Source organism: Mycobacterium sp. IDUB_9, from assembly GCF_055419505.1.
Genome location: NZ_JBVAXU010000004.1, coordinates 56,439 through 171,781, shown reverse-complemented (window position 1 = coordinate 171,781; position 115,343 = coordinate 56,439). Strand labels below are relative to the sequence as shown.

Below are 115,343 nucleotides of genomic sequence, written 5' to 3'. Positions count from 1 at the left end.
GCTGCAGCACAGGGTCCCGACATCGAATCGATCATCGCGGGCTTCAACGTCGCCAAGAAGTGATCGAGAGCCACCCGTAGGGTGGTCAACATGAGTGGATGGACCAGCGCCGACCTGCCCTCGTTTTCCGGCCGCAGGGTGATCGTCACCGGCGCCAACAGCGGGCTGGGGCTCGTCACCGCGCGTGAGCTCGCCCGCGTCGGCGCCAAGGTCACCGTTGCGGTCCGCAACCTGGAGAAGGGCACCGCAGCGGCCGAGACGATGACCGGTGGCATCGTCGAGGTACGCAAGCTCGATTTGCAGGACCTGGCCTCGGTACACGAGTTCGCCGACACCGTCGAGAGCGTCGACGTGCTGGTCAACAACGCCGGCATCATGGCGGTCCCGCTGAGCCGGACCGCCGACGGCTTCGAGAGCCAGATCGGCACCAATCACCTGGGTCATTTCGCCCTGACCAACCTGCTCCTGCCCAAGATCACCGATCGGGTGGTCTCGGTGTCGTCGTTGCTGCACTGGATGGGGAAGATCAGCCTGCACGATCTGAACTGGAAATCCCGGCCGTACTCGGCGTGGCTGGCCTATGGGCAGTCCAAGCTGGCCAACCTGATGTTCACCTCCGAGTTGCAGCGCCGGCTGACGGCCTCGGGCTCGCAGGTACGCGCACTGGCCGCCCACCCCGGCTATTCGGCCACCAACCTGCAAGGTCAGACGGGAAACAAGTTCGGCGAGCGGATGATGGCGACCGCCAACCGGGTGTTCGCCAGCGAGCCGTCGTTCGGCGCCCGTCAGACGCTGTTCGCCGTGTCCCAGGACCTGCCCGGAGACAGCTTCATCGGGCCGCGGTTCGGCCAGTTCGGCCCCAGCCAGCCCGTCGGGCGCAGCCCGCTGGCCCGTCGCGTGGACACCCAGAAGGCGCTCTGGGAGCTGTCCGAAGAGCTCACCAAGACCACGTATCCGCTGTAGGTCTCCCGGTCCGATTTTCGGCGGCGCCTCGGTCTTTGCTACCCTGACCTGGCGTCACGGCGAGGGTGGACCTTTTGGACCACCGTTATCGGCGGGAACTACTTCAAGTGTTGTGACCCTGCCGTGCTGACGATCTGACCGCAGTACCGCAATAGAGGAGCAACACGAAATGGCCAAGAACGCCCCCAACAAGCTGACCGCCGCCGTGCGTACCCGCACCGGCAAGGGCGCGTCGCGCCAGGCCCGCCGCGACGGCAAGGTGCCCACCGTGCTCTACGGCCACGGCACCGAGCCCCAGCACCTGGAGATCAACGCCCGCGACTTCGCCGCCGTGCTGCGCCACGCCGGCACCAACGCGGTGCTGACCCTCGACGTCGAAGGCACCGAGAAGCTCGCGCTGACCAAGGCCCTGGACATTCACCCCATCCGCCGCAACATCCAGCACGCCGACCTGCTCGTGGTGCGCCGCGGCGAGAAGGTCACCGTCGAGGTCACCGTGGTTCTCGAGGGCGACGCCGTCCCGGGCACCCTGGTCACCCAGGAGACCAACACCATCGAGATCGAGGTCGACGCGATGTCGATCCCCGAGCACCTCACCGTGTCGATCGAGGGCATCGAGGCCGGCACCCAGATTCTGGCCGGCCAGGTCAGCCTGGAAGCCGGTGTTTCGCTGGTTTCGGACCCCGAACTGCTGGTCGCCAACATCGTCGAGGCCCCGAGCGCCGAGGACCTCGAGGCCGAAGGCGGCGGCGAGGCTGCCGAGGCCCCGGCCGAGGAGCCGGCGGCCGAGGCTGCCGAAGCCTCCGAGTAAGCAACCCTCTCGATGGCCGAGCCGCTGCTGGTGGTGGGCCTGGGTAATCCCGGGCCCGCCTACGCCAAGACCCGGCACAATGTCGGGTTCATGGTGGCCGATGTGCTGGCCACCCGCATCGGCTCGGCCTTCAAGGTGCACAAGAAGTCCGGCGCCGAGGTGATCACCGGCCGGCTCGCAGGAGCCCCGGTGATACTGGCCAAACCTCGGTGCTACATGAACGAGTCCGGCCGTCAGGTCGGTCCGTTGGCCAAGTTCTATTCGGTGCCGCCGGGCCGGCTCGTGGTCATCCACGACGAGCTCGACATCGACTTCGGCCGGATCCGGCTCAAGGTCGGCGGCGGCGAGGGCGGCCACAACGGGCTGCGTTCGATTGCATCAGCCCTGGGCAGCAAGGACTTTCAGCGGGTCCGTATCGGGGTGGGACGCCCTCCGGGTCGTAAGGACCCGGCCGCGTTCGTGCTGGAGGCGTTCACCGCCGCCGAACGCACCGAGCTGCCGACGATCTGTGAACAGGCCGCCGATGCCACCGAGCTGTTGATCGCCCAGGGCCTGGAGCCGGCGCAGAACACCGTCCACGCCTGGTAATCCCCCTGTCGCCACCTCTGCGCGAGCAGACGCAAAACTGTCCTATTTCATGCGAAAAGGGGCAGTTTTATGTCTGCACGCGGGGGGAATCGCCTCCCGCTACCAACTGAACGGCCGGTCGAGGGTGAGCGTGCGCTCCGCCGGTGCATACCAACCCTGGGGCGCGTGCTGGCCGGTGTGCAGATAGCACTGCACCCGCACCTGCCGGCTGCCTGGGCGAAACGTCAGCAGCCGGCTGATCGGCAGGGTCGTGATCGGCATGTGATGGCGGCTCAGTGACGCCACGTTCATGAAATAGGTTCCACCCCAAGCCTGCTCGATATGGGTTTTCCCGCCGTGGGAATCGTCGGGGTTGGTGTGGGTATGCCCGGCCAGCCACAGCGCCACCGCACCCGGATGCTCGGTGAGATATCGCTCGAACGCCCCGGAATCCGGCTTGCCGCCAACCCAGTACAGGTAGGACGCGCCCTGCGGAGTCCCCTCCGGAAAGGGACGATGGTAGTGCTCGTAGAGTTTCCCGTCCGGACCCCGGCGCACTCCCTCCCACTCCCCTGACGCCACCGTGGTGTCCTTGAGCACGTAGTGGTGCACGGTGATGATGGTCGAATCATGGTTCTGCTCAACCATGTTCGCCCACCACTGAAATGTCTCGGCGGAGACCACGCCACCGGGGTTGCCGCCGAGCGTGCCCCGGCCCACATCCTGCGACGGTTCGTTGCGGTCGCTGAGCATCAGGAAGAGCAGGTTGCCCACCCGGAACGAGTACCGTTCCCAGGTCCCGGTAACCGGATACCGCCGGGCCCCGGCGTCGACGCCGGACTGTTCGGTGTGCGCGCCCAGCGGGTCGATCCACTTCTGCCACCACCAGGCGTCGGGTTCGGAAAGCCCACTGCGGTCATGATTTCCGCACACCGAATACACGTCCTCGCGTCGATGCTTGCGCATTGCGGAGAGTTGCCGGCGAACTTCCTGCCCCTCGGCGTCGTCGGGCAGGCTGTGATGCGCCCCGGACATGTCCCCGACGTCGACGGCGAGGTCCCAGTCGAACGGCGGGCCACCCTCGGCGCCACCGAATTCCGACTGCCGGATAGCGTCGGCCAGGCTCTCCCGGCCGAACTGCTTGTCGGTTCCGACGTGGGCATCGCCGAACGCCCAAAGCCGAAAGTCATCCTGCTGTGTCGCCATCGTCGCGAAACACTAGCCATCGCGGGGCGACTCGGTCCGGCATTGCGCTCAGGATGATTCGATTCCAGCCTCCGGTCAGACCCCCCGGATTCCGCTGTCGACTACTTTCACCGACTTGTGCGGAAACCGCTTCTCGGCGTGGGCCTTGGCCGCCGAGTTCGGCAGCACGTACAGCGTTTCCCGCTTGTCCTGCAAGGGTTTGAGCACCCGGTCCATGAACTCCTTGCGGTCATCGAGGTAGGGCTCGATCACGTCCTCCCCCGCCGGGCACACCGCCAGGCAGTAGGCCGCCTTGTAGTTGGCCTTGAACGACAGGCTCTGCCACATCGAGGCATTTTCCGAATCGCTGACCCGGGACCGGAATTCATCGGCGTCGCTGCTGTCGGCGATGGTCTGTGCCCAGTCGGTGAAACCACCCATGAACTCGCGGTAGTTGTGCACCGAGCAGGCGACGAAGTCGAACTCGCCGTCCTTCCCGATGGCCCCGACCGGGCAGGCCGCCACGCACAGCTTGCATTCCAGACATGGCGAATAGTCCAGTGGCTCACCGTAACTGCTGATGGGTGTGCCCACCATGATGGTCGCCAGCAAGATGAAGTTGCCGAATCTCGGGTGGATCACATTGCGATGGATGCCCATCACACCCAGTCCCGAAGCCACCGCGACCGGCTTGTGCGCCACCACCCAGATCCGCCCGGGATATCTGTCCATCTCCATGGGGAATGTTGCCGACGGGTTCACCGCACGGTGGCCGGCGTCCTCCAGCGCCCGGGTGATCCGGTGGGCGGCCTCGTTGATGATCTCGCCGCTGCGGTGGAACTCCTGGTTGGCCACACTGCGGGTGGACGAGCGCACGTTGTCGCGGTTCATCTTCACCACCAGCGAGATGTAACTGCGCACCCCTGGCAGCGCTGCTTCGACGTGTTCGCGCTCGGAGGCCAGGTCGGGGTTGTCCACGCTGGCGAACGCGACGTCGTCGGCACCGGCATCGAGACACAACTGCCGCAGCCAGTCCGCATCGACCACGTCGGGAACCGCCGTATCGGCGCGGGCGCGTACTGCACGCACCGTCGGATGTTCGGCCAGGCGGGGCGAAAGCTTCGGGTTCATCGTGCTGAGTATAGCGAGCTATACCTAGGGTGCAAGGATCCGCCCGCCGGTCGTAAAGAAACCGTTCAGGCCAGGTGCGACCGTGCGCGCAGCGGGTACACCCGAGATATGGACGGCATCCGGCTACTCACCCCGCTCCTCGACGGCTCCCGGCAGTGGGGCTGCGTGCAGGTCCGGCCCGGCCGTTTCGGCATCACCTACTACCGACTGGTGGTCTATCCGCCCGGTCTGAGCACCCCGGAGCGCCGCCTGGTGCGGTTGGCCCGGGGCTGGCCGTTGTGGGGCATGCTCGTGTGGCTGTTGTGCCAGCTGTGGCTGGGCGGGCAGATGTCGCCCTGGCCGGCGTTCGGCGCGTCCACTGCGGTCTTCCTGGCCACCGGGGCCATCGCACTCGGCCTGTCCGGCGGTGCGTTCCACCGAGTTCGGACACTGTGCGCGACCACGATGGCCGGATGTGACGATCCGGGATCCCAGGTGGCCTGCGAGCGCCTCGTCGCGCTCGCGGCGACACTCCTGCAGGCCGATGAACGCCGCGACCGCGGTGAACTCACCGCCGTGGACCACGAGCTGATCTGGTGGCAGGTGTACAACCGGATGGACGCGCACCACGGCGCAAATACCAAGCAGGCCAGCTGATGTCGGACATGCTCGAGGTGGTGTCGATGATGGCGGCGCCGGTCGCGGTCCTGTTGACGTTGCGCGGCTACGTCATTCGGCAGAACCGGGTCGCCGACGCGGCCGAGCGCATCGCACGCTCGACGACTCCCTGACAACCACGAGCGGGCGCGTCACGAATGACACGCCCGCTCACGGATGTTCGGTTCTACGAGAAAATTGCTAGCGGCGACGGCCGGGCATCCCGAGCCACGGGAACACCGGGATGTTGGCAGGCGGCGCCGTTGTTCCGGGCCTCGCCTTGATGGACGTGCTGCCGTTGGTCGTGCAGATCGTCTTGGTGGCCGTGTCCTGACAGGTCGGCCGGGCTGACGCCATGGGCGCCGAAATCACCGATGCTGCAGCCAAACCCACCAACACGACGGCGAACTTACCGCGACCTTTCATCATGTCCTTCCCCTTCCGGGCTACGACCGCGATACCAGAATGGTCATGCGCTGAACGCGCCGGCATGCGCTCGCTCATCAGGGGCAGGCCGATACAACGACGTGGGAATCCGCATCGAGCGGGGTGTTGTTTGCCGCCGCCCGGTCGAACGCATCCTGGCGGGCAGCCTCCACCGTCGCCCCTGCTCCACCGGCCACCGCATGGTTGCTGGGGCTGGCCACGGACACGATGCAGAGGTTGTCGTTGGTCACCTCGTCAGCGGTGCATTCCACGCCACCGGCGCTCTGGCAGGCCGCGATCACCGCTGCGGAAGCCTCTTCACTGGTGTCGCCCGTCGCAGTGAAACCAGCCAGACTGTCGACGAATTCGCCGGTGCCAACGGCCGCAAATATGTCTTCGGGGTCTTCAACGTAGCCGCCGGGACCACCCGCCCACGCGGTGCCCGCGGTAATCCCGGCAGCGATAACGCCCGCGCCGAGGATCGCCGAAACCCATCGGGATTTGACCATGCCGGTCCTCTCGTCAAATTAGTTTCGGCGTCAGAATACACAGGTAACACTCAGTTCACCTGCGGTCCAACAAATGTTGGTATGTCGTTCTACGGCGAATGGAAGCGCGAATTGGAAGTCGGCACGCGTCGCGTTGCGGCAGAACACAACCCGACGGGTTTCATCTCCCCAGGCTGCGAGCGTGCGCAAAATGCTGCCCGCGAGCGGCATGTCGCGCAGCAGACACGCACGCTCGCGGTGAAAAAGGACCTAGGTGACCAGGGAAACCGAGTTGGCGCGACGCAGCTTGCCCGACGGGGTCTTCGGGATGCTGCCGGGCCCGAGCACCACGACATTGCGCGGACGCATATCGACCTCGGAGACCACCTCGTGGGCCACCTGGTGCTCGATCCGGCGTACCTCGGCCGGATCCTGCCAGGCGTTGGACTCCACGGCGACGGCGAAGGTCTCCCGCGAGTGCCCGGCGTCCAGGCGCACGGCGACGGCGCAGCCGGGGCGCACACCTTCCACTCGGCCCGCCGCGCGTTCAATGTCCGTCGGGTAGATGTTGCGCCCGGCCATGATGATCACGTCCTTGACGCGACCGCACACGATCACGTTGCCCTCTTCGGTGATGTAGCCGAGGTCGCCGGTGTCGTACCAGCCGTGCTCGTCCTGAGCCGGCAGAAAGCCGCCCATGGTGAGGTAGCCGGGCGTCAGCGATTCGCCGCGGAGCTCGATGACGCCGACACCGCGGGCCAGCATGACGTCGCCGTGCTCGTCGACGACGCGGGCCTCAAGGTCCTGCAGCAGCGGGCCGAGCGATGCCAGCCGGCGGGTGTTGCCCTTGGTGGCGGGCACGGCTTGACGCAGCGCGGCCAGCAGATCGGCGTCGACCTCGTCGACCACCAGGCCGGCGCCGCACGGAGAGAACGACACCGCCAGGCACGTCTCGGCCATGCCGTAGGCCGGCAGGATCGCGTGCGGGTCCAGACCGAACGGTTTGCCCGCGTCGAGCAGGTCCTCGACGTCGGCCGGCTCCACAGGCTCGGCGCCCGACAGCGCGAACCGCAGCGTGGACAGGTCGAAATCGCCGGGCTTGGCTTGGCGGCGCAACCGCTTCGCGAACAGCGCGTAGGCGAAGTTGGGCGCCGCGGTCATGGTGCCCTTGTACTTGTCGATGAGCTTGGCCCACAGCAGGGTGTCGCGCAGGAAGTCCATCGGCGTGACCTTGACGAGCTCGGCGCCGAAGTACATCGGGATGGTCAGGAAGCCGACCATGCCCATGTCATGGAAGCAGGGCAGCCAGCTGACCATGACGTCCTTGTCGACGTCGTACTGCGCGCCGACGAACATCGCCTCTGCGTTGGAGTGGATGTTGCGGTGCGTGATCTGCACTGCCTTCGGAGATCCGGTAGACCCCGACGTCAGCTGCATCAGCGCCAGATCGTCCTCGCCGGTTTCCACCGGGTCGATCGGGTCGGCGGCCAACAGGTCGGAGACCTTGACCACTTTGATGCCCTTTTCCTCCAGCACCGGGATGGCAACCAGGAACGGCTCGGAGACGATGACGGCGTCCGCCTCGATCATGCCGATCACGTTCATGGTGTCCTCGGCCCACACCGCCAGGTCGGTGCGCGGGGTCGGCTGGTGAAGCATCGTCAGGCTCGCGCCGCGCATCCACACGCCCTGCGCGGTCGGCGCGATCTCGACGGGGAAGCCGGCCAGCACGCCGACGGCGTCACCGTGACCGATGCCCGCGGCGGCCAGACCGCCCGCGATGCACCGGGCCCGCTCGTGAACCTCACCCCAGGTGTGGCGAACCGGCTCATGCGGCTCACCAGTCACCATGCCGCGCTTGCTCTCATGAGCATTGCGGAACATCTTCTCGGTGAATCTGCTCACGACGACCTCCTTGGGTTCCGCGGCCCCGGCACCGACGACAGTGCGCCAGGTGCAGTTGCCCGGTTATCCATGCTCCGCCCGGTGTACACCGCTTTTGGGTAGGCGCGCGCACACGATTGGGGAGCAGTTATGTCTCGAAAAGGTGATGCCCCAGAACCGGGTGTACGTCTGGGCGACCACCCACCGTCGTGGACGGCGGGCGCACAAGTCGCATCCGATGCAAGATCGCTAGCATTCACCGTCGATCATCTTAAGAGACCCTTAAGTAACTGCCAAACCCTCGCGTTAATTGAGGCCTGCGTCACATTCTCAGGCCGACGCCAGTTTGGACTGCGCCGTTTTCCACTCAGGGGTTGTTCCGGCACAAAGTTCGCGACCCTGGCGTCGAAAACGGCGGGGTGACGGCGGAGCAGCCTGACGGCCTGACCCGCCCGTCAGGCCGACGTCGACGGCTCCGGAACAACCCGGGCCCCGCTGACCGGACCGCTGGCCACCCGCACCGTCCGACACACACCGGCCCCGGCAAGTTCAGCACCCACGTCCACCGCAGAGGTCGACGACGAGCACAGGAACGCACACGTCGGGCCCGAACCGGACACGATGCCGGCCAAGGCGCCGGCCTCCACGCCGGCGCGCAATGTCCGGCGCAGATCCGGGTACAGGCTCAGCGCGGCCGGCTGCAGGTCATTGGCCAGCAGCGCGGCCAGTTCGGCCGGATCGCCGGAAGCCAGCGCGGCCAGCACGGGCTCGGGCTCCTCGGCCCGCGGCGGGCCCCCCGTCGAGGCATCTGCGCGCAGCCGATCCAGCTCGCCGAACACCTTCGGGGTGGACAGGCCCTTGTGTGCGAACGCCAGCACCCAGTGGAAGGTGCTGCGGGCCAGCACCGTGGCCAGCTCCTCACCGCGGCCGGTGCCCAGCGCAGTGCCGCCGTGCAGCGCGAACGGGACGTCACTGCCCAGCCGAGCCGCCAACGCGTGCAGATCCCGCCGGGGCACCCCGAGCTCCCACAGCGTGTTCATGGCCACCAGCACCGCGGCCGCGTCGGCGCTACCCCCGGCCATGCCACCGGCCACCGGAATCGACTTGTCGAGGCTGATCGCCACGTCCGGCGACCGGCCCACATGCTCGGCCAGCAGTTCGGCCGCGCGCCAGGCCAGGTTGCGCTCGTCGGTGGGCACCGACTCCACGCCCTCACCCGCGATCGTGAGCGACAGCATGTCGGCATTGCGCACCGTCACCTCATCCAGCAACGACACGGCATGGAACACCGTGGTCAGGTCGTGGTAGCCGTCGTCGCGCACATCACCGACGGCCAGGTACAGGTTCACCTTGCCGGGGACGCGTACGGTCACCGAACCGGTGGGAACCCACTCGGACGCGGTACTGCCGTCGGAAGCTGACACGGCCACGACACTATCGCCGCCCACCCCCGGTTGTCGGTGAACTTAGGCTGAGACGGTGCCCTCACCCGAGGTGGAAATAGCGGGATACACCGCGGCGAAAGTCGTGGGGACCGGCGGCTCCTCCGTCGTATATCAGGCACGCGACCCCGACGGGTCCATCGTCGCGCTCAAGATTCTCGATGATCGGCACCGCCGGCCCGCCCAACTGGACCGGCTGCAACGCGAGTTCGACTTCGCCCGTCAGCTCACCCATCCGCACATCGTCACGGTGTACGCGGCGGGCCCGGGCTGGCTGGCGATGGAGTTCCTCGACGGCGGCACGGTGAACAACCTGCCCGGCATCCCCGAGCGGCTCACCGCGCTGACCCAGATCGCCGGGGCACTCGATCTCGCTCACCGTCGCGGCATCGTGCACTGCGACGTCAAACCCGCCAATATCCTTGTCGATGACCCTTTTTCGAGAGCGGTGCTGATCGACTTCGGGGTGGCCCACTCGATGGCCGCGGACGTGGCCGCCAAGCTGGCCCAGGACCGGCATGTCCGGATGAGCCTCGACCCGGCCCGGCGCATCACCCGCCAGGCACCCCGACCGCATCCGGATATCCAAGCGTCACTGCCCTATTCGGCACCCGAGCTACTCAGTGGCCGGACGCCGGTGGCGGCGACGGACCAGTACGCGCTGGCCTGTACGACGGTTGAGCTGCTGACCGGATCACCGCCGTTCTCCGCGGACACCGCGATAGCCCTGATCGATCACCAGCTGTACAGCCGGCCGCCACGAATATCGCAGCGGTGCAACTGGATTCCACCCTCGGCAGACTCGATCATCGCCAGGGCGATGGCCAAGGAACCGGACCGGCGACACGACTCGTGTTCGGAGTTCGTCGGCCTGATCACCGAGGCGCTCACACCCCCGATGTGAAGAAGATCGCGAGATTATCGAACAATCTCGCGATCTTCTTCACATTGAGGACAAACCCTAGGCCTGCTGTGTCGCCTCGACTTCGGCCGCAGCGGCCTCGCCCTCGGCTTCCTTGGCCCGCTGCAGGAGCCGGACGAAGTCGGCGATGCCGAGGGTCTCGCCACGGCGCGACGGGTCGATGCTTGCGGCCAGCAGCCGCTCGGCCGACTCGTTGCCCGAACCCGCCCAATCCGCGAACGCGTTACGAGAGGTCTTGCGCCGTTGCGCGAATCCGATGTCGATGAGCTTGAACACCTCATCGCGGAACTCGGCGTCCGTCGGCCACGGCGATGTCTCGTACCGGTCGATGCGGACCAGCCCGGAGTACACCCGCGGGATGGGCCAGAACACCGTCGGCGACACCATCCCGTGCCTGCGCACGTTTCCGTAGAAACGCGCCTTGGCACTGGGGACGCCGTAGTCCTTGCCACCGGGATCGGCCGCCAGGCGCTCGGCCACCTCGGCCTGCACCATGACCATCACCGTCCGGATCGACGGGAACTCGGCCAACAGGTGCAGCAGTGCGGGCACCGCCACGTTGTACGGCAGGTTCGCCACGAGCGCGGTCGGCTGATCGGTCAGATCAGACGGCATCAGCGTCAGGATGTCCTGGTTGATCACCGTGAGCCGGTTGATCTCGCTGTGGGAATGATCGGCGACGGTGGCCGGCAATTGCTTGGCCAGCACCGGGTCGATCTCCACTGCGGTCACCCTGGCACCGCGGTCCAACAGGGGCAGAGTCAGCGACCCGAGACCGGGTCCGACTTCGAGCACATGGTCGTTCCGGTGGATCCCGGAAGCCGACACGATGCGCCGAACGGTGTTGGCATCATGAACGAAGTTCTGGCCAAAGGCCTTGCGTGGTCGAAAGTCGATTTCTTTCGCCAAGCGTCGTATCTCGGTCCGCCCGAGCAGTCGAATAGTCAGCGCGCCCCAATCCTCCCACTACACACTGGCCAAGCTCCCCAACCTTGCCGGGCCTGCGTCACCGTAGCAATCGCAATCTGCTCTTCTCTTGTCGCCAGATCGGCTCTCGGAGCATACCGCAGACCGCCCTGTCGCTCCCAGGTGTTTTGGTCGAATTGGACCCCGCCAAAAAATCCGTTACCAGTGTTAATCGCCCAGTTACCTCCGGCTTCGCACTGCGAAAGCGCGTCCCAGGCAGAGCCGTTGGTCACCGGCGGAACTTCGGTGCCGGGCTTTGCTCCGACCCTCAGCACGCCGTCGCGCGCCGGATCGATCACGACATTGGCTACTGGCAGCCTGCCGGTCTCCACACCGTTCACCTTGGCCACCGCATAGGTCACGTCCTGAGTACCCGGCGCACCCGGGTCCTCGACGACCTTGCGGCTCATGTTCATGGAGGCGTCTTCGATGCGCTTGTTGCCCGGGGCCAGCGCGACCCGCTCGGTGACCTTCTCGATGCGCATGCGGGTCACCTGAACCTGCATACCCTCGGTGACCGGGGTCGATGCGGCCGGAACGACCGTGTCGTTCTGCTCCAGCGGGCTCCCCGCCGCGGCCAGCAGTCCGGCCACGTTCGGGGCGGCCAGGTGCACCGTCTGCACGTTGCCGCCGTCGTCGATCCGGACCGTCTTGGCGCTCACCACGGGCAGCGCCATGCCACCCAGCGGCACCCTGCTGCCGCGGGACGCAGCGGCCGGCGCCTTGTCGGTCATCTTCAGCTGCGCCAGGGCCTCGTCGACGGTCGAGGCGGTGGTCCACACCTGCTTGCTGTCGTTGCCGTCCAACGACAGCTCCAGCGGCCTGCTGCGGCGCAGAACGATGGTGTCGGCCTGGTGCACGGACTCGTCGGCCGAGGGGTAAAGATCATCGCGATCGCCAACCGAGAAACCGTTCTCCTCGACCACATCGATCACCCGCGACTTCATCGTCGTCACGGTCAACGGCGCGCCGTCGACGCTCAGCGTGACGGTCTTGTGCGACTCGACTGCGTACCCGCCCGCCGCGGTGAGCGTGACGAGAAGGGCTCCGACCACGCCACGAAGCAGCGGCGATCGGGATTCATGAAGTTTGTTCAGCGCGTCCATATACCCGCATTTCGGCTCGGACGGCATAGATCACCGCCGGCGGTTGAGGTTTGATCACAAGACGGTAACGAACAGGCCTACTCTCGGCAACTCCCGTTAATTCCGTACACCCGCGCCGCAGTGGCTGCGGTCTCGGACGCGACCTCTTGGGCGGGCCGGTCCAGCAACTCTGCGAGTGCCCGCACAGTGTATGGCAGGCAGTACGGCTCGTTCGGCGCTCCGCGGAACGGATGCGGTGTCAGAAACGGCGCGTCGGTCTCGACCAACAGCTGGCCCGGCGGGATCAACCGCGCAGCTTCCCGCAGTTCAGCGGCATTGCGGAAGCTGACCGTGCCGGAAAGGCTGAGCACCCAGCCGGCATCGACACAGGTGTGAGCCATCTCAGGTCCCGACGAAAAACAGTGGAAGATCACTGTCTCCGGCGCCCCCTCGGCGCGCAGCACGTCGAGCACCTCGGTGTCGGCGTCCCGGTTGTGGATCATCAACGGCTTGCCCGTGCGCTTGGCCAGATCGATGTGCCACGCGAAGCCCTCGCGCTGCTCGGCCGGCGTCGCGCAGCCGTCCAGCCGGCCCGGCCAGTAGAGGTCCATCCCGGTCTCCCCCACCGCCACCACGCGCGGATGGGCGGCCAGCCGCTCCAACTCGGCCCTGGCCGCGTCGTCGAGCGCGTTGGCCCGGGTGGGATGCAACGCCACCGCCCCGTAGACCCGCTCGTCTGCCTCGATGGCCGTGGTCACCCAGCGTGCGGAGTCCATGTCGTCGGCGATGGTGACCGCCTGGCCCACCCCGACGGCGGCCGCCCGATCCATGATCGCGCGAACGTCCTCGGCGGTCTGCGCGCCGCAGGCGTCGAGGTGCGTATGCGCATCCACCAGCGGAGCCAACGGCTCCGGCGCCGGCGGCTTCTCCCTGGCTGAGCGTTTCGAACCCACCGCAACACAATAAGGTGGGGTCCAAATGAGTGAGCCTTTCTACATAACTACGGCCATCGCCTACCCGAACGGCGCGCCGCACATCGGGCACGCCTACGAGTACATCGCCACCGATGCGATCGCCCGGTTCAAGCGACTCGACGGCTTCGATGTGCGCTACCTGACCGGCACCGACGTGCACGGCCAGAAGATGGCCGAGACCGCCGCCGCCGAGGGCATCTCGGCAGCCGAGCTGGCCAACCGCAACTCAGACGTGTTCCAGCGGCTGCAGGAGAAGCTCAACATCTCCTTCGACCGGTTCATCCGCACCTCCGACGCCGACCACTTCGAGGCGTCCAAGGAGATCTGGCGCGCGATGAACGAGTCCGGCGACATCTACCTGGGCACCTACTCCGGCTGGTACTCGGTGCGCGACGAACGCTTCTTCGCCGAGGACGAGACCGCCGAGGAGCCCGACGGCACCCGTACCGCGATCGAGACGGGCACTCCGGTCACCTGGACCGAGGAGCAGACCTACTTCTTCCGGTTGTCGGCCTACACCGAGCGCCTGTTGGCCCACTATCAGGACCACCCCGAGTTCATCGGCCCCGATGTGCGCCGCAACGAAATCGTCAGCTTCGTCTCCGGCGGGCTGAAAGATCTGTCGATCTCGCGGACCACGTTCGACTGGGGTGTGCCGGTTCCCGGCCACCCCGACCACGTGATGTACGTGTGGGTGGACGCGCTGACCAACTACCTGACCGGGGTGGGATTCCCCGACACCGCGTCGGAGTCTTTCCGAAAGTACTGGCCCGCCAATCTGCACATGATCGGTAAGGACATCATCCGGTTCCACAGCGTGTACTGGCCGGCGTTCCTGATGTCGGCCGGGATCGCGCTGCCCGAACGGGTTTTCGCGCACGGCTTCATCAACGTCAAGGGCGAGAAGATGAGCAAGTCGGTCGGAAACGTGGTTGACCCGATCGCCCTCGTCGACACGTTCGGCCTCGACCAGGTGCGCTACTTCTTCCTGCGTGAGGTGTCCTTCGGCCAGGACGGCAGCTACAGCGAGGAAGCCATCATCGGGCGGATCAACGCCGATCTGGCCAACGAGCTGGGCAACCTGGCACAACGCTCGCTGTCGATGGTGGCCAAGAACCTCGACGGCGTGGTGCCCGATCCGGGGTCGTTCAACGACGACGACACCGCACTGCTCAAAGCGGCCGACAGCCTGCTCGACCAGGTGCGCGCGCACTACGATGTGCCGGCGATGCACCTCGCACTTGAATCGATCTGGTCGGTCCTGGGCGCGGCGAACCGCTATTTCTCCGCACAGGAGCCGTGGGTGCTGCGCAAGTCCGAAGCGCCTGCCGACCAACAGCGGTTCGGTACGGTGCTCTACACGACGCTCGAGGTGGTGCGAATCGCGGCGCTGCTGACGCAGCCGGTGATGCCGGACTCGATGGCCAAGCTGCTCGATCTGCTGGGCCAGACGACCGACGCACGTGACTTCGAATCCATCGGGATCCGACTCAAGCCGGGTACCGAATTGCCCGCGCCCACAGGGGTTTTCCCCCGTTACCAGATGGACTGAGATGGCTGTACTACACGAGAAATTGCAGGCGATCTACGAAGAGGTTGCGCAGCGCAACGCCGGCGAGAAGGAATTTCACCAAGCCGTCTACGAGGTCCTGACCAGCCTCGGGCCGGTGGTGGCCAAACACCCCGACTACGCCGACGGGGCCATCATCCGCAGGCTGTGTGAGCCCGAGCGGCAGATCATCTTCCGCGTGCCGTGGCTCGACGATTCCGGCACCGCGCAGATCAACCGGGGCTTCCGCGTCGAATTCAACTCGGCGCTCGGACCGTTCAAGGGCGGGCTGCGGTTCCACCCGTCGGTCTACCTCGGGATCGTCAAGTTCCTCGGGTTCGAGCAGATCTTCAAGAACTCGCTGACCGGCCTGCCGATCGGCGGGGGCAAGGGTGGATCGGACTTCGATCCCAAGGGCCGCTCCGACGCCGAGATCATGCGGTTCTGTCAGTCCTTCATGACCGAGCTGTACCGCCACATCGGCGAGTACACGGATGTTCCGGCCGGCGACATCGGCGTCGGAATGCGCGAAATCGGTTACCTGTTCGGCCAATACAAGCGGATCACCAACCGTTACGAGTCCGGCGTGCTCACCGGCAAGGGCCTGACCTGGGGCGGGTCGCAGGTCCGCACCGAGGCCACCGGTTACGGCACGGTGTTCTTCGTCGACGAGATCCTGCGATCCACCGGGCAGTCCTTCGAGGGCAAGCAGGTGGTCGTGTCCGGTTCGGGCAACGTGGCGATCTACGCGATCGAGAAAGTGCACTCGTTGGGCGGCACCGTGGTGGCCTGCTCGGACTCCGGCGGCTACGTGCGCGACGAGAAGGGCATCGACCTCGACCTACTCAAGGAAGTCAAGGAACTGCGCCGGGGCCGCGTCGAGGACTACGCCGAGGCCCGTGGCGGCGCCGCACATGTGGTGACCGGGCGCAGCGTCTGGGAAGTGCCGTGCGACATCGCGCTGCCCTGCGCCACCCAGAACGAGGTCTCCGGCGACGACGCAACGATGCTGATCAAATCCGGCTGCCAGATCGTGGCCGAGGGCGCCAACATGCCGTGTACGCCCGACGCGGTGAAGTACTTCGAGGAGGCCGGGGTGCGGTTCGCCCCGGGAAAGGCCGCCAACGCCGGCGGTGTGGCCACCAGCGCGCTGGAGATGCAGCAGAACGCCTCGCGGGACTCGTGGAACTTCAACGACACCGAGGCGCGGCTGGCCGAGATCATGCGGCGCATCCACGACCGGTGCCTGACCACGGCCGACGAGTACGGCCAGCCGGGCAACTACGTCGCCGGTGCCAACATCGCCGGCTTCATCCGGGTGGCCGACGCGATGCTGGCCCTGGGCCTGGTCTAGCTTCTCCGGTGATGTGGGTCACATAACCGAAGAGTCCTGTCACAAATCCGTGTTGCGCGGTGTCTTGAGGGCACAAGCCTTTTGAGAACAGGAGCCGTTCCCATGACCGAAATAACTGCACAGAACGCCCGAGTGATCGTGATCGGCGGAGGTTACGCCGGGGTGCTGGCGGCCAACCGGCTGCAGGGCACACCGGGCGTGGCTGTCACGCTGGTCAATCCGCGGCCCGAGTTCGTCGAGCGGATCCGGCTGCACCAGCTGGCGGCCGGTAACCACGACGCCACGGCCGCCTACGACACGTTGTTGGGCGACGGGGTGCGGCTGCTGGTCGACGGCGCCGAGTACATCGACGCCGACATCCGTCAGGTGCAGCTGAGGTCCGGCGAGGTGCTCGATTACGACTATCTGGTCTACGCTGTCGGCAGCACCGGCGGGGTGCCCGCCTCGGTGCCCGGCGCCGCGGAATTCGCTTATCCGCTTTCGGAATTGGAACAGGCCCAGCGGCTGCACGACCGGCTGCAGGACGTGCCGATGTCGGCACCGGTGGTTGTGGTCGGCGGCGGGCTGACGGGCATCGAGGCCGCCGCCGAGCTCGCCGAGGCGGGACGCAAGGTCACGCTCGTCACGGATGTGGTCGGCGCCTCGGTGGGCGCAGGCGCCCGTCGCTCGATCGTCAAGGCGTTGACCAAGCTCGGCGTCTCGATCATCGACGGACCCGAGATCCTGGTGTCCGGGGTCGAAGCGGACGCCATCACACTGGCCGACGGCAACCGCCTGCCCAGCGCGGTGACGGTGTGGACCACCGGGTTCGGGGTTCCCGGACTGGCCGCCGCGAGCGGACTGCGTACCGATGAGCTGGGCCGGTTGCTCACCGACGAAACCCTCACCAGCATCGACGACGCGCGCATCGTCGCCGCCGGTGACGCGGCCTCACCGTCGGGAATTCCGCTGCGGATGAGCTGCCAGTCGGCAGGCCCCTTGGGTGTCCAGGCGGCCGACACCGTGCTGGCCCGCATCGCGGGCGCCGAGCCCAAGGTCATCAACCAGGCCTTCGCCGGACAGTGCGTGAGTGTCGGCCGCAACGCCGGGACAGTGCAGCTGTGCCACTCGGACGACAGCCCGCGCCGGGTCTTCATCGGCGGCCGAACCGGCGCCTTCTTCAAGGAGCAGGTCTGCCGCGCAACCCTGACGTTCCTGCGCAAGGAAGGCGTGAAGCCAGGCTCCTACTTCTGGTTCAAGGGTGACAACCGGGCGCGCCAGCTGGCCGAGGCACAGCAGGAGACACCGGTCCGATGAACACCCCTGGCGCAGGTAACTCGAACGAACACGCCGAACGATTCACTCTGCTGAGGCCGTTGTTGTTCACCATCGCCTACGAGATCCTCGGGACGGCAACCGAATCCGATGACGTCTTGCAGGAGAGTTACCTGCGCTGGGCCGAGGTGGATCTGGACACGGTCCGCGACACCAAGGCGTTCCTGGCCCAGCTCGTCACCCGCCAGGCGCTCAATGCCCTTCGCGCCCAGTCGCGGCGGCGCGAGGAGTACGTGGGCCCATGGCTGCCCGAACCGCTGCTGTTGACGGCCGGGTCCGCTGGCGATCCAGCCGACCCCTTAGTGGATGTGGTACTGGCCGAGTCCGTTTCGATGGCCATGCTGGTCGTGCTCGAGACGCTGACCCCCGATGAGCGCGCAGTGTTCGTGCTGCGCGAGGTGTTCGGATTCAGTCACGACGAAATCGCTTCGGCGATCGGCAAATCCAGTGCATCGGTGCGTCAGATGGCGCACCGGGCCCGCAACCATGTGCAATCACGACGCAAGCGGTACGAACCGGTCGACCCGCAGGTGTCGTCCGAGATCACCCAGCGATTCTTCGCCGCCGCGACGACCGGCGACATGAACGTGCTGTTGGAGTTGCTCGCGCCGGACGTGGTGTGGACGGCCGACAGCGACGGCAAGCGCAGCGCCGCCCGCAGGCCGGTGACCGGGGCCCAGTCGGTGGCCAAGCTGGTGATCGGCCTCATGCGGTTCATCGAGCAGGGCGGCCGCTTCGAGCCGACGACATACAACAACGCCGCCGCGTTCAAGCTGTACCTCGAAGACAGCTTCGAGGGCGTGGTCACGGTCGAGGTCGCCGACGGCAAGATCACCCACTTCTACGCGATGCGCAATCCGGACAAGCTCGCCGGCATCGACATCCCGCGGGTGATCAGCCGCTGACGTTCTCCCGCGAGCAGACACAAAACTGCCCATTTTCCCGCGGAAATGGGCAGTTTTGCGTCTGCTCGCGGGAGGAAGCAAGCTAGCTGCATGCGGATCGAGCGGCTCGGCGCGCTGGGCGATGCCCCGGCGGTCCTGTGTGGCGTCGCCGCGGCCGCTCGGACCGCGGGCTTGGCGCCACCCGCGGCGCTGATCGGTGACTGGTTCTCCTCCCGCGCGGTGATCGCACCGTCGGTGGCGGTGGCCCCCGTTGCGCCGGCAAGCGCGTTCGAGGTGGCACAAGACTTTTCCGGGCCGGCCGGCGCGGTCGGGGGCGGATGGTTCGGCTACCTCGCCTACCCGGATCCCGGTGCCGACGGCACCCCGCCGCGCATCCCGGTGGCCGCCGGCGGCTGGTCGGACTGCGTGCTGCGCCAGGACTCCGGGGGCATCTGGTGGTTCGAAAGCCTCAGTGGTGCAGCACTTCCCACCTGGCTCACCGCCCTGCGGCCAGCGACACCGCACGCCTGCGCCATCGCGTGGGCGGCACCGGATCGCGACGATCACCGTCGCGGCGTACTGGCCTGTCTGGAGGCGATCGCCGCGGGCGAGGTCTATCAGGCTTGTGTGTGCACCCGCTTCACCGGCCGCCTCGATGGCGAGCCGATCGACTTCTTCAGCGAGGCGGTGGCCCGGACTGCACCGGCGCGGGCCGCGTATGTGGCCGGGGACTGGGGCGCAGTGGCCTCGCTGTCGCCGGAGTTGTTCCTGCGCCGGGCCGGTACGACGGTGGCCTCCAGTCCGATCAAGGGCACGCTGCCGTGCTCGGCCGACCCAGCGGATCTGCTGGCCTCGGTCAAGGATGTCGCCGAGAACGTCATGATCGTCGACCTGGTCCGCAACGACCTCGGACGGGTGGCGATGACGGGCAGCGTGACGGTGCCCGAACTGCTCGCGGTACATCCGGCGCCCGGAGTCTGGCATCTGGTCTCGACCGTCACCGCCGAGGTTCCCGTACGGCTGCCGATGAGCGCACTACTGGACGCCACATTCCCGCCCGCCTCCGTGACCGGCACCCCTAAGCGGCGGGCCCGCCAGCTACTGCGGCAGTGGGAACCGGCACGGCGCGGGATCTATTGCGGCACAGTCGGTTTAGCGTCGCCGATGGCGGGGTGTGAACTCAATGTGGCGATCCGCACCGTGGAGTTCGGCGCCGACGGGACGGCGGTGCTCGGCGTGGGCGGCGGCATCACCGCCGATTCGGACGTCGACGCGGAATGGGAAGAATGCCTCCACAAGGCAGCGTCGATAGTTCAGCCCCTCGCCCGCAGCACCGCGTCATAGAGCTCTCGCCGTGACGGCGCCCCGGGATTGGCGGCGATCACCTGGGCGCAGGCGTCCTTGACGCGGGCACCGTCGGCCACCAGTTCCTCGACCTCGGCTACCAGGACAGGCAGTTCGACAGTCGGGGTGCCACCGGCCAACACCACGGTGATCTCCCCCAGTACGCCGTCGGCGGCCCACTCGGCGAGCTCGGCCAGGCTGCCGCGGCGGACCTCCTCATGGGTCTTGGTCAGCTCGCGGCACACCACGGCACGCCGCTGTGGCCCGAGCACTTCGACCGCGTCGCGCAGGGTCTCTGGCAACCGGCGCGGGGATTCGAAGAACACGGTGGTTCGCGGTTCGGCGGCCAGGGTCTGCAGCCAGGCGAGCCGGGCTGCGTGTTTGCGCGGAGCGAAGCCCTCGAAGCAGAACCGGTCCGAGGCCAGCCCGGACACCGCCAGCGCCGTCGTCACCGCACTCGGCCCCGGCAGGCAGGAAACCGGCAGGTCCGCCTCGGCGCACGCTGCCACCAGGCGGTAGCCCGGGTCGTTGATCAACGGCATGCCGGCGTCACTGACCACCAGCACCGTCGCACCCGCGGCGATCTCCTCCACCAGACCCGGCACGCGGCTCGCCTCGTTCTGGTCGAAGAAGCTCAGGATCCGACCGCCCGGCTGCACGCCCAGCGACTGGGCCAGCCCACGGACGCGTCGGGTGTCTTCGGCCGCCACGATGTCAGCCGTCTGCAGCGCCTCGACCAGCCGCGCCGACGCGTCATCGGGCCGGCCCAGCGGCGTGGCGCCGATCAGTAGTTTGCCGGGTGTCACGACCGACAGCCTACGATCGCTTGCGTGACCGCCACCGCCACCGCCACCCCGACGGCAGGTCGCTCGGTCCCCCTCATCAGCCCCGCGCCGCTGATCCCGGCCCCGGATTTCGGCCCGACAGACCGGCTGCAGGGCTGGTTGATGACGGCCGTGATCACCGGGCTGGCCGCGATCAGCCGGTTCCTGAATCTGGGCTCGCCGACCGATGCCGGCACCCCGGTCTTCGACGAGAAGCACTACGCGCCGCAGGCCTGGCAGATGCTCTACAACCACGGGGTCGAGGACAACCCGGGCTACGGGCTCGTGGTGCACCCGCCCGTCGGCAAGCAGCTGATCTCGATCGGCGAGGCGCTGTTCGGCTACAACGGGCTGGGCTGGCGCTTCTCCGGGGCCCTGTGCGGGGTGGTGATCGTGCTGCTGGTGGTGCGGATCGCGCGCCGGATCAGCCGCTCCACCCTGGTAGGCGGTATCGCCGGGCTGCTCCTGATCGCCGACGGGGTCAGCTTCGTCTCGGCCAGAACCGCACTGCTGGACGTGTTCCTGGTGGTGTTCGTGGTGGCGGCGTTCGCCTGCCTGATGGTGGACCGCGACGACGTCCGCCAGCGCATGCACATGGCGTTCATGGAGGGCCGGATCACCGAGACTCCCTGGGGGCCGCGACTCGGCGTCCGGTGGTGGCGGTTCGGCGCCGGGGTGCTGCTCGGGCTGGCATGCGCGACCAAGTGGTCCGGGCTGTACTTCGTGGCGTTCTTCGGCGTCATGACGCTCGTGCTCGATGCGATCGCGCGCAAGCAGTACCACGTGCAGGCACCGTGGCGCGGCATGCTGCGCCGTGATGTGGGACCCGCCGCGTACGTATTCGGGCTGATCCCGATCGCCGTGTACCTGGCGTCCTACGGGCCGTGGTTCGCCTCCGAGACCGGCATCAACCGGTACGAGGCGGGCCAGTCCATCGGCGAGAACAGCATCATCCCGCTGCCCGACGCGCTGCGCTCGCTGTGGCATTACACCTACGCCGCCTACCATTTCCACGCCGGCCTGACCAACGCCGACGGCAACCACCACCCGTGGGAATCCAAACCCTGGACGTGGCCGATGTCGTTGCGGCCGGTGCTCTATGCGATCGACAACCACGATGTGGCCGGATGCGGCACGCAGTCCTGTGTGAAAGCCGTGATGCTGGTGGGCACTCCGGCGATGTGGTTCATCGCGGTGCCGGTGCTCGGCTGGGCCCTGTGGCGGGCCGTGGTGCGACGCGACTGGCGCTACGGCGTGGTTCTGGTCGGCTACTCGGCGGGTTTCCTGCCCTGGTTCTTCGACATCGACCGGCAGATGTATTTCTTCTACGCCACCGTGATGGCGCCGTTCCTGATTCTGGCGATCGCGCTGATCCTCGGCGACATCCTGTACCAGCCCAAGCAGAATCCCGAGCGTCGAACGTTGGGGCTGCTGGTGGTGTGCTTCTACGTGGCGCTGGTGATCGCGAACTTCGCGTGGCTGTACCCGGTCCTGACGGGCATTCCGATTGCCCAGTCGACCTGGAATCTGGAGATCTGGCTGCCTTCCTGGCGGTAGTTGTGCGCCGTGACTCTGCGCCGATTTCGCGGGCCCGACGCCGATTTCTACCTGTGGGCTGCAATAGCGAGTCACAACGACCCTCAGGTGGAAAGCGGCGAGCAAGGATGACCGGGCCGCGACCGTGGTGTAGAAAACGGCGCGTAGAAAACGGCGCGCGCAAACGGCGTTGCGGAAGCTAGAGCAGGTCCCGCGCTGCCGGGCACGACATGCAGCGGGGCCCGCCCCGCCCCGTGCCCAGCTCTGAAGCCTCGATCGACAGCACCTCGATACCCGAATCCGCCAGCCGGGCATTGGTTTCGGCGTTGCGCTCGTAGGCCACCACCACACCCGGCGCCAGGGCCAGGGTGTTGTTGCCGTCGTCCCATTGCTCACGTTCGGCCGTCACCGGGTCGAGCCCGGTATCGATCACCCGCAGCTGCTCGATGCCCATCGCCTCCGCGGCGGCCCGGACGAACGGCGCCTCGTCGTCGATCTGGATCTCACCGTCCGTACGGTGAATGGTGAACGCCGACAACGAGTCCACGATGTTCGGGTACATCACCACCGCGTCTACATCGACCATCGTGCACACGGTGTCCAGATGCATCTGGGCACGCTCCTGCCGGATCGGCACCGCGAGCACGGTGTGAGCCAGATCGTCGTCGAACAGGCTGCGCGCCAATGCTTCGGCACCCGCGGGCGTGGTCCGCTCCCCCACTCCGACCGCCACCACACCGGGCCCCAGCAGCAGCACGTCGCCGCCCTCGACGGGCGCCGAACGCGACTCGTACGCCCGCCGGACCCCGAGGAACCGCGGATGGTGGGCGTAGATCAGATCGGTCAGCGAGGTCTCGCGCACCCGGGCCGGCAGGGCAAGCGAGGTGATGGCCACCCGCGGCCCGATCCAGAACGACGAATCCCGGGTGAACAGAAGATTGGGCAGCGGCTCGATCACGAAATCCCCACCGTGGTGCATGAGGCGTACGAGCGACAGTTCGGCACCGTGGAAGGGCACCTCGTTGAAGGTCATGCCGGCCATCAGGATGTGCGCCAGATCGGCCGGCGGCAGCCCACGGAGATAGGCCGAAAGTTCCTGAGCGAGCGGCACACCGAGCCGTCGGGCGTCGACGGCGGCAGAGATGCCGTGCATACGGGCCGCACCGCTGGCCAGCGCCTCGGTCAGCAGATCCGCCAGGAGCAACACCTCGACGCCGCGGGAACGCAGCACCGCCGCGAAGGCGTCGTGCTCCCGTTGCGCCTTGGCCACCCACGGCAGGCCGTCGAACAGCAGGGCGTCGTTGTTGCGTGGCGTCAGGCGCTGCAACTCCGGGCCCGGCCGGTGCAGGATGACGGCGCGCAGAGTGCCGACCTCAGAGTTGGAACCGAACGCGGCAGTCTCCACCCCATGACGTTAACTCAACTATGGTTGAGGTGTATGGAGACGCACGAGCTAACTCCCGGAGAGATGTCGCTGCGCAGTGGCGTGGCGGTGTCCGCGCTCCACTTCTATGAGCGCGAGGGCCTGATCGCCAGCCGCCGCACCTCGGGAAACCAGCGGCGCTATGCACGCGAGACGCTGCGCCGCGTGGCCTTCATCCGGATGTCGCAACGCCTGGGCATTCCGCTGGCCCGCATCCGCGAGGCACTGGCCGGACTGCCCGCCGACCGGGTTCCGACCAGCAAGGACTGGGCCAAGCTGTCGGCCGGTTGGCGCCAGGACCTCGATGACCGCATCCTGCATCTACAACGGTTGCGCGACAACCTGACCGGCTGCATCGGCTGCGGCTGCCTGAGCCTCAAGACGTGCCTGCTGACCAACCCCGGCGACGTCCTCGCCGACCGGGGCCCCGGGGCCTCCCGCCTCTGACACAGTCGAACGCCTGTGCGATACACTCGCGCGCATGGAGCTGGCGTTGCAAGGCTCACTGTTCGAGCACGCTGAACGTCGTCGACTCGGCAACGACGCCTGGGTGGAACTGCGCTCGGGCTGGTTGCCCGACGCCGACTCACTGTTCGAAGAGTTGATGGACGGGATCCCCTGGCGGTCCGAGGAACGCGAGATGTACGACCGCGTGGTGGCGGTTCCGCGGCTGGTCAGCTTCCACCACCTGATCAACGATCCGGTGCCGCACCCCAGGCTCAAACAGATCCGCCGGAGGCTCAACGACACCTTCGGCGGCGAGCTCGGTGAACCGTTCACCACCGCAGGCTTGTGCCTGTACCGCGACGGCAACGACAGTGTCGCCTGGCACGGCGACACCATCGGCCGCAGCCGCACTGAAGACACCATGGTGGCCATCATCGGGCTCGGCGCGACAAGGGTTTTCGCATTACGCCCCCGCGGCGGCGGTCATGCGCTGCGGCTACAGCACCGCCACGGCGACCTGTTGGTGATGGGCGGGTCGTGTCAACGCACCTGGGAGCATTCGATACCCAAGACCACCAGCCTGGTCGGGCCGCGCATCAGCATCCAGTTCCGCCCGCACGACGTCCGCTGACCTTCGGAACTAGCCCCGTACCGCGGCGACCGCACTGGTGAGCAGGTCGCGGGCGCGCTTGTCGTCCACCGGCGACACCGGCTTGTCAGGCACCACCAGCGGGTTGGCGGTGACGATCACCATGAACGTGTCGAAACTGGCGACATAGTTGAACAACTCACCGGTGCGAGCCTGGCCGCCCATCTCGGTCTGCACGATGCGGTGCGTCCCCTTCGTGCGCGCCCCGTCGATCTGCGGTGCCTCGACCACATCGACCTGCCCACGGATCCCGGGACCGAGGAACTTCACCTGCTTGCACGCATCGCCGGGATCGTTCAGCGGGACCGGTTCAGAGGTTTCCAGCGCCATCACGATGAACCGGTTACCCGCACCTTCGGCCGTGGTGGCCGCCACGTTGCCCTTCAGCCCTTCAGGCAGGGACTGCCCCTCGGCGAACTTCGCACAATCGGCGGGTTCGACCTTCACCCCCGGCGGCATTTTGTGCGGCGCCAGTTTTTTCGGGTCGATCCCGGCCGGGGCGACGTCGGTGACTTTGAACTCCGGCCCGAAGTTGGAGCGCACCTTGGCGATGTTGGCGATGTCCGCGCCGGCGGACGTCGACTGATCCGATTGACCGCAGGCGACCAATCCGGTGGCGCAGGCAACAACGCCCGCGGCGGCGAGTAAGACGTTGCGGTTCTCCATCGCTGGATAACATACCTGGGCCCGTCGACATACCCGGGACGACCGACTCAGCCGCGCAACGCCGAAACCGATTTCACCAGGAGATCGGAGGTGAACGCGGGGGCCAGCGCGGGATTCGGCGATCCGGGATCAGTGACGACGGTGATGAACACGTGGTAGTCGACGCCCTCGGAATGCAGATCGGCGGTGAATGTGTCGGCGTGAGATCTGGTTTCGGTGCCGCCTTCGACGACGGTGGTGACGGCGGTGGACATCCCCGCGGTCACCGCGCCCTCGATCACCGGAGCAGCGGCCGGCGTCACGGTTCCGGTGGAGTGCCCGCCCGACACCTTCCACGGTTCGCACGCCGCGTCGGGGCCCGGTCCGGGCACGCCCGACCCCGCTTTCAACTTCGCCACCGCCGCGTACACGATGCCGCCCGGCCCCGAGGCCGACCAACCCCTCCCCGGTTCGGTTTCGGGGGCGGCAGCCGCTGCACACGGCGTCGGGTCGGCCGTCCAGTCCGGCCCGAATCCCCACAGCGACACCGGGGTCGCAAGCGGGTCGATGGCCACCACCTCGTAGCCGGGCGGCAGGTCCTGGCGCACCCGGTCGATGCGGGCCGGGTTCACCGTCGCCGCACTGCCGGTGGTCTGCGGCCCTGACGATGTCGGCGTCGGTTCCGGCGCCGACCGCGCCCCGCAAGCCGCGGTGCACACCAGGAGAACCGTCGCGACGGCGAAAAGGCGCACGGCGTTTTGATACCACAGCCGGGGTTTGCTGTCGAGGACGGCCACAGCGCACTTTGTCAACTTGTTTCTCCTGGGCTGCAGCACGACAAGTGTTGCGATACAGCGGAATTTAATTGTGGCAGCACTGGTTGGCACCAGCGGAGCGTCCACAACGACGAGGGGCAAAAGGTGTACGGACTGACTGGAGCTGTGCTTGCCGGCAGTGCGCTGTCGGCCCTGGCCCTGGGTTTTCCCGCCCCGACGCCGGCCTCACCGTCAGGGGTCAGGTCCGCGCAGGACACCGCCGACGAACTCGAACGCCAGGGTTTCGACGTCATCATCTACCGCGCCGGCACGGCTGCACTCGATCGGTGCACCGTCTCATCGATACGGCCGGCACAGATTCTGCGGCAGACGGTGTACCTGTCCGCGAAATGCTGAGCCCGGCTCGGCCGGCAATGTCACAGACCTTTCACTGTGCAAAAGATGGCGTACCAGGACTGCGGCTTCTGCCAGCTATTGCCCAGGAAAGCGTTTATCGTGCAAATCAGTTGCGCCTCGCCGGGGGCGTCCAACCGATTGGAGACCGATGACCACCTCAATGAGGGCCGGAGGAATCGCCATCGCCGCCGTCGCACTCGGGGTCACCCTGGCCGGCTGCGGCGACAAGACGATATCGGGCACCGCCACCGAGGCGACCGGGACCAGCACCAGCAATGAACCGACCAAGGCCGCCGACACGGACACGCACACGCCCACAGCCGGGCACCAATACACGATCGTGGACTACATCCGGGACAACAACATCACCGAAACCCCGGTGCACCGAGGCGATCCGGGCACACCCACACTGGACCTGCCGATTCCCGAAGGCTGGGCGGACGCGACCTCGTCGGCTCCCGAATGGTCCTGGGCCGCAATCGTATCCACCGACCCGGCGTTCACGGCAGATCCGCCGTCGATCATCGCGCTGATGTCCAAGCTGACCGGCGACGTCGACCCGGCCAAGATCCTGGAGTACGCACCGAACGAGATCAGGAACCTGCCGGGCTACGAGAACCAGGGCGACGGATCTGCTGACCAACTGAGCGGATTCGATGCGTATCAGATCGGTGGCACCTATGTGAAGGACGGCGCCACCCGGCTGATCGCCCAGAAGACAGTGGTGATCCCCGGATCCGACGGGCTGTTCGTGTTGCAGTTCAACGCCGACGGCACCGAGGATCAGATGGGTCCGCTGATGGATGCCACCTCGGCGATCGACGACCAGGCGGTCATCACGCCGTAGACGCCTGCCGGGAGAAGGCCGACGCCGCGGCCACTTGCTGCGGCGTCGGCCGCACTCCCGTATAACGCTCGAACTGTTCGGCGGCCTGTAGCGCGATCACCTCGGCGCCGGTGATCACCGGCACGCCGGCCGCCCGAGCCGCGATGATCAACGGGGTTTCGGCCGGCATCGCCACCACGTCGACGACGGCGCCGGCCGCCGCGATGGTGGCCGGTTCGAATGCACAGCGGTGTTCGTCGGGTCCGCCGGCCATCCCGATCGGGGTGACGTTGACCAGGATGGGTGCCGTCAGTGCGCCGACCTCGGGCGCATAGCCGTAGCCGAGTGTCTCGGCCAGTGCACTTCCGGCGTCGGGGTTGCGCGCTACGACCGTGCCGCTGCGAAATCCTTTGTCCCGCAATGCCGCACCGACGGCCTTCGCCATGCCGCCACTGCCCCGGATCAGCACCGCGTCGTCCGGGTTCAACCGCTCGACGAGTTGTTGCACCGCCAGGTAATCGGTGTTGGAGGCGACGAGACGGCCCCCATGCACCGACAGGTCGTTGACGATCGTGTTCACCGCATCGATCGCCAGGGCTGACGGTTCGACCTCGTCGACGAGGTCCATGACGGCCTTCTTGAACGGCATCGACACCGAACAACCTCGAATACCCAGGGCCCGCACGCCACCGATCGCCGCGGCGATATCGGTTGTGGTGAAAGCCTTGTAGAGGAAGTCCAGGCCGAGTTCGTCGTAGAGATAGTTGTGGAAACGCGTCCCGATGTTGCTGGGCCGGGCCGCCAATGAGATGCACACGGTCGTGTCTTTGTTGAGAACTGGCCTCACTGGCTCACCGCCCGGATCACCTGCCGGGTCGCGTCCTTGATCTTGGCCGCCAGTTCGGGTTCCAAACTGAGCGTGTCGACGGCCGGCACCGGGACGTCAGTGAGCACCACACCCAGATCCTCACGCTCCCACACCGCACCCAGCCGGTCCAGGATGCGCCGCATCGCGTAGTTGTCGCTCAACACACGTGCGGTAAAACGTTGAATCCCAAGGTAATCCGCGGACACCACCAGGGCATCCAACAGAAAAGTTCCGATCCCGCGGCCCTGATAATCGTCGCCGACGGTGAATGCCACCTCGGCTGTCGTCGCATCATGACCCTCGCGGACCACGCGGGCGTCGGCGACGACCGGTCCTAGGGCACCCTCGGTCATCACCCAGACGAAATGATCGGCGTAGTCGACCTCGAAGAGATACTCCAACAGGGCCTTCGTCGGCTTACGCACGGATTGGAAACGCCGGTAGAGGGTTTCGCTGGAGAACTCGACAGGCCCGTTGAGGGTCCGCTCGACGTCGCCGGGCAGTACCGGCCGTAGATAGAACCAGTCACCGTTGCGCACTTGCACCGGGATTGGCGTGATGAACCCGGCCAACCGCTGGCGAGCGATGCGCACCAGGCGGTCCAACATCCCCGGCAGGTGCAGGATGACCTCGAACGCCTCACGGTCACCGACCCAGCCCGTCACCGGCTCTACGGCAGTCACCGTGGCCGTGCGCGACGCGGCGCGCAGCAGCGCGATCTCACCGATGATCAGACCCGGTTCCAGATCGGCGACGACGGCCTGGCCATCGGGCACGTCATGGACCACCCGCGTGCGCCCGGAGGCGATCAGCATGAACGTCAGAGCCGGATCGCCCTGCCGGATCAGCACCTGGCCCGGTGCGACCGACAGTGGCCGCAGCAGGGCCGCCAACGGCGCCAGTACGGACGGCCGGCATCCGGCGAAGAATTCCAGCGCCGCCAGGTCGTCGGCACTGATCTCGGTCAGATCGGCCACGTCCTCAGGCTACGGCGCCGCCGTGGACCCGGTCAGGGCTTGGCGAATCCCGCCTTGGCGAGCGCCTTTTGCCCGGCCTCGCCGTTGACCAGGTCGACGAACTGGCGCGCCAGCCCGGCCTGCTCGGACTGTTTGAGCACCGCAACGGGGTAGGTGTTGACGGCCTGGCCCGCCTCCGGAAATGCCACGCTGGTGACCTTGTCCCCGGCCCCGGCAGCATCGGTGACGTAGACCAGACCGGCGTCGGCCTGCCCGCTGGTGACCTTGCCGAGCACGTCGGCGACCGAGGTCTCCTCGCTCACCGGGGACAGCGTCACCCCGGTGGCGTGCTCGACCTTTTCGGTGGCGCCGCCGCACGGCACCGGCGGGGCACACACCACAACACTGGTCCCAGGCTTGGCCAGATCGGCAAACGCCTTGACGCCCTTGGGGTTTCCTGGCGCTACGGCGATGGTCAGCGTATTGGTGGCGAAATTGACGGGGGCACCTTCGACGAGGCCGGCGGCCACCGCCTTGTCCATGTTCCGGGTATCGGCGGACGCGAACACATCGGCACCGGCACCCTGGGTCAGCTGGGTGACGAGATCCGAAGAACCGGCGAACGAGAACTCGACCGATGCGCCCGGGTTGTCGGTCTTGAACTGCTCACCGATCTCGGTGAATGCCGATTTCAGCGAGGCCGCGGCGAACACCGTGATCGAGCCGCCCGCCGCGGTGGAGGGTCCCGAGGCGTTGTCGGCCGAGGAGCAGCCGGCAATCAGGGCCGTCGCTGTCATCGCGGTCAGCGCCAGGGCGCACATCCGGGCTCGGGTCATGACTTTCCTCTCGGGGTTTCCACGATCACGGTCGTCGCCTTGACCACGGCGACGGCGACGCTGCCAGGGGCCAGGCCGAGCTCGCGCACCGACCGGCTGCTCATCAGCGAGACCACGGTGAACGGTCCGCACTGCATCTCGACCTCGGCCATCACCTCGTCGGCGATGACGTTGGTGACCAACCCGGTGAAACGGTTGCGCGCCGAGCTCCCGATGCCCAGCGGATCCTTGGGCGCCGCGGCGGCGTGGGCCCGCGCGAACACCGCCAATGCCGCGCCGTCGATCACCTTGCGCCCGGACCCGTCCAGGTGGGCAGGTAGGGATCCGTCGTCGATCCAACGTCGAACGGTGTCGTCACTGACCCCGAGCAGTTCGGCGGCATCGCGGACCCGGATGTCTGGCACCGCGCCAGCGTATCGACACCATAGGGGTTCAACAACCGCAATTGCCGAGCCATTGCCACGCTTGAGCCGCAGATGCGGGTCTTGACCGCCCCCTATTCGAATGCTAAGCAGATGCTCAGCATTAGCGACGACGAAGGGACCCCTATGGCACTGCAGACAGTTCTGGACGACCTCCGAACGCGGCCCGGCACCGGTGAGGTGATTCCGGTCATCGATCCCGCAACCGAGGAGCAGATCACCGAGTTCCGGGACTGCGGGCCGGAGGCTGTCAACGAGGCCGTCGCCGCAGCGAAAGCTGCCTACCAGTCCGGGATTTGGACCGACATTCCGGCCCGCCAGCGCGCCAAGGTGCTGTGGCAACTGGGCGATCTGATCGACGAGCACGCCAAGGAATTCGCCGAGCTGGAATCGCTGGACGCCGGCATGCCACCGATGCAGGCCGAGATGATCGTCTCCACCTGCGCCGAATTCTTCCGCTACTACGCGGGCTGGTGCACCAAGCTCAACGGCAGCAGCTACCAGGTGCAGATGGAGGGCGGCGTCAACAGCAATTACTCCAACCTGCACGCGTACACCACCAAGGAGCCGTACGGCGTGGTGGGCCTGATCTATCCGTGGAACGGCCCGCTGTTCAACGCCTGCGCCAAGATCGCCCCGGCCCTGGCCGCCGGCTGCTCCAGCGTCGTCAAGCCGGCCGAGGAGACCCCGTTGTCAGCGGTGCTGCTGGAGCGGCTGATCGGCGAGGCCGGCGTTCCGGACGGTGTGGCCAACTTCGTAATCGGCTACGGCGCCACGGCAGGTGCCGCGATCACCGCTCACCCCGACGTGGAGAAGGTCGCCTTCACCGGCTCCACCGAGGTCGGCAAGCAGATCATGCGGGACTCGGCGGACAACTTGAAGAAGGTGACCCTGGAACTGGGCGGCAAGTCACCGGTGCTGATCTACGAGGACGCCGACCTCGACATGGCGATCATGATGGCCTCGATGGGTATCTTCGTGCACTCCGGGCAGGGCTGCGTGTGCGGATCACGAATCTTCGTGCAGCGCAGCGTGTATGAGCGCGTTGTCGAAGGTATCTCGATGATCGGCGAGAACCTGGTGCTGGGCGGCCCCAAGGACGAGGGCGCCATGATCAGCCCGCTGGTCAGCCAGAAGCAACTCGACCGGGTGCTGGGCTACATCGACCAGGGCAAGCGCGACGGCGTCGAGATCGTTTCCGGCGGTTACCGATTGGACCGCAAGGGCTACTTCGTCAAGCCCACCGTCGTCACCGGCGTGGACCCGGCCACCAGCCGGCTCTACAAGGAAGAGATCTTCGGCCCGGTCGTCACCATCCTGCCGTTCGACGATGACGACGAGGCCATCGCGATGGCCAACGACACCAGCTACGGCCTGGCCGCCACCGTGTGGACCACCAATCTGGGCCGCGCGCACAGCCTGGGCAAGCGTCTGCAGGCCGGCATGGTGGGACTGAACTGTCAGCTGACCTTCGACCACAACGTGCCGTTCGGCGGCTACAAGCAGTCCGGTGTCGGCAAGGAATTCGGCTACGAAGGCATCGACGGCTACCTCAAGACCAAGTCGATCTGGGCACAGCTCTAGCGGAGCGTTCGGTCACACCGAGAACCTGACGGCAGCGAGCTCGAGGGCCTTGCCCTCGAGCCGCTGCCCCAGGTAGATCTCGGCCTGCATCAGCCGCTCGCAGTACCACCGAATATCTTCGGCATGCTCCCGTGACGCCGTGTAACGCGTCGCCATGGTCGTCACATCGATGCGCCGGGTATCGCGCACCTTCAGATCCTCGGCCACCTGGAAACCGTCGTCCTCGGCGGCGGTGATGGCCTCGAGCACCTGCCCCACGGCGAGGCGGATGTCCCGGCAGCCGTTCTCGGCGATCTCGGAGGCCTCACGCTGAATGTCGCCCTGCCTGCGGACCACGACAGCGTCCGCGCTGACCCGCTCTCCCGCGGCTTCGCTGGCTTCGCCGGACCACTCGGCACCACCGGGCGCGAACACGTTCTGCCGGTGCCACTCGAACAGCGCTTCCGACTCGGCGGCCAACTGCCGCCAGCGGGCGGCAGCTTCTGCCAGATACGTTGTGTCCCAACTCTCCAACTGAGAACGAGTCAGGGCCCCACTCGATGGGCCGGTGCCGGACGGATCATTCACATCAACTCCGCCAGGCCTCCGGCGTGTTGCTCATCGACCGCGTCGTATCTCAGCGCGGCCGCAGACAAATCCCCCGCCTGCGCGCTCACGCGACTCGACTGGGAGGTTCGCGCGGTGATCACCGCGCCGTCCATCGCGACGACGCCGGTGCTACTGGGGTAGCCCCCGGCATCCGGACGGGCCGGAGCCACCCTCAATTCGACAGCGATCATCCCGCTGCTAGTGGCCCCCGCCCGAAGCGCCCCCGGGTCCACTCTCAGATCGTTTGCCATAGCAATCCCCCAACTGGCCAATCTGCTCCCCGAGGCTAACCGAACTGGCTGGGTTGAGCCCAGGGGCTGAGCAAGTATGCCATTGCAAACTGGCGTCGACCAAGGGCGGGTTCGACGCCGGCCGGTCACCGGTTGGCCATCAACCGGCCATCGTCAAGCCTCCACTCACACTGAGGACTTGGCCAGTAATGAAGCTGGCATCGTCAGAAGCGAAGAAGAGCACTGCCTTGGCGACCTCGTCGGGTTGGGCGATCCTGCGGAACGGGATGGCCCTGATCAGTCCGTCGCGGACCTTGTCGGGAAGCGAATGAAACAACGGGGTGTCGGTCGGTCCAGGGCAAACACAGTTGACGTTGATCTGGTGACGGGCCATCTCTCGCGCCAGCGACTTGGTGAAAGCGATCACCCCACCCTTGGTCCCGGCATAGACGGTCTCCTCCAGACTGCCCACCCGCCCTGCATCGCTGGCAATGTTGACGATCTTTGCCGTACTTCCCTCTGCGAGGATGGTTTCCAGAAAGGCATGGGTGAGCCGGACCGGCCCGAGAAAGTTCACCGCGACCAACGACTGCCACAGTGCGTCGTCGTTGGACATGAACGGCTCGACCCGGTCGAAGCCGGCCGCGTTGACGATGACACCGGGCAGTCCGTGCGCGGCCACGACATCGTCGCGCAATGTGCTCACGGCCGCCGGATCCGCCAGATCGACCACGTGTGCGGTGGCGCCGGCACAGGTCTGCACGGTCTGGGTCAGGCCTGCCTCGTTGCGGTCGACGGCCGCGACGGTGGCGCCGTCCGCTGCCAAAGCAATCGCGATCGCCCGGCCGATTCCCGAGGCTGCACCCGTGACAACGGCGACTTTGTTGTCGAATCGCACTACCTGACCTCCCAATCTGCGGTGATGTGGACGCTACGGCCACTATCGGCTGACCAAGGCAATAAATCAACCGCATGGTCGATAATTGACTGACATGGTCGAAAAACCGTAACTTCGGTTGAACCCAGCGCCCGCCGAGAGTGCACGCAGACAGAAGGGACCATCCCCATGGATTTCTCTGACTACCAACAATTGACGCTGACCCGCCGGGACAACGGCGTCCTGCTGATCACGCTGAACCGGCCGGAGAAGTACAACGCCGCTGACGAGGGCATGCACACCGAACTGGCCAACATCTGGAAGGACGTCGCAGCCGACCCGCAGACCCGGGTCGCGGTGATCACCGGCGCGGGTAAGGCCTTCAGCGCCGGCGGCGACCTGGCCATGGTCGAGCGGATGGCCGGCGACTACGACCGGGTGTCACACATGCTCGGCGAGATGGGCGACCTGGTCTACAACATGATCAACTGCGACAAGCCGATCGTCTCGGCCATCAACGGTGTCGCCGTCGGCGCCGGCGCGGTGGCTGCCCTGCTCGCCGACATCGCGATCATCGCCGAGGACGCCCGGATCGGCGATGGCCACGTCAAACTCGGCGTGGCAGCCGGTGACCACGCCGCCATCATCTGGCCACTGCTGGCCGGCACGGCCAAGGCCAAGTACTACCTGATGACCGGTGAGATGATCGGTGGCATCGAGGCCGAGCGGATCGGCATGGTCGCCAAAGCCCTTCCGCGCGAGGAAGTTCTGGACGAGGCTCTGCGAATCGCCGACAATCTGGCCACCGGCGCACAACAGGCGATCCGGCTGACCAAGCGGGCACTCAACAACTGGTTGCGCAATGCGGGCCCGATCTTCGACCAGTCCGCGGCATACGAGATGTTGACCTTCCTGGGGCCGGACGTGGTGGAGGGCTACACCGCATTGCGCGAAAAACGCGCGCCGGACTTTCCGTCGGCGAAGCCGGCGAGACAGAACGGCTAGCCGAAGAGGCACAACGCACGGTCGACGATCGCGGCACGCAGCTCCGCCCGATTCTCGTCGTGCAGGCCCGGCCCGATCCACACCGAAGACTGGTTGAGGATGCCGTGCAGACACTGCAGGGCGACATTGACGTCGGGACAGGCGAATTCGCCGTCGGCCACACCGCGTTCCACCACCCGGCGGAATACCGCGTCGTGACGGCGACGCATGTCCTTCATCGGATCCTCGAAGATCTCCGGCCAACCGCGTGGCCAGGAGAACACCGCGGCCACCTCCGGCGCGGTCTCGGTGAGGATGCGGACCTGTTCATCGATCAGCGCCGCCAGATGCTGGCGAGCATCGACCGTTCCGAGCTCCTCCTCACGTGCCGCCAGGCGTTGCAGGACTTCCTGGGTGAGGGTCTCCAGCGCGGCGGCAACCAAGGCGTCCTTGGATGAAAAGTAGTGGTAGAGAGTGGCCTTGGCGATGTCGGTCTGCTCGGCGACATCTTCCAGACTCATGCCGCCATAGCCGGCCTCGGTCAGGATCCGGGTTGCCGTCTTAACGATCTCGGCCTTACGTCGGTCGCGACGGCGCGCCACACGACTTGAGCCCGGCGGCTGATCCTCCACGGCATCATCCTAGCCAGGCCCGGTCGGCTATTCGACCGGGTGGACGAATCACATCGCCGATGCACCGACCACCGAGAGCAACTGCAGCTTTTCGTAGCTCTCGCTGCCCGGCACCGCGGTGTAGACCAACAGGGAGTGGGACTGCGCGGGGTCCAGGAGGATCTGGCAGTTGAGTTCCAGGCTCCCGACCTCGGGATGTTGATAGCGCTTGATTTCCCTTGGCCTGATGCCGATCTCGTGCTGATCCCAGAGGACCCGGAACTCCTCGCTCTGGGTGGTGAGCAACTCTGCGAACCGCGCGGCCCTGGACCCCGGCCCACGCAGGGCCAGCACTCCTCTGAGCCCCGACACGTACATCCGCGAGTAGAACTCGTGGTCGTCGTGCGGGTAGATCTCACGCACCGCTGGATCGGTGAACCATCGGTACCCGATGCTCCGCGACGGACCCGAGTACCGGCACAGGTCCCCTACGAGTGCGACGCCGAGCGGAGTCTGCCGCAGGGTCTCCCCCAACTCGGTGACGATCTCCGCCGGGGTGTCGGTGAGCCTGTCGAAGATTCGCAGCATGCCGGGGCTGATGTGGTCGCTGCCCGAGCCACGTACCGGCGGTTGATGTCCGGCGAGGCGGAACAGGTGGTCACGCTCGTCAAGGGACAGGTGCAGCCCCTGTGCGATCGAGGCGATCATCTGTTCCGAGGGCTGGGGACCACGTTCCTGTTCCAGGCGTGAGTAGTAGTCGGTCGACATGTGACACAGCGCGGCGACCTCCTCCCGCCGCAGCCCACTCGTTCGGCGGCGTCGCCCACGCGGCAGTCCGAGGTCCTCCGGCTGCAACGCCCCTCGACGGCGGACGAGGAATTCCGCCAGTCCGGCTCGATCGATCATGGGTGCCATTTTCTCCCGGCCCCGATCGCTCAGCCACGGATCGTCAGACCGTGGATACAGCCGGGCGTGTCGGGAAGTCTCGAGCACATGCCACATGATTACGACATCACGATCGACGACCTATCGGGAAAGCGGGCGGTAGTCACCGGCGCGAGCGACGGCATCGGCCTCGGTATCGCGACGAGGCTGGCCGGTGCGGGCGCCGAGGTGATCATGCCGGTCCGGAATGCTCGCAAGGGCGAGGCGGCCGTCGCCACGATCCGCGCACGGCATCCGCAGGCGAACTTATCGCTGGAGGACCTCGACCTGTCGTCACTGACGTCGGTGGCCGCGCTCGGCCAGAAGATGCGCGCGGAGGGCGCTCCGATCCACGTTCTCGTCAACAACGCCGGGGTGATGACCCCGCCCGATCGGCAGGTCACCGCCGACGGATTCGAATTGCAGTTCGGCACGAACCATCTCGGCCACTTCGCGCTTACTGCCCATCTGCTGCCACTGCTCAAAGCCGGGCGCGCGCGGGTGACATCGCAGACCAGCGTCGCCGCCCGCAGTGGCGCCATCAACTGGGACGACTTGAACTGGGAGAACTCCTACGACGGCATGGCGGCCTACCGGCAGTCCAAGATCGCGGTCGGGTTGTTCGGCCTTGAGCTGTCCCGTCGGAGCACCGCCGCGGGCTGGGGAATCACCAGCAATATTGCCCATCCCGGTGTCGCCCCCACGAGCCTGCTGGCGGCACGCCCAGAAGTCGGGCGGGCCGAGGACACCATCGGCGTGCGCCTTATCCGCCGGCTTTCAGCATGTGCCCTGATCGTGGGGACCGTGGACAGCGCGAAGCTGCCTGCGCTTCTGGCCGCGGCCTCGCCGGAGGCCGACAACGGTGCGTTCTATGGGCCGCAGTGGCCGGGACATGTCGGCGGGCCGCCCGGTGAGCAGAAACTCTGGAAACCACTGCGAGACAGCGCGAACGCCTCACACGTGTGGGCGGTGTCGGAGGAACTCACGGGCGTCACCTTCCCGCGCGCTACTTCGTAGAAACGGCCCCCGGTGTCCACTTTCGCTGACACGCGGGACAACGAAACGTATCTCGTCACCCACCCTTGAGCGAGAACTCCCATGTGGCGCACTGTGCCGAATGTGCAGGATTTCGAGTCAGATTCACGATCTTGCGTTGATGAGCGACACGTTCGACACAGGGACCGTGGCCGGCACCGGAGGTGAGCACTAGGTTGGAGAAATCCTGGCGCGAGCCACCTGCGCCGCCCCGTTGCCGGTGATCAGCCAGAGTGTGGCGAGCTGCGCGATGAAGTCGTCGAGGGACAGGTCGACGCCTCCGTTGACGAACTCCAGGATGGCATCGGCGGTCCCGCCGACGATGAACGCCGGTGCCACCTTGGCCAGTGGATCTCGCTCCAGCTCGACGCCGTGCACTGTGCGCCCGTGGTCGATGAGGACGTCGGTCAGCCGGTGCATGACCGTGTTGCGGTGCGCATCGAGTTCGGGTGACGCCGCGACACCGCCGAGCAGCACACGGGCGCGTCGCGGGTCGTCGACGAGTGCCCGCACCGCGGCCGACACACTCGCCATCGCCTGGATCTCCAGCGGCTCCTGCGCGGCCGCGTCCGCAGCCGCCACGGTGGCGCTGCGCACGCCGTCGGCGATGTCGTCCACGACGGCAGCCGACAGAGCGTCGAGATCGGCGAAGCTCTCGTAGAAGTACCGCTTGTTGAGATTGGCTGCCGTGCAGAGCTTCTCGACCGTCACCGCCCGCCATTCGTTGCGCGTCATCACGTCCATGGCAGCGTCCAGGAGACGCTCGCGTCGTTGCCGGCGCCGAGCATCCGCGGATTGGCCGCCGTAGGCGCGATTGGTTGTTGACACCATCCGGACATTCTGGCACGGTTTTGTACCAGATGGTCGAGGAGGACCCATGGAACTTTGTTCGCCCGCGAGCGCGCACCGCCTCCAAACCTTGGGCGCCGCTGTCACCTCACGATTTCCGAGCGGCGAACGCCCATTGGCCACTCCCCCGCCGGGGTCCAATCTCAAGCCCGTCATGGGCAACTACGGTTTCCCGTTCCTCGGCCACGTGTTGAGCTCACTGGCCGACCCGCTGTCCTTCGCCCGGGACCGGTACGAGCGATACGGGCCCGTGTCGTGGGCCGGAGGCGTCGGCTTCCGCGTCGTCGGTCTCATGGGCCCTGACGCATTGGAAACCGCATGGGTCAACCGGGACAAGGTGTTCTCCAGCACCCGCGGATGGGCTCCGGTCATCGGACCGTTCTTCCACCGCGGAATCATGTTGCTCGACTTCGATGAACACCGCGACCACCGGCGGATCATGCAGCAGGCCTTCACCCGCAGCGCGTTGGACGGGTACCTGGAACTGATGCGGCCCAGTGTCGACCGCACGTTGCGCAATTGGCCGTCAACACAAGATTTTCCGTTCTACCCCTCCATCAAGCAGCTGCTGCTCGAACAGGCCGCAGAGGTCTTCGTCGGTACCCATCTCGGGCCCGAATCCGACCAACTGTCGGCGGATTTCCACGACACGGTCCGCGGCGGGCAGGCACTGCTGCGCGCGGACGTGCCCGGCGGGGTGTGGGCCAAGGGACTACGGGCCCGGGAGCGCCTCGAGCGCTACTTCGCCCAACAGGTTCCCGACCGCCAGCGCGGCGATGGCACCGACCTCTTCTCGATGTTGTGCCGAAGCGAAGACGAAGACGGCGCCCGGTTCACCCCTGCCGACATCGTCAACCACATGATCTTCCTGCTGATGGCTGCGCACGACACCACCGCCATCGCGTTGTCCATGCTGACCTACGAACTCGGCCGGAACAGGCAATGGCAGGACGCCTTGCGCGAGGAAGCGATCGGCCGGCCGAATGACACCCCGACGGTGCTCGACCTCGATGCCTACCCACTGCTCGATGCGGCGTTCAAGGAGATCCTCCGGATGTACGCGCCGGCGGGCGCGCTCTTCCGCCAAACCGTCCGCGACACCGAGATCCTCGGCCACTTCGTCCCACGCAAGACCCAGGTGGCCATCAATGTCTATGCCTCCATGCGGCTTTCTGACTGGTGGCCCGATCCCGACACGTTCAATCCGGCACGGTTCATGAACAACTCGGAGTCGCGCGCCGCGGTGAGCCGCTACGTGTTCGCCCCGTTCGGCGGCGGGGCGCACAAATGCATCGGCCAGCAGTTCGCCGACATGACTGTCAAGACCACCATGCACCAGATGCTGAGGCGGTTCGACTGGAGAGTCCCCGCGGACTACCGGCCACAGCTGACCTGGGGCACCGGGCCGATGCCGGCCGATGACCTTCCGATCGCCCTGCGGGTCCGCCGGTGAAACGGAAACGCGGCCCAGGACTGTCTCCTGAACCGCGTTGACCTGTTCAAACTTTGTGGAGCTAAGGGGAATCGAACCCCTGACCTTCTCGATGCGAACGAGACGCGCTACCAACTGCGCTATAGCCCCTGATACCGAAAGGAAAGGCTACCAGCACTGCGCCCGTCAAACGAAACCGGCCGCTCTACTGCCCGGAAGCGCGCGGTAGATCGTATTCGCGGGTCATCGACGTGTACGCCAGGTGCTCGAAGATGGGGTCCTCGTCGTCGATGTCGAGCACCACTGCGCCGGGCCTACGTAGCCGGGCAGGCACCACGTCGAGCTTGTGGTCATCGGTGCTCTCCACGCCCAGCCGGGACCGCGCCAGGCGTTGCGCCCGACGACGCCGCAGCTGTTCCTCGATACGGGTCTGGCGACGGAGGTAGGCGAGGTACAGCACGGTCAGTGTTCCCGCGCCGCCACACACCCACCAGGCCGACGGTGTCACCAGGAAGGCAGCACCCGCCGAGAAGAGCATCGCGACCGACAACACCGCGAGCATGCGCTTACGGAACCGGAACTTGCGGGCACTGACCTCCGCGGAGGTCTTTGACTCGAACCGGCGCTGCCGTGTTGCACTCAGCGATGCGACGGGCGTCTCGGACGATTCCTCTTCGGCCGGCTCGTCCTCGGCCTCGGGTTCCAGACCCGACGAGTCGTCGACGTACTCGTACTCGGCGTCGGTGAGGTCGTCGGGGTCCTCGATATCCTCGATATCCTCGGCGTCCTCGGCCTGCTCGGTCTCAGCGGTCTCGTCGAGATCCAGTGCGATCCGGTCGGTTTGCATCTCCGACTCGACGGCCTCGACCGGGGCAACGGGCTCGACAGGCTCCTCGACCGCGACGGGTTCGGGCTCCGCTTCCGGCTCAGGTTCGGTCTCGAACTCCAAGTCGAGTTCGGGTTCGGCCTCGGGCTCCTCGGCCACGGGCTCAGCCTCTGCCATCGAACCGACCGGCAGCGCACCGGAATCCTCGTCGACGACGTCGACATCGAGATAGTCGGGCTCAGGGGTCTCGACGCTCACCGCGGCCACCACCACGGTGCGCTGCACCGTGGCGTGCACGCGCACCTCGGCCGGCTCTTCATCCTCTTCGAAGTCTTCATCGAGCTTCTCGTCGAGGTGGTCGGTCGTGTGCTGCCAATGCGGATCGCTGTGATGCCCGGCGGCCGGGCCGCGCCGTAACCGTTGTGCGTTGCGGCCGCTGTTGAGCACTCGAGTCGCCAGGGCGACGTCGCTGGTGCGACGCACCGAGTCGCGCTTGCTGATCAACATTGGGACCAACACGAAAAGCCAGAGAACGACTAGGGAAATCCACAGCAGTGACTGGGGGATGCTTGGCATGACGCCTTTCCTTTCCCCTTCAGGCTAGGTCCGTGACCAGCGCATCCATGGATGACGCGCCGACACAATTACACACCTGTAATTCATCCGATACAAGCACCATCAGTCACACGTGTCACATTGGTAACAGCTGAGGAGGCCTATTTAGCCGAGATTGCTTCCAGGGCTGTGAATCCGGCGAAATCACGACCCTAGGCGCAGTTTCGGGACACGGCGCGCCGCAACTCAGACCGACCCGGAAATCAGCACCAACTGGCCCGGCCGGCCGAGACCAGCGCCTGGGACGCCGAATGTTTCAGCTCTTCCAACGTGACCGCTACCAGGAGATGGTCCCGCCAGGCGCCGTCCACCTCGAGATAACGGCGCAACAGGCCTTCCTCACGGAACCCCACCCGTGCCAGGACAGCCCGGCTCGCGGCGTTCTCCGGCCGCACCGTGGCCTCGACCCGGTGCAGCTGCACCCCGGTGAAGCAGTGGTCGAGCCCCAGAGCCAGCGCACCCGTCGCCACCCCGCCGCCGGTCTTGTCACTGGCCACCCAGTAACCGATCCAGGCTGACCGCAGGGCGCCGTGGGTGACGTTGCCGATCGTGAGCTGGCCGGCGAACTCCCCGTCGAGCTCGATCACATAGGGCAGCATCCGGCCGCGCCGGGCCTCGCTGCGCAAACCCGAGCAGATCGCAGGCCATGACGAAACCCCATGGCGGACACGCCAATCCACACCACTGACCGGCTCCCAGGGCTCGAGGTGAGCCTGGTCGGCCAGCCGGATCCGGCTCCACACCGCGGCGTCGCGCAGCCGCACCGGGCGTAGCCGCACCACGCCGGCCTGCACCCGCAACGGCCCGATCGGACCCGGCCAACCCGGGTGGAAGGCACTGGAGCGCAGCAGGCTCATCCACACCGTCGATTCGTCACACCATCATTCATCGAATGAAGTCTTATCAGCCGCGCTGAGCCAGGAATGCCACATCCACCGTTTCGCCGGTACGGACCTCGTCGACCTCGCTCGGAATCACCACCAGACAGTTCGCCTCGGCGAGGGTGGCCAGCAAATGCGTCGACGCCCCGGGCGCCCCGCCCAAGGCCTGCACCAGGTATTCGCCGGTGTCCTGGTCACGCATCAACTGCCCGCGCAGGTATCCCGTCCGCCCGGCCACCGAACTGATCGGCGCCAGCGTGCGGGCCTGCACCACGCGCCGCATCGGCTGGCGCTTGCCGAGTGACAGCCGGATCAGCGGGCGCACCATCACCTCGAACACCACCAGCGCGCTGACCGGGTTCGCGGGCAGCAGGAAGACCGGCACGCGGTCGCGGCCGAGCTGCCCGAAGCCCTGCACCGATCCCGGGTGCATCGCGATCCGCGCAACCTCCATCTCGCCGAGGTCGGCGAGCACGGTGCGCACCGACTCCGCGGCAGCCCCGCCCACGGCCCCCGCGATCACCACGATCTCATTCCGATTGACTTGGCCCTCAACGGTTTCCCGCAGTTCTCGCGGGTCGGTGCTGATGATGCCGACCCGGTTCACCTCCGCGCCCGCATCCCGGCCCGCCGCGGCCAGTGCGTAGGAGTTCACGTCGTACACCTGCCCGGTTCCCGGCGTGCGCGATACGTCGACGAGTTCGCCGCCCACGCACATCACCGACAGTCTGGGTCGTGGGTGCACCAGCACCCGGTCCCGTCCGACCGCGGCCAGCAGGCCCACCTGGGCCGGGCCGATGATGGTGCCGGCCCGCACCGCGACGTCACCGGGCTGCACGTCGTCTCCGGTACGCCGGACATAGGCGCCCGAACGCACGCTGCGCAGGATCCGGACCCGGCTCTCGCCACCGTCGGTCCACCGCAACGGAAGCACTGCGTCGGCCAGTGTCGGCATCGGCGCACCGGTCTGCACGCGGGCGGCCTGCCGGGGCTGCAACCGGCTCGGGGTCCGCGCCCCGGCCTCGACCGAGCCCATCACCGGCAGGCTGATCTCACCGGCACCGTCGCCCACGGACAACACGTCGACACTGCGCACCGCGTAGCCGTCGATCGCGGCCTGATCGAATCCCGGCATCGGCCGTTCGGTCACGACCTCTTCGGCACACATCAGACCCTGTGACTCGGCGATGGCCACTCGCACCGGCCGGGGCGCCACCGCGGCAGCCGCTATCCGAGCCTGCTGTTCCTCGACCGAACGCACAACACGCCTTCCTGTCCTACGGGCCCCGACGACCGGACAACGCGCGGCGTACGACCCGACGCGTTGCTAGCCTTCCTGTCCGGTCAGACCCAATCGTTCGACCAACCACCGCCGCAATTCGGGGCCGTAGTCGTCACGTTCCAACGCAAAGTCAACCGCAGCCTTCAGGTAGCCGCCGGGATTTCCCAGGTCGTGTCGGGCTCCGCGGTGTACGACCACGTGCACCGGATGACCCTCTTCGATCAGCAGGGCGATGGCGTCGGTCAGCTGGATCTCCCCGCCCACCCCGCGCGGAACGCGACGTAGCGCATCGAAGATCGCCCGGTCCAGAAGGTAGCGGCCGGCCGCGGCGTACGGGGACGGCGCGTCCTCGGACTTGGGCTTTTCCACCATGCCCTTGACCCTCAGCACGTTCGGGTTGGCCGCGTCGGGCACCGTCTCGACGTCGAAGACGCCGTAGGCACTGATCTCGTCGCCGGGGACCTCGATCGCGCACAGCACCGTTCCGCCGCGTTTGGCCCGCACCTTCGACATCGTCTCCAGCACACCGGTGGGCAACACCAGATCATCGGGCAGCAGCACCGCGACCGCATGTTCGTCCGCAGCCAGCGCGCCCTCGACGCAGCCGACGGCATGCCCGAGGCCCAGCGGCTCCGCCTGCACCACCGACTCGACCTTGATCAGCGCGGGAGCGCGGCGGACCTTCTCCAACATCGTCTTCTTGCCGCGGGCCTCCAGCGTGCCCTCGAGCACCAGGTCCTCGACGAAATGCGCGACGACGCCGTCCTTGCCTTCGGAGGTGACGATGATCAGCCGCTCGGCTCCGGCCTCGGCCGCCTCGGCCGCGACCAGCTCGATGCCCGGGGTGTCGACCACCGGCAGCAATTCCTTGGGAACCGTCTTGGTCGCCGGCAAAAAGCGCGTACCCAGGCCGGCTGCCGGCACGACGGCCGTGAAGGGAAACGGCACCTCAGGCGCCTTGGGGGACGTGCTCATCGTTCACACACTAACGCCCACTCTGAAATGGTGGAGGGCGTGACCCCGCCGACGAAGACCGAGTTGCGAGCTGGCGTTCTGCGTGCAAGACGGGCTCTGCCGGCCCACCTCCGCGATAGTGAGGCGCAGGCGCTGTGCCGCCGGCTGCCCGCCCTGGTGCGTCCCGGGCAAACGGTGTGCGCCTACGTTCCGATGGACTCCGAACCCGGCTCTCAGATGCTGTTGGACACCCTGGTGGAACTCGATGCGCGCGTACTGATTCCGGTCGCCCGCAACGATGCGGACGGCCGGGGAATGCCGATGCAGTGGGGCCCGTACGAAACGGGCACGTTGGTGGCCGCCGAGTTCGGTCTGCGCGAGCCCGCGCCGCCGTGGTTGCCCGCCGGATCGATCGCCGACGCCGAGGTGGTCCTGGTGCCCGCACTGGCCGTCGACCGCACCGGAAACCGGCTGGGCCGGGGTGCCGGGTTCTACGACCGCAGCCTCATCTATGCGGCACCGCAAGCGCGGCTGGTCGCGGTGGTGCGGGACGACGAACTGGTCGACGAGCTGCCCGCCGACCCTCACGACGTGCGGATGACACATGCGCTGACGCCGTCGGGCGGAATCGTGACGTTGCGGCATTGACCTGGTCCAGAATCGTCAGGTGTCCGATCCGGTGAGCGCTGACTTCAGTGTCCGCATGCAGCTGATCGTCGACGTGCTGGCCCAGACCCTGGACCGAGCCGTGTTGCTGGATGACGAGGAGCTGACTCCGATCACACACAGCCGCCAGCTCGGCGAGCTGGACGACGTGCGCGTCCACAGCGTGCTGCAACGTGAGACGCGCACGGAGGTCAAGGCGGCGTTGTTCGAATTCGGGATCGGCTCGGCGGACTCGGCGTTGTGGACCCCGGCATTTCCGCACCACGGCTTGATGCCGCGGTTCTGCGTGCCGGTGCGCTCGGCGTCCGAGCGGTTCGGCTACCTCTGGATCATCGCCCCGGATGGCTCACTGTCCGAGCATGATCAGCAGCTGGCCGAGCGGGCCGCCGGTGACTTGCTGGCCATCCTCGATCGCCGCAACGCGGCGCTGCGCGCCGAAGAGTCGGAGCGCCAGGGCCTCTTGATGCGGTTGATCGGCGCCGAAGATCCCGGGCAGGCCCAGGCGGTGGTCGCCGAACTGCACGCCAGGGCGATGGCCGAACCGCACGACGTGGTCCAGGTTTTCAGGTTCGAGCCGGGCGCTGAGGGCGCGGACGATTCGGTCGATCGGAGCTTGGCGCTGCGTCTCCGGTTGGCGGCAACCGACCGGACGCGCCGGTGGTACACCCTGGCAGGACCGCCGACGACGATCCTCGCGGTGTCACGTTCCGACGCCGGGTCTGCCACCACTGCCGAAACCGTGGTCCTGGCCGTCCGGGCCAGTTACGGAACCCGCCCAGCCATCGGCACATCCGGCGTCACCCTTCCGATAACGCAAGCGGCCCTTGGGTTCCGCCAGGCAAGCCTGGCGCTGACACTCGCACGGATCGGCGCGGGCAGCGCCCAGGTGGCCGATTGGTCCGCACTCGGCTCGTGGCGCACCCTCGCTTTACTGGGCCAGGCCTACGGTCCGGACCGGCTCGGCGAGCTGGTCCATCCCGGCATCGTCAGCCTGATCGAGCAGAACCGCGACGACCTCCTCCGCACGCTCGAGACATATCTGGCCAACGGCGGTGACGTCCGGCGCACCTCCGAGGACATGTATCTGCACCGGTCCACGCTGTACTACCGGCTGGAGAGGCTCACCGAGGCAGTCGACGGCGATCTCAGCGACGGTGAGACCCGGTTCAATCTGATGCTGAGCCTGCGGCTCGCTCGCCTGGCCGGGCTGTACCGCCCCGATTCGACAGCTGTCTGAACGAGCCGGGCGAGTTTCCTACAGTTTCAGCCCCATTTCGGCTCCGTCGACCGGTCGCCGGGCATAGCGTTCTCTTCTGGCCGCTTGTGACCTGAGTCACACATCATGGAGGAGTCGGTACTCAAATGGGTGAAACACCCGCATTGAAGAAGGCGCTCAGTCAGCGACAGTTGACGATGATCGCCATTGGCGGCGTGATCGGCGCCGGGCTGTTCGTGGGTTCGGGCGTGGTGATCGGTGATACCGGTCCCGGTGCGTTCATCACCTATGCACTAGCCGGGGTCCTGGTGATCATGGTGATGCGAATGCTCGCCGAGATGGCCGTGGCGAACCCGTCCACCGGATCGTTCGCCGACTACTCCCGCAACGCGCTCGGCAATTGGGCGGGGTTCTCGGTCGGATGGCTCTATTGGTATTTCTGGGTGATCGTCGTCGGCTTCGAGGCGATCGCCGGCGCCAAGATCATCCAGTACTGGATACCGGCGGCACCGATCTGGCTCACCGCGCTACTGCTGCTGATCGCCATGACAGCGACCAACCTCTTCTCGGTGTCGTCGTTCGGCGAGTTCGAATACTGGTTCGCCGGGATCAAGGTGGCGGCGATCATCGCCTTCATCGGCCTGGGTGCGCTGTACGTGATCGGGCTGTGGCCGCACAAGGACATGGACTTCTCGAACCTGACCTCGCACGGCGGGTTCTTCCCGGTGGGCGCGATGGCCATCACGGTCGGTGTGGTGACAGTGATCTTCTCGATGGTGGGCGCCGAGATCGCGACCATCGCGGCCGCGGAATCCTCGGATCCCGAACGGGCGGTGGCCAAGGCCGCCAACTCGGTGATCCTGCGCATCGCGGTGTTCTTCGTCGGCTCCGCGTTCCTGTTGGTGACCATCCTGCCGTGGAACAGCGACCAGGTCGCCGCGTCGCCGTTCGTCTCGGCGTTCACCGAGATGGGCATTCCGTACGCCGACCACATCATGAACGCCGTGGTGCTCACGGCCGTGCTGAGCTGCCTGAATTCCGGGATGTACACGGCGTCGCGGATGTTGTTCGTCCTGGCCGCCCGTCGCGAGGCGCCGCCGCAGTTGGTCGCGGTGACCCGGAGAGGGGTTCCGGCCCCGGCCATCCTGACCTCATCGGTGATCGGTTTCATCTGCGTGATCGCCGCGGCATTCTCGCCGAACACCATCTTCGCGTTCCTGTTGAACTCCAGCGGCGCTGTCATCCTGTTCGTCTATCTGCTGATCGCGATCTCGCAGATCGTGCTGCGCTACCGCGCCTCGGCCGACACCCTCAAGGTGAAGATGTGGCTGTTCCCGGTGCTCTCGATACTGACTGCGGTCGCGATCACCGCCATCCTGGTCCAGATGTTCGTCCAAGGCGGCGACAACCGGAAGGCATTGACCCTGAGCCTGCTGTCCTGGGCTGTGGTCATCGCACTGTTCCTGGCCAACCGCTGGTTCATCGGACGCAAACCCGAAGCACCCGAGATGGTCCCGGCGGCCGGGGCCCCGCATCCGCACCGAGTGTTGGTGCTGGCCAACGAGACTGTGGAATCCAGTGAACTACTCGCTGAGCTGCGCCGCATCGGCGCCGACCGCGATGCGGTCTATCACGTCGTGGTGCCGGCCAGCCCGATCGAGACCGGGGTGGCCGCCACCCACGGCCCGCTCGACATCTCCGAGGCCACCGCGCGCGCGGCCCAGCGCCGCCTCGACCAGACGCTGAACACACTGCGCGCCGAGGAGCTGCGGGCCGACGGCGAGTTGGGCGATTATCGTCCGCTGCGAGCCTTGGCCCACGCAGTAGAGGAGTTCCGGCCCGACCAGATCGTCATTTCGACTCTCCCGCCGGAGGATTCGGTGTGGCACCGTTTCGACGTCGTCGACCGGGCCCGCACCGAACATCAGATCCCGGTGACCCATGTGGTGTCACGAGCCCGCACCCAGGAGCATGCGTCGTGACCATCCTCGCCGCATTCAGTGCGAGCCGGCACAGCAGCGCACCGCTGAACCTGGCCATCCAGATCGCCCGCACCACAGGCGAGCAGGTGATCGCGGCGGCGGTGGTGGAACGGGTCTGGCCACCGCGTGAGGACCCGGTCGAGGGTGAGTATCTGGCCTACGTCCGCGCGCAGGCCACCCAGGCGTTACAGCGCGCGGTCGCGGTACTGCCCATCGATCTCGACGTCACCCCCGTGGTACACGAATCCACCTCGATACCAACGGGTTTGATTGAGCTCGCGGACACCCACCGGGCGACCATGGTGTCCGTCGGCTCATCGTCATCGGGGATGCTCGGCCGGGTCGCACTGGGCAGTGTCACCGAACGCCTGGTGCACACCGCCCGAGTGCCGGTGGTCTTCGCACCGCGTGGATACGCCCAGACCGACCCCGCGATCCGCCGCCTCACCGCGGCCTACGGCGGGGAAGCCGACGTCAACGGACTCATCCCGGCCACCGCCGAGCTGGCGGCGGATTGGAAGGCCAAGCTGCGCATCGTGTCGTTCACCGTTCGCAACACCGCGGCGTTCGCCGGCACCATCGAAACCTCTGCCGAGGAGTTGGTGGTCCAGCAGTGGTCACGGCGGACAATCGCCGAAATCACCAAGCAACTCAATGCCATTCGCGACCGGATGGCCGTTCCGGACGTCGACGTCGTCGTCGGCGCCGGCCACGATTGGAACAGCGCGGTGCAGAGCATCGGGTGGGACACCGGGGACATGCTGGTGCTCGGCTCGGGCGCGGCCGCGCCAAGCGCGCAGGTGTTCCTCGGCTCGGCCGCGGGCAAGATCCTGCGTCGCTCCCCGGTGCCGGTGATGATCGTGCCGCGTTACCGGACGTCGTGACCGCTACTGCTTGGCCATGGCGATGTTGAATCGATCCTCTGCCGTGATGAGGTGATCATTGCCGTCCTCGCCGATGTCGAGTTGTACCCACTCGATCTCGCCGGTGAATTTGTTTCCGGTCGGCCCGTAGTCGGGTGAGGCGGGCGATCCGGTGTCCGAACCCACATCGCACGCCTCGTCGGCCGAATAGCCCATCGGGATGGTCCGCTCGACCCTGCCCTTGCCGGCAGCCTCGCCGTCGTAGTACAGCGTGACGTCCCCGCCCTTGGCCAATCCCCCACCGTCGTAGGAGAATTCCATCCGCACCTGATGCTTGCCGGCTGGTATCGGCTTGTCCGCCGTGATGATGTAGTGCTCGATACCGAAGAAGTTGAAGCAGTACTTCAGCGTGCCCTCGTGCGCGTACAGCGACCATCCGCCGACGCTGCCGCCTTGAGTGACGATCACGCCGTTGACGCCCGATTCGGGCACCACGATGTTGGCGGTCACCGAGTGCGACTTGTTCTTGAGCGTCAGAACGGCCCACTCGCTGACCCGCATGCCCGGGAACAGCAACTGCGTGTTGCCACGTATGAGCTGCGGACGCCCGGCGATGTCGGGATTGATGCGCTCGAAACCGCGGTCATCCAGTGGGACGACGTTGTACTTGACTGCCTCGATGAGCCACAACCGTTGCAGCTCAGCGAGTTTCTTCGGATTCTCGGCGGCGAGGTCGCGCGACTGGGTCCAATCGTCGGGCCCGTAGAGCTCCCACACGTCGTCGTCGAATGCCGGCGGCGTGTCGGCCTTCCACGGCGTGCGGTGTTTGGTGACGGCAGTCCAGCCCTCATGGTAGATACCGCGGTTGCCCATCATCTCGAAGTACTGCACCACATGCGTCTCCGGCGCCGCGGCGTCACGCAGTGTGCCCAGCATGCTGACGCCCTCCAAAGGTGCCTGCGCGATACCGTTGACCAACGTGGGTGCGGGCAGACCCGCGGCCTCCAGAATCGTGGGCGCGACGTCGATGACGTGGTGGAACTGATTGCGCGTCTTGCCTTTGTCGGCCAACCCCTTCGGCCAGTGCACGATGGTGCCGTTGCGGGTACCACCCCAGTGCGAGGCGACTTGCTTGGTCCACTGGTACGGAGCGCACAAACCGTGCGCCCAGCCGACGGCGTAGTGGTTGTAGGCCTCCGGCGTACCGAAGTCGTCGATCTTGGAGAGCAGGAACTCCACGGTCTCGATTCCGGGCATGCCGTTGAGCGTGGTCATCTCGTTGAAGCAGCCGTTGAGTGTGCCCTCGGCCGAGGCACCGTTGTCGCCGATGATGTAGTAGACGAGCGTGTCGTCCAGTACCCCCAGATCGCCGATCGCCTCGACGAGGCGGCCCACCTCGTGGTCGGTCTGCTCGAGGAACCCGGCGTAGATCTCCATCTGCCGGGCCAGCACCGGCTTGAGTTCATCGGGCATGTCGTCCCAGGCGGGGATCTCGTCGTGCCTCTTGGTCAGTTCGGCATCGTCGGGCACCACACCCAGTTTCTTCTGCTGTTCGAGGATCTTCGCCCGCAACGCATCCCAGCCCTCGTCGAACTTGCCCTTGTACTTGTCCGACCACTCCCTGGGAACGTGGTGCGGGGCATGCGTGGCGCCCGGCGCGAAGTACATGAAGAACGGCTTGTCCGGCATCAACGCCTTCTGCTGGCGCACCCAGGTGATCGCGTGGTCGGCGAGATCCTCGGTAAGGGTGTAGCCCTCCTCGGGTGAGCGCGGCGGCTCGACCGCGGTGGTGCCCTCGTACAGCCCCGGGTAGTACTGGTTGGCCTCCCCACCGACGAACCCGTAGAAGTACTCGAAGCCGGAACCGGTGGGCCACTGATGGAACGGTCCTACCGGGGTGACTTCCCAGCCGGGCACCTCATGGCATTTCCCGAACTGCGCGGTGGAGTACCCGTTGAGCTTGAGGGTCTCGGCGATCGGCGCTTTCTCCTTGGGCCGGATGCTGTTGTTGCCCGGCGCCGAGGTTGCCATCTCGGTGATGGCACCCATTCCGACCGAGTGGTGGTTACGTCCGGTGAGCAGGGCCTGCCGGGTCGGCGAGCACAATGCTGTCGTGTGGAATCGGTTGAGTTTCAGCCCTTCCGCTGCCAGCCGCTCCGCGACCGGGGTGTGGCAGGGGCCACCGAAGGCCGATGAGGCGCCGAACCCCACGTCGTCGATGAGGACGATCAGCACGTTGGGTGCGCCCTTGGGCGGCCGCAACTCCTTGATCGGCGGATACTTGGTATGCGGGTCCTTGGCGTCGTAGGTCGTCAACCCGACGTGTTTGGGGTCCGGAATCGGGAGTTGCTCGCGCGCCAGGTGCGGCTCGGCGGTTCCCGCCTCGTTCGCCGTTCCTTTGACCATGATGTGTCCTTCCGGCTCAGCGCTGCTGTGAGTTCAATGACGCGCCCTGCTGCGGCCGATCTGGCCCGGGAATGCCGATTTCTGTTTGTATTCAACAAGGTTCATCGTCGCACCCCTTGCTCGTCGGGCGGGGCAACGCCAGCTTACGGGGGCGTAAGTGGTGTGTGTGGACCTTTGGCGGGCCGATCGCGAATCCGGCGGGCTAGCAGTTGTCGAGTACCGTCTCCATCGCCCGCTTTTCCTTCGCCGAGACCCACAGCTGGTAGGCGGCTTTCACCTCGACCTGGCGGGCCACGAACTCACAGCGGAACGCCACGTTGGGCGGCAGCCAACTGGCCGCGTCGCGGAATGCCTTGTCGAAGTTGGGCTGTGCGGCGACCGCGATCAGGTTGCCCGGATCGTTGGCGAAGTCCCTGCGCCGCTGGGGGTCCCAGGTACGCGCCCCCTTGTACCAGGCGTCCGACAGGGACACGAGATGGTCTATCTGCACCGTGCTGGAGGTGTCGGGCCCGCGGGTGAACGCGATCTCGACACCGGTGTAGGGGTCGCGCAGGACACCGGTGGCGGCGTAGCAGGTGCCGGGGCGGACCATCAGCTGAGCCAGGTCGCGGCGCAGGATGTCGTCCCGGGTGTTGCAGCCGTTGTGGCCGAACTCGACGTTGACGTCGTCACTCCAGGCCTCACCGAAGCGGGCGCGGGCGTAGTCGGTGTCGCGATCCCAGCCCTTGACCGGCAACCCCGCCAGCAGCGTGCGGGCCCGGGCGTAGGCGGGCGTCCGCGGCGCCGGCGCCTGACCGGTGGCCGGGGGCGCGGAGGGGTGCGCAGCGGAATCGTCGACCGGGGTTGCCGCGCGCATACGGGCCACCACCAGCACGGCCAGCACCGCCACGATTACCGTCACCACGAGCAGTACGGATAATCTTCCGGTGCGCCGGCGCCGGCGGCCCGCGGGAATGACATGGCCCACGTAGCGGTTCTAGCACTTGAGCCGGTAGAGTGCTAACAAGTTTGACCAACTCGGAGGGTTTTCGTGCCTACCTATTCCTACGCATGCACTGAGTGCGGCAATCGGTTCGACGCGGTGCAGGCCTTCAGCGACGATGCGCTGACCACCTGCCCCAAGTGCTCCGGCAAGCTGCGCAAGCTCTTTGGCTCGGTGGGCGTGGTGTTCAAGGGCAGCGGCTTCTACCGCACCGACAACCGCGAATCGGGCAAGAGCTCGGTCAACGGCTCGCCCGCCAAGAGTTCGGAAGGCAGCTCTTCGAGCTCGTCGTCCGACTCGTCGTCGTCTTCCTCCGACTCGTCGAGCAGTTCTTCGTCGAGCAGCTCCAGCGCCGCCCCCGCCGCGGCAGCCTCAAGCTAACTCCGGAAGTTATCCACAGGACGGCGAATACGTCGTTCTCACGGAGCCTTCGCGCGCCTAGCGTGGCGCCATGGCCCAATCACTCGACCCACCGGCTTGGCGTCGGCTGACGGCTGCCCGGCCCGATTGGACCCGCACAGTGGCCGCACGCCGTGCGGCCGCAGCCGGGTTGGTGCTTCTGGCAGCCATCGCGGCCCTGCGCTCCGATCCGCACGGCGAGTACACCGAGATCGCGGTCGCAGCGCACGACCTGTCCCCCGGCATCGCGTTGACCGCCGCCGACGTGCGCCTGGAACGACACAGCACGGCCACCCTGCCCGACGGCGCCCAGCGAGACATGGCACCGGTGATCGGGGCGACGCTGACGGCCCCGGCTCGTCGTGGCGAGGTGATCACCGATGTCCGGCTGCTCGGGTCGCGGCTGGCCGAAACGGCAGCGGGCCCAGAAGCCCGCATCGTGCCGATCAAACTCAGCGACACCGCCCTGCTGGATCTGATCCGACCCGGCGACGTGGTCGACGTGCTGACGGTGACCGCCGATCAGGACGACAAGGCACCGCCCCGGCCGGTCGTAGTGGCCTCGGGAGCCGTGGTGGTGCTCGTTTCAGAGAAGGCCCGTGGGGCCGGTGTAGGCAACGACCGGGTGGCACTGGTGGCGCTGCCGGCCCGCTCAGCCAATGATGTCGCGGCCACCAGCCTGGTGCAGGCCGTCACCCTGACCATCCATTGAGTCCGGGTTCCCTTGCCGGACAACATGGTTCACACATACCGAAGTTGTTGTCCCACAATCACCCAGCCGTTCGGCCAACTCCGTTACTGTTTGCTTGTCGCACCAACACACACCACTGCAGGGAGGGTCCGCAGCATGTTGAAGGGCTTCAAGGAGTTTTTATCTCGCGGCAACGTCATCGATCTTGCGGTTGCTGTGGTCATCGGCGCCGCCTTCACCGGGTTGGTCACCGCCTTCACGGAGAAGGTGATCCAGCCACTGATCGACCGCGTCGGCGCCGGCCCCGGCAAGGAGTACGGCCTGCTCAAGATCTCGCTCGGCGGCGATCCCGAGACGTTCGTGGACCTCAATGCCGTGCTGTCGGCCGCTATCAACTTCGTCCTGGTGGCCGCGGTGATCTACTTCGTCATCATGGTGCCTTACAAGAAGCTGCGTGAGCGCGGCGAAGTCGAGCAGGCCCAGGACACCGAGTTGAGCATTCTGACCGAGATCCGCGATCTGCTGGCCTCCAACGGCGACGCCGACAGCGGCAAGCATGTCAGTGGCCCCGGCACCGGCCCGAGCCCCGACACCGCCAAGCACACCAGCGCCGATCGCACCTGAGCGCGCGCCATTCCGGCACACAAAAACGGCCCCTGGAAGTTCCAGGGGCCGTTTTCAGCGGTGCTCAGAACGTAGGCGTTCAGAACGTGGCGCTCATGTGCTCAGTTCATATGCTCAGTTCATGTTCCAGGGCTCGCCGTAGGTGGTGACACTGTCACCGGTCGAGGCGATCAGACGGGCGAACGGACGCAGCAACACACCACCGGCAGCACCGGTCACCGTGCCGTGCGCGTTGGACACCGCCACACCACCGGCCGGACCCTTGACGTCCACCGAGAACGTGGCCACTTCCTGAATACCCGGGCCATTGCCCAGATCGGCACTGATCGACACACCCGGGAACAGGTTCGGGGTGATGACCGACTCCAAACCGAAGGGCGGGCCGGTGATGTCACCATCGTCGATCAGGATGTTGGGGGTCGTATAGGAGAAGTTGATCCCCACACCCAGCGACCAGGGGAAGCCGATCTGATAACCCAGCTCCAAGGTGCCCTCGAAGTCATCGGCCCCCGGGCCGGCCACCACGTACTTGGCGCGGCCGGAATGGAACCACTCACGGGTCAACCGGTTGCGGTCCAACGGGAACACACCATTGAGGAAGGTGTCCCACTGCTGAACAGTCAGAGTCCGATCCTGACCATCGACCAGGCTCAGCTCATTGTCCAGACCCGCATGAGAAATACCCGTGCTCGTAAACAACGCCGCGATGGCCGCCACCATCGCGACCAGCACCCGACTGAATGCCTTCATATTCTCCCTAGCTATATCGCCGGCGCTCCCGGAGGCCACCGTTTGTGGTTGACGTCCCGGCCCCCGCAGACCGTACCGCCGCGCAAGACCAACATGTGATGCGGATTAGGAACTCCACACGTCGCTCTTACTTAATGCTCATCGTTGACACGAGGAACATAACGGGAGGGCATCCGGGCGGCAACGCAAGCACATATCCGCAGTGCCGCATACGTTCGATCGATCAAAATTTGCTGAGAACCGACTGGGAGATGGCGCACAACGTCACGACGCTGCAAGTTGGCCCGCTGGGCAATGCTGTGACGCCGTTCGCCTTGATAGCAAGCTGAGGTCCAGACCACAGTCTCCAGCAGGGATTTCCCGGCCCTCACAAGCTGCTCACCTTCTCAGTGATGATGAGGCGGAATGTTGTTCCGCAACCACCGGTCACGGTCGGCATCATCGTCCGGCGAAGCGGTGTCGCGTTCGTCGGGAGCGATGTCCGGGAGGGCCTCACCGAAGATCTTGTTAACTGCGTGACGGGACCTTTTGTTCGCTTCCGGCATCGCGATTCCCCTTTGTGACGAAGCTCACATTCCAGGCCGCGTGGTCTGCAACATCCCGTTAACCTGCTCTTAACCAGCATGAACGATCGGCGCGACATTCACCAACAAAAAGAAACGGCGGCCCGTGGCCGCCGTCTCCGTTTGCGCTCAGATCTCCAAGCTTGATAACTGGCCGATCACCTGCGCAGCCAGCGGCCCGAGTGTGGCCATACCGTCGCGCACTGCGGCGCGTGACCCGGCGATGTTCACCACCAGCGTGCTGCCCGACACTCCGCACAGGCCGCGGGACAGCCCGGCATCCACGATGCCGGCCGACAGCCCCGAGGCCCGCAACGCCTCGGCGATGCCCAGCAGTTCGCGATCGAGGATGTCGAGGGTGGCCTCCGGCGTCACATCGCGCGGCGTGACTCCCGTCCCGCCCACGGACACCACCAGATCGACACCGCCGATCACCGCGGTGTTCAGCGCATTACGGATCTCGACTTCGTCTGCGGACACGACCACGACACCGTCGACGACGAATCCGGCCTCACCCAACAACTCCGTGACCAACGGACCGCTGTGGTCTTCCTCGCCGTGTGCAGTGCGATCATCCACGACGACGACGAGCGCCCGCCCCACCAACTCCCCTGGCTGTTCCATGCCTGCAACCGTATATCCGGCGGCAGACAACGGTGTAGCCAGACGCAGTGTGGCCATCCCGCCGGGCCCGGTCAGCGTGCTCACTGCTCGGCCCTGCCGAGCGTGACCTCGATGGTCTGCGGCTTGCCGCCCTGGTCGAGGTAGGTCAGCGTGACCTTGTCGCCGGGGGCCTTGGACCGCACCGCTGCTACGAGCGCGTCAGCACTGCCGATCACCCGGTCATCGACCTTGGTGACCACCACACCGCTGGGTAAACCTGCCGCTGCGGCAGCCCCGCCGTTGGTGACCTCGACGATCTTGGCGCCGTCGCTGGTGGTGTCATTGCTGACCTGCACCCCCAGCGAGGCGTGCGAGGCCGTCCCGTTCTGGATGAGCTCATCGGCGATCCGCTTGGCCTGATCGACCGGGATCGCGAAGCCCAGCCCGATCGAGCCGCTCTGCGCCTGAGGCGAATCCCCACCCAGGGTGGCGATCGCCGAGTTGATGCCCACGAGCTCGCCGTTCATGTTGACCAGCGCGCCACCGGAGTTACCCGGATTGATCGCGGCATCGGTCTGGATGGCGTCGAGCACGGTGTTCTGGTTGCGGGCGTCGCCACCGGCGGCGACCGGACGGTTCAGCGCGCTGACGATGCCGGTGGTGACGGTGCCTTCGAGTCCGAGGGGTGAACCGACCGCCACCACGTCCTGACCCACTCGCAGATTGGCCGACGAGCCGACCGTGATCGGGGTGAGGCCCGAGACGTCCTGCGCGCGCACCACCGCGATGTCACTGCTCGGATCGGTGCCCACCACGGTGAACGACTTGGTGGTCCCGTCGGAGAACGTCACCTTGGTTTGGGCGCCGGTCGGTGCCGGTGCGCCGCCGGGGGGTACCGGCGCGGGGCCGGGCCCGCCGGGCTTGGCGGCCTGCACGACGTGGTTGTTGGTCAGGATGAGGCCGTCGGCGGTGAGGATGATGCCGGAGCCCTCTTCGGACGCGCGGCCCAGGTCGGTTTCGAGCTTGACCACACTCGGCACCACCTTGGCCGCCACCTGCTCCACCGAGCCCGGCGGCAGGGCAGCCGCGGGGACGGTCGGCGCGGCACCAAGGCCCTGCGAGCCGAGGCGGGGGTGGTCGTCGCGCACGAGGGTGGCGACACCGCCACCGACACCGGCCGACATCACGGCCACCGCGAGCGCCCCGGCCACCAGGCCGGACCTGGACCGCTTCTTGGCCGGAACGGGCTGCGGGCTGGCCGGAATCCGGTAGGGGTCATACGGCGCGCGGTAAGCCTGCTGCGGCGGCTGGTGTTGCTGGCCTTGGTGTTGCTGGCCTTGGTGTTGCTGGCCCTGGTGTTGCTGCTGGTGGGGCTGCTGCTGCGGCGGCGGCAACTGCTGCTGGGGTTGTTGACGCGCATATCGCCAGTCGTAGGGCTGTGACTGGTAAGGATCAGGACGCGCACCGGCGTATCCGGGGGCGCCGCCGGGATGCTGCTCCGGCTGCTGGGAGTACCTCGGGTGGTTCGTCATTGTGCTGCGTGCTCTTCTCTTGTAAAAGGTCCGCCGGCCAGTCACGCCGATCCGGTCCGACCCGTATGTCCAACCCTCGTGTCCGTCACTTCGTCAAACGAAGTCAAGGTCACTCAGGTTGCCCAGATGGGCTGAGAATCCACTTAGAGATTTCTGATCCATCCATGACTGGTCCCCCGACCGACTCAACTGTCTCACTTTTTCTCCGCGCCGACGGTGTGGCCATCGCCGATCCGGTGCATGTGTGTCGCATCGGCATTCGGGATCGGCTGCCCCGGCAGCACCATGTGAAACGAAGCCCCCGGCGGGGTGCCGCCCGGCACGGTCTCGTCGATGCGCAGTGCGCCGCCGTGCTTGAGCACCACCTGCTGGACGATAGCCAATCCGAGGCCCGAACCCGGCATCGCCCTGGCGGCATCGGAACGGTAGAACCGCTCGAACACCAGCCCGCGTTCCTGCGGCGGGATGCCCGGACCGTGGTCGGAGACCACCAGCTCGGCGTGCGTCGGATCGGTCTGGTGCATCTGCACACTGACCCGTCCGCCGGCCGGACTCCACTTGGCGGCGTTGTCGAGCAGATTGAGCACTGCCCGGCCCAGTCCTGGTGCATCGCCGAACACCTGCCAGCCGATGACGTCGACGTCGAATTCGATGTCGTTGCGGCGCCGCCGGACCCGCTCAAGGCTGCGGTCGACGACCTCGGACATGTCGACCGCTTCGGGGGTGATTCCGCCGGCATCGTCGCGGGTGAGGTCGACGAGGTCACCGACCAGCGTCGAGAGCTCCTCGATCTGGGCGATCACATCGGTCTGCAGCCCGACCATCTCGTCCTTGGGCAACGGCGGCGCGCCGGGCGCCTGCGAGGCCATCAGCAGTTCGACGTTGGTGCGCAGCGAGGTCAGCGGCGTTCTCAACTCGTGGCCGGCGTCGGAGACCAGCCGGGCCTGACGTTCACGCGATTCGGCCAGCGCCCGCAACATCATGTTGAACGCCTCGGTGAGCCGGGCCAGCTCATCGCTGCCGACGACCGGGATGGGCCGCAGATCATCGGTGCGGGCCACCCGCTCGGCGGCTTCGGTGAGTCTGCCCACCGGTCTGAGCCCGGCCCGGGCCACCGCACCACCGGCCATGGCCGCCACTGCCACGCCGACACCGCCGACGATGAGCAGCACCGTGCCCAGACGTCTCAGCACTTGGACAGTGGGCGCCAGGCTCTTGGAGATCAGCAGGGAGCTGCCGTTGGCCAGGTGCACCGCGAGCACCCGCTGGTGGTTGGCGGTGCGCAGGGACATCAGCAGCTCGCCCGAGATGACGTCCTTCTCGGCCTTACCCAGCGGCAGCATCTGGCCCTGCTGGTTGGCCGTGTAGATCGAGCGGCCCGGGATCACCAGCATCGCGTTGACATCGGAGTATGCGGTGCCCTCGATCGCCTTGCCGGGGTCAGCCGCCAGCGATCCGCTCTCGATGAGCAGCCGGGCCCGGCTGTGCAGCTGGTTGTCCAGGTCGTCATAGAGCGCACGGGAGACCACGGCGTAGACGGCGACGGCCATCAGGACCACCACCATGGCCACCATCGACATCGCGAGCATCATGACGCGCCAGCGCAATGACAGCGAGCTGGTGTTCCGTAGGTTCGCGGCGGCGAGCCGCCCAGAGTCAGTGGCGGTTCGCCAAGTATTTGCGTTGAGCGCCATCAAATCAGGGGGGTGTTTCGCGCAGCACGTAACCGACGCCGCGCACGGTGTGGATCAGTCGGGGCTCGCCTTCGGCCTCGGTCTTCCGTCGCAGGTAGCCGATGTACACCTCGAGGGCGTTGCCCGACGTCGGGAAGTCGAAGCCCCACACCTCTTCGAGGATGCGGCTGCGGGTCAACACCCGGCGCGGGTTGGCGATCAGCATTTCCAGCAGCGAGAACTCGGTGCGAGTGAGACTGATCTGACGCTGCCCCCGGGTGACCTCGCGGGTCACCGGGTCCAGGGTCAGGTCGGAGAACTCCATCTTCTGCGAGTCGCCGTCGTCGCTGACCGTCCGGCGCAGCAACGCCCGCATCCGGGCCAGCAATTCTTCCAGCGCGAAAGGCTTGGGCAGGTAATCGTCAGCACCGGCGTCCAGCCCGGCGACCTTCTCGGAGGTGGTGTCGCGGGCGGTCAGCACCAGGATCGGCAGATCGTCTCCGGTGCTTCGCAGCTGCCGGCACACTTCCAGGCCGTCCATCCGCGGCATCATCACGTCCAGCACTACGGCGTCCGGTCGGTCATTGGTTATCGCTTCGAGGGCTTCGACCCCATCTTGGGCAAGCTCAACCGAATAGCCATTGAAGGAAAGCGACCGGCGCAGGGATTCGCGCACGGCGCGATCGTCGTCCACGACAAGTATGCGCACAGGCAACAGTCTCATCCCGCCGTCTGAGAGTGGGCTGAGAGGCGCGCCGCAAATTCACCCTGCGTTTTCACGTGGCCCCAAGCGACCCTGGGTACGACAAAAAGCGCTATCGCAAGCGATAGCGCTTTTTGAGAAAGTGTCAGCGGTTCTAGCGCTTGTCGAGGTCGACCAGGCCGAGACGAGCGGCCTTGAGCAGACGGCGCGGCACCTTGTGCTGCTGACCGGCGACATTGACGCCGACGAGACCGGTAGCCTCGGCCTTCCACTGCGCGCGCCGGCTACGGGTGTTCGCGCGCGACATTCTGCGCTTGGGCACAGCCATGACGTGCATCTCCTTGCTTTGGGGGTTGCCGCGCGCATGCAGCGGCAGACGACTGCCCTACAGAGTAGCGGTTGACCTGCGTCGGCTCCAAAACGCCCGGACGGGGCTGGGAACAGTTTGGTGTCGGCGTGAAGTACGACGGCCGCGTGATCGCCGAGGACGACATCACCGACATCCTCGCGCGGGTCGGGCAGGCGCTGCGCCGCCGCGGCTGGCATCCAGATTGCATTCAGGGACAAATCGCCGCCTGATCCCGTCCCTGGATGCAATCTGGGTGCGTGGACCCCGGGCCCGACACCCCTTGACGTGGGACCGGAGGTACCGGCTAACCTACCGGTTGGTTGGTCCCCATGTCAGCGTCGACGGGAGTGCGTGTGTCTTCAGGGACTGGTGCGGTTCGCATCGGCAACTGTTCGGGGTTTTACGGTGATCGGCTGTCCGCGATGCGCGACATGCTCTCCGACGGAGAGCTGGACTATCTGACCGGCGATTATCTCGCCGAGCTCACCATGCTGATCCTGGCGCGTGACCGGGCCAAGAATCCCGACCGCGGCTACGCCAAGACCTTCCTCATCCAGTTGGAGCAGTCACTCGGCCTCGCCCTCGACAAGGGCGTGAAGATCGTGGCCAACGCCGGCGGTCTGAATCCCGCGGGCCTGGCCGCCGCAGTTCGGGCACTGGCCGAGCGGCTGGGCCTCGACGTCAACGTCGCCCATGTCGAGGGTGACGACCTGGTAGGGCGGGCTTCCGAGCTCGGCCTCGGAGCCGCCCCGGCGGCGACATCCGGCTTGGGCACACCCCTTGCCGCCAACGCCTATCTGGGCGCGTGGGGCATCGTCGACTGTCTCAATTCCGGCGCCGACGTCGTGGTGACGGGCCGGGTGACGGACGCCTCGGTGATCGTCGGCCCTGCGGCCGCGCACTTCGGCTGGAAGACCACCGATTACGACGCGCTGGCCGGGGCGGTCGCCGCCGGTCATGTGATCGAGTGCGGCACTCAAGCCACCGGCGGCAATTACTCGTTCTTCGCAGAGATTCCGGATCTGGCCCGCCCGGGCTTTCCCATCGCCGAGATCTCCTCCGACGGCTCCTCGGTGATCACCAAACATGCGGGCACCGGCGGGCAGGTCAGCGTCGGCACGGTCACCGCACAACTGCTCTACGAGATCACGGGCGCGCGCTACGCCAATCCCGATGCGACCCTGCGCGTGGACTCTCTGCAGTTGAGCCAGGACGGCACCGACCGCGTCCGGATTTCCGGCGTGACGGGCGAGGCCCCGCCGCCGACGCTGAAGGTGTCATGCAACAGCATCGGCGGTTTCCGCAACGCCGCCACATTCGTGTTGACCGGCCTGGACATCGAGGCCAAGGCTGAGCTGGTGCGCGGCCAGTTGGAGGCCGGACTGAAAGTCCGCCCGGCCGAACTGGATTGGACGCTGGCCCGCACCGACCATCCGGATGCCGACACCGAGGAGACCGCCAGCGCGCTGCTGCACTGTGTGGTCCGCGATCCCGATCCCAACCTCGTCGGACGCCAATTCTCTTCGGCGGGAGTCGAACTCGCCCTGGCCAGCTATCCGGGCTTCACCACCACTGCACCGCCGGGGGACGGTCAGGTCTACGGCGTGTTCGTACCCGGCTACGTCGACGCCGCCGAGGTTCCCCACGTCGCCGTACATGCCGACGGCACCCGCGTCGACATCTCTCCCGCGACCGAGACCCTCGATCTGTCACCGGTTTCCGACCCGGACCTGCCCGGGCCACTTCCCGCGGGCCCCACTCGCCGGGTGCCGCTGGGCACCATCGCCGGCGCCCGCAGCGGCGACAAGGGCGGCTCAGCCAATGTCGGGGTGTGGGTGCGCACCGACGAGGCGTGGCGCTGGCTGGCCCACACACTGACCGTCGACAAGCTGCGTGAATTACTGCCCGAGGCAGCCGATCTGCCGGTCACCCGGCACCTGCTGCCGAACCTGCGGGCCGTGAACTTTGTGATCGAAGGCATTCTCGGCCAGGGCGTCGCCTATCAAGCCCGGTTCGATCCGCAGGCCAAAGGGCTGGGCGAATGGTTGCGCAGCCGTCATCTCGACATCCCGGAGGAACTCATCAAATGAGCACCTGGACTTCACCCGAGCGCGAGGCGTTGCGCAAGACCGTGCGCAGTTTCGCCGAGCGCGAGGTGCTGCCACACGCCGCCGAGTGGGAACGCACCGGTGAGCTGCCACGCGAGCTGCACCGCAAGGCCGGCGAGGCCGGCCTGCTCGGCGCCAATTTCCCCGAGTCGGCCGGCGGTGGCGGCGGTGACGGGGCCGACGCCGTGATCATCTGCGAGGAAATGCATTACGCGGGTTCGCCCGGCGGAGTGTTCGCGTCGCTGTTCACCTGCGGCATCGCCGTCCCGCACATGATCGCCTCCGGCGATGAACGCCTCATCGAGACGTACGTGAAGCCGACGCTGCGCGGAGACCTGATCGGATCGCTGGCCATCACCGAACCCGGCGGCGGCTCCGACGTCGGGCACCTGACCACAAAAGCCACCCGCGACGGGGATGACTACATCCTCAACGGCGCCAAGACCTACATCACCTCGGGTGTGCGAGCGGATTACGTCGTCACCGCATCTCGCACCGGCGGTCCCGGTGCGGCGGGCGTCTCCCTGATCGTGGTCGAGAAGAACGGACCGGGCTGCTCGCCTGGATTGCAAGTGACCCGCAAGCTCGACAAGATGGGTTGGCGCTCAAGCGATACCGCCGAGCTGTCCTACACCGATGTGCGGGTCCCGGTGGCCAACCTGATCGGCGCGGAGAACTCCGGCTTCTTCCAGATCGCGGCCGCGTTCGTTTCCGAGCGGGTGGGTTTGGCCGTGCAGGCCTACGCCAGCGCGCAGCGCTGCCTGGACCTGACCGTCGAGTGGTGCCGCAACCGCGAAACCTTCGGAAAGCCTTTGATCGCAAGGCAATCGGTACAGAACACGCTCGCCGAGATGGCCCGGCGAATCGATGTGGCCCGCGTGTACACGCGGCATGTGGTGGAGCGGCAGTTGGCCGGGGAACAGGGCCTGATCACCGAGGTGTGCTTCGCCAAGAACACCGCGGTGGAGACCGGCGAATGGGTGGCCAATCAAGCCGTGCAGTTGTTCGGCGGGATGGGCTATATGGCCGAATCCGAGGTCGAGCGCCAGTACCGTGACATGCGCATCCTGGGTATCGGCGGTGGCACCACCGAGATCCTGACCTCGTTGGCCGCCAAGACATTGGGGTTCCAGTCGTGAGCCGAGCAAGAAGCGGAGCGGATTGCGCATTATGAGTGTTCTGAAGTCCACCATCGACCCGGCCTCGCCCGGGTTCACCGACGCCGCCGAGGTGATGGCCACCAAGCTGGCCGAGCTCGACGCCGAGCACGCCAAGGCACTTGCCGGCGGCGGGTCCAAGTATGTGGACCGCCATCACGGCCGCGGCAAGCTCACTGCCCGCGAGCGTGTCGAGCTGCTGCTGGATCCGGACGCACCGTTCCTCGAGTTGAGCCCACTGGCCGCCTGGGGCAGTGATTTCACCGTGGGCGCCAGCGTCGTCTGTGGGATCGGCGCCGTCGAAGGGGTCGAGTGCCTGATCGTCGCCAATGATCCGACGGTCAAGGGCGGCACCAGCAACCCGTGGACGCTCAAGAAGATCCTGCGCGCCAACCAGATCGCGATGGAGAACCGGCTGCCGGTGATCTCCCTCGTGGAGTCCGGCGGCGCTGATCTGCCGACGCAGAAGGAGATCTTCATCCCGGGCGGGCAGATGTTCCGCGATCTGACCCGGCTGTCGGCGGCAGGCATCCCGACCATCGCTCTGGTGTTCGGCAACTCGACCGCCGGTGGCGCGTACGTGCCTGGCATGTCCGATCACGTGGTGATGATCAAGGAACGCTCCAAGGTGTTCTTGGCCGGGCCGCCGCTAGTCAAGATGGCCACCGGCGAGGAATCCGACGATGAGTCGCTGGGCGGGGCCGAGATGCATGCCCGCACTTCGGGTCTCGGTGACTACCTGGCCAATGACGAGCTCGACGCGATCCGGATCGGGCGGCGCATCGTGGCCCGGCTGAACTGGTGCAAGAAGGGACCCGTACCCGCGCCGGTGGTCGAGCCGCTGTTCGACGCAGAGGAGCTCATCGGCATCGTTCCCGGCGATCTGCGGATCCCGTTCGACCCGCGCGATGTGATCGCCCGCATCGTCGACGGTTCGGATTTCGACGAGTTCAAGCCGCTGTACGGGTCGTCGTTGGTGACGGGATGGGCCACGCTGTACGGCTACCCGATCGGGATCCTGGCCAATGCCCGCGGCGTGCTGTTCAGCGAGGAGTCACAGAAGGCCACGCAGTTCATCCAGCTGGCCAACCGGTCGGACACCCCACTTCTGTTCCTGCACAACACCACCGGCTACATGGTGGGTAAGCAGTACGAAGAGGGCGGCATGATCAAGCACGGATCGATGATGATCAACGCGGTGTCGAACTCCACGGTGCCGCACATCTCGCTGCTGCTCGGCGCCTCCTACGGCGCAGGTCATTACGGCATGTGCGGGCGAGCGTATGACCCGCGGTTCCTGTTCGCCTGGCCGTCGTCGAAGTCCGCGGTGATGGGCGGTGCCCAGCTGGCAGGCGTGCTGTCGATCGTCAGCCGGGCCGCCGCCGAGGCCCGGGGCCAGGCGGTCGACGAGGCCGCCGACGCCGCGCTGCGAGCAGCGGTCGAGGCGCAGATCGAAGCCGAGTCGCTGCCTATGTTCCTGTCCGGCCGGTTGTACGACGACGGGGTGATCGACCCCCGCGATACCCGCACCGTACTGGGAATGTGCCTGTCCGCCATCGCCAATGGCCCGATCGAGGGGACGTCGAACTTCGGCGTCTTCAGGATGTGAGCGCGACAATGATTACGAGAGTCCTCGTCGCCAACCGCGGCGAGATCGCCCGGAGGGTCTTCGAGACCTGCCGCCGCCTGGGTATCGGCACCGTCGCGGTCTACACCGCTCCTGACGCCGCGTCCCCGCACGTCGCCGAGGCTGACGCCCGCGTGCGGCTCGAGGGCAACAACGGCTACCTCGATTCTGCGCAGATAATCGCCGCCGCCAAGGCATCGGGCGCCGACGCCGTCCATCCCGGTTACGGATTCCTCTCGGAGAACTCCGATTTCGCGGCCGCAGTGATCGACGCCGGGCTGACCTGGATCGGTCCGCCGGTGAATGCCGTGCAGGCCATGGGCTCCAAGATCGAGGCCAAGAAGATGATGGCCGCAGCCGGCGTTCCGGTGCTGACCGAGCTCGACCCGTCGACCGTGACGGCCGATCAGCTGCCGGTGCTGGTGAAGGCCTCTGCGGGTGGCGGTGGCCGAGGCATGCGGGTGGTGCGCGAACTGGCGGATCTACCAAGCGAAGTCGCCGCGGCCCAGCGCGAAGCGCAGTCGGCGTTCGGTGATCCGACGGTGTTCTGCGAGCGCTACCTGGCCGCCGGCCACCACGTCGAGGTACAGGTCATGGCCGATCAGCACGGCACCGTGTGGGCGGTCGGCGAGCGCGAATGCTCGATTCAGCGTCGTCATCAGAAGGTCATCGAGGAGGCACCGTCGCCTCTGGTGGAACGCACCCCGGGCATGCGGGAGAAGTTGTTCGACGCAGCCCGGCTGGCCGCCGGGGCGATCGGCTACGCCGGTGCGGGGACGGTCGAGTTCATGGCGTCCGAGCGAGGTGACTTCTTCTTCCTGGAGATGAACACCCGTCTGCAGGTGGAACATCCGGTCACCGAGGCCACCACCGGACTCGATCTGGTCGAGCTGCAGATCCTCGTCGCCGACGGCGGCCGGCTGGACAGCAACCCCCCGTCGGCAAAAGGTTCGGCCATCGAGGCCCGGCTCTACGCCGAGGATCCGGCCAAGGGCTGGCAGCCGCAGGCCGGCACGGTGCACCGGTTCGCCGTTCCAGGGCAGGTCCGCGTCGACACCGGCATCGAGGACGGCTCGGTGGTATCGATCTTCTACGACCCCATGCTCGCCAAGGTCATCTCCTATGCACCGACGCGCCGTCAGGCCGCGACCGTGCTCGCCGACGCGTTGGCCCGCACCAGAATCCACGGCCTGCGCACCAACCGCGATCTGCTGGTGAACGTCCTGCGGCATCCGGCGTTCCTGGACGGCGCTACCGACACGGCGTTCTTCGACACGCACGGGCTCGACGCGTTGGCGGCACCGCTGGCCGATGCGGGGGTGGTGACGCTCTCGGCAATCGCAGCCGCATTGGCTGACGCCACGCACAATCGCCGCAGCGCAAAGGTTTTCGCCGCCGCGCCCAGCGGCTGGCGGAATCTGACCTCGGGCTACCAGTCCCGGACCTACCGCGATGCCGCGGGTGACGACGTCCCCGTGCGCTACCGGTTCACCCGCACCGGTGTCGAGCTACCCGACGATGACGGGGTTTCCCTGCTGTCCGCGACACCGGATCGGGTGGTCCTCGCCGTCAACGGTGTGGACCGCTCGTTCGAGGTGGCCCGGTACGGCGATCAGGTTTTCGTCGACTCCCCGCTCGGCCCCGTGCACCTCACCGCGCAGCCCCGCTTCCCCGATCCGGACGACGCGGTTGCACACGGCTCACTGCTGGCACCGATGCCCGGTTCGGTGGTGCGGGTCGGTGCTGCCGTCGGCGACACCGTCACGGCCGGGCAACCACTGATCTGGCTGGAAGCCATGAAGATGGAGCACACCATCGCCGCACCCGAAGACGGGGTGCTGGCCGAACTCAATGTCGCCGCGGGCCAACAGGTCGAGGTCGGCGCCGTACTTGCCCGAGTAGAGACAGCTGAAGGAGAACAATCATGAGTTTCATCGAGACCGAGGAACAGAAGGCCCTGCGCCAGGCGGTGGCCGCGATGGCCGCCAATTACGGGCAGGACTACTACCTGGAGAAGGCGCGCTCCGGCCAGCACACCACCGAATTGTGGAACGAGGCAGGCAAACTCGGCTTCATCGGGGTGAACCTGCCCGAGGAGTACGGTGGCGGCGGCGCCGGCATGTACGAGCTGTCCATGGTGATGGAAGAGATGTCGGCGGCCGGGTCGGCGCTGCTGATGATGGTGGTCTCCCCCGCGATCAACGGCACGATCATCTCCAAGTTCGGCACCGAGGAACAGAAGAAGCGCTGGATCCCCGGTATCGCCGATGGGTCGATCACCATGGCCTTCGCGATCACCGAGCCTGACGCGGGTTCCAACAGCCACCGCATCACCACGACGGCCCGCAAAGACGGCAGCGACTGGATCCTCAAGGGCCAGAAGACGTTCATCTCCGGTATCGACCAGGCCCAGGCCGTGCTCGTTGTCGGTCGCACCGAGGATCACAAGACCGGAAACCTCAAGCCGGCACTGTTCGTCATCCCGACGGACACCCCGGGCCTCAGCTGGACCAAGATCGAGATGGAGATCATCAGCCCGGAAAGCCAGTTCCAGGTGTTCCTCGACGACGTCCGGCTGCCCGCCGATGCGCTGGTGGGTTCCGAGGATGCCGCGATCGCCCAACTGTTCGCCGGGCTGAACCCCGAACGCATCATGGGTGCGGCCAGCGCGGTGGGCGTGGGTCGCTTCGCCATCGACAAGGCGGTCGACTATGTGAAGACCCGCCAGGTATGGAAAGTCCCAGTAGGTGCACATCAAGGTATCTCGCACCCCCTGGCGCAGAACCACATCGAGGTGGAACTGGCCAAGCTGATGATGCAGAAGGCTGCGACTTTATATGACGCCGGCGACGACTTCGGCGCGGCCGAGGCAGCCAACATGGCCAAGTACGCCGCGGGTGAGGCGTCGGTGCGGGCGGTCGATCAGGCCGTGCAGTCCCTCGGCGGCAACGGCCTGACCAAGGAGTACGGCATCGCCGCTGCGGTCACGGCGTCCAAACTGGCCCGCATCGCGCCGGTGAGCCGGGAGATGATCCTGAACTTCGTCGCGCAGACCTCGCTGGGCCTGCCTCGGTCCTACTGATGACCACGCTCGTTCACTACACGGTCGACGGCAACGTCGCCCGGTTGACGCTGGACTCCCCGCACAACCGCAACGCGTTGTCCACGGCGCTGGTCGAGCAGTTGCTTCAGGGCTTCTCCGATGCCACCGCCGAACCGGGAGTTCGCGTGGTGGTTCTGGGGCACACCGGCGGGACCTTCTGCGCCGGTGCCGATCTCAGCGAGGCCGCCGGTCAGGATCCCGGCGACATCGCTGTCGACCGGGCCCGCGAAATGACCAAGCTGTTGCGGGCCATTCTGGAGTTGCCGGTTCCGGTGATCGGCGCGATCGACGGGCACGTGCGGGCGGGCGGGATGGGTCTCGTCGGTGCTTGTGATCTCGTCGTCGCCGGTCCGCAGAGCACGTTCGCGCTGACCGAGGCGCGGATCGGCGTTGCGCCGTCGATTATTTCTTTGACACTGCTGCCAAAGATGTCACCGCGGGCAGCCGGACGCTACTTCGTCACCGGAGAGAAATTCGGCGCCGCCGAGGCAGCCGAGATCGGGCTGATCACACAGTCCGCTGACGACGTCGAAGCAGCCGTGGCCGCGCTGGCGGCCGAGATCGCGAAGGGTTCACCGCAGGGGCTGGCGACGTCAAAGGCCCTGACGACTGCGGCGATCCTGCGTGGGTTCGATGCGGACGCTGAATCGCTGACCCGGCAGTCGGCGCAGTTGTTCGTCTCCGATGAGGCACGCGAGGGCATGATGGCGTTCCTGCAGAAGCGCCCGCCGAGTTGGGTGACCGGCTGAGATTCAGCTCTCCGGCCACAGCTGGACGCGGATGACCGCGCGCGTTTGTGCCGCTCGCGTGAGGTCATCCGCGTCGAACTGTCCGTTCATGCTTCGCCGCACGTGGTGAAACCGCGCATCGCGTGGCCTGACTGCCAGAAAACTCTCGATCACCGGAATGTTGGCCCCACCGGTCGATGCCTCCGCATAGCCGCGAAATCGCTGCCGCTGCAACAACACCGTGACATCGGCACCACCGCGGAGGTTCTTCCACCAGGTGTTGCCGATCCCCGTGATACACGTGACTACGGCGCCGTCAGCGACGTAGCTGATCGGGATCTCGTAACTTCGGCCGGTCCGACGACCCGTCACGGTGAGGATCATCATCGTGTCGCTGATCCAGCCATGTGCCGGAGTCCGCAGCACAATCTTGACCAGTGGGGTGACAGCCTTGACCAGCAGCCGCAGATAGGCCGGTGGAGCAGAATGCTCGGTCATTCTCGGCGGGTCAACTGTCCCGTGCGGCGATGCCGTTGAGCAATCTCTCAAGGGCGGCAATCGAATCCCGGCTCTCCCGTACGGGATCCGCGGAGCGGGCAACTGTCATCGCCGCCTCGCACATCGCGCCGTGCAGGAGATGTGCGAGGGGCTCCACACGCTGCTCGGGTACGTGACCGTCGGCGATCACCTGCGCCAGGCCCAGCCGTAACAGCGACGTGACGTGCTCATCCTCGAGGTCCCGCATCGCCTCCCACCCGAGAACCGCGGGCGCGTCGATCAATGTGATGCGCTGAACCCCGGGATCGAGCACCGCGTCGAAGAACCCGCGACAGCCGCGGCGGAACCGCTGCCAGCTGTCCTTGGTGCCCCTTGCTGCGCGGTTCACCGCTTCACCGATAGCCCGCTGCTCGCTCTCGAACACTGCAGCAAAGAGGCCGCGCTTGCCCTCGAAATGGTGGTAGAGCGCGCCTTTGGTCATGCCGGCACGTTCGGCCACGTTGTCGACGAACGTGTTGTCGTAACCATCGGCCGCGAACCGATCGCGCGCCACCACCAGAATCTGGTCGATGGTCGCGCGCGTGCGTTCGGCCTGGGTGCGCGGTCCGGGCATGCCGCCAATCTACACGATTCATACTTGAAGTACATACTTCCAGTATGTTAATACTCGAGGTATGCAAGTTCAGCGGCACGTCTGCCCGCTGCCGACGGCACGGAGCTCGAGCCGCTGTCGGACACCGCGGTGCTCAACGGCATCTCGGTGCAGATCTGCCCCGCACCAGTGAGAGGACAATTCGATGAGCACTGATCAGGTCGATGTACTGCGCGCTTCCCTGCACAGTTACACCGAGGCCAAGAACCGGCATGACGTGGACGCCATCGTCTCCGCGTACGCCACCGCTGGCTGGTATCAGGATTCCGCTGTCCGCCAACCGATTTCCGGTCACGCCCAGTTGAGGACGTTCTACGAGGCGGTGTTCCGGTCTGTCCCCGATTATCGGGGGCAGTTCGACGGTGCGGCTTTCGGTGAAGACACCGCGGTGGTGTGGGGCCGGATGACCGGCACGGTGGGCGACGAACTTCTCGGGTTGCCCACGACTGCGGGGAACCGCATCGACATCCCCGTCACCTTCGTCTGCACCTTCCACGATGGTCAACTGGCCAGTGACACCGGATATTTCGACACCCGCCGCCTCCATCGCCAAGCAGGGATCCGCGCGTCGGACTCAGAGATCGAGACGTTCGTCGCGGGTTGGGCGCGGTTCTGGGCGGCACCCGGAGATGCCAGTGCGGTTCACGATCTCGTCACCGATGACGTGGTCCTGCACTGGCCGGGAGCTACCGAACCGCTCCGCGGACGTGACACGTATGCCGGCCAACTGGCCGCCGCGGTGCAGCTCATCCCGGATCTGACGCTGTCGGTGGTCGACTTTGCCCACCGCGACGGACTTCTCATGCTCGCGTGGGAAGGCCACGGGACGATCGACGGCGAGCTGCGCCACTGGCCGGGAGTCGACCGGTTCCGGCTAGACGGAAACCGAGCCGCCGAAACTACTGTCGTGTTCGATAGCCGGGCCGTCCTGCCCGCTGGAACCTCAACCCATCACTGACCGAGGAGGCATTCATGCGCGCCATCGTCCAGCACGAATGGGACGGCCCAGACTCCGTGCGCCTGGCCGAGATACCCGAACCTCATCCCGCTCCCACCGAGGTGAAGGTCCGGGTCCACTCCGCGGGAGTCAACCCCGTCGACTACTACACAAGCGGAGGCCTGGCCTACAACCGCGTGCTCGATCTGCCCTTCATCCACGGTTGGGACGTGGCCGGGGTGGTCGAAGAGGTCGGCTACGGCGTCAGTCGATTCCAAGTGGGCGATCGTGTCTTCGGCATGCCGTGGTTTCCCCGGCAGGCCGGTGGGTACGCCGAATTCGTCACCGCACCGTCCCGCCACTTCGCCTACATCCCAACCGGACTCAGCGTCGCCGAGGCAGCGGCGCTACCGCTGTCCGGGCTGACCGCGTGGCAGATGCTCATCGACGTGGCGCGCCTGACTCCCGGCCAGCGCGTGCTGATCTCCGCCGCCGCCGGGGGCGTGGGCCACCTCGCCGTGCAGATCGCCAAGGCGCGTGGCGCGTATGTCATCGGCACCGCACGCGCCGCCAAGCATGACTTCGTCCGCAGTATGGGCGCCGACGAAGTGGTGGACTACACCACGGTTCCGGTCCACGAAGTAGTCAGCGACGTGGATGTCGTGATCCAGATGTTCGGCGGCGCCGCCGGACGTGACGCCTTGCACTGCCTCCGCCCGGGTGGCGTCCTGGTCAGCGCTCAAGCCGCCTGGACGCCCGGCCTTTTCGACCGGGCGCGCGAGCTGGATGTCCACGCATACGGCTACCTCGTCGAGCCCGACGCGGCCGGCCTGCAGTCCATCGCAGCACTCGCGGCGGACGGACGATTACGTGTACACCTCGCCGCCCAGTACCCGTTATCCGAAGCGGCGCAGGCGCTGAAGGTGATCGGCGACGGCCGCACCAGCGGCAAGCTCGTGCTCACCGTCGAGCAGTAGAACTGACGAAAACGAGGGCAACCGCACTGGGCCGAAGCGATGCCATCTGGCGATGGCGGCGTCGGGAATGGCGCAGGTCAGCCGGTACACACGGCACCGTCGGTAATTGCCAGCGCCACCACACACCCCAGCGCGTCTGTCGGATCAGCGGCCGCAGCTCTACCGTTTCCTGTGCGGACGTTATCTGCCGTGCGGTGACCCCCCGAAAGGCCTGAATCATGGCCAATGACCAGAACAAGGCGATTTCCCGACGCGTGTGGGAGGTATTTGCCTCCGGCGACCTCAGCGAGCTGGACGATCTCGTCGCTCCAAGTGCCGCGTACCACGACACCCAGGATCCGTTCGGGGATCAGCGCGGCCCCCAGCACATGAGGAGCCTTATCGAGATGTATCGGAAGTCGTTCTCCAACATGAGATTCGACATCAAGATGCAAATCGCGGAGGGCGACTACGTGTGCACGCTCCTGGAGGCGCAGGGCGATAACACCGGTGAGATCATGGGACAGCCGGCCACCGGCAAGCACACCCGGATCAACCTGACCGACACCACGCGGATCGACGACGGCAAGATCGCCGAAAACTGGGTCACCTGGGACACCCTCGGCATGCTGCAGCAGCTCGGCCTGATCCCCGCAGGCGCGCAACAAGCAGCGCCCGCCTGAGCTGGTTGCAGTAAAGGGTCCAGGGCCGGCCGCGGCCCTGGACCCACCCGAGCAGTGCACGGACACGTCGACGCGCCGCACGCCCGGTGATCCAACGCTGCGGATGGTGCTACTCGTTGACTCCACACTGACCCGAATCAAGCATCGGGGGCGGAATCCGTTAAGTGCGGCCATTTTTGCCCACTCGAGTGCCCGCCCCTTGACGACCACCGATAAAGCGGTTGACATGCGAGGGTGACTTCAACGATAAGTTCGGAATCTACCCGCCTGCGGCACGCAGTGTCGTGGCGCCTATTTGGAGACCACAATGCCTCGCAGGCCGGGTGAGCGGCAAACTTGGGGTTGGGGCACGTGTTCAAGCTGTGGTGTCAGGCCACCCCGGTGCCGCTGGCTCTGCTTGGGGCGGCGTGTCGAGCACACTCATGAGGATTTGCGCTCGTTCGTCGACGTTATGGGGCATGGTGTCGCGGCACTGCTGTCGCCGCTGGACATAGTCTGGATCGCGCGGCGTGTGGGTAGTGTTTTCCAGGTCGCCCCAGTAGTTGTCCTGTGAGGCGCCGGTGATCTTCCAGTGCCCGAACACATCACCGATCGGTGCGGGATTCTTACCGGCCTGCGGTTGCCCGCTTCCGCCGCCATCGGGGTTATTTTTCAACTCGATCCGCCACAGCTTTACTGCACTCTCTTCGCGCTCCTGAAGGGTTCTTTTCGGAGAATCCGCGATCGAAGAATACTTTCCAGGATGCTCAACATCCGGGCGGAATATGTTGTATTTGCCGTCGCACACGTAGGCGAGGTAGCCGTCTGCGAGCAGGGAGAGTTCTAAAACGTGGAAGTATTGGTTGCCGAAGAATGGTCCGTCACCGAAATTGAGGTATTTGTCACTCCCGGGTATCATCCATTTCAACTCGAACGGCAATTTGCTCCAATCCGTATTCTCGGGATAGCCAGCCCGCCGATCGGGGAGTTTTGGTACGGCCCGCTGAAAGCCTGGGTAGGTGTTCGCCGAGGACTTTGTCATAATCCCAATCCAAAAGGATTCAAGGTAGGCGCGCACCGGAATCGCGGGGCCGGTGAGCAGATCGACGCCTGGTTGTGCTGTCCATCGGAATCGGAAGCCGTTCAGGCTGTTCGGCCAGTTCGGGTACATGGTTGTCGCTGCCCCCGGGGCAGAAGGCGATTCCTGGTGGTCGGAACATCCTGCGAGTACGCATACTGCAGCGGCGGCGACGGCAAATGTTTTCCTGGCCATTCGTAGCATCATGCGTGTGCTCAACTACTGACCAGCCTTGGGAGGATCATGCGGAAGGGTTGCCTGGTAGGTAACTTCCGATTTGGTGAGGTCTCCCGTAACCCTGTCGCCAAGGTACTTCTCCACGTTGTTTCGTACATCATCGCCACCGTACTCGGCTGCGTATTCGTCGTAGCTTGGGAAGCCGTTCGGGAATATGCTTTTGTCGCCGTAGTCTTCTGCGTACAGTTGTTGCGCAATGTGGTACTGGTTTGGTCCTGACTCTTGGAGAGGGATGTGCGGAGTATCGGGGGCTGTCGGTGCGTCACCTGCTCCGAACATGTCTTCTAAAAGGCCGTCCGCTCCGGGCACTTTACCGACGGCGTCGAGCGCATCGCTGACATGAGGGATGGAGCCGCCCACGGTCGTGAGGGCTTCCCATCGTGCGGCCTTCTGTTCATGCTCCAGTAGGTCTTGGGCGTATTCGTTGGCGGCTTGTTGTACGTTGCTTTCGCTCAATGCCACATCGTTCAATCCTTGTAGCCGACCGTCGGCTCGCAGCGCATCGACGTCAGGTGTGTCGTGATTGGCCAGGGAGTTGACGTAGTCTTCCTGGAACCCGAGATGATGCCCTTCTACCGCGCCTTTTAGCGTCGAGGCGGCGACCGGATCGGAATTGAGGGTACTCAGCAGGTCACGTGTCTTAGGCATGTTGGCATCACCCCTGTCAACCACCTTGCCGTCCGCGTCCGTCGTAGTTTCCAAATTGCCGAATCCGTGGGTGTTGTTGAGATCATGTTTCATCATGTCGTCCAGGAACGGCGCGTTCGCCTCAGCGAGAGCCCGTACGAGTTCTGGATGGGCTTTGCCAAATGTTTGGTCTCCCTGAACATCTGGTGTTCCAACCTCCCCCGGGGCCATGGGCACCCGATCAAACATATTGGTGAATTCTGTGGGGTGGTCGACGATGTACTTGTCGAAGGCGAACACGGTTTCACCAGCCCTGGTGGCAGCGTCGAGTTGCGTGGCATCAGTTGCGACGGGCGCCAGTCCCTGCACCAAGCTTGCTGCTGCCGCTCCACCGTCATCCCACTGGTGCCGAAGGGCATTGCTAATGAACTCATTGTTGGGCGACTTACCGTCGGAGCCGGCAACAAGGTCATGCACTGCCCAGTGATCCCGTCCGGCCGCTTCCAACAAGGGCTTGAGCGCAAGATCAGCAGAATGCTCCCACCCCTTCTCAAAGGTCCAGCCCGGCGCGCCCTTCAGTAACTGTTCGGTTTGCTTCAACACCGACCGGTCCAGATCGGTGCCGTGCATGAATTCCGGGCTGCCCTTCATCATGATCGCCGCCAGGTCCTGGCGATCGCCAACGTGAATGTTGCCCCGATCGTCGGGCAGACCTTGCGCGACGTTCTTGACTCCGTCGGGCAACCGATCCAGTCCGCCCTTCCAGTCGGCGCCAGCGGCTTTGACCTTCGGATCGGACAGCATTTGCATCGCGTTCATCAGATCGCGGCTGGCACCGGGATTGGTCTTGTCCAGGTTGTCCATCATCGCCCGGGTCTGCTGAATATTCATGCCGTCCATCGAACGGGCCAACGAATTCAGGTACTCCAGCTGACTGGCCGGCAGCACCAGATCACCGCGCGCCAACGCGTGCAGCTGCTCGGGTGTCAATGTGGCGTTTTCCTTCAGCCGGGCCACCTCTTCGGGCGTCAGCTGCCCGTCGCGCACCGAATGCCCGTCACCGGAGCCCTGCTCGGCCGGGGTTTGCGGATCGCCACCGGCCGCAGCCTGCATGACCTGTCCCAGATCGCTATCGGTTTCGGTCGCGGTCGCCAGCATCGCCACGATCCGGTCCTCGAGTTCGGCGTTGCTGTCCAAATCTAGCAGGCTCACAACCCCACCTGCTGCGACAATTTCTGCTGCGGAACCTTGCATGTTCGTTCTCCTGGCTAACGCTGGTGACCCATCATTCCGGACCCTTAGATCGCTCAACAGCCGCGAGAGCTTGATCGCGTGAAAAGCTCCCCCTGCGGTGCTGCAACTGCAACACCGCGGCGTTCGCCGGCACCATCACGCGCGATGACGCAACAAGACCTATCGTCGGGAGGCCCTATTTGTTTTTGCGTGCCCGTTGATTCATTTGCGCTTGCATAGCAGGAGCGGATATCGACGGGGCACCTTCGAGAACATCAGTGCCGAGCGCACGCCAGTCCTCAGGTTTGTCGTCACCGATGAGACTTACGTCGGAAAGCTGCTCCCACCTGTTTCCGAGCCGCTCTACAACGCCGCAATCTGCCCGCAGGTTCGCGCGTTCTCGGTATTCTTGCACCCCCCACATCGCTGCTGCGACTAGACCGATCGCCGTCACTACCGCGAGTGCCGCCGACCACCAACGCTTTCGACGCGAAACGGCCACCCTTCTACCTTCCCCTCGACACTGAGTCCTTCGGCGACAGTTCGACCATCCCACTCGGATTCAGCAGGTAGATCGTCAATCCTCCGTTCCTGGCCTGCGCCTGATAGATATCGGTGATGTCGATCCAGTACAGGCGGTATCGCCCTATAAGCGTCGTGGACCTCCATCAAGTGCCGGAGATCCAACCGCAGATGCGATCGCCGCAACTAGATCGACGTGCGGGGTCGAGCTCAGATCCAGGCAAACACCAGGGCAAAATGAATTGAAACACCCTGACCTCGCCTGCCTTACGGGCCGGCCGGCGGCCAGGCCCGTGGTCGAGCCTCTCGGAATGACGCGCATGATCATGGTTTGGGCAAATTTTCCACGAGGCAAATAACTGTTGTTAAAGTGTGCAAGCACTTTGTCGGTTACATCACACTCCAAAGGCGGCGCGCTTGATGTCACAGCCCATCCCTCCCCGTCTGCACAAAACCAAGGCAGCAGCCACCGCGGCGGCGATCGTCGCGACTACGGCGGCGTTGACCGCAGGCGTCGCGTCCTCCGCGCCAGAGGCGTTGGCAGCCCACAACCGCAGTGTGCAAGCGGAAGTCGAGCTGACCGCCGATGCCGGCCAGATCCCCGACATTGTCGGGCTCTACGGGGTGGGTCCGATCTTCTGGACGGCCCAAGCCCTCGGAATCACGCCCGAGAACGTGATCAAGGCCGCCGGAGGATTGACCGGTAACACCGAGCTGGCGAACGTCGCCATCACGCTCCTGAACGTTCTGGACAAGATTTCGCCGATCGAAGCCGGAATCAAGGGTCCGATGCCGGATGACGTCTTCAACTCGGTGAATGATCTGGACTACACCTTCACCGGGCTTTCTGCGATGTTCGGGCTCGGCGAGAACAATGCCTTTGTCAACTGGATCGTCAAACACGCACCCGTCCTGAACCAGCGCCGCGACATCATCCTGTCCGAGAGTTTGGGGGGGCTCACCACATCGCTGGCCTACCGCGACATGATCAATGCGGTGCAGTCCGACGACCCGGACTGGCGCGTCGGCGTCACGGGGCAGTGGCTCATCTTTGTCAACAACGTCAGTCGGCCGGGTGGCGGATTGTTCGCTTTGGCAACGCCTTTAACGAATCTGTTCGGCCTTGACCTCACCACACCGGATGCGGGCAGCTATACCAATGCCGACAAGACCAAGGTGCTCAACACCTCGATCCTCGACATCACCTGGGCCTACAACCCGCTCTCGGATGTACCCACCACACTGAGCCCTCTGGCCTGGGCCAACTCGGCTGCGGCGGGGGTGTTCCTCACCTACCTGCTCCCCGACGAGGACAACAACATCGGCAGCCATGTCCTGCCGAAGTTGATCACCGGCATCGGCGACGGTGTCAAGGTGATGCTCGACCCGACCGGTGGCCAAGGTCTGCAGATGATCCCGGTCTTCGGCGACCTGCTGAAGCTCTTCAACGTGAACTTCCTCGACTTCCCCGGCAACGCCACGTACATCACCTATGACTCGGGCAATCTTCCGTTGCTGGAACCGTTCCGGATGGTCCCGCACTTGGCCAATCTTGTTCCGGGCGTTCACATCCCGACCCCGTTGACCGACAGCATCGAGCCGGCCCTGCGCAAGCTCGTGAACATGGGTTACCAGGACGTGGACCCCAACACCCTGGAGCGCACGTTCAACGAGGCCGGCGACCAGGCGTACCTATGGCACTCCCCGCTCACCCCGACGCAGCAGCTGGCCGCCAATGAGATTGTGTTCGACGCGCTGATCGACGGCATTCAGGCCAATGCTCTGAATCCAGACGCCTGGGTCCCGGCCCTGCCGGGGACGACGGACTTCAAGCCGATCGTGAAGAACGCTGTGTCGGTGGCAGTCGCCAAGGCGCTGTCTGACGCCCTGGAGGCTGTGCAGAAGGGGGCCGACCCGGTCTTCGATGCCGTCGAGAAGGGTCTGGCCCCGGTCACCCATGCGCTCGACGACGCGAGTGCTCAGATGGAAACCGCCATCGACAACATGCTGAAGGTCAACGGCTCCGCGGCCAACAAGAAGGCGGGCACCCAGTCGATCAACTCACTCCCGTCGGCGGGCGCGCAGTTGAAGACGTTGAGCACCGAGGCGCCCGACACGAGCACCGATGCCAAGCCCACCCCGCTCAAGGACGCGCTCAACGAGCTTGGTCTGGGCCAGCGTTCGCCGAAGAACGCCGACGTCTCCAAGAAAATCGCGAAGCCCTCGGACTCCCTGAAGACGAGGGCCAAGGCCCGTCATGCCACCGACGGGAACAATCCGCTGAAGAAGTCGGTGAAGGAGACAGTCGCCAAGGTGCGTGAGGCCGCCGAGAACACCGTCGACAAGGTGGAGAAGGCAGGCAAGGACACCGTGAAGAATCTCGACAACGCGGCCGACGGCGCCAAGGCGAAGGTCAAGGAGTCGAAGAAGCAGGCCAAGAAGGCTCCGAAACACGCCGCTGCGTAAGACCCACCCGCCCGTAACCGCTGACAGCTCCGGTGACGCGTCGGTAGCGTGGCCAACATGCCACGCACTGTGCTCGTCACCGGGGCGAGCGGCACTCTCGGTCACCACGTCGTGCCCGAGGCGACCGATGCCGGTCATCAGGTCCGCGCGTTGAGCCGCCGGGAGCGGATCGGTTACACGGGCGTGCATTGGCACCAGGCCGATCTGCTGTCCCCCGGCGGTCTGGATGCCGCACTCGACGGGGTGGACGTCGTCGTCCATTGCGCCACGCAAGCCACCGGGAGCAAGGACGCACGGGCAGCCCGGAACCTGATCGAGGCCGTACGACGCAAGGGCGTCGGGCACCTCATCTATATCTCGATCGTCGGGATCGACGACATACCGCTTCCTTATTACAAGACCAAGTTGCGGGTCGAGCAGGCGCTCGAGACGTCCGGGGTGGGGCACACGATCCTGCGCGCGACGCAGTTCCACGAGCTAATTGAAAAGACGTTCTCGGCACAGCGATTTTCGCCCGTTCTGTGGGCGTTGCGCGACGTCCGGTTTCAGCCGATCGACACCCGGGATGTGGCCGCCCGACTGGTTGCATTGATCGATTCCGAGCCGGCCGGGCGGGTGCCCGACATCGGCGGCCCCGGCGTCCACAGTCACCCAGAATTGGGACAGATGTATCTGTCAGCACACAACAGCGTGCGCCGGGTGGCCAGATTCACCATCCCCGGCCGGATCGTCGCCGGTTACAGGTCCGGGGCCAATCTGACCCCGGAAAATGCAGTCGACGGCGTCTCGTTCCGGGACTATCTGGGTATCGGCGGTTAGATCACCGGCTCTGGGCATGGTCCACTGTCGCCACCCTGGCGACACAGTTTGGCTACTGGTCTTGCATGTGACAGCGATCGTCGTAGGCTCGACAGCGATGAGCACTTCAGCGCCGCAGGACAGGTCGATGCGGGCTGCCGACACCGACCGCATCCAGGTGGCGCAGCTGCTCACTGATGCTGCCGCCGCGGGCCGGCTGCCGATGGCCGAATACGAGGACCGGCTAGCAAAGGCTTACGCGGCGCAGACCTATGACGATCTGGCCCGCCTCAGCCGCGACCTTCCCGGCGCGGTGAACTGTTCGGCCAGCCAGTGTCGCCCCGCCCCCTCGACGCTGCTGTTGGCGATCATGAGCGGGTTCGAGCGCCGCGGCCGGTGGAACGTGCCGAAGAAGCTGACGACGTTCGCCCTCTTCGGTGGCGGAGTGGTCGATCTGCGCTACGCCGATTTCACCGCACCCGACGTCGATGTCCGCACCTATTCGATCTTCGGCGGGCAGACCATCCTGGTGCCACCCGAGGTGAATGTGGATGTCGATGGTGTGGGCGTGATGGGGAACTTCGATCACAGCGTCGACGGAGTCGGCACGTCCGGGGCACCGCGCGTCCACATCCGCGGTTTCTCCCTGTGGGGCAGCGTCAGCGTCAAACGCAAGAAGCGCCGCAACCAGACCGATTGACAGACAGAACGGGCGGGCCCGAAGGCCCGCCCGTCGTGTTATCCGGTGACTGTCAGCAGCTGGCTGCCTGTGCGCTCACCTTCATGCCGCCCGCCGCCACACAGTTGGACGGCTTGGCGGTGGAACCCGACTTGGCCGAGACGGTCGAGGTGTTGCCGCTGGCCAGCTTGGGCAGGACACCCGGCAGGTTCTTCTCGTCGGGAAGCGCGAGGCCGCGCGCCTGAAGATCGTCGTAGTAGTACTTGCCGGCGTTGACGTTCAGCTCGCCCTTGACGACGCCGTTGGTGCCGGGGTCAACCTTGCCCGTCTTGGGGTCGACGGCGCCCGTGCTCGTGGTCCCGTAATTCAGGTGGTAAACCTTGCCCAGATCGCTGTCATCGAGGGCCTTGTTGACCGGGGTCTTCTGGTTGAAGACCTGATCGCCGACCGCCTGCGTGACGCGGACGCCAGGGGCCGGGTTACCCAGATCGGGACGCCCCACGGCGTCGGCAGACGGGTTACCGGTGTTGGTGGGCACGGCGAGCGCCATCCCGGCCGGCCCAGTCATCGCCAGCGCACCGCCCGCGAGGATCCCACCTACCAAAGTCCGGCCCCGTACCGACCGCTCGGAGATCTTCCGATGTTTTGCCATGCCTGTAACCTCTCGTGATTGGCGTTGCGCCACAGCTGAATTGGAGCCACGCAGCTGAACATTGCCACTGGCCCGCCAGCGAACCTAAGGCACCGCGAGCAGGCAGGATAGGTACTGGCGACGTTGTTCATTTGCTGTTCGGCACACGATCATGAGAATTCACAGCGCGTACACAGGGCTGGCCGAAGAACGTGAAAACGCAACGGCCCCCTCCGTTTTGGAGGGGGCCGTTGTGTCGAGCCAGCTGCTACTTGTCGCTCTTCTTGTCTTTGTCGCCGGAGTCACCATTGGCGTCGGCGTGAGCGTTGGCGTTGCCGTCCTTGGCCTTCTCGTGCGAGTCCGCACCGGCCTTGGTCTTGGGCGTGGCCTTGAACGCCTTCTCCAGATTCTTCGTCGCGTTCTCGACGAACTTCTCGCCGGCCGACTTCTTGCGCTCGGTGGACTTGCGCTCGGGCTTGGCCACCAAGCTGTCGCGGACCAGCGAGCTGCCGGTGCCGGACTTGGTCTCGGCGCCGGTTCCGGATGTGCCCTTGGTCTCGGTGCCAGTGCCGGTGCCGGTGGCCGTGGTCGTGGCGGTCTCCGTCGAAGCCGCTGCCTCATCGGCGTCCACGGCCTCGATCTCGCGTTGCGGCAGCTTGATCTCCGGGAGCTTGACCTCGGGCAGCTTGAGCTCAGGAAGCTTGGGCGCCTTGACTTCTGGGGTCGCAGAGTTCGAAACCTCGACGACGGGCGTGACTGTCTCGGTGCCTCCCTCGGCGGTCTCGTCGACCGTGGTGTCCTCGGCCTTGAGGTCGAGCGTCTTGACGAGCTTGGACTCGGCGGGCGCTTCGAGCTTGTCCACAAGCTTCTTGAGAGGCGACTCGGCGTTCGTCGGCAGGCTGAGCAGCTTGCTGAGGTTCGGCAGTTTCGTGGACGTCACCGAATCCGGCTCGGCTTCCGTCTTGGCCGCGGTCTCCTCCTGCGCCGACAGGAGGCTGAAGGTGTCGCCCCCTTCAGATGGCGCCTCGGGAGTGAGCACCGCCCTCACGGTGTCGACGATGTAGGTGACGGCGGCGGTGATACCCGTGGCATCGCCGTACCCGAAGAAGAACGAGTTGCTGAGGTCCTGCGCGAAACTGCCATCGGGCAGGTTGTCGTTCAGAATGCTGCCGACGACCGTCGCGGCCCCGCCCCCGAAGAATTCGTCCACCCGCTTCGACAGCTGCAGACGTTGGGTCGGGTCGAATGCATCGACGATCGAGGCGGCGACGACTGAACCGAGATAGGCGAACTCGGTGGCGCCGGCCTCGAAGAAGATGTTGTCGAAGACGTCGAGCGGCAGGACGTTGTCGCTGAGGTAATAAGCCAGGCCGGTGAAACCGTCATGGCACATCGCGCCGGTGGCCGAGCAGTTGCCCGGGTCGTAGAAGTTCTCGTTGACCTTGTTGCCGGCCGCGTCGTAGAACTGGACGTTGCCCATGTCGCCGACGGTTGCCGCGACAAGATGCCCGTCCTCGTCGCGATAGAGAGGCTTTCCATCTGGACCGAAGAGAGGCGTGGAGTCCGGGGTGTCCTCCCCCGGATCAACGAGTTCGTTGTCCTCGTTGAGGACGTAGCCGGGGGTGGGGGCAGGAACATAGCCCTGGTAGTAGTACCCGCCGTAACCATCGAGGAAGGAACCCAAGGCTCCTTCCAGCGAAAGCGCCACCAGGCTGATCTGCGCGGCAGTCATGGTCCGGTGCGCAGGGGCTTCCGCGGTCGAGGCGGCAACCGTGATCTCGTCGCGGGGAACGAACAGCGCAGGAGTGCCGGCGACCAGCGCGCCTGCGCTGAGCAGGGCCACACCAGTGGTGACGAGTGGACGGACTGCCATGTGGGTGTGGCCCCTTATCTCAAGCGCGGGGACGGATTCCTGAGAATCCGTCCCGGTATGTGCGTACTACCTTAGAAGTCCTTGAGAAGGGTAATTCCCGTCACCACCTCCCGCAACCTCTCTCGACGCGGGACAGGAGCCGTCTGAGGCGCCGCCAGGGTGCGGCTTTTGCGGGACTACTCCGACAAATATTTCGTGGCCGAACGCGAAATTCCCGACCGATTCACTGCCAGCTAATTTCGAATATCGTTGCCGCTGCACCCGCCCGGCATATAAGTGCGGGTTGGCAGCTATGGAATCCGTGGCGCGACCACCGGAGGTCGCAGTCCGGCACACTCGTCCACCCGTCCGGTCAGCACGGCACGGCCCCCGCGGCAGGACCACCCATATTCCTAGGTCAGTGCGCATGATGCCGGTTACGGCCGTCCGCGATCCGCCGCGCGTCGGCGCCGGGGCAACCCGCCGTCACGGCTCATTCCCGGGCGGCACGGGCACGGCCGTCGGCGGGCCGAAAAATCGCCGCCGAACGCCGGCGGCCTCCCGTCGTAAAAAGCAGCAGCGGCCGCCAATGATTAGGTCGGTATTTCCATGATTGGCAACAGCGCCGGAAAACGCCGGCCAGGGTCGGACTTACGCAAAAGTCAATAAGCCCAGGTCACAGGCGCGAGCGAACATTCTGACTGTCGTCAGAACCTGAGAAACAACTGAGAGTGCACTCAGTTTCCCCTGCCGCGCGGCTACTTGTCGCCGCCGCTGTCGCTTCCGTTGTCCTTGTCGGCGCCGGTGGCGTTCTTGACGGCCTCGTCCAGTTTCTTCAGGAACTTGCTGCCGTTGGACTCGCCCTTCGGCTTGCCGTCGCCGAAGAGGATGGGTGGCGTGACCTTGTTGCCGGTCCTGGTGTCGACGCCCGCCTTCGTATCGTCTTCCGTCGCGGGTTCTTTGTCCTTGACCGTGCTCTTGGGCGTGATGTCGGGCGCCTTCAGCTCCGGCATCTTGAACTCGGGAATCTTCAGATCGGGCACCTTGAACTCGGGGCCCTTGGGGGGTTCGAACTTCGGAGCTTCCGGCGTGGGAATCTCACCGCCCAGCGGGATGGCTCCGATGCCTCCCTCGACCGGGCTGTCGGGCCCCTTCACCACGTCCTGTTCGGTGGCGTCAAGATCTGCAACGAGTTTGGTCTCATCTGCGGCGGGAGCCTTCAACGGCAATTGCATCAGGTTCTTCAGCGGCGACTCGAACTTCTTCGTCGACAAGTTCAACAGCGATCCCGGTTCGGGCACCGTGGTGGAGCTCAGGCTGGTGTCCTTCTTGGCCAGCAGCATGGTGTCGCTGTTGCTCTCTTCCTCCGTCGAGAACAAGGAAGGGCCGGAGTCGAGCGGGTTGATCAGATTCGGCGTGGGAGTCGAAGTGCCCTGAGCGATGGCATCGACCACGTAGGTGAACGCTGCGTAGATTCCGGAATTGTCGCCATACCCGAAGAAGAACGAGTTGGTCAGACCGTAGGCGTAGCCGTCCTGGGGCAGGTTGTCGAGCAGCAGATTGCCGACGAGTTGCGTTGCGCCGCCTTCGAAGAAGTCGTCGACACGCTTGGTCAGATCGAGCCGGCCGGTCGGATCGACCGAGTCGATGGCCGAAGCGACTGTACGGATGGCCACGTGTGCGAGTTCGGTGAAGCCACCCTCGAAGAAGATGTTGTCCACGTCGCCCAGCGGCAGGATGTTGTCACTGAGGTAATACGCGAGCCCGGTGAAGCCCTTCTGGCACACCGCTCCATCAGCGGTGCAGTCCCCGGGTGCATCGACCATCACCGGGTTCCCATCCGCGTCGGTGACGATTTCGCCGGTGACCGGATCGATCTCGGGAACCTGGCCCGGGGTGTAGATACCGCCGTAGCCCTGGGTGAACGACTGCCACGCGCCCTGCAGCGACAGCGCAAGCAGATCGACCTGCTCCTGCGTCAGCCGGGTCGGGGTCAGGGCCGAGGTCGGCGCGGCGACGGTGATCTGGTCACGGGGGACGAACAACGCCGGAGTCGCGGCGACGATGGCGCCGGCGCTGAGCAGTGCGGCACCAGTGGTGATGAGCGGACGTACAGCCATGCGGTGGACCCCTTGACTAGAGGACGAAACGGCCGTTCCCAGAATCCGCACCTGTGCCAGCGGCAACTTAGAAACTGCTGAGAATGCTAAGGGTCGGCCCACCCTCCTGCAACCGATAACGCAGGAAATTCATTTACCAATCCTGCTACCGCGATCCCCAATCAAGATCGACAGATTGTCATCCAATTGGGCGATACCGCCACCCAGTGGGTTGACGCATATATCTAGCCGGACGTCCGCCGTCCGGCACGGCGCCGCACCTCTCCGCCAACCACTCATTCCGCAGTTCAGAGCAACATCCTCACCCTGAGGACACGTAGACGGTCGACCACCGGCAGCCCATTTGATTGCCAATGCAATGAATTAAATTCGCCACTTCAGAACAGAAGAGGTAATTGTTGCGGTACGCAACAGTTGCATGGCCGAAGCATGGCCATGCCTCGCGGGCGGCCCGGCTTATTGCCAATGCAATGAAAGCAGTGCCGCAGTCAGATTCCGGGTAATTTGCGTCGGTGTTACGGCATTGTTCCGGGCAGGGTATTTCCTCGGCCGCGTTGAAGAGCCGTCGCCGCGATTCAGCGCGGCATCGCGATCCGCAAACCCGCCAGCATCACCTGCGCGTCGGCCATGAAGGTGGGATTGTTGGGCGCCGTGCTCTGCGCCAACGCCACGATGTTCCAGACCTTCGCCCCGAGCGGCACCATCACCGACACGGAGGTCACGTAGCTCGTCTTGCTGATCTTGTCATCGGGCGGGGTCGTGTAGTTGACCATCAACGCCGGGAAACCACAGATCTCGGACGGCACCTGGGTGATGTTCTCCGCACCGATGGATTGAAAGCCCTTGATGGTCTCATTCAGCAGGTCCTCGGGCGACCGGTTCCCGTCCGTCGCATCTCCGATCGACACCGAGATGGCCGGATTCGTCACACCGTCGGTGAGGGATTCATTGCGCAGCACCAATTTGACTGGGCCCTTGGCGAACTCAGGCACCGGCACCCAGCCCGGCGGTTGCGCGACTCGTACCCGCGGCTCGTCGGGTCCGGTCCCCGGAACTTCGATCCAGGCATCCGAGTGCAACTGCTCGCAGGTTTGGGCCTTGTAACCGGGCGCTCCCGACGACGCCCCTCCAGGTGGTTCGAACCCGGCGGTCGCGGTGCCGTCGGTCAGCTGCGTGCAGCCGCTGAGAGCCAGCCCGGCCGCCAACACGACCACACCCGCAACGCGCTTCTCGACCCCCATCGCTCCCAGAGACTACGCGAGCCCTCTGCACGCCGAGCGCGACGCAGGGGTCGGTTAGCTGCGTCGTCAGCGACGTTTGCGTCACTTTCAACGTGGTTGCCAGCCCCGGGCGAGCAGCGCGGTGCGGGCCTCGCCCACAATCTCGGCAGCGCGGTCTTCCTTGATGACGTGAAGAACGTGCCAGCCGAGCCTTCGCAGCGTCCGGTTGACCACCACGTCGAGCACGTACTGCCTGCGGTTCTTGAGGTGCTGCTCGCCGTCGTACTCTGCCCCGACCTTCCACCACTCGTCGGCGTGCAAGGTTTCCCGTCGTACGACCAGCCCGGGTTGTCGCCGTGTTGCTGTGATGAGCTCGATCGGAGCGTCGTCACCGACCCATTTCGCCCCGTACATCGCCGAAGCGGCCACTCCGGTGACCACCGCATTGGGTGCCGCGAGGTGTGCACCGAGAATGCGATCTCGAAGCGATGGCTCATGACGCCGCGGAACGTAAATTCCGCTGTAGATCTGCCGATACCGCGAGCGCAGCTGGCCTTTGGTCAGATGGCCCGCCGCGACGACATCCGCACCAACGAACGGAATCTGCATGTGTACTTGGACGCAGCCGCAGTCGGTGTGGCTCCCCACGGCGTCGAAAGTGACGCAAATGTCGTCAACAGCATCGCCGCACGACGTTTGCGTCGCAGTCGGCGCCAAATAGCTAGCGCCGACGCGAGTGCAGGTAGTCGCCGACGACGGCGGCACCCAGTCCGTCGAGATCGGGCACCACCACGCGGCCCTGCACGCGGCGGGCCACCTGGTCGATGAACCGGGCCAGGCCGGGATCAGAGCCGAGCCGGAAGATCGTCACCTGGGCGCCGAGCCTGGCCACCTCGTCAAACCCCCGAACCGTGTGGGCGATGGTGCGCGGGTGTGGAGGGTAGTCGAAAAACACTTCAGATCCGGCGCCGTCCCCGAAATCCTCCAGGTGCGCGGTGGGCTCGCCATCGGTCACCACGAGCACGACCGGTTGGGCATTGGGATGACGACGCAGATGCCGCGACGCCAGCGCCAGCGCATGGTGCAGGTTGGTGCCCTGCTCGTACACGCCCTCCAAGCCAGTCAACTCGCCGGCGGTCACGGTGCGCGCGTAGCGGCCAAAGGCGATGATCTGCAACTCATCTGAGCGGAATCGGGTGCTCACGAGGTGGTTCAGCGCCAGCGCCGTGCGCTTCATCGGCAGCCAGCGGTTCTCCATCACCATGGAGAAGCTGGTGTCCACCAAGAGCGCCACGCAAGCCTGGGTGCGGGTCTCGGTCTCGGAGATCTCCACGTCCTCGACGGCGAACCGGATGGGCCGCTCGGCGGTCCCGGTACCGGCCTGACGCAGCACCGCGTTGGTCACCGTGCGGGTGACGTTCCACGGCTCGGTGTCGCCGAACTGCCAGGGCCGGGTCGCCCCGGTCAACTCCCCCGCCGCACCGGCCCGACGCGTGTCCCGCTCGCCGTGCCGACCCGAAAGCTGTTGCGCCACATCACGCAACGCGGTCTGGCCGAGCTGACGCATGGCTTTGGGCGAAAGCCGCCACTGTCCGTCGGAGCCCCGGTCGATGAAGCCCTGATTCACCAGGGCCTTCTCCAACTCGGACAGGGTGCGGGCATCGACTGCCGCGTCCTCTCCGAGCTGACGAGCCAGCGCCTCAAGATCGACGTCGTCCATCGACGCCCCGGAATAGCTCTGCGACAACGCGTCGGCCAGCTGCTCCAACTCGCCGATGTCCGACAGCGCCTGGGCGCCCTCGCCCATGCCCAGCGGGTCGCCGCCCGAGAACCGCTCAGAACCGCTCCAGTCCTCGCCTGGTCGGGCGGCCTGCAGGTGCCCGTCGAGCCGGTTCAGCGCGTCCATCAACGACGGCGAACCAAAAGCCTGCTGCGCCAGGGAGTCCAGCTCGGCCCGCTGCTCGGCCGACAGGCTGTTGCGGAACCGCTGCGCGGCCGCGGCCCGCTTGGCCAACGAGTCCAGCAGCTCGTCGATGTTCTGCGGGTCTTCCGGGAAGAACTCCCCGTGCTTGCCCATGAATTCTTGGAAGTCCTCGGGCGAGTCATTCCCCTGGGCGTGCTTGTCCAGCAGAGCGTTGAGGTCATCGAGCATGTCGTTGACCCGCTGCCGGTCCTCGTCGGTGGCGTTCTCCAACGCCTCCTTCATGCCGGCGAAACGCTGATCCAGCATCTCGCGCCCCAGCAGATCCTTGATCTGCCCGTACTTCTCCCGCGCCTCGGGGCTGCGCCAGTCGTAATCGGCGAGCTCCTGCACGGCCTTGGCCGGTGACGGCGAGAGCGCCTCCATCTGCAGTTCACCGAACCGCGCGTCGTCGTCGAGGGCGCGGGCCAGCTCCTTGCGCTCGGCGAGCACGGCCTCGTCGAGCAGCTTCTTGATCTCCTGCAAGGTGCCGTCAAGGTTGTGCCGCTGCAACAACTCCCGCCGTTTGCGGTTGGCCTCGGCGGCCAGCCGGTCGGTGCCACGCATGCCCTCGGTGCCGCGCCGCATCAGCTCCGAGAGGGCGCGGCGGGGCGAGCTGCCCTCCATGACGCTCTGACCGATCTGCTCCAGAGCGTCGCGCAGATCGATCGGCGGTGCCAACGGGTCAGGGCCACCGGTGTATCGCGAATACCGCGAGGTGTGGCCGTGAACGCGGCCAGGATCAGCCATATACCGTCTCGCCCTCCCCGGACACCTTGTCCACACGCTTGGCCAGATACAGCGCCTCCAACGCCAATTCGACCGCAGCGGCCCGCTCACCGATCGATACCGCACCCACCCGGGATGCCAGTGCGTCGACGACAGCCAGATCGGGTAGCGCGGCCAGGACATCCTTGGCCGACACCCGCTCACCCGTGGTCACCGGCGAGCCCTCCTCGACCGCGGCCACCAACGGGGCGACGTCGATTCCGCCCAGCAGCCGCTGAGCAGTGTCGGCGGTGGCGCGGCGAAGCAGGTGCTCCAGCACCGCCTGCTCACGCCCCTCCTCACCGCTCTCGAATTCCAACTTGCCGCGCAGCACATCGATCACGGTCGCCAGATCGACCACCCGGGCCACCGGATCGTCCTCGCCGAGAATGGCGGAACGGTGCCGCGCCGAGGCCGCCACCGTCTCGGCGGCAGCGATCGCGAACCGGGCCGACACACCGGACCGCTGGTCGATCGAGCTCGATTCGCGCAGATTGCGGGCGAACCGGGCCAGCACAGCGATCAGGTACTCCGGGACCTCGGCGGCCAACTGAGCCTCCTGGCGGATCACCCCGACCTCGTCGTCGATCTCCAACGGGTAGTGCGTGCGGATCTCGGCACCGAACCGGTCCTTGAGCGGGGTGATGATCCGGCCGCGGTTCGTGTAGTCCTCGGGATTCGCGCTCGCGACGACGAGAACGTCGAGCGGCAGCCGCAACGTGTAGCCGCGGACCTGAATGTCGCGCTCCTCCATCACGTTGAGCATCGACACCTGAATCCGCTCGGCCAGGTCCGGCAGCTCGTTGACAGCCACGATGCCGCGATGGGCCCGCGGAATCAGCCCGTAGGCGATCGTTTCCGGGTCACCCAGGCTGCGCCCCTCGGCCACCTTGATCGGATCGATGTCGCCGACGAGATCGGCCACGCTGGTGTCCGGGGTGGCCAGCTTCTCCGTATACCGCTCACTGCGGTGGCGCCACTCGATCGGCAGATCGTCGCCGGAATCGGAGGCCCGGCGGATCGACTCCGGCGTGATCGGGCTGTATGGATGCTCACCCAGCTCAGACCCGGCGATCACCGGCGTCCACTCGTCGAGCAGCCCCGTCAACGCACGCAGCAGCCGCGTCTTGCCCTGGCCGCGTTCCCCGAGCAGCACCACGTCGTGGCCCGCGATCAAAGCCCGCTCCAGCTGCGGGATCACGGTGTCCTGGAAACCGAGAATCCCAGCCCAGGCATCGCGGCGGTCGGCGAGTGCGGACAGCAGATTCTCCCGAATTTCGGCTTTTACGCCCCGCTCGCGATGGCCGGAAGCGCGCAGCTCACCGACAGTACGAGGCAGATCCTTGGGTTGGCTCACCACTCCACGCTACGACTGAACCCGCCCGCGCACATCGCCACCCGGCAGAACTGGCGCCCGGCACGCGCGAGCCACTCCCCCGGCATAGTCGTTGCCCGAGCGTCGCTACCGGTAGTCTGCGCTCCATGCCGTTGGCTAGCGGTCAGGAATTCGCAGGGTTCACCATCGTTCGGTTGGTGGGCACTGGAGGCATGGGCGAGGTCTATTTGGCGTCCCACCCGCGGTTACCCCGCGAGGACGCTCTCAAAGTGCTGCCCATCAGCGTCAGCTCGGACAACGAATTCCGGCAGCGGTTCATCCGCGAGGCTGACATGGCGGCCACGCTGTGGCACCCACACATCGTCGGCGTGCATGACCGCGGCGAGTTCGAGGACCGGTTGTGGATCTCGATGGACTTCGTCGACGGGCACGATGCCGCCCGGCTTCTGCACGACCAGTACCCGAAGGGCATGCCGGCCGAAGACGTCATCGAGGTCGTCACCGCCGTCGGCGACGCACTGGACTATGCGCACCAGCGCAAGCTGCTGCACCGCGATGTCAAACCCGCCAACATCCTGCTCACCAGCAAACAGGGTTCCAAGCGTCGCATCATGCTGACCGACTTCGGCATCGCCCGCCGCGCCGACGAGGTCAACGGGCTCACCTCGACCAACATCACCGTGGGCTCGATGTCCTACACCGCACCCGAGCAGCTGATGGGGCAGCCGCTCGACGGCCGGGCCGACCAGTACTCGTTGGCCGCCACCGCCTACCGTCTGTTCACCGGCACCCCGCCGTTCGCCCACAGCAACCCGGCGGTGGTGATCAGCCACCACCTCAACTCGCCGCCGCCCAAGCTCGCCGACACGAAACCTGAACTGGCCGTGTTCGATTCGGTGATGGCCAAGGCGCTGTCCAAGGATGCCAAGGACCGCTACGACACGTGCCACGACTTCGCGGTCGCGCTGGCCGAGGCGGCCACCGGAACCACTCCCGAGGTGCGCACCCCGGTCCGGGCCCACGAGCCCGCGCCGCCCACCACCCCGCTGATCATCCCGAAACCGGTGAACCCGCCGCCGACGCCGCTCTCGCCGTCGAACCCGCGGCAGGCACCCCCGTCGGAACCACCGGTGTTCACCTCGTCGTGGGCAGGTAACGAGACCTCCTCCCGCAAACCCGTGGCGGGCAACACGCCGGTCGGCATGCAGGGCCTCGCCGGGCCGTCGGGGCCCCCCGGACCGGTCGGGCCGCCGCAGACCAACTTCGGGCCACCCCCGCTGCCGCACACCCCGATTCCGAAGAAGCAGAACAACCGGCGCAACCTCATCCTGGCGGCGGCCGCGATCGCCGGGGTGATCCTGCTCGTCGGCGGCATCGCCTTCGCAGTCGGCTCGGGAGGCGACGAAAACAACAACGCCGGCGGCGAGACCACGTCGGCGGTCGCCACCGATACATCCGGCGAGACGACCACGACCTCACCCAAGCCGGCCGGACACGCCTTCACCATCGCCGACTACATCAAGAAGAGCGGCATCGTCGAAACGCCGGTTCATCGCGGCGATCCGGGCGCGCCGGTGTTCAATTGGCCGATTCCGCCCGGATGGATCGACGCCGGCACCCGCACCCCAGCGTGGGCCTACTCGGCGATGGTCAACGACCCGACCAACCCGCCGGATCCTCCGTCGGTCATCTCGTTGATCTCCAAGCTGACCGGTGACGTCGATCCCAACAAGCTGCTTGAGTACGCTCCCAACGAATTGCAGAACCTGGCGGACTACCAGCCGAACGGTGACGTGACCCGCGGGGAGATCAGCGGGTTCCCCTCGGTCCACCTGGCCGGCTCCTATGCCAAGGGCGAACAGCGCCGCGCAATCACCCAGACCACCATCGTGATCCAGGGACCCGGCGCCGTGTACGTGCTGCAGATCAACGCCGACGCGCTGGATCGCGACAAGGGGGCGCTGACCGACATCAACAAGGCGATCGAGGCCCAGGCCACCGTCGCCCTGCCCTGAGCCGATCGCTTTCAGGTACCCGGTACCCTGGGTATCGTGAATTCGCTCGATTGGCGTAGCCGGCCGGCCACCGTGCACTTCGGCCCCGCATCCCTGCAGTCCAGAGCACTAGGCTGGACCACCGCGATCTTCGTCCGTCCATTGCTGGGTCTGCTGACCCTGATCGGAATGGGCATCAACCGCGTCGCCCCTGCACTGCTGCAGCGCGCACATCTCGACGTCATCGACCGGCCCCTGCGGTTCATCAAGCCGCTGCCCGGCACCGAGGTGACACCAGTGGCGCTGCCGAACTGCCCGGCCGAATGGGTGACCGCCCCCGAAGCCCGCGACTCCGATCGGGTGATCGTCTATCTGCACGGCTCGGCACTGGTGACCCTCGGCCTGAACTCGCACCGCCGCTTCGTGTCGAAGCTGTCCGCCGCTACCGGGGCACGTGTCCTCAACATCGGCTACCGGCTGGCCCCACAGGCCGACTTCGAGGCCGCGGTGACCGACGGGCTTGACGGCTACCGCCTGGCGCTGTCGCTCGGGTTCACGCCCGATCGGATTGTCCTGGCCGGTGATTCGGCCGGCGGGCTGTTCGCCGCAGACACCGCGATCGCCGCACGCGATGCCGGGCTGCCGGTGCCCGCCGGACAGGTGTTGCTCTCACCGCTCACCTCGTCCGACATGGATCTGAAATACCGTGCACTGCAAGAACATCGCGATGTGATGTTCCCGTTCATGACGGTGAAGTTCATCTACGACGTCTTCGCCACGGTCAACGGCACCCGCCCTACACCGGTGATGCCACCCGAAGCAGACCTGCACGGGCTCGGCCCGTTCCTGCTGCAGGTCGGCACCCACGAGATGCTGCTCAACGACACGTTCGTGCTGGCCGACAAGCTTCAGGCCAGCGGTGTTCCGGTGTGGGTTCAGGTGTGGGACAGGGCAATGCACATGTTCCAGCTCAGCTTCGACATCAACCCCGATGCCCGTCACGCGGTCGAGGAGATCACGTCGTTCATCACGTACGCGACCGCCGAGGCCGAGGATGAGGTGAGCGCTTAGGGGCTCTGCGGGTGTGCGGTGGGCGCGCCTGCACCTCTGCGGTGGGCTCGCCTGCGCCTCTGCGCCGTTTTCTACCCCTGGGCTGTTGATCGCGTGGTTTAGCGACCCCTGGGTGGAAAACGGTGAGCCGCCGCGGCCGGCATGCTCGCCGCTTTCCACGTGGGGGCTGTGACGGCCGCACCGTAACGACCCTGGGGTAGAAAACGTCGTCGCGCCGCTTGATCCACAGCGCATGGTTCATCCCCAATCCCAGCAGGGGTACACGTGAGCGCCGTCAATCCGTCAGTCGCGATGCTGATCGTCGGGTCCATGAGCATCCCAATCATCGGACCAGAAGCGCTCGCAGCGGGAAGCCTCACCCGGGGCCAACTGCGATGGCGATACGCCTCGGCGCATCCACGCGTCTACCTCGTGAGGGAGGCCGTCCGAACCATGCAGGCCAACACCATGGCCGCGTGGCTGTGGACTGGTCGTCGCGGGATCATCGCCGGCCGAGCCGCCGCAGCTCTGCACGGCGCACAGTGGATCGACGACGATGCGCCGGTGGAACTGATCACCGAGCACGGGCGTCGTCGGCCCGGCATCATCGTGCGCGAGGAACGCATCAGGCCCGACGAGATTTGCCGGATCGGCGATTTCGCTGTCACCTCGCCGCTGCGGACAGCACTCGATCTGGCGCGTTTCCTTCCCCGCGACGAGGCGGTGGCACATCTGGATGCGCTGGCCATCGCGACGGGTATCGAAGCCGGACAGGTGCTCGAACTGGCTGCTCGGTATCGCGGGCTCCGTGGAATCCGGAGTGCTCGAACAGCACTCGACCTGATGGATCCGGGCGGGCAATCTCCGAAGGAGACGTGGCTGCGGCTGCTTCTCATCGATGCAGGTTTCCGACGCCCGCGCACGCAGATCCGGGTGAGCGACGGTTTCAACGAGGCGTTCATCGACATGGGTTACGACGACGTCAAGGTGGGCCTGGACTACGAAGGGAAACACCACGCCACGGATCGGCCGCGCTATGTGCACGACATCGGCCGCAACGAGCTCATCGAACGCGAGGGCTGGATTGACATCCGCGTCGTCGCCGAACACAGCAGGGCATTCATCCTGCACCGGGTCCGTGAGGCATTTGCCCGGCGTGGTGCTTCACCGTTTTCCACCTCTGGGTCGTGATCGTGAACTCGCCACAACCCAGGCGTGGAAAGCGACGCGGGCACACTCGGCAATGGTGCGCCGTTTTCTACCTGGGGGTCGCCAACCCACGCGATCCACAGCCCAGGTGTAGAAAACGGCGAACCAAAGCGAAGAAACGGCACCGCCGACTAGTGCGCGAAATGCCTTGCGCCGGTGAGGTACAGCGTGATGCCCGCGGCCTCGGCGGCTGCGGTCACCTCGGCGTCACGCACCGACCCGCCCGGGTGCACGATGGCCTTGACGCCGGCGTTCGTCAGCGTCTCCAAGCCGTCGGGGAACGGGAAGAACGCATCGGAGGCACCGACCGAACCGGGCACGCGGTCGCCGGCACGCTGCACGGCCAGCCCCGCCGCATCGACGCGATTCACCTGTCCCATACCGACACCCACGGTGGCGCCGTCCTTGGCGACCACGATCGCGTTGGACTTCACCGCGCGGCAGGCCCGCCAGGCGAACACCAGATCGCTCAGGGTCTGCGGGTCGGCCGGCTCACCGGTGGCCAGCGTCCAGTTGGCCGGATCGTCGCCCTCGGCGTCGAGCGCATCGCGCTGCTGCAGCAGCACCCCGCCACTGATCTGGCGCAACTCGATACCACCGATCAGCGGCTCGGACGCCACCAGGATCCGGATGTTCTTCTTGCGCGCCAGGATTTCCACCGCCCCGGCCTCGTATGCCGGGGCGATGATGACCTCAGTGAAGATGTCGGCGACCGTCTCGGCCATCTCGACACTGACCTCGGTGTTGGAGGCGATCACGCCACCGAACGCGCTCAGCGGATCGCACTCGTGGGCCTTGCGGTGCGCGTCGGCCACCGACTCCGAGGAGATCGCGATGCCACACGGGTTGGCGTGCTTGATGATCGCCACGCAGATCTCTTCGTGGTCGAACGCCGCCCGCCACGCCGCGTCGGCGTCGGTGTAGTTGTTGTAGGACATCTCCTTGCCGTGCAACTGCTCGGCCTGAGCCAGCCCCGGCCACGCGGAGTCGTCGCGGTACACCGCAGCCTGCTGATGCGGGTTCTCGCCGTAGCGCAGCACCGCATTGCGCTGCCAGGTGCCGGCGAACCAGGCCGGCAGCGGCTGCTTGGGCTCTTCGGGCGCCAGGGTGGAACCCATCCAGCTCGCGACCGCCACGTCGTACTCGGCCGTATGCCGGAACGCCAACGACGCCAGCTTCTTCCGCTCATCGAGGGTGAATCCACCGGCCCGGACCGCGGCCAGCACACCGTCATAGCCCAGCGGATCCACCACCACGGCCACACTCGGATGGTTCTTGGCGGCCGCACGCACCATCGACGGCCCGCCGATATCGATCTGCTCGACACACTCGTCCACCGATGCGCCGGACTCCACAGTCTCGGAGAACGGGTAGAGGTTCACCACCACGAGTTCGAACGCCTCGACGTTGAGTTCCTGCAGCGCCGCAACATGTTCGGGCTTGCGGGTATCGGCCAGCAGGCCGGCATGGACGCGCGGGTGCAAGGTCTTCACCCGACCGTCGAGCACCTCGGGGAAACCCGTCACCTCTTCCACCGGCGTAACCGGAACACCGGCGGCAGCAATGGTTTTGGCGGTCGACCCAGTGGAGACGATGGCCACGCCCGCCTCGTGCAGACCGCGGGCCAGATCAGCCAGGCCGGTCTTGTCATAGACACTGATCAGCGCTCGCCGGATCGGTTTCTTCTCGCTCACCCTATGGTCGCCTTTCGTCCAGTCCAGGTCACGCCGCGGATTGCCAGCGCGGCCAACACATCCACGAGCAGTCGACGTTCGACCACCTTGATGCGCTCATGCAAAGTCTCTTCAGTGTCATCATCGAGCACCTCGACGGCCTGCTGGGCCAGAATCGGCCCGGTATCCATCCCGGAGTCCACGAGATGCACCGTGCAGCCCGTCACCCGCACCCCGTACGCCAGCGCCTCGGGCACCGCATGCGCGCCGGGAAAAGCGGGCAGTAACGCCGGATGCGTGTTGACGACGCGACCGGGGAAACAGGAAAGGAACTGGCCGCCGAGAATTTTCATGAACCCGGCCGAGACCACCAGGTCGGGTTGGTGTTCGGCAGTGGCCGCGGTGAGCGCGGCATCCCAGGCGTCGCGGTCCGGGTAGTCGCCCAGCCGGACGGTGTAGGACGGCAATCCTGCCCCTGCCGCGATGTCCATCGCGGCACACTTCCGGTCGGTTCCGACCGCGACAACTCGCGCCGGGTAGTCGTCGGCGGCGGCGGCCAGTAGCGAGGCGAGCAACGACCCGGTCCCCGAAGCCAGCACTACCAGCCGTGCCGGTGCACTCGGAGGCACTTGTAGCGGTTGCTGCACGCGCAGCAGCCTAGTCGCCCGCGCGGCGCGGCTGATCGCCGGTCGCTGGGTCGCCGGGGATGTCGTCGACGATGAAGTGGTCCTCGGGATCGTCATCGAGGTCTTCATGGTGCCGGGGGCGAGGTTCGTAGACGGTTTCCTGCACTTCTTCGTATTCGACGTACCTGTCGACGTACTCGACGGGCTCGACGGGCTCGTCGACCGCCGGCTCCTCGGCTGCGGGCTCCTCGGCTGCGGGCTCCTCGGCCGACCAGGACACCAGAGGTTCGTCGGGTTCGAGCTCGGGCTCGGCGTCTGGTTCGTCGTACTCGATGTCGCCCTCGTCGACGGGCACGTCGTCAACCTCTGGCTCGGACTCAACCTCGGGCTCGGGTACGGGTACGGGCTCGGGCCGCGGGGCCACCGGCCGTGGCTTGCGCGTCAGGCCGCCCGACATCGCCACCGTCAGCCCGCCGATCCCGACGAACCACAGGAACACCGCGGGCGCAAACGTCGCCTGGTCCACCCCGACGGAACCGAAATTGCCCAGCCGTCCGCCACCGGCGAACCCGGCCAGTGCCATCGTCACCGCGGCCAGCGTCGAGGCCACCAGCAACTTCCCGGTGGCCGGCCCGATCGGAAGCGGGCGTCGTGCACACTGCTGACCCACCGCCACTGCCGAGGCCGCCCCCACGATCAGGAGTGCCACCCAGATCGGGCCCAGCGGCGGAGTGGGTACTGCGGCGAGAACCGGCACGGCGGGGATGTCGCCGCCGAACACGGTGAACGAACTGAACGCGGCCAACCCGACATGGGCACTGGATCCGACCGCGATGGCCGAGGCGCCCACGATCACGTTGGGGATATAGAGGATCGACAACAGAGTCAAGCTGAGCTGGCCGAACAGACTGTCGGTTATCGCGAACAGATCGTGCATCGTGCCCCAATGCACCACCAGGGACACGGCCGTCACCGCACCGGAAAGCCCGAACAGCGCGAGCACACCGGCGGTGGCGGCCCGAAAAGCGTCTGGCAGCCAATCCGGCAATGGCGTGGCGGCCCGTGACGTGGTCAGCATTCGCCGGCCCACCTTGGAACCGACGCCGATCAGTGCCCCGATCACATGCACGACCAGCACGCTGCAGAACGCACGCAGTGCACTGGGGGTCTGCAGTTCGCTGATCACCGAGGCTGCGTCGTGAATGACGGCCAACAGGACGGCTGCGATCAGGATGGGTCCGCCGAGCGCCGAGGCGACGACCCAGCGCGTGACGAACCAGGAAGAATTCGGGGCGGTGGCCGCGGCTGTCGTGCGGGCGGTGCCCCAGATCATCGCCATCACCGGCAGCAGCGGCATCACGCCCAGCTCGCGGCCGCCGATCGATACCGGCACCTGGTGCACGCCCAGCCACATGCTGGCGATCGCACCGAACGCGCCCGTCATGTCGCTGTTGGCGATCAGCAGTTGCAACAACACAACCGCCGCGATGATCACCAGTGCGACGGCGGACGGCCCGAACGCGACCCGGAGCAACTCACGTGCCTGGCGGGTGCCGACTGGCCGGTTACTCACTTGGTGGGCTGCTCCTCGCAATGATCGGCGCGTGCGCGGGAAGCGCACGCGCCGATCAGCTTACGACGGCGCAGGGCCAGATTGCTGTGAAGGCGGCTGCTGTGCCGGGCCGGCAGAGGGCGCCGAAGAGCCCGACTGCTGCGGCTGGCCATAGGTGGGGTAGCCGGTCGGAGGCGTCGGCGGGCCGCTCGGCTGCTGACCCTGCGGGGGCTGAACCGGGAAACCACCGGTGTTCTGCCCACCGGAGTAGCCGCCGTACTGCGACGGGTAGCCGGGCTGCTGCGGCTGAGCCTGCTGGTAGGACTGGCCACCGTGCTGCGGCTGGTGCTGCTGACCGTAGTACTGCGACGGGCCACCGTACTGGCCGTACTGCGGCTGCTGATCGAACTGCGGCTTGGGGGCCGGAGGCGTGATGATTCCCGCTTCGAACAGCAGCGCTGCGATCGCGGCGCCGGCCTGGATCAGGGTGAGGACCAGCATGGCGTACAGCGCCCAATCCGATTCGCCACCAGGCGCGGCCAGCACGACCGGGATCGAGAGCAGGAACGCGACGGTGGACAGCACAACAGCCGCGGTGACGCGGGTCTTCTGCTTGGGCAGCACGCTCACTCCGGCCACGAGCGCGCCGGCCAACGCCAGCGGTACGACCCAGGTGCCGACCACGATCGTGATGTCGAGGGCAAAGCTGACGAAGTAGGTGAGCAGACCGGCAACGGCCACCACGGCCAGCAGGATCTCGGGCAGCTTGTTCTCGCCGGGCGCCGCAGCGGCCGAGCCGGCCGACGGGGCTGACGGAGCCGGAGCGGGAACCGCCTTGGCGAACTGCTGGGTCGCATCGAACTGCGAACCCGATTGCGGGGCCGGCGGGTATCCGGGATTACTGGGCGGGTAGGTCATGACCTCTCCTGTGCTATCGAGCTTCGCGACGTGTGTTCACGCAGGCATGAATACCGACCACGTGAGCGATTCGAGCTTCCACGCTAGCGCACCCGGCCGGGAGCCGGGCGCGCGTGCGTGGTGTCAGAGCGGTCTCAAGCCGATACCAGGACCGGTGTGTCGGCGGAATCTGTTTCGGCTGCCTCGATTTCGCGGACCAGCGGCAGCACGTTGGCGCCGAAATACTCGATTTCCTCTTGGAAATGCAGGAATCCGCCGAGGATCAGATCCACGCCACGTTTGCGGTAGTCGGCGATGCGTTCGGCGATCTGCTCGGGTGTGCCGATCAACCCGGTGCGGAAGCCGTCGTTGTACTGGACCAGATCCTCGAAACTGGAATCGGCCCACATGCCCTTCTTGTCCCCGGTGGAGTTGCCGGCCTGCTGCACCGCGCTACGGAAGCCTTCGACGGCCGGCTTGTTGGCCTTCGCGACGATCTCCCTGAGTGTGTCCTTTGCCTCTTTTTCTGTGTCCCGGGCGATGATGAAGCCGTTCAGCCCGACCTTCACCTCACGGCCTGCGCCACGAGCATGGTCGCGTACCTCGACAAGCTGTTCGGTGAGGCCGTCGAAGTCTTTGCCGTTGGAGAAGTACCAGTCCGCGTAGAGGCCGCCGTTGCGCCGGGCCGCGGTGGAGTTGCCGCCCTGGAACAACTCGGGGTTGGGACGCTCGGGAGTGTTGAGCGGCTTGGGTTTGAGCGTGAAATCGTGGATGCGGTAGAAGTCGCCGCGGAATTCCACAGGGTCGTCGTTCGTCCAAATAGCGCGGAGTACCTGGAGAAATTCTGCGCTTCGCCGATAGCGCTCGTCGTGCTCGAGCCACGGCTCGCCCAGATGGGTGAACTCGTCTTTGAACCAGCCCGAGACGACGTTGACGGCGAAGCGGCCATTGCTGAGATGGTCGGCGGTGGCGCCCAGCTTGGCCAGCACCGCCGGTTGCCACAGCCCCGGATGGACAGCGGCGATCACTTTGAGCCTCTGCGTCGCCAGCAACAGGGCGAGACTGAAGCTGGTGGACTCGTGCTGGTACTCCGCGCCGTAGCTGGCCTCATAGCGAACCTGCGACAGGGCGTACTCGAAGCCATTGTTCTCCGCGGTCTGCGCGAGCTTCTTGTTGTATTCGAAGTTCCAGTCGGTGCGCTGCTCGATATCGCTGGTGACCAGGCCGCCGCTGACATTAGGCACCCAGTAGGCGAATTTGACGTGGTCGGCGATGCGTTCAGTCGTCATGCGGGGAATCCCAGCAAACCCAGAGGCGGGCGTCGCGGGTATCGCTCGCGATGAAGTTTTCTTCGGTCCGACCCACCTAACGAGACGGACCGTCTTGCTACTAGGACTGAAACACGTTCTAATTCTGGTCATGGACTACGGGCTTGTTCTCTTCACCAGTGACCGCGGCATCGCCCCGGCCAAGGCCGCCAAACTCGCCGACGATCACGGCTTCACGACGTTCTACGTCCCCGAGCACACCCACATCCCGATCAAGCGCGAGGCCGCCCACCCCACCACGGGTGACGAGTCTCTGCCCGACGACCGCTATATGCGCACCCTCGATCCGTGGGTGTCGCTGGGCACCGCGTGCGCAGTGACCTCGCGGGTGCGGCTGTCGACGGCCGTCGCCCTGCCCGTCGAGCATGACCCGATCACCCTGGCCAAATCCATCGCCACCCTGGATCACCTGTCCGGCGGGCGGGTGAGCCTCGGCGTCGGATTCGGTTGGAACACCGACGAACTCGCCGATCACAAGGTTCCCCCAGGCCGCCGTCGCACCATGCTGCGCGAGTACCTGGAAGCCATGCGGGCGCTGTGGACCGAGGAAGAAGCCTCGTACGACGGCGAATTCGTGAATTTCGGGCCGTCCTGGGCTTGGCCCAAGCCCGTGCAGCCGCACATCCCGATTCTGGTGGGCGCGGCCGGCAACGAGAAGAACTTCAAGTGGATCGCCAAGTCGGCCGACGGCTGGATCACCACGCCTCGCGACTTCAACATCGACGAGCCGGTCAAGCTGTTGCAGGACACCTGGGCCGCCGCGGGGCGCGACGGTGCCCCGCAGATCGTGGCGCTGGACTTCAAGCCGGACCCTGAGAAGCTCGCGCACTGGCGCGAACTGGGCGTCACCGAGGTGCTGTTCGGGCTGCCCGACAAGTCCGAGGCCGAGGTGTCGGCCTATGTGGAGCGGCTCGCCGGCAAGCTGGCTTCGCTCGTCTAGTCCTTCGCGCGAGCAGGCGCAAAACTGCCCTTTTTCCATGGAAATTGGGCAGTTTTGCGTCTGCTCGGCAGGAGCCTGGGCTACGCCAGCGTGGCGGTGTTCCGCTTCTCGCTTGATTTCACGACGATCGACGCGCCCAGTGGCTCACCGTCGGTCAGCAACGCCACCAGAGCCTCGTCCGTCGTCGTCGCCAAGAAGCGACTGCCGTCGGAGTCCAGGCGCCCGATGATGATGCCGGTGCGCGGTGTCCAGTCATAGCGCACCGTGTAAGTCTCTATTGACGCTGAGCCGTCGGCCTTTTCGGTGATGGCGACACGCTCCTGCGTGTTGAACTCCTCCTGCAGAGCGGCACAGCCGTCGGCCACCCAATCGGCAGGCTCAGTGGAGTAGATGCCGACCGAGTACTTGCTCGCGATCCCGCCGTTGCCACCGACAAGGGCGAATCGCCCCGGCTTGTCACGCATTTCACTGACAGCCTCGGCAATGCCGTGCATGGAGTAGTTGTTGCCCGGGCCACCGAAGAAGGGCAGGCCGCCCGTGAGCGTCAGGCCCCGCTCGTCGTCGGGCGCCAAACCGGTGCCGTCGCAGATGTTGAACACCGGGAACGGGAAGCAGCTGTACAGATCAAAGGCCGCGATGTCGTCAAGGCTGATGCCGGCGATCCGCAGCGCCTCGTTCACCGCGATCACCGCAGCATCGCTGTAACCGAGTTCGGTGCGCTCGAGCAGCTTGATTTCCTTCATGTCGGCATGCCCGCGCAGGTACACCCACTTCTCCTCGGGCACACCGAGTTTCCGTGCGGCCTCCACTGACATCAGCAACACCGCAGCGCCCTGGTTGACCTGATCGCGAGCCACCATCATGCGCGGGTACGGGTCACAGATCATCCGGTTGCTCTCGGTGACGGTGGCCAGCTCCTCCACCGAGCGCTCCACCGGAGACGACGAATATGGGTTCTTGGCAGCCACTTTCGAGAAGGGTGCGAACAGCTCGGCCATCGCCTGCCGATAGTCGGCCACCGACAGTCCGAGCCGGGCCCGTCGCGCATTCTCCAGGAGGCCGTACTGCACCGGGGCGCCGATCAGCCCATGCTTGACCGTGTACTCGTCGAAGATGCCGTCGTAACCGAAGCCGCGGTCGTCCAACTGACCGTCGACGGTCTCGGAGTGGTCCGGCTTGTCGTCGCGCTTGGAGAAGTGACGCAGCGTGGAGGTGTTCTCCGAGCCGAACAGCATCACCACGTCTGCCTCGCCTGCGGCGATGGCAGCAGAGAATTCGGTGACCAGATGCTGCGGGCTCTGGCCGCCGATCACCTCGAGGATGGCGCGGGCCGGCTCAGCACCGACGTTGCGTGCCACCGAGCGCGGATAGTTGTTGGAGATGCCCAGGGATGGCGTCTGCGGGCCGGAGATCTCGAACTGCCGAGTACCCGCCACGGTGTCGATTGACTGCGCCACGGCAGCAGCGTCAGCCCCGCAATCGTGCAAGGCCGCCTTGGCAGCCTCGGTGGCCAGCTCGACCGAGGACATACCGCGGTAGCCATCCAGATCGATGCGCTCGGTGAACTGTCCGACGCCGACGATGACGGGGGTGCGCGGATCGACCATGACAATCTCCTTGACGGGTGTTAATTCGCGAGGCTAACCGATTCATGTTTGGAGAGTGAAATCGGTGCCCATCTGCCCTTATCAGGGGCATTAGGGTGGACGGGTGACGCCGCCGTTGAGGGTCGATGCCGCAGCGCCGAAAGGGGCTGCCCGAGAGCCGGCCGCGTTCAGCGTGCAGCCCTCTGGCAGGTGGACGTTCTGATGCGCGTTGCCTCGGCGATCGCCGCTGCGGCGCTGATGGCCACGTCACTCTGCGGATGCACGTCAACACTTGAGGGCCAGGCGGTTTCGGGCCCAGCTGCGTATCCGTCTCCCCCGCCCGGCACCTTTCCCGATCTCGCGGTGTTCAAAGTGGCCGACCTCGCCGCATACACAAGCACCAACTGGCACCGCGACACCCTCGTCTCGTTCACAGCAAAAGACGTGACTTGCCTGGCCAACGTGTACGGCCAGACGACAGGGGCCGACGGGCTGGGGATGATCGACTGCCGCGCCTCACGCCTGCCCGGTTTCCCGAAGGATGCCGGCAGGCAAGGCCTTCCCGGACAGGCGCCGGCCTGGGAGACCGTCATGCAATCCGTGAGCCAAACCTCGGATGGTCGCTTCGAGTTCACGTATGCGGGCGGCGGACAGTGGAGCACGGACCACCAACTCCGAGAACTGCCCACAGGACACAAGCTCGTGGTCAACGATTCCGGCTGCGCGGCCGGCGACGACTTCGTGGCCTGTTACACGGCCTACCGCCATGGCTTCGTGATCTCACCGCGCGGGAGCTGGGCTTTCTAGCCGTCTCGCGTCACCGCTTTCTGCACCTGGGTCGTTGGCCGCGAGGTAGAGCGACCCTGGTGTGGAAAACCGCGCGCCCGAAACCCGTCTTCACCGGGAAGCCGCCACCGCTTTCCACACCTGGGTCGTTGAAGGCGTGCGGAACAACCCTGGTGTGGAAACCGGAGCCGGCGGGAGACCAGCCAACCAGCCAAACCGGCGCTCACCAGCACACCTTGACGTCTCTGTCACTTAGTGACAAAGTGGAGCTGTCACTAAGTGACAAGTTCTGGAGGTGAGAGCAATCGGCGAGAAGCAGGATCAGGCGCGTCTCGCCGTGTCGCGACATGCCTGCAAGTTGTTCTGGGAACGCGGCGTCACCGGCACCAGCGGTGACGAGATCGCCGCGGCGGCAGGGCTTTCGACGCGCACGATCTGGCGCTACTTCCGCGCGAAGGAAAGTTGTGTCGAACCGGTGCTGGCCAAATCCGCGGACCGGTTCATCGACATTCTCAACCGCTGGCCACACGATCTCTCGTTGGCCGAACATCTTGCCGCCGACGGAATTTCGCATCCAATGACGCCGCAGGACGTCGAGGATGAGATCAGCGCGATGCGAATCGCGACCATGACCTCGTCTGAACCCGCCCTTCGGACGGCCTATCTGATGGTTCACGACCGGATGGAGCAGGGCTTCATCCCGGTGATCGCCGAGCGCCTGGGTCTGCCGGAAACAGATCTCACCGTCCGGTTGTGCGCCGCGGCCGTCACCGGTGCGTTCCGCGTCGTCGACGAAGACGTCAGCATCGCAGTGATCGTCGAAGGCAAGAAAGTCACCGAAGAGCAGGCGCTGTCGCTCATCGATCGAGCAATCCGCGACGCGACCAACGGGCGTCTCGGCGGACCCGTCGTTCCCTGAACAACCCCGAAAGAGCTTGTCCACAAACAACAAAGGAGCGTCATGGCGTTGCCTGAACTCATCTCGGTAGAGGATTTCTTCAGCCCGCCCGAGCGCGCAGGAGCCAAGATCTCGCCCGACGGAACCAAGATCGCCTACCTGGCGCCGTGGAAGAACCGACTCAACGTGTGGGTTCAGGACCTCGACGGCGATTCCCCGCCTCGGTGCGTGACCGCAGACGAGACCCGCAGCGTGTACATCTACTCCTGGACCGACGATCCCCGGTGGCTGCTCTATATGCAGGACACCGGCGGGGACGAGAACTTCCACGTGTATCGCATCGACCTGGACAACCCCGACGCTGCCGCAGTGGATCTCACACCGTTTCCAGGCGCCAGAGCGAGTTTCGACCTGCCCAAGGGCCGGCCCGGAAAAGCGATCGTGCAGACCAACAACCGCAATCCTCAGCTGGTCGATGCGTACGAACTCGACATCGCCACTGGAGAACTGACCCTGTTGGCGGAAAACCCCGGCAACGTGATCACCTGGCTGTGCGCCCCCAACGGTGATCTGTTCACCAATACGCTGACCGTGGACGGCGATGTCGAGATATCTCAATGGGACTCGGCCACAGCATCATTGCGCTCCATCAAGGTGTACGACGGCACCGATTACCCGTTGGGCATCTACCCGGTCGTCATCTCTCCGGACGGTACGGGCATCTGGCTCGGATCGAACGAGGGCAGTGACCGCGCCCGGCTGGCCCGCCTCGATGTGGTCACCGGCACCGAGACCGAGGTGGACAGCCACCCGACATTCGATCTCGGCAATCAGATGGTGTTGCCTTCGCCTTTCATCCTCAGCGAGCGCACGGGAGAACTGATCGGCGCCAGGTATTACGGTGAGCGCCAGGTGATCCATGCCCTGGACCCGAATTTCGGCGCGGTGCTGGAGACTCTCACGAAGCTCTCCGATGGGGACCTCGCCGGCATCTCGTCGGACGATTCCGGTCAGCGGTGGGTCGTCAACTTCACCCACGACCGCGAACCGGGCGTCACCTACTTCTACGACCACGCCACCGGGGAAAGCCGGATGCTGTTCCGGCCATATCCGAATCTGAATTCAGATTCACTCGCACCGATGACCCCGGTGACCATCCCTTCGCGCGACGGGTTGGAACTGCACTCGTACCTGACCCTGCCGGTCGGAATCGAGGCCACCGACCTGCCGATGGTGTTACTGGTGCACGGCGGCCCGTGGTCACGGGACTGCTGGAGCTTTCAACCCGATGCGCAGATGCTGGCCAACCGCGGATATGCGGTGTTGCAGGTCAACTTTCGTGGCTCAACGGGCTACGGCAAGGCTTTCACCAAAGCGGCGATCGGTGAGTTCGCCGGCAAGATGCACGATGACCTGATCGATGCGGTGGACTGGGCGGTCAAGCAGGGCTACGCCGACCGGGACAAGGTGGCGATCTTCGGCGGTTCGTACGGTGGATACGCCGCGCTCGTCGGCGTCACGTTCACCCCGGACGTGTTCGCGGCGGCCATCGATTACGTCGGCATCTCCAGCCTGGCCAATTTCATGCGCACGCTGCCGAATGTGGCGCGTCCGTTCCTGGCCACGAACTGGCATCTATATGTAGGGAACCACAACGATCCGGCGCAGGAAGCCGACATGCTGGCCCGCTCCCCCATCACGCGAGTGGATCAGATCCGCACACCGCTGCTGGTAATCCAGGGCGCCAACGATTCTCGCGTGGTGCAGGCCGAATCCGACAACCTCGTCGAAGCGTTACGCGGCCGCGGCGTCGAGGTCGAGTACATGGTCAAGGCCGACGAGGGACACGGATTTCTCAACCCGGACAACCAGATCGACATGTACCACGCTGTCGAGCGGTTCCTGGCCCAGCATCTGGGCGGCCGCGCCTAACTGCCCAGCAGACGCAAATGTCCCCGACACGCCGTGCGTGCGGGGACATTTGCGTCTGCTCGCGCAGAAAAGAGCTCGCGCAGAGAGAGAGCTACAGGTTCGCGAGAAGCTCGCGCGCCTTCGCGGCCGTCTCGGACGGCGTCTTGCCGACCTTCACGCCGGCGGCCTCCAGGGCCTCCTGCTTACCGGCCGCAGTACCCGCGCCGTCGGACACGATGGCGCCGGCGTGGCCCATCGTCTTGCCCTCGGGAGCGGTGAAACCCGCGACGTAGCCGACGACCGGCTTGGTCACGTTGGCCTGGATGTAGGCCGCGGCCTTCTCTTCGGCGTCGCCACCGATCTCACCGATCATCACGATCAGCTTGGTCTCCGGATCCTTCTCGAACGCCTCGATGGCGTCGATGTGGGTGGTACCGATGACCGGGTCGCCGCCGATGCCGATGGCGGTGGAGAAGCCGAGATCGCGCAGCTCGTACATCATCTGGTAGGTCAGGGTGCCGGATTTGGAGACCAGTCCGATCGGGCCCTTGCCGGTGATGTTGTTCGGCGTGATGCCGACCAGCGACTCGCCAGGGGTGATGATGCCGGGGCAGTTCGGCCCGATGATGCGGGTCTTCTCGCCCTTGTCGACGTTATAGGCCCACGCGTAAGCGCTGTCCTGCACCGGGATTCCCTCGGTGATGACAACCAGCAGCGGGATCTCGGCGTCGATGGCCTCGATGATGGCGTCCTTGGAGAACGCCGGCGGCACGAAGGCGATCGACACGTCAGCGCCGGTCTCCTTCATGGCCTCGGCGACCGAGCCGAACACGGGCAACTCGACGTCGTTGCCGTCTTTATCAACGTGCGACACCTTGGTGCCGGCCTTGCGCGCATTCACGCCACCGACGACCTGGGTGCCGGCCTTGAGCATCAGCGCGGTGTGCTTGGTGCCCTCACCACCGGTGATGCCCTGGACGATGACCTTGGAGTTTTTGTTCAGGAAGATAGACATGGGTCATGAATCCTTAATTACTTGTTCGCCAGCTCGGCGGCCTTGTCGGCACCGGCGTCCATGGTCTCGGCCTGGACAACGAGGGGATGGTTGGCCTCGGCGAGAATCCGCCGGCCCTCTTCGACGTTGTTGCCGTCCAGGCGGACGACGAGCGGCTTGTTGGCCTCGTCACCGAGGATCTTCAGTGCCTGCACGATGCCGTTGGCCACCGCGTCACAGGCGGTGATTCCGCCGAACACGTTGACGAACACGCTCTTGACCTGGCTGTCGTTCAGGATGACGTCGAGGCCGTTGGCCATGACCTCAGCCGAAGCGCCACCGCCGATGTCGAGGAAGTTGGCCGGCTTCACGCCGCCGTGCTTCTCCCCCGCGTAGGCGACCACGTCCAGCGTCGACATGACCAGGCCGGCACCGTTACCGATGATGCCCACCTCGCCGTCGAGCTTGACGTAGTTGAGGTCGTTCTCCTTGGCCTTGAGCTCGAGGGGATCGGTGGCGTCCTTGTCCTCGAACTCAGCGTGGCCGGGCTGCCGGAAGTCGGCGTTGGCGTCCAGGGTGACCTTGCCGTCCAGGGCCAGGATCTGGTCGTCGGGCGTGCGCACCAACGGGTTGACCTCAACCAGGGTGGCGTCCTCACCGACGAACACCTCCCACAGTTTCTGGATGGTCACTGCGGCGGCGTCGAGCACTTCGGCGGGCAGGTGACCCTGCTCGGCGATCGACCGGGCGAAGGCCAGGTCGACACCCTTGACCGCGTCGACGGGCACCTTGGCGAGCCGCTCGGGCTTGGTGGCGGCGACCTCCTCGATCTCCATGCCACCCTCAACCGAGCACATGGCCAGGTAAGTGCGGTTGGAACGGTCGAGCAGGAACGAGATGTAGTACTCCTCGGCGATGTCGCTCGCCTCGGCCACCAGCAACTTTTTGACGACGTGACCCTTGATGTCGAGACCCAGGATGTTGGTCGCGTGGGTCAGGGCGTCGTCGGGGGTGGCTGCGTACTTCACGCCGCCGGCCTTACCGCGGCCGCCGACCTTCACCTGCGCCTTGATCATCACGGGCTTGCCGATTTCGGTGGCGATCGCCTTGGCGTCCTCGGCCGAGTCGGTCACGCGGCCCGGGGTCGTGGGGACGTTGTGCTTGGCGAACAGCTCTTTTGCCTGATATTCGAAGAGATCCATGTGCTTCCTAGATAGGCGTTGTCTGTCTGCTTGGCTTCTATTGCGCTTCGAAGCTGCCCGGTCCGCGTACCTCTGACGGGCCCGCTGGCACTTTATCCATCACCGAGTGATGGGTTAGCATCGCCTCCGGCTCATGTGGTAGATCTCACCGCCCGTGAGAGGTGATACGGATCACATTCCGGCGCGGAATAGACCCATAAGTTGCCACCATCATTGGGATTTGGTTAACGTGCCTCTGGTCCAGATAACGTTCAGGTCACGACGAAGAAGGATTCCCGAGTCTTGCCGCAGCATCGTTCGTCCGCAGCTCCCCGTGGAGTGCCGACGGACGCGCGCCGCCACAGGCGCCGGGTTTCTCCCGAAGAACTGGACGCTGCGGAGATCACCGACGTCATCCCGTTCAGCGCCTTCGAAGCGTTCGATGACCACTCGGACCTGGATGATCGCGGATCGCACGACCACGAATCCGACTTGATCTTCGCCCCCGAACTCGACGACATGGACGACACCGACGATCTGGTGCCCGTCCGTCTTGCCGTCCCTTCACGCTTCCGCCCCGAGACCAGCGGTGAGCGCGGCTCCCGTTACGCATACCGGGACAGCCACACCGACGTGAGCGACGGCATCGCCGCCACCGACGTGATCAACCTGTCCGGCCGGCGCGGTGCCCACCGCAAGGAGCACGCCGGGGCCGTCAAGAGCCGCCTGATGATCGCCGCCATGGCCGCGGGTGCCACCGCTGCGGGCGCCTATTCGTTGAGTAACCCCACCGAGACCAACGCTGACGACACGATCCTGGCCTCCGAGGGCAACCACATCGAAGGTGCCTCCGTCACCGGCTCGGTCGACGGCATGCAGATCGTCTCGGTCTCCTCGACCGCCGACACCTCGGTCCACGCCGAAGAGATCACCAAGGCCGCCGCCTTCGCCCAGGAACGCGCCGAACGCGAGGCTCGGCTGTCACGCCCGCTGTTCGTCATGCCCACCAAGGGTTACGTCTGGACCTCGAACTTCGGCTACCGCTGGGGCGTTCTGCACGCAGGCATCGACCTCGCGAGCCCGATCGGTACCCCGATCGTGGCGGTATCCGACGGCGTTGTCATCGCCTCGGGCCCGACGGCGGGCTACGGCGCATGGGTCAAGCTGCGTCACGCCGACGGCACCGTCACGCTCTACGGTCACATCAACACGTGGCTCGTCAGCGTGGGCGACCGGGTGATGGCCGGAGATCAGATCGCCACCGTCGGAAATCGGGGCTACTCCACCGGCCCCCACCTGCACTTCGAGGTTTTACAGAACGGGACCAGCCGCATCGATCCGGTGCCGTGGCTGTCCAAGCGAGGCCTCAGCCTCGGCAGCTATGTTGGCTGAGTGAGCGACGACGGACCAGCCGATCACCCCGACGAAGACGACGACCACACCCGCATCATCCGGCGCCAGCCTCAGGCCCCGATTTCCAGGCCCGTCCCGGTGCCCGACGAACCGCATACGAGCATCATCCGGCGTCATCCCACCGGCGCCATTCCCACCGCGAGTAGCGCGGAGCCTCAGACGAGCCTGATCGGCCGTGCGGACGACGACGCCAGTACGAGCTATGTGCCCCGCGCCCGGCCGATGATCGTCCCGCACACCCCGGCGGGTGCGAACCCGCGTACGGCCATCGTGGCGGCCACATCGGCCATCCTCAGCGGCTGGGCCACCGGTGTCATCGCGACCGATCTGATCGCCGGCTGGTGGCGCACCGACCGATTGTTCTGTGTGGCCATCGGTTTCCTGGCGGCGATCTCGGCCGCAGCAACCATCGGCGGACTCGTCGCATTGTTGCTGCGGCGCCGGATGGGCCGGCTCCTGGTCGTCGTCGGCGCGGTCATCGGCCTGCTGATCTTCGGCAGCCTGTTCATCGCCGGGGCCAGACTTCACCCCGTCGTCTACGCGATGCCGGCCCTACCCTTGGCCACCATCGTGCTCACCGTGTTGCCCTCGACCGCGCGCTGGAGCGCCCGCCGATAGGTGCACTCACAGCGTTCTTCCAGATCAGCCTGAGCCAAACCGTCGACCCCAAATCGGGGCCGGGAGTCTACTGGGGCGGATTCGCGTGTGTGCTCACGCATTGACACCTTCGGAGGACCGCTCCCATGTTGAACCGCCTGCTGCGCACCGCCTTTGCGCTCACCGTCATCACCACCGCAATCTCCTGCAGCGCCGACGACAACAACGCCGACGGCTACACCCTGCGTGTCGGGGCGACCTCGGTGACGGGAACTCCGGCGGGCTCCCTGGGCTGGGGCGACCGCGAGGGCATCCTCACCGAGCAGCTGAAATCCGCCGGGGTCGGCAAGATCGAGTATTCGTTCTTCCAGTCCGGAAGCGATGTCGCCTCAGCCCTGTTCGCCGGCGCGATCGACGTCGCCGCCATCGGCGACAACCCCGGGTTGCGGGCGCGCAGCCGTGACCCGAAAGTAGTTCTGTTGTCGCTTGATTCGATCAACGGCGACGCGTGGCTGGTGGGCGCCAAGGGTGGGCCCACCGACATCAAGGGCCTGGTGGGCAAGGACGTCACTGCCCCGCAGGGCACCATCCGAGACCGCGCCGCCCGCCAGCTCATCGACGCCGCGGGCCTCAACGGTCAGATCCACGTGCGCGACGTGCCGACGCCCGAGTCCATCGCCGGGCTGAGTTCGGGCAAGATCGATGCGGCCATCCTGACCGGCGCCAGCGCGGCCGAGCTGGAATCCAAGGGCTTCCCGATCATCGACAGCCTGTCGCGGCACGGCTTCGGCAGCACCGGTACCAACATCGCGTTGCGTTCGTTCACCGACGCCCACCCCGAGTTCATCGGCGCCTGGCAGCAGGCGGTCACCACCGTCAACCGCGACATCACCGAGAACTTCGACGACTACCTGGCCTGGGTCGCGAAAACCGACGACACCGACCTGAAGTTCGTCCAGAAGTCCACGCAGGCTGATGAGTTCAACACCGAACCGTTCCCCCAGGTCGGTGTGGAACAGCTCGAGGCCGCCTACGAGTTCCTCAACGCCGACGGGTCGTTCGACCACGAGTACTCGGTTCGCGAATGGGCCGGGGCGAAGTCGTGACCACCGCAGTGAGTGCCGCGTCCGCCGTCCGGCCCCCGGCCTTGCATCCCGAACTCATCGAGATCGTCGGCGGCCGAGGCCGGCGAAACGGCCTGTGGGCACGGCTCCCTCGGCCCGTGCGCCGTCTGGTGAGCCCCGCGCTGATCCTGGCGATCTGGAGCGTCGGATCTGCCACCGCGCTGCTCAACACCGATCTCTTTCCACCGCCGGCCCAGGTGGCTGCCACCGCGTGGCGCCTGCTCGGTGACGGGCAACTCGCCACCCACGTCGGCGCATCGGGCGTCCGGGTGCTGACCGGCACGGTGCTGGGCATCATCATCGGGGTCGTGCTCGCGGTACTCGCCGGGCTCACACGCACCGGTGAAGACCTGCTCGACTGGACGATGCAGATCCTCAAGGCGGTACCGAATTTCGCATTGACCCCACTGCTGATCATCTGGATGGGCATCGGCGAAGGCCCCAAGATCGTATTGATCACCACGGGCGTGGCGATCGCGATCTACATCAACACCTATTCCGGAATCCGCGGTGTGGACCGGCAACTCGTGGAGATGGCGCAAACCCTCGAAGCGCCACGCCACACCTTGATCACCCAGGTGATCCTGCCCGGGGCGATGCCCAATTTCCTGGTCGGCCTGCGGTTGGGGCTCTCCAGTGCGTGGCTGAGCCTGATCTTCGCAGAGATGATCAACACCACTCAGGGCATCGGCTACCTGATGTCACGCGCCCAGACCAACCTGCAGTTCGACGTGTCACTGCTGGTGATCGTCATCTACGCGGTCGCGGGCCTGCTGTCCTACACGCTGGTACGGGTGCTGGAACGGCTATTGCTGTCCTGGCGCAACGGTTTCGAGGGACTCGGAGCGCCGGCATGAGCTCGGCGGTGGTCGAGGTACGCGGCCTGCGCCGGGCGTTCGGCGATCAGCAGGTGCTCGAAGATCTCGAATTGCAGATCGGTGACGGCGAATTCGTCGCGATGCTGGGCCGGTCCGGCTCCGGGAAGAGCACCCTGCTGCGCGTGCTGGCCGGGCTCGACAACCAGGTCACCGGCTCGGTGAAGGTGCCGCGCTCGCGGGCGGTGGTGTTCCAGAACCCTCGGCTCCTGCCGTGGCGGCGTGCCCTGTCCAACGTCACCTTCGCACTTCCCGACGCCGGACCCGACGCACCCAGCCGGGCCGCTCGCGGACGGGCCGCCCTTGAGGAAGTCGGCCTTACCGAGAAGGCGAGGGCATGGCCGTTGTCGCTGTCCGGCGGTGAAGCGCAACGGGTTTCCCTGGCGCGCGCCCTGGTCCGCGAACCCGACCTGTTGCTGCTCGACGAGCCGTTCGGCGCACTCGACGCGCTCACCCGGCTCAAGATGTACGGACTGTTGCACGATCTGTGGTCCCGCAGGCACATGGCAGTCCTGCACGTCACCCATGACGTCGACGAGGCGATCCTGCTGGCCGACCGGGTCGTGGTGCTCTCCGGTAGCCGGATATCCCTGGACCGTCGTGTCGAACTGCCCTTCCCACGCACCCGCAGCGACGACGGCTTCGATGATTTGCGCCGCGCGCTGCTGGCCGAACTCGGCGTCCGAGAGGAGGTAGGACATGACCGCTCCCGCTGATCCCGGTGTACTGAGCACCGATGTCCTGGTGATCGGCGGCGGCCCCGCAGCCACCTGGGCCGCCATCTCGGCCACCGAATCCGGTGCCCGGGTCGTCCTGGTGGACAAGGGCTATTGCGGTACCAGCGGGGCGACCGCCGCCGGCGGCAACAACCTGTGGGCGATCGGTCCGGGGCCGCGGCGCGAGGATTCGGTGCGCGAACGTGAGCTGGCCGCTGGACGAATCACCGACTCCGAGTGGATGTTCCGGGTGCTCGCCACCTCGTGGGACCGGCTCGGGCAGCTCTCCGAGTGGGGTTATCCGTTCCCGGTGGGTGCCGACGGCCAGGAGATGCGCAGCAGTCTGCAGGGCCCGGAGTACATGCGCCGGATGCGCCGCAAGGCTCATCGCAGTGGAGTACTGATCCTCGACCACCACCCGGCGCTGCAGCTGACCGCCGACCGAGACGGCGTCGTCACGGGCGCCACCGGCATCGCCCGCCAGGACGGCGGCCGGCCCTGGCAGATCACTTCGGGTGCCGTCGTGTTGGCCACCGGCGGAACCGCTTTCCTGTCCGGAACCTTCGGCACCAACGTCGACACGGGCGAGGGCCTGCTGATGGCGGCCGAACACGGCGCGCACCTTTCCGGCATGGAGTTCTGCACCGCCTATGCACTGGCCCCCGAGTGGGGCGTACACACGAAGGGCCGAATGCTGCAGTGGGGCAGCTTCTATGACGAGCACGGCCGGCCTTTCACCACGCAACGTGGGCTGAGCGGCCGCCAGGATGCCCAACGGGCACTGGCCCGCGGCGAGCGGGTGTTCACCCGACTGGACCGCGCGCCCGAACACCTCCGCCAGACCATGCGCGACGCTCAGCCGAACTACTTCCTGCCGCTGGACAAGGCCGGAGTCGACCCGTTCACCACGGCCTACCCGGTCCGGATGGTCTACGAGGGATCGGTGCGCGGCACCGGCGGCCTGCGACTGGTCGGGCCGGATTGTGCGACGACGGTTCCCGGACTGTATGTGGCAGGAGATGCCGCGACCCGCGAGCTCATCACCGGGTCGCTCTCCGGCGGCGGCAGCCGCAATGGCTCCTGGGCCATCGCCTCGGGTACGTTCGCCGGCCGGGGTGCCGCGGAGTTCAGCCGAACCCGACGAATGCACACGGCGCCGGCACCGCCCACCCGGCCGTCACGCTCGGGCGCGCCCACTGTCGAAGAGGTGGTGGCCGTGGCTCAGTCGCATGTCCTGCCGCCGCAGCGTAGCTATGTGAAGTCAGCCGAGCGGCTTCATGAGTCAGCCGATGTGCTGGACACCGTGTGGCGCGACATCGCCGACGGCCTGGCCCCCGTGGCGGCGCGCGATGTCTACAAACAGCGTCAAGCAGTCGCCATGGTGGCTGCGGCGCGCTGGATCACAGCAGCATCCCTGGCCCGGCCCGAGACCCGCGGCCTGCACCGCCGCGAGGATCAGCCCGAATCGGACCACCGCTTCGACCATCGCATCCTGGTCGGCGGCCTCGACGACATCTGGACCGCCCCCGATCCCATTGCCCCGCAACTCATCTCTTCGGAGGCCGTGGCGTGATCGAGATAGTCAGTGCCACCGCGTGCATCAAGTGCGACGTCTGCGTCAAGGTGTGCCCCACCGACGTCTTCGACCGTGTAAGCGACGGGGTACCCGTCATCGCGCGCCAGTCCGACTGCCAGACCTGCTTCATGTGCGAGGCGTACTGCCCCACCGATGCGCTCTACGTCTCCCCTGTGTCCACCCCCGTCGAGGCCGACAGCCCGCACGCGTCCGAATCCGCGGTCAGCCGGGCCGGACTGCTCGGCGGCTACCGGGAGAT

At 66.0% G+C, this 115,343-nt stretch carries 109 protein-coding genes and 1 tRNA gene (2 of these 110 cut by a window edge); 55 read left to right on the top strand and 55 right to left on the bottom strand.

What is annotated here, in order from left to right; all coding sequences use genetic code 11:
* From ACZY08_RS18880 to pth, 4 genes are all read left to right on the top strand, one after another.
* Positions 1-63, top strand: partial view of an LpqN/LpqT family lipoprotein gene (locus ACZY08_RS18880; RefSeq protein WP_463746560.1) — the end only. The gene continues 546 nt to the left of window position 1, outside the view; the window shows 63 of its 609 coding nt (coding positions 547-609); the start codon falls outside the window, past its left edge; its stop codon occupies positions 61-63.
* Between the two features lie 27 nt (positions 64-90).
* Positions 91-963 carry an oxidoreductase gene (locus tag ACZY08_RS18875; protein WP_463746155.1) on the top strand — a complete coding sequence of 291 codons (873 nt, stop codon included), beginning with the start codon at positions 91-93 and terminating at the stop codon, positions 961-963.
* Between the two features lie 169 nt (positions 964-1,132).
* Positions 1,133-1,774: a 50S ribosomal protein L25/general stress protein Ctc gene (locus ACZY08_RS18870; RefSeq protein WP_463746154.1), complete on the top strand. Its 642-nt coding sequence runs from the start codon at positions 1,133-1,135 to the stop codon at positions 1,772-1,774.
* Between the two features lie 12 nt (positions 1,775-1,786).
* Positions 1,787-2,362 (top strand): aminoacyl-tRNA hydrolase, encoded by a 576-nt coding sequence (pth, locus tag ACZY08_RS18865; protein ID WP_463746153.1) that lies wholly within the window; start codon positions 1,787-1,789, stop codon positions 2,360-2,362.
* Between the two features lie 99 nt (positions 2,363-2,461).
* Here pth and ACZY08_RS18860 read toward each other — a convergent pair whose 3' ends face one another.
* Together ACZY08_RS18860 and ACZY08_RS18855 are read right to left on the bottom strand one after the other, a co-directional pair.
* Positions 2,462-3,547 carry a metallophosphoesterase gene (locus ACZY08_RS18860; protein ID WP_463746152.1) on the bottom strand — a complete coding sequence of 362 codons (1,086 nt, stop codon included), beginning with the start codon at positions 3,545-3,547 and terminating at the stop codon, positions 2,462-2,464.
* A gap of 75 nt (positions 3,548-3,622) precedes the next feature.
* Complete coding sequence (locus ACZY08_RS18855) at positions 3,623-4,657, bottom strand: 4Fe-4S binding protein (RefSeq protein ID WP_463746151.1); 1,035 nt, start codon at positions 4,655-4,657, stop codon at positions 3,623-3,625.
* Between the two features lie 108 nt (positions 4,658-4,765).
* Here ACZY08_RS18855 and ACZY08_RS18850 point away from each other — a divergent pair, with 108 nt between their 5' ends.
* On the top strand, positions 4,766-5,293 hold the full coding sequence (locus ACZY08_RS18850) for a DUF6611 family protein (RefSeq protein WP_463746150.1): 528 nt from the start codon (positions 4,766-4,768) through the stop codon (positions 5,291-5,293).
* On the top strand, positions 5,293-5,427 hold the full coding sequence (locus ACZY08_RS18845; RefSeq protein ID WP_463746149.1) for a hypothetical protein: 135 nt from the start codon (positions 5,293-5,295) through the stop codon (positions 5,425-5,427). The genes ACZY08_RS18850 and ACZY08_RS18845 overlap by 1 nt, the downstream gene beginning before the upstream one ends.
* A 67-nt stretch (positions 5,428-5,494) precedes the next feature.
* On the opposite strand, the gene ACZY08_RS18840 is transcribed toward ACZY08_RS18845, so the two are convergent.
* From ACZY08_RS18840 to ACZY08_RS18825, 4 genes are all read right to left on the bottom strand, one after another.
* Positions 5,495-5,722: a hypothetical protein gene (locus ACZY08_RS18840; protein WP_463746148.1), complete on the bottom strand. Its 228-nt coding sequence runs from the start codon at positions 5,720-5,722 to the stop codon at positions 5,495-5,497.
* A 74-nt stretch (positions 5,723-5,796) separates the two neighbouring features.
* Positions 5,797-6,228, bottom strand: a complete 432-nt coding sequence (locus ACZY08_RS18835) for a DUF4189 domain-containing protein (RefSeq protein ID WP_463746147.1) — start codon at positions 6,226-6,228, stop codon at positions 5,797-5,799.
* A gap of 249 nt (positions 6,229-6,477) precedes the next feature.
* On the bottom strand, positions 6,478-8,112 hold the full coding sequence (locus ACZY08_RS18830) for a fatty acyl-AMP ligase (RefSeq protein WP_463746146.1): 1,635 nt from the start codon (positions 8,110-8,112) through the stop codon (positions 6,478-6,480).
* A 434-nt stretch (positions 8,113-8,546) separates the two neighbouring features.
* A complete protein-coding gene (locus tag ACZY08_RS18825; protein ID WP_463746145.1) occupies positions 8,547-9,515 on the bottom strand; it encodes a 4-(cytidine 5'-diphospho)-2-C-methyl-D-erythritol kinase in 969 nt (322 codons plus the stop codon).
* 55 nt (positions 9,516-9,570) lie between these two features.
* Between ACZY08_RS18825 and ACZY08_RS18820 the strand changes: the two genes are divergently transcribed.
* Positions 9,571-10,437 carry a serine/threonine-protein kinase gene (locus tag ACZY08_RS18820; protein ID WP_463746144.1) on the top strand — a complete coding sequence of 289 codons (867 nt, stop codon included), beginning with the start codon at positions 9,571-9,573 and terminating at the stop codon, positions 10,435-10,437.
* A gap of 57 nt (positions 10,438-10,494) precedes the next feature.
* Here the strand turns inward: ACZY08_RS18820 and rsmA are convergent, their stop codons facing one another.
* The 3 genes from rsmA to ACZY08_RS18805 all read right to left on the bottom strand — a co-directional run bounded on the left by rsmA (position 10,495) and on the right by ACZY08_RS18805 (position 13,459).
* The gene (rsmA, locus tag ACZY08_RS18815; RefSeq protein ID WP_463746559.1) at positions 10,495-11,403 is read right to left on the bottom strand and encodes a 16S rRNA (adenine(1518)-N(6)/adenine(1519)-N(6))-dimethyltransferase RsmA; all 909 of its coding nucleotides are present in this window, start codon (positions 11,401-11,403) and stop codon (positions 10,495-10,497) included.
* Positions 11,400-12,527, bottom strand: a complete 1,128-nt coding sequence (locus ACZY08_RS18810; RefSeq protein WP_463746143.1) for a transglycosylase family protein — start codon at positions 12,525-12,527, stop codon at positions 11,400-11,402. Before ACZY08_RS18810 ends, rsmA begins: the two co-directional genes overlap by 4 nt.
* Before the next feature lie 77 nt (positions 12,528-12,604).
* Positions 12,605-13,459, bottom strand: a complete 855-nt coding sequence (locus ACZY08_RS18805; RefSeq protein WP_463746142.1) for a TatD family hydrolase — start codon at positions 13,457-13,459, stop codon at positions 12,605-12,607.
* 25 nt (positions 13,460-13,484) lie between these two features.
* Between ACZY08_RS18805 and metG the strand changes: the two genes are divergently transcribed.
* The 5 genes from metG (at position 13,485) to ACZY08_RS18780 (ending at position 19,925) form a co-directional block, all read left to right on the top strand.
* Positions 13,485-15,032, top strand: a complete 1,548-nt coding sequence (gene metG / locus ACZY08_RS18800; protein WP_463746141.1) for a methionine--tRNA ligase — start codon at positions 13,485-13,487, stop codon at positions 15,030-15,032.
* Position 15,033: 1 nt separating this feature from the next.
* Entirely contained in the window at positions 15,034-16,383 is a 1,350-nt protein-coding gene (gene gdhA, locus ACZY08_RS18795; RefSeq protein WP_463746140.1) for an NADP-specific glutamate dehydrogenase, read from the top strand.
* A gap of 102 nt (positions 16,384-16,485) precedes the next feature.
* Positions 16,486-17,679 (top strand): NAD(P)/FAD-dependent oxidoreductase, encoded by a 1,194-nt coding sequence (locus ACZY08_RS18790; RefSeq protein WP_463746139.1) that lies wholly within the window; start codon positions 16,486-16,488, stop codon positions 17,677-17,679.
* A complete protein-coding gene (gene sigJ, locus ACZY08_RS18785) occupies positions 17,676-18,602 on the top strand; it encodes an RNA polymerase sigma factor SigJ (RefSeq protein ID WP_463746138.1) in 927 nt (308 codons plus the stop codon). Before ACZY08_RS18790 ends, sigJ begins: the two co-directional genes overlap by 4 nt.
* A 90-nt stretch (positions 18,603-18,692) precedes the next feature.
* Complete coding sequence (locus ACZY08_RS18780) at positions 18,693-19,925, top strand: aminodeoxychorismate synthase component I (protein ID WP_463746137.1); 1,233 nt, start codon at positions 18,693-18,695, stop codon at positions 19,923-19,925.
* On the opposite strand, the gene rsmI is transcribed toward ACZY08_RS18780, so the two are convergent.
* Positions 19,895-20,731: a 16S rRNA (cytidine(1402)-2'-O)-methyltransferase gene (gene rsmI, locus ACZY08_RS18775; RefSeq protein WP_463746136.1), complete on the bottom strand. Its 837-nt coding sequence runs from the start codon at positions 20,729-20,731 to the stop codon at positions 19,895-19,897. The genes ACZY08_RS18780 and rsmI overlap by 31 nt on opposite strands.
* 24 nt (positions 20,732-20,755) lie before the next feature.
* Between rsmI and ACZY08_RS18770 the strand changes: the two genes are divergently transcribed.
* Entirely contained in the window at positions 20,756-22,306 is a 1,551-nt protein-coding gene (locus ACZY08_RS18770) for a dolichyl-phosphate-mannose--protein mannosyltransferase (protein WP_463746135.1), read from the top strand.
* Between the two features lie 178 nt (positions 22,307-22,484).
* Here the strand turns inward: ACZY08_RS18770 and arcA are convergent, their stop codons facing one another.
* Entirely contained in the window at positions 22,485-23,690 is a 1,206-nt protein-coding gene (gene arcA, locus ACZY08_RS18765) for an arginine deiminase (RefSeq protein WP_463746134.1), read from the bottom strand.
* A gap of 33 nt (positions 23,691-23,723) precedes the next feature.
* Between arcA and soxR the strand changes: the two genes are divergently transcribed.
* Both soxR and ACZY08_RS18755 read left to right on the top strand, forming a co-directional pair.
* On the top strand, positions 23,724-24,155 hold the full coding sequence (soxR, locus tag ACZY08_RS18760; protein ID WP_463746133.1) for a redox-sensitive transcriptional activator SoxR: 432 nt from the start codon (positions 23,724-23,726) through the stop codon (positions 24,153-24,155).
* Positions 24,156-24,189: 34 nt separating this feature from the next.
* Complete coding sequence (locus ACZY08_RS18755) at positions 24,190-24,786, top strand: alpha-ketoglutarate-dependent dioxygenase AlkB (RefSeq protein WP_463746132.1); 597 nt, start codon at positions 24,190-24,192, stop codon at positions 24,784-24,786.
* Positions 24,787-24,795: 9 nt separating this feature from the next.
* Here the strand turns inward: ACZY08_RS18755 and ACZY08_RS18750 are convergent, their stop codons facing one another.
* Complete coding sequence (locus ACZY08_RS18750; protein WP_463746131.1) at positions 24,796-25,470, bottom strand: DUF5642 family protein; 675 nt, start codon at positions 25,468-25,470, stop codon at positions 24,796-24,798.
* 47 nt (positions 25,471-25,517) lie between these two features.
* Complete coding sequence (locus ACZY08_RS18745; protein WP_463746130.1) at positions 25,518-26,201, bottom strand: DUF5642 family protein; 684 nt, start codon at positions 26,199-26,201, stop codon at positions 25,518-25,520.
* Positions 26,202-26,369: 168 nt separating this feature from the next.
* Here ACZY08_RS18745 and ACZY08_RS18740 point away from each other — a divergent pair, with 168 nt between their 5' ends.
* Both ACZY08_RS18740 and lpqN read left to right on the top strand, forming a co-directional pair.
* A complete protein-coding gene (locus tag ACZY08_RS18740) occupies positions 26,370-26,621 on the top strand; it encodes a hypothetical protein (RefSeq protein WP_463746129.1) in 252 nt (83 codons plus the stop codon).
* A gap of 148 nt (positions 26,622-26,769) precedes the next feature.
* Entirely contained in the window at positions 26,770-27,468 is a 699-nt protein-coding gene (lpqN, locus tag ACZY08_RS18735) for an envelope biogenesis lipoprotein LpqN (protein WP_463746128.1), read from the top strand.
* On the opposite strand, the gene ACZY08_RS18730 is transcribed toward lpqN, so the two are convergent.
* The 4 genes from ACZY08_RS18730 to ACZY08_RS18715 are packed head-to-tail and all read right to left on the bottom strand — an operon-like array spanning position 27,458 to position 30,511.
* Positions 27,458-28,294, bottom strand: coding sequence for a shikimate 5-dehydrogenase (locus ACZY08_RS18730; RefSeq protein ID WP_463746127.1), 837 nt, complete (start codon positions 28,292-28,294; stop codon positions 27,458-27,460). The genes lpqN and ACZY08_RS18730 overlap by 11 nt on opposite strands.
* The gene (locus ACZY08_RS18725) at positions 28,291-29,292 is read right to left on the bottom strand and encodes a GNAT family N-acetyltransferase (protein WP_463746126.1); all 1,002 of its coding nucleotides are present in this window, start codon (positions 29,290-29,292) and stop codon (positions 28,291-28,293) included. The genes ACZY08_RS18730 and ACZY08_RS18725 overlap by 4 nt, the downstream gene beginning before the upstream one ends.
* A 32-nt stretch (positions 29,293-29,324) precedes the next feature.
* Positions 29,325-30,107 (bottom strand): molybdate ABC transporter substrate-binding protein, encoded by a 783-nt coding sequence (modA, locus tag ACZY08_RS18720; protein WP_463746125.1) that lies wholly within the window; start codon positions 30,105-30,107, stop codon positions 29,325-29,327.
* The gene (locus tag ACZY08_RS18715) at positions 30,104-30,511 is read right to left on the bottom strand and encodes a TOBE domain-containing protein (RefSeq protein WP_463746124.1); all 408 of its coding nucleotides are present in this window, start codon (positions 30,509-30,511) and stop codon (positions 30,104-30,106) included. Before ACZY08_RS18715 ends, modA begins: the two co-directional genes overlap by 4 nt.
* Positions 30,512-30,655: 144 nt before the next feature.
* Between ACZY08_RS18715 and ACZY08_RS18710 the strand changes: the two genes are divergently transcribed.
* Complete coding sequence (locus ACZY08_RS18710) at positions 30,656-32,113, top strand: aldehyde dehydrogenase family protein (RefSeq protein ID WP_463746123.1); 1,458 nt, start codon at positions 30,656-30,658, stop codon at positions 32,111-32,113.
* Positions 32,114-32,125: 12 nt separating this feature from the next.
* On the opposite strand, the gene ACZY08_RS18705 is transcribed toward ACZY08_RS18710, so the two are convergent.
* From ACZY08_RS18705 to ACZY08_RS18695, 3 genes are all read right to left on the bottom strand, one after another.
* Complete coding sequence (locus tag ACZY08_RS18705) at positions 32,126-32,680, bottom strand: hypothetical protein (protein ID WP_463746122.1); 555 nt, start codon at positions 32,678-32,680, stop codon at positions 32,126-32,128.
* The gene (locus tag ACZY08_RS18700) at positions 32,677-32,892 is read right to left on the bottom strand and encodes a hypothetical protein (protein ID WP_463746121.1); all 216 of its coding nucleotides are present in this window, start codon (positions 32,890-32,892) and stop codon (positions 32,677-32,679) included. The genes ACZY08_RS18705 and ACZY08_RS18700 overlap by 4 nt, the downstream gene beginning before the upstream one ends.
* A 199-nt stretch (positions 32,893-33,091) precedes the next feature.
* Positions 33,092-33,829: an SDR family NAD(P)-dependent oxidoreductase gene (locus tag ACZY08_RS18695; RefSeq protein ID WP_463746120.1), complete on the bottom strand. Its 738-nt coding sequence runs from the start codon at positions 33,827-33,829 to the stop codon at positions 33,092-33,094.
* 168 nt (positions 33,830-33,997) lie between these two features.
* On the opposite strand from ACZY08_RS18695, the gene ACZY08_RS18690 reads away from it, so the two are divergent.
* Complete coding sequence (locus ACZY08_RS18690) at positions 33,998-34,813, top strand: enoyl-CoA hydratase/isomerase family protein (RefSeq protein WP_463746119.1); 816 nt, start codon at positions 33,998-34,000, stop codon at positions 34,811-34,813.
* Here the strand turns inward: ACZY08_RS18690 and ACZY08_RS18685 are convergent.
* Together ACZY08_RS18685 and ACZY08_RS18680 are read right to left on the bottom strand one after the other, a co-directional pair.
* A complete protein-coding gene (locus ACZY08_RS18685) occupies positions 34,810-35,424 on the bottom strand; it encodes a TetR/AcrR family transcriptional regulator (RefSeq protein ID WP_463746118.1) in 615 nt (204 codons plus the stop codon). The genes ACZY08_RS18690 and ACZY08_RS18685 overlap by 4 nt on opposite strands.
* 48 nt (positions 35,425-35,472) lie before the next feature.
* On the bottom strand, positions 35,473-36,309 hold the full coding sequence (locus ACZY08_RS18680) for a helix-turn-helix transcriptional regulator (RefSeq protein ID WP_463746117.1): 837 nt from the start codon (positions 36,307-36,309) through the stop codon (positions 35,473-35,475).
* 87 nt (positions 36,310-36,396) lie between these two features.
* Between ACZY08_RS18680 and ACZY08_RS18675 the strand changes: the two genes are divergently transcribed.
* Positions 36,397-37,344: an SDR family oxidoreductase gene (locus tag ACZY08_RS18675; RefSeq protein ID WP_463746116.1), complete on the top strand. Its 948-nt coding sequence runs from the start codon at positions 36,397-36,399 to the stop codon at positions 37,342-37,344.
* Between the two features lie 189 nt (positions 37,345-37,533).
* Here the strand turns inward: ACZY08_RS18675 and ACZY08_RS18670 are convergent, their stop codons facing one another.
* Entirely contained in the window at positions 37,534-38,193 is a 660-nt protein-coding gene (locus ACZY08_RS18670; protein WP_463746115.1) for a TetR/AcrR family transcriptional regulator, read from the bottom strand.
* A gap of 46 nt (positions 38,194-38,239) precedes the next feature.
* Here ACZY08_RS18670 and ACZY08_RS18665 point away from each other — a divergent pair, with 46 nt between their 5' ends.
* A complete protein-coding gene (locus ACZY08_RS18665) occupies positions 38,240-39,664 on the top strand; it encodes a cytochrome P450 (RefSeq protein ID WP_463746114.1) in 1,425 nt (474 codons plus the stop codon).
* 56 nt (positions 39,665-39,720) lie between these two features.
* On the opposite strand, the gene ACZY08_RS18660 is transcribed toward ACZY08_RS18665, so the two are convergent.
* The 5 genes from ACZY08_RS18660 to ACZY08_RS18640 form a co-directional block, all read right to left on the bottom strand.
* A tRNA-Ala gene (locus ACZY08_RS18660) sits at positions 39,721-39,793 on the bottom strand.
* Between the two features lie 55 nt (positions 39,794-39,848).
* The gene (gene sepX / locus ACZY08_RS18655) at positions 39,849-41,045 is read right to left on the bottom strand and encodes a divisome protein SepX/GlpR (protein ID WP_463746113.1); all 1,197 of its coding nucleotides are present in this window, start codon (positions 41,043-41,045) and stop codon (positions 39,849-39,851) included.
* Positions 41,046-41,287: 242 nt separating this feature from the next.
* Positions 41,288-41,941: a GNAT family N-acetyltransferase gene (locus tag ACZY08_RS18650; protein WP_463746112.1), complete on the bottom strand. Its 654-nt coding sequence runs from the start codon at positions 41,939-41,941 to the stop codon at positions 41,288-41,290.
* A gap of 46 nt (positions 41,942-41,987) precedes the next feature.
* Positions 41,988-43,226 (bottom strand): molybdotransferase-like divisome protein Glp, encoded by a 1,239-nt coding sequence (gene glp / locus ACZY08_RS18645; protein ID WP_463746111.1) that lies wholly within the window; start codon positions 43,224-43,226, stop codon positions 41,988-41,990.
* A gap of 66 nt (positions 43,227-43,292) precedes the next feature.
* Positions 43,293-44,222 (bottom strand): UTP--glucose-1-phosphate uridylyltransferase, encoded by a 930-nt coding sequence (locus ACZY08_RS18640; RefSeq protein WP_463746110.1) that lies wholly within the window; start codon positions 44,220-44,222, stop codon positions 43,293-43,295.
* Between the two features lie 27 nt (positions 44,223-44,249).
* Here ACZY08_RS18640 and ACZY08_RS18635 point away from each other — a divergent pair, with 27 nt between their 5' ends.
* The 4 genes from ACZY08_RS18635 to ACZY08_RS18620 all read left to right on the top strand — a co-directional run bounded on the left by ACZY08_RS18635 (position 44,250) and on the right by ACZY08_RS18620 (position 48,949).
* Positions 44,250-44,849, top strand: a complete 600-nt coding sequence (locus tag ACZY08_RS18635; protein ID WP_463746109.1) for a 5-formyltetrahydrofolate cyclo-ligase — start codon at positions 44,250-44,252, stop codon at positions 44,847-44,849.
* A 19-nt stretch (positions 44,850-44,868) separates the two neighbouring features.
* Entirely contained in the window at positions 44,869-46,104 is a 1,236-nt protein-coding gene (locus ACZY08_RS18630; RefSeq protein WP_463746108.1) for a PucR family transcriptional regulator, read from the top strand.
* Between the two features lie 125 nt (positions 46,105-46,229).
* Positions 46,230-48,065: an amino acid permease gene (locus ACZY08_RS18625; protein WP_463746107.1), complete on the top strand. Its 1,836-nt coding sequence runs from the start codon at positions 46,230-46,232 to the stop codon at positions 48,063-48,065.
* Positions 48,062-48,949, top strand: a complete 888-nt coding sequence (locus ACZY08_RS18620) for a universal stress protein (RefSeq protein ID WP_463746106.1) — start codon at positions 48,062-48,064, stop codon at positions 48,947-48,949. Before ACZY08_RS18625 ends, ACZY08_RS18620 begins: the two co-directional genes overlap by 4 nt.
* A gap of 3 nt (positions 48,950-48,952) precedes the next feature.
* Here the strand turns inward: ACZY08_RS18620 and ACZY08_RS18615 are convergent, their stop codons facing one another.
* A complete protein-coding gene (locus ACZY08_RS18615; RefSeq protein ID WP_463746105.1) occupies positions 48,953-51,334 on the bottom strand; it encodes an arylsulfatase in 2,382 nt (793 codons plus the stop codon).
* A gap of 202 nt (positions 51,335-51,536) precedes the next feature.
* Positions 51,537-52,235, bottom strand: a complete 699-nt coding sequence (locus ACZY08_RS18610) for an HNH endonuclease family protein (protein ID WP_463746104.1) — start codon at positions 52,233-52,235, stop codon at positions 51,537-51,539.
* A 129-nt stretch (positions 52,236-52,364) separates the two neighbouring features.
* On the opposite strand from ACZY08_RS18610, the gene ACZY08_RS18605 reads away from it, so the two are divergent.
* The 3 genes from ACZY08_RS18605 to mscL all read left to right on the top strand — a co-directional run bounded on the left by ACZY08_RS18605 (position 52,365) and on the right by mscL (position 54,030).
* Positions 52,365-52,697, top strand: a complete 333-nt coding sequence (locus tag ACZY08_RS18605; RefSeq protein WP_463746103.1) for an FmdB family zinc ribbon protein — start codon at positions 52,365-52,367, stop codon at positions 52,695-52,697.
* A 70-nt stretch (positions 52,698-52,767) separates the two neighbouring features.
* Positions 52,768-53,427: an SAF domain-containing protein gene (locus ACZY08_RS18600; protein WP_463746102.1), complete on the top strand. Its 660-nt coding sequence runs from the start codon at positions 52,768-52,770 to the stop codon at positions 53,425-53,427.
* 135 nt (positions 53,428-53,562) lie between these two features.
* Positions 53,563-54,030, top strand: a complete 468-nt coding sequence (mscL, locus tag ACZY08_RS18595; RefSeq protein ID WP_463746101.1) for a large-conductance mechanosensitive channel protein MscL — start codon at positions 53,563-53,565, stop codon at positions 54,028-54,030.
* 114 nt (positions 54,031-54,144) lie between these two features.
* On the opposite strand, the gene ACZY08_RS18590 is transcribed toward mscL, so the two are convergent.
* The 6 genes from ACZY08_RS18590 to rpmF form a co-directional block, all read right to left on the bottom strand.
* Positions 54,145-54,780, bottom strand: coding sequence for an MspA family porin (locus ACZY08_RS18590; protein WP_166906262.1), 636 nt, complete (start codon positions 54,778-54,780; stop codon positions 54,145-54,147).
* 692 nt (positions 54,781-55,472) lie between these two features.
* Positions 55,473-56,024 carry a MogA/MoaB family molybdenum cofactor biosynthesis protein gene (locus ACZY08_RS18585; protein ID WP_463746558.1) on the bottom strand — a complete coding sequence of 184 codons (552 nt, stop codon included), beginning with the start codon at positions 56,022-56,024 and terminating at the stop codon, positions 55,473-55,475.
* A 23-nt stretch (positions 56,025-56,047) separates the two neighbouring features.
* Positions 56,048-57,478 carry a S1C family serine protease gene (locus ACZY08_RS18580; protein WP_463746100.1) on the bottom strand — a complete coding sequence of 477 codons (1,431 nt, stop codon included), beginning with the start codon at positions 57,476-57,478 and terminating at the stop codon, positions 56,048-56,050.
* A gap of 194 nt (positions 57,479-57,672) precedes the next feature.
* On the bottom strand, positions 57,673-59,172 hold the full coding sequence (locus ACZY08_RS18575) for a HAMP domain-containing sensor histidine kinase (RefSeq protein WP_463746099.1): 1,500 nt from the start codon (positions 59,170-59,172) through the stop codon (positions 57,673-57,675).
* 4 nt (positions 59,173-59,176) lie between these two features.
* Positions 59,177-59,860, bottom strand: a complete 684-nt coding sequence (locus ACZY08_RS18570; protein WP_463746098.1) for a response regulator transcription factor — start codon at positions 59,858-59,860, stop codon at positions 59,177-59,179.
* A 148-nt stretch (positions 59,861-60,008) separates the two neighbouring features.
* Positions 60,009-60,182, bottom strand: a complete 174-nt coding sequence (rpmF, locus tag ACZY08_RS18565; RefSeq protein ID WP_003885704.1) for a 50S ribosomal protein L32 — start codon at positions 60,180-60,182, stop codon at positions 60,009-60,011.
* Between the two features lie 128 nt (positions 60,183-60,310).
* Here rpmF and ACZY08_RS18560 point away from each other — a divergent pair, with 128 nt between their 5' ends.
* The 7 genes from ACZY08_RS18560 to ACZY08_RS18530 all read left to right on the top strand — a co-directional run bounded on the left by ACZY08_RS18560 (position 60,311) and on the right by ACZY08_RS18530 (position 68,947).
* Positions 60,311-60,433 (top strand): hypothetical protein, encoded by a 123-nt coding sequence (locus tag ACZY08_RS18560; RefSeq protein ID WP_463746097.1) that lies wholly within the window; start codon positions 60,311-60,313, stop codon positions 60,431-60,433.
* Positions 60,434-60,556: 123 nt separating this feature from the next.
* The gene (locus tag ACZY08_RS18555; protein ID WP_463746096.1) at positions 60,557-62,293 is read left to right on the top strand and encodes an acyclic terpene utilization AtuA family protein; all 1,737 of its coding nucleotides are present in this window, start codon (positions 60,557-60,559) and stop codon (positions 62,291-62,293) included.
* A complete protein-coding gene (locus tag ACZY08_RS18550) occupies positions 62,290-63,450 on the top strand; it encodes an acyl-CoA dehydrogenase family protein (RefSeq protein ID WP_463746095.1) in 1,161 nt (386 codons plus the stop codon). The genes ACZY08_RS18555 and ACZY08_RS18550 overlap by 4 nt, the downstream gene beginning before the upstream one ends.
* Positions 63,451-63,481: 31 nt before the next feature.
* On the top strand, positions 63,482-65,077 hold the full coding sequence (locus ACZY08_RS18545; RefSeq protein WP_463746094.1) for an acyl-CoA carboxylase subunit beta: 1,596 nt from the start codon (positions 63,482-63,484) through the stop codon (positions 65,075-65,077).
* A gap of 8 nt (positions 65,078-65,085) precedes the next feature.
* The gene (locus ACZY08_RS18540; RefSeq protein WP_463746093.1) at positions 65,086-67,023 is read left to right on the top strand and encodes an acetyl/propionyl/methylcrotonyl-CoA carboxylase subunit alpha; all 1,938 of its coding nucleotides are present in this window, start codon (positions 65,086-65,088) and stop codon (positions 67,021-67,023) included.
* Positions 67,020-68,177: an acyl-CoA dehydrogenase family protein gene (locus tag ACZY08_RS18535; protein ID WP_463746092.1), complete on the top strand. Its 1,158-nt coding sequence runs from the start codon at positions 67,020-67,022 to the stop codon at positions 68,175-68,177. The genes ACZY08_RS18540 and ACZY08_RS18535 overlap by 4 nt, the downstream gene beginning before the upstream one ends.
* Positions 68,177-68,947 (top strand): enoyl-CoA hydratase family protein, encoded by a 771-nt coding sequence (locus tag ACZY08_RS18530; protein WP_463746091.1) that lies wholly within the window; start codon positions 68,177-68,179, stop codon positions 68,945-68,947. Before ACZY08_RS18535 ends, ACZY08_RS18530 begins: the two co-directional genes overlap by 1 nt.
* Before the next feature lie 3 nt (positions 68,948-68,950).
* Here the strand turns inward: ACZY08_RS18530 and ACZY08_RS18525 are convergent, their stop codons facing one another.
* A complete protein-coding gene (locus ACZY08_RS18525) occupies positions 68,951-69,424 on the bottom strand; it encodes a nitroreductase/quinone reductase family protein (RefSeq protein ID WP_463746090.1) in 474 nt (157 codons plus the stop codon).
* A gap of 10 nt (positions 69,425-69,434) precedes the next feature.
* Positions 69,435-70,037, bottom strand: a complete 603-nt coding sequence (locus tag ACZY08_RS18520) for a TetR/AcrR family transcriptional regulator (protein ID WP_463746089.1) — start codon at positions 70,035-70,037, stop codon at positions 69,435-69,437.
* Between the two features lie 184 nt (positions 70,038-70,221).
* Here ACZY08_RS18520 and ACZY08_RS18515 point away from each other — a divergent pair, with 184 nt between their 5' ends.
* From ACZY08_RS18515 to ACZY08_RS18505, 3 genes are all read left to right on the top strand, one after another.
* The gene (locus ACZY08_RS18515; protein WP_463746088.1) at positions 70,222-71,034 is read left to right on the top strand and encodes a nuclear transport factor 2 family protein; all 813 of its coding nucleotides are present in this window, start codon (positions 70,222-70,224) and stop codon (positions 71,032-71,034) included.
* Positions 71,035-71,048: 14 nt separating this feature from the next.
* Positions 71,049-71,990, top strand: coding sequence for an NADP-dependent oxidoreductase (locus tag ACZY08_RS18510; protein ID WP_463746087.1), 942 nt, complete (start codon positions 71,049-71,051; stop codon positions 71,988-71,990).
* 218 nt (positions 71,991-72,208) lie between these two features.
* Positions 72,209-72,652: an ester cyclase gene (locus tag ACZY08_RS18505; RefSeq protein WP_463746086.1), complete on the top strand. Its 444-nt coding sequence runs from the start codon at positions 72,209-72,211 to the stop codon at positions 72,650-72,652.
* Between the two features lie 355 nt (positions 72,653-73,007).
* Here ACZY08_RS18505 and ACZY08_RS18500 read toward each other — a convergent pair whose 3' ends face one another.
* Together ACZY08_RS18500 and ACZY08_RS18495 are read right to left on the bottom strand one after the other, a co-directional pair.
* Entirely contained in the window at positions 73,008-73,904 is an 897-nt protein-coding gene (locus ACZY08_RS18500; protein WP_463746085.1) for a hypothetical protein, read from the bottom strand.
* Between the two features lie 24 nt (positions 73,905-73,928).
* Positions 73,929-75,827, bottom strand: a complete 1,899-nt coding sequence (locus tag ACZY08_RS18495) for a TPR repeat domain-containing protein (protein ID WP_463746084.1) — start codon at positions 75,825-75,827, stop codon at positions 73,929-73,931.
* 921 nt (positions 75,828-76,748) lie between these two features.
* Here ACZY08_RS18495 and ACZY08_RS18490 point away from each other — a divergent pair.
* The 3 genes from ACZY08_RS18490 (at position 76,749) to ACZY08_RS18480 (ending at position 80,292) form a co-directional block, all read left to right on the top strand.
* Positions 76,749-78,794: a PE-PPE domain-containing protein gene (locus ACZY08_RS18490; RefSeq protein ID WP_463746083.1), complete on the top strand. Its 2,046-nt coding sequence runs from the start codon at positions 76,749-76,751 to the stop codon at positions 78,792-78,794.
* A gap of 57 nt (positions 78,795-78,851) precedes the next feature.
* Positions 78,852-79,613, top strand: a complete 762-nt coding sequence (locus tag ACZY08_RS18485; RefSeq protein WP_463746082.1) for an SDR family oxidoreductase — start codon at positions 78,852-78,854, stop codon at positions 79,611-79,613.
* A 97-nt stretch (positions 79,614-79,710) separates the two neighbouring features.
* Complete coding sequence (locus ACZY08_RS18480) at positions 79,711-80,292, top strand: DUF1707 SHOCT-like domain-containing protein (protein WP_463746081.1); 582 nt, start codon at positions 79,711-79,713, stop codon at positions 80,290-80,292.
* Positions 80,293-80,344: 52 nt separating this feature from the next.
* Here ACZY08_RS18480 and ACZY08_RS18475 read toward each other — a convergent pair whose 3' ends face one another.
* The 7 genes from ACZY08_RS18475 to ACZY08_RS18445 form a co-directional block, all read right to left on the bottom strand.
* Positions 80,345-80,923, bottom strand: coding sequence for a hypothetical protein (locus tag ACZY08_RS18475; RefSeq protein WP_463746080.1), 579 nt, complete (start codon positions 80,921-80,923; stop codon positions 80,345-80,347).
* A gap of 247 nt (positions 80,924-81,170) precedes the next feature.
* Positions 81,171-82,775: a hypothetical protein gene (locus tag ACZY08_RS18470; RefSeq protein WP_463746079.1), complete on the bottom strand. Its 1,605-nt coding sequence runs from the start codon at positions 82,773-82,775 to the stop codon at positions 81,171-81,173.
* A 737-nt stretch (positions 82,776-83,512) separates the two neighbouring features.
* On the bottom strand, positions 83,513-84,874 hold the full coding sequence (locus ACZY08_RS18465) for a hypothetical protein (protein ID WP_463746078.1): 1,362 nt from the start codon (positions 84,872-84,874) through the stop codon (positions 83,513-83,515).
* Positions 84,875-85,449: 575 nt separating this feature from the next.
* Entirely contained in the window at positions 85,450-86,115 is a 666-nt protein-coding gene (locus ACZY08_RS18460) for a hypothetical protein (RefSeq protein WP_463746077.1), read from the bottom strand.
* A gap of 87 nt (positions 86,116-86,202) precedes the next feature.
* On the bottom strand, positions 86,203-86,742 hold the full coding sequence (locus tag ACZY08_RS18455) for a hypothetical protein (protein ID WP_463781836.1): 540 nt from the start codon (positions 86,740-86,742) through the stop codon (positions 86,203-86,205).
* Positions 86,743-86,815: 73 nt separating this feature from the next.
* Positions 86,816-88,804: a vWA domain-containing protein gene (locus ACZY08_RS18450; RefSeq protein ID WP_463746075.1), complete on the bottom strand. Its 1,989-nt coding sequence runs from the start codon at positions 88,802-88,804 to the stop codon at positions 86,816-86,818.
* Positions 88,797-90,179: a sigma 54-interacting transcriptional regulator gene (locus ACZY08_RS18445; protein WP_463746074.1), complete on the bottom strand. Its 1,383-nt coding sequence runs from the start codon at positions 90,177-90,179 to the stop codon at positions 88,797-88,799. The genes ACZY08_RS18450 and ACZY08_RS18445 overlap by 8 nt, the downstream gene beginning before the upstream one ends.
* Positions 90,180-90,304: 125 nt before the next feature.
* Here ACZY08_RS18445 and ACZY08_RS18440 point away from each other — a divergent pair, with 125 nt between their 5' ends.
* The 3 genes from ACZY08_RS18440 to ACZY08_RS18430 all read left to right on the top strand — a co-directional run bounded on the left by ACZY08_RS18440 (position 90,305) and on the right by ACZY08_RS18430 (position 94,393).
* On the top strand, positions 90,305-92,173 hold the full coding sequence (locus ACZY08_RS18440; protein WP_463746073.1) for an LpqN/LpqT family lipoprotein: 1,869 nt from the start codon (positions 90,305-90,307) through the stop codon (positions 92,171-92,173).
* Positions 92,174-92,209: 36 nt separating this feature from the next.
* Entirely contained in the window at positions 92,210-93,223 is a 1,014-nt protein-coding gene (locus tag ACZY08_RS18435) for an alpha/beta hydrolase (RefSeq protein ID WP_463746072.1), read from the top strand.
* 309 nt (positions 93,224-93,532) lie between these two features.
* Entirely contained in the window at positions 93,533-94,393 is an 861-nt protein-coding gene (locus ACZY08_RS18430; protein ID WP_463746071.1) for a hypothetical protein, read from the top strand.
* A 149-nt stretch (positions 94,394-94,542) separates the two neighbouring features.
* Here ACZY08_RS18430 and purH read toward each other — a convergent pair whose 3' ends face one another.
* From purH to sfnG, 5 genes are all read right to left on the bottom strand, one after another.
* On the bottom strand, positions 94,543-96,105 hold the full coding sequence (purH, locus tag ACZY08_RS18425; RefSeq protein WP_463746070.1) for a bifunctional phosphoribosylaminoimidazolecarboxamide formyltransferase/IMP cyclohydrolase: 1,563 nt from the start codon (positions 96,103-96,105) through the stop codon (positions 94,543-94,545).
* Positions 96,102-96,731 (bottom strand): phosphoribosylglycinamide formyltransferase, encoded by a 630-nt coding sequence (gene purN, locus ACZY08_RS18420; protein WP_463746069.1) that lies wholly within the window; start codon positions 96,729-96,731, stop codon positions 96,102-96,104. Before purN ends, purH begins: the two co-directional genes overlap by 4 nt.
* A 10-nt stretch (positions 96,732-96,741) precedes the next feature.
* The gene (locus ACZY08_RS18415) at positions 96,742-98,283 is read right to left on the bottom strand and encodes a cell division protein PerM (protein ID WP_463746068.1); all 1,542 of its coding nucleotides are present in this window, start codon (positions 98,281-98,283) and stop codon (positions 96,742-96,744) included.
* A gap of 60 nt (positions 98,284-98,343) precedes the next feature.
* On the bottom strand, positions 98,344-99,180 hold the full coding sequence (locus tag ACZY08_RS18410; protein WP_463746067.1) for a DUF5336 domain-containing protein: 837 nt from the start codon (positions 99,178-99,180) through the stop codon (positions 98,344-98,346).
* 134 nt (positions 99,181-99,314) lie between these two features.
* Positions 99,315-100,448 (bottom strand): dimethylsulfone monooxygenase SfnG, encoded by a 1,134-nt coding sequence (gene sfnG, locus ACZY08_RS18405; protein ID WP_463746066.1) that lies wholly within the window; start codon positions 100,446-100,448, stop codon positions 99,315-99,317.
* 130 nt (positions 100,449-100,578) lie between these two features.
* Between sfnG and ACZY08_RS18400 the strand changes: the two genes are divergently transcribed.
* Positions 100,579-101,427 (top strand): LLM class F420-dependent oxidoreductase, encoded by an 849-nt coding sequence (locus tag ACZY08_RS18400; RefSeq protein ID WP_463746065.1) that lies wholly within the window; start codon positions 100,579-100,581, stop codon positions 101,425-101,427.
* 80 nt (positions 101,428-101,507) lie between these two features.
* Here the strand turns inward: ACZY08_RS18400 and ACZY08_RS18395 are convergent, their stop codons facing one another.
* Entirely contained in the window at positions 101,508-103,034 is a 1,527-nt protein-coding gene (locus ACZY08_RS18395) for an acetyl-CoA acetyltransferase (protein ID WP_463746064.1), read from the bottom strand.
* Positions 103,035-103,235: 201 nt separating this feature from the next.
* Between ACZY08_RS18395 and ACZY08_RS18390 the strand changes: the two genes are divergently transcribed.
* The 3 genes from ACZY08_RS18390 (at position 103,236) to ACZY08_RS18380 (ending at position 106,629) form a co-directional block, all read left to right on the top strand.
* On the top strand, positions 103,236-103,820 hold the full coding sequence (locus ACZY08_RS18390; protein WP_463746063.1) for a hypothetical protein: 585 nt from the start codon (positions 103,236-103,238) through the stop codon (positions 103,818-103,820).
* A gap of 283 nt (positions 103,821-104,103) precedes the next feature.
* Entirely contained in the window at positions 104,104-104,718 is a 615-nt protein-coding gene (locus tag ACZY08_RS18385) for a TetR/AcrR family transcriptional regulator (RefSeq protein WP_463746557.1), read from the top strand.
* A 42-nt stretch (positions 104,719-104,760) separates the two neighbouring features.
* Positions 104,761-106,629, top strand: coding sequence for a S9 family peptidase (locus ACZY08_RS18380; RefSeq protein ID WP_463746062.1), 1,869 nt, complete (start codon positions 104,761-104,763; stop codon positions 106,627-106,629).
* Positions 106,630-106,720: 91 nt separating this feature from the next.
* On the opposite strand, the gene sucD is transcribed toward ACZY08_RS18380, so the two are convergent.
* A complete protein-coding gene (sucD, locus tag ACZY08_RS18375; protein WP_463746061.1) occupies positions 106,721-107,623 on the bottom strand; it encodes a succinate--CoA ligase subunit alpha in 903 nt (300 codons plus the stop codon).
* A gap of 17 nt (positions 107,624-107,640) precedes the next feature.
* Entirely contained in the window at positions 107,641-108,804 is a 1,164-nt protein-coding gene (gene sucC, locus ACZY08_RS18370; protein ID WP_463746060.1) for an ADP-forming succinate--CoA ligase subunit beta, read from the bottom strand.
* Between the two features lie 282 nt (positions 108,805-109,086).
* Here sucC and ACZY08_RS18365 point away from each other — a divergent pair, with 282 nt between their 5' ends.
* From ACZY08_RS18365 to ACZY08_RS18335, 7 genes are all read left to right on the top strand, one after another.
* On the top strand, positions 109,087-110,175 hold the full coding sequence (locus ACZY08_RS18365; RefSeq protein WP_463746059.1) for a M23 family metallopeptidase: 1,089 nt from the start codon (positions 109,087-109,089) through the stop codon (positions 110,173-110,175).
* The gene (locus ACZY08_RS18360; protein ID WP_463746058.1) at positions 110,176-110,814 is read left to right on the top strand and encodes a hypothetical protein; all 639 of its coding nucleotides are present in this window, start codon (positions 110,176-110,178) and stop codon (positions 110,812-110,814) included.
* A 125-nt stretch (positions 110,815-110,939) separates the two neighbouring features.
* Positions 110,940-111,899 (top strand): ABC transporter substrate-binding protein, encoded by a 960-nt coding sequence (locus tag ACZY08_RS18355; RefSeq protein WP_463746057.1) that lies wholly within the window; start codon positions 110,940-110,942, stop codon positions 111,897-111,899.
* Positions 111,878-112,774, top strand: coding sequence for an ABC transporter permease (locus ACZY08_RS18350; protein ID WP_463746056.1), 897 nt, complete (start codon positions 111,878-111,880; stop codon positions 112,772-112,774). The genes ACZY08_RS18355 and ACZY08_RS18350 overlap by 22 nt, the downstream gene beginning before the upstream one ends.
* Positions 112,771-113,508, top strand: coding sequence for an ABC transporter ATP-binding protein (locus ACZY08_RS18345; protein ID WP_463746055.1), 738 nt, complete (start codon positions 112,771-112,773; stop codon positions 113,506-113,508). The genes ACZY08_RS18350 and ACZY08_RS18345 overlap by 4 nt, the downstream gene beginning before the upstream one ends.
* Positions 113,492-115,081, top strand: coding sequence for an FAD-binding protein (locus ACZY08_RS18340; RefSeq protein WP_463746054.1), 1,590 nt, complete (start codon positions 113,492-113,494; stop codon positions 115,079-115,081). The genes ACZY08_RS18345 and ACZY08_RS18340 overlap by 17 nt, the downstream gene beginning before the upstream one ends.
* Positions 115,078-115,343: the 5' portion of a 4Fe-4S binding protein gene (locus ACZY08_RS18335; RefSeq protein ID WP_463746053.1), read on the top strand. 172 nt of this gene lie beyond the right edge of the window; only the first 266 of its 438 coding nucleotides appear in the window; it begins with the start codon at positions 115,078-115,080; the stop codon falls past the right edge of the window. The genes ACZY08_RS18340 and ACZY08_RS18335 overlap by 4 nt, the downstream gene beginning before the upstream one ends.

Coding starts and splice junctions, on each gene's coding strand:
- ACZY08_RS18650 (WP_463746112.1), bottom strand. CDS start 41,941: ATGAGCCTGCTGCGCTCCAGTGCCTTCCACCCGGGTTGGCCGGGTCCG.
- ACZY08_RS18390 (WP_463746063.1), top strand. CDS start 103,236: ATGCGCGTTGCCTCGGCGATCGCCGCTGCGGCGCTGATGGCCACGTCA.
- ACZY08_RS18380 (WP_463746062.1), top strand. CDS start 104,761: ATGGCGTTGCCTGAACTCATCTCGGTAGAGGATTTCTTCAGCCCGCCC.
- sucD (WP_463746061.1), bottom strand. CDS start 107,623: ATGTCTATCTTCCTGAACAAAAACTCCAAGGTCATCGTCCAGGGCATC.
- pth (WP_463746153.1), top strand. CDS start 1,787: ATGGCCGAGCCGCTGCTGGTGGTGGGCCTGGGTAATCCCGGGCCCGCC.
- sfnG (WP_463746066.1), bottom strand. CDS start 100,448: ATGACGACTGAACGCATCGCCGACCACGTCAAATTCGCCTACTGGGTG.
- ACZY08_RS18525 (WP_463746090.1), bottom strand. CDS start 69,424: ATGACCGAGCATTCTGCTCCACCGGCCTATCTGCGGCTGCTGGTCAAG.
- ACZY08_RS18870 (WP_463746154.1), top strand. CDS start 1,133: ATGGCCAAGAACGCCCCCAACAAGCTGACCGCCGCCGTGCGTACCCGC.
- ACZY08_RS18495 (WP_463746084.1), bottom strand. CDS start 75,827: ATGCAAGGTTCCGCAGCAGAAATTGTCGCAGCAGGTGGGGTTGTGAGC.
- ACZY08_RS18540 (WP_463746093.1), top strand. CDS start 65,086: ATGATTACGAGAGTCCTCGTCGCCAACCGCGGCGAGATCGCCCGGAGG.
- ACZY08_RS18475 (WP_463746080.1), bottom strand. CDS start 80,923: ATGGCAAAACATCGGAAGATCTCCGAGCGGTCGGTACGGGGCCGGACT.
- modA (WP_463746125.1), bottom strand. CDS start 30,107: ATGACCCGAGCCCGGATGTGCGCCCTGGCGCTGACCGCGATGACAGCG.
- mscL (WP_463746101.1), top strand. CDS start 53,563: ATGTTGAAGGGCTTCAAGGAGTTTTTATCTCGCGGCAACGTCATCGAT.
- ACZY08_RS18710 (WP_463746123.1), top strand. CDS start 30,656: ATGGCACTGCAGACAGTTCTGGACGACCTCCGAACGCGGCCCGGCACC.
- ACZY08_RS18615 (WP_463746105.1), bottom strand. CDS start 51,334: ATGGTCAAAGGAACGGCGAACGAGGCGGGAACCGCCGAGCCGCACCTG.
- ACZY08_RS18780 (WP_463746137.1), top strand. CDS start 18,693: ATGCGGATCGAGCGGCTCGGCGCGCTGGGCGATGCCCCGGCGGTCCTG.
- ACZY08_RS18810 (WP_463746143.1), bottom strand. CDS start 12,527: ATGGACGCGCTGAACAAACTTCATGAATCCCGATCGCCGCTGCTTCGT.
- ACZY08_RS18550 (WP_463746095.1), top strand. CDS start 62,290: ATGAGCACCTGGACTTCACCCGAGCGCGAGGCGTTGCGCAAGACCGTG.
- ACZY08_RS18675 (WP_463746116.1), top strand. CDS start 36,397: ATGCCACATGATTACGACATCACGATCGACGACCTATCGGGAAAGCGG.
- ACZY08_RS18355 (WP_463746057.1), top strand. CDS start 110,940: ATGTTGAACCGCCTGCTGCGCACCGCCTTTGCGCTCACCGTCATCACC.
- ACZY08_RS18345 (WP_463746055.1), top strand. CDS start 112,771: ATGAGCTCGGCGGTGGTCGAGGTACGCGGCCTGCGCCGGGCGTTCGGC.
- ACZY08_RS18855 (WP_463746151.1), bottom strand. CDS start 4,657: ATGAACCCGAAGCTTTCGCCCCGCCTGGCCGAACATCCGACGGTGCGT.
- ACZY08_RS18635 (WP_463746109.1), top strand. CDS start 44,250: ATGGTGGAGGGCGTGACCCCGCCGACGAAGACCGAGTTGCGAGCTGGC.
- ACZY08_RS18590 (WP_166906262.1), bottom strand. CDS start 54,780: ATGAAGGCATTCAGTCGGGTGCTGGTCGCGATGGTGGCGGCCATCGCG.
- ACZY08_RS18875 (WP_463746155.1), top strand. CDS start 91: ATGAGTGGATGGACCAGCGCCGACCTGCCCTCGTTTTCCGGCCGCAGG.
- ACZY08_RS18440 (WP_463746073.1), top strand. CDS start 90,305: ATGCCGTTGGCTAGCGGTCAGGAATTCGCAGGGTTCACCATCGTTCGG.
- ACZY08_RS18580 (WP_463746100.1), bottom strand. CDS start 57,478: ATGACGAACCACCCGAGGTACTCCCAGCAGCCGGAGCAGCATCCCGGC.
- ACZY08_RS18395 (WP_463746064.1), bottom strand. CDS start 103,034: ATGGTCGATCCGCGCACCCCCGTCATCGTCGGCGTCGGACAGTTCACC.
- ACZY08_RS18670 (WP_463746115.1), bottom strand. CDS start 38,193: ATGGTGTCAACAACCAATCGCGCCTACGGCGGCCAATCCGCGGATGCT.
- ACZY08_RS18625 (WP_463746107.1), top strand. CDS start 46,230: ATGGGTGAAACACCCGCATTGAAGAAGGCGCTCAGTCAGCGACAGTTG.
- ACZY08_RS18640 (WP_463746110.1), bottom strand. CDS start 44,222: ATGAGCACGTCCCCCAAGGCGCCTGAGGTGCCGTTTCCCTTCACGGCC.
- ACZY08_RS18840 (WP_463746148.1), bottom strand. CDS start 5,722: ATGATGAAAGGTCGCGGTAAGTTCGCCGTCGTGTTGGTGGGTTTGGCT.
- ACZY08_RS18485 (WP_463746082.1), top strand. CDS start 78,852: ATGCCACGCACTGTGCTCGTCACCGGGGCGAGCGGCACTCTCGGTCAC.
- sepX (WP_463746113.1), bottom strand. CDS start 41,045: ATGCCAAGCATCCCCCAGTCACTGCTGTGGATTTCCCTAGTCGTTCTC.
- soxR (WP_463746133.1), top strand. CDS start 23,724: ATGGAGACGCACGAGCTAACTCCCGGAGAGATGTCGCTGCGCAGTGGC.
- rpmF (WP_003885704.1), bottom strand. CDS start 60,182: ATGGCTGTGCCCAAGCGCAGAATGTCGCGCGCGAACACCCGTAGCCGG.
- ACZY08_RS18545 (WP_463746094.1), top strand. CDS start 63,482: ATGAGTGTTCTGAAGTCCACCATCGACCCGGCCTCGCCCGGGTTCACC.
- ACZY08_RS18835 (WP_463746147.1), bottom strand. CDS start 6,228: ATGGTCAAATCCCGATGGGTTTCGGCGATCCTCGGCGCGGGCGTTATC.
- ACZY08_RS18515 (WP_463746088.1), top strand. CDS start 70,222: ATGAGCACTGATCAGGTCGATGTACTGCGCGCTTCCCTGCACAGTTAC.
- ACZY08_RS18400 (WP_463746065.1), top strand. CDS start 100,579: ATGGACTACGGGCTTGTTCTCTTCACCAGTGACCGCGGCATCGCCCCG.
- ACZY08_RS18505 (WP_463746086.1), top strand. CDS start 72,209: ATGGCCAATGACCAGAACAAGGCGATTTCCCGACGCGTGTGGGAGGTA.
- metG (WP_463746141.1), top strand. CDS start 13,485: ATGAGTGAGCCTTTCTACATAACTACGGCCATCGCCTACCCGAACGGC.
- ACZY08_RS18530 (WP_463746091.1), top strand. CDS start 68,177: ATGACCACGCTCGTTCACTACACGGTCGACGGCAACGTCGCCCGGTTG.
- ACZY08_RS18665 (WP_463746114.1), top strand. CDS start 38,240: ATGGAACTTTGTTCGCCCGCGAGCGCGCACCGCCTCCAAACCTTGGGC.
- ACZY08_RS18410 (WP_463746067.1), bottom strand. CDS start 99,180: ATGACCTACCCGCCCAGTAATCCCGGATACCCGCCGGCCCCGCAATCG.
- ACZY08_RS18470 (WP_463746079.1), bottom strand. CDS start 82,775: ATGGCAGTCCGTCCACTCGTCACCACTGGTGTGGCCCTGCTCAGCGCA.
- ACZY08_RS18690 (WP_463746119.1), top strand. CDS start 33,998: ATGGATTTCTCTGACTACCAACAATTGACGCTGACCCGCCGGGACAAC.
- sigJ (WP_463746138.1), top strand. CDS start 17,676: ATGAACACCCCTGGCGCAGGTAACTCGAACGAACACGCCGAACGATTC.
- ACZY08_RS18845 (WP_463746149.1), top strand. CDS start 5,293: ATGTCGGACATGCTCGAGGTGGTGTCGATGATGGCGGCGCCGGTCGCG.
- ACZY08_RS18750 (WP_463746131.1), bottom strand. CDS start 25,470: ATGGAGAACCGCAACGTCTTACTCGCCGCCGCGGGCGTTGTTGCCTGC.
- ACZY08_RS18510 (WP_463746087.1), top strand. CDS start 71,049: ATGCGCGCCATCGTCCAGCACGAATGGGACGGCCCAGACTCCGTGCGC.
- ACZY08_RS18600 (WP_463746102.1), top strand. CDS start 52,768: ATGGCCCAATCACTCGACCCACCGGCTTGGCGTCGGCTGACGGCTGCC.
- ACZY08_RS18500 (WP_463746085.1), bottom strand. CDS start 73,904: ATGGCCAGGAAAACATTTGCCGTCGCCGCCGCTGCAGTATGCGTACTC.
- ACZY08_RS18585 (WP_463746558.1), bottom strand. CDS start 56,024: ATGGCCACACTGCGTCTGGCTACACCGTTGTCTGCCGCCGGATATACG.
- lpqN (WP_463746128.1), top strand. CDS start 26,770: ATGACCACCTCAATGAGGGCCGGAGGAATCGCCATCGCCGCCGTCGCA.
- ACZY08_RS18430 (WP_463746071.1), top strand. CDS start 93,533: ATGAGCATCCCAATCATCGGACCAGAAGCGCTCGCAGCGGGAAGCCTC.
- ACZY08_RS18860 (WP_463746152.1), bottom strand. CDS start 3,547: ATGGCGACACAGCAGGATGACTTTCGGCTTTGGGCGTTCGGCGATGCC.
- ACZY08_RS18465 (WP_463746078.1), bottom strand. CDS start 84,874: ATGGCTGTACGTCCGCTCATCACCACTGGTGCCGCACTGCTCAGCGCC.
- ACZY08_RS18490 (WP_463746083.1), top strand. CDS start 76,749: ATGTCACAGCCCATCCCTCCCCGTCTGCACAAAACCAAGGCAGCAGCC.
- ACZY08_RS18460 (WP_463746077.1), bottom strand. CDS start 86,115: ATGGGGGTCGAGAAGCGCGTTGCGGGTGTGGTCGTGTTGGCGGCCGGG.
- ACZY08_RS18535 (WP_463746092.1), top strand. CDS start 67,020: ATGAGTTTCATCGAGACCGAGGAACAGAAGGCCCTGCGCCAGGCGGTG.
- gdhA (WP_463746140.1), top strand. CDS start 15,034: ATGGCTGTACTACACGAGAAATTGCAGGCGATCTACGAAGAGGTTGCG.
- ACZY08_RS18350 (WP_463746056.1), top strand. CDS start 111,878: ATGGGCCGGGGCGAAGTCGTGACCACCGCAGTGAGTGCCGCGTCCGCC.
- ACZY08_RS18850 (WP_463746150.1), top strand. CDS start 4,766: ATGGACGGCATCCGGCTACTCACCCCGCTCCTCGACGGCTCCCGGCAG.
- ACZY08_RS18480 (WP_463746081.1), top strand. CDS start 79,711: ATGAGCACTTCAGCGCCGCAGGACAGGTCGATGCGGGCTGCCGACACC.
- ACZY08_RS18450 (WP_463746075.1), bottom strand. CDS start 88,804: ATGGCTGATCCTGGCCGCGTTCACGGCCACACCTCGCGGTATTCGCGA.
- ACZY08_RS18520 (WP_463746089.1), bottom strand. CDS start 70,037: ATGCCCGGACCGCGCACCCAGGCCGAACGCACGCGCGCGACCATCGAC.
- ACZY08_RS18680 (WP_463746117.1), bottom strand. CDS start 36,309: ATGATCGATCGAGCCGGACTGGCGGAATTCCTCGTCCGCCGTCGAGGG.
- ACZY08_RS18790 (WP_463746139.1), top strand. CDS start 16,486: ATGACCGAAATAACTGCACAGAACGCCCGAGTGATCGTGATCGGCGGA.
- ACZY08_RS18575 (WP_463746099.1), bottom strand. CDS start 59,172: ATGGCGCTCAACGCAAATACTTGGCGAACCGCCACTGACTCTGGGCGG.
- sucC (WP_463746060.1), bottom strand. CDS start 108,804: ATGGATCTCTTCGAATATCAGGCAAAAGAGCTGTTCGCCAAGCACAAC.
- ACZY08_RS18700 (WP_463746121.1), bottom strand. CDS start 32,892: ATGATCGCTGTCGAATTGAGGGTGGCTCCGGCCCGTCCGGATGCCGGG.
- ACZY08_RS18340 (WP_463746054.1), top strand. CDS start 113,492: ATGACCGCTCCCGCTGATCCCGGTGTACTGAGCACCGATGTCCTGGTG.
- ACZY08_RS18755 (WP_463746132.1), top strand. CDS start 24,190: ATGGAGCTGGCGTTGCAAGGCTCACTGTTCGAGCACGCTGAACGTCGT.